Consider the following 113,530-nt stretch of genomic DNA (forward strand, 5'->3'; position numbering starts at 1 on the left):
GAGCGGTTCAGGTTGTCCAGCGACCGCTGCAACTGCTGGCGCGATTGGGCCTGTTGGCGCGCGCCGGCGCCTATGCCCGCCATACTGCCGTCGGGCATGCGGCCGGTGCGCTGCGCCGTCGACTGCACGGCATTCTTGTCCGAGAACCAGCCGGGGCTGAAGGCGCGCTGCTGCGCCTGCGCCGCGCCGCTGGCGCTGCCTGCGATCAGCAGCGCGGTGACCGCCTGGGACAGTGGCGTCGGACGCCAGTTCGGGCGCTGCCGCCCCGGCACCCGCCCCATGTTCCGCTTGCCACCCGAGTCCGACATCCGTGCCTGCATGATCGCCATCCCTTGTTCCAATCGCGCGAGTTCTTCACTTAGAACAAGACAGACGGATAGAAAAATGCAGACCAGAACGCTGTCACAAATAATTCATCCAGACAGGCGTTTTACGACGCGCTTATGACAACAACACCACGCCGGCGGGCAGATGTGTCACACGCGCGCCATACGCATCGCGGATCAGGCGTTCGGCGTCAGCCACCTGTGCCAACGAAAACCGCGCTTGCACCAGACGCTTGCCCAGTTGATCGTTCATCAGCACCAGCCGGCCCCGGCGATAGCGGTTCAGTTCATCCACCACCTGCGCCAGCGGCTGCTGGTTGAACACCAGCCAGCCCTGACGCCACGCGGTGACGACCGCCGTGTCCACCGCCACCGGCGGCATCACGCGCGCATCGTCATAGCGCAGTTCGCGGTTGGCGGCCACATCGAACACGCCTTCAGCATGCACCAGCCGCAACGCGCCGGACAGGCAGCACAGCCGCGCCTGCCCGTCGATATAGCGCAGGTTGAACGTGGCTTCGCGCGCGGTGATACGGCCTTTGCCGGCGACCACCACGGCCGGCGTCGCACCGGCGCGTATCTCGGCTTCGCCTTCGGCCAGCTCAATCACCGCACCGTTTGCGTCGTTGCCCACGTTAAGACGCGTCAGCGTATTCATGTCCACGTCCACCGACTGGCCCAGCGCCACGCGGCGCTGTTCGCCCGCCGCCGTGCGGTAGTCCGCGCCCAGCGTGTCCACGCCGGGCCACAAGCCCAGCGGGGGCTTGAACGCCAGATACGCCGCTGACGCCGCCAGCGCGCCGCCCAGGAACGCGCGGCGACCGTTCAATGCCGGCCGCTGCGCACGGCGGCTCGCGCGGTCGGCAACCACGCCCTGAATGGCGGGGCCCATGCCCTGCCACAGCTGCTTCTGGGCGGCGAACGCGGCGGGGTGTCGGCTGTCTGCACGCAACCAATCGCGAAACGCCTGCGCGTCGTCTTCGGTGGCGCGGCCCGAGGTCAGCGCCAATAGCCACTCGCGCGCCTGTACGGTGGCGGCGTCTTCCTGCTTGTTCCGTCGGGGCATGCTCATCGTCAACGCCATGGTGTGTCATCCCGGCACGCTTCGCGGGGGGGGACGCCCGGGTGGCTCGTTCCGTTGCCCGTCGCCTGCCCGGCCACGAGGAGTTCTTGCGCGCAATGTTCCAGCGCGCGCTTCAGTTCCTTGGACACGATGCGCTCTGACACGCCATAGCGCCGCGCAATTTCCGCATGCGGCAGCTCTTGCACACGCGCGGCCAGCACCATCTGCTGCGTCCGTTCGGGCAATTTCTTCAGCGCACGCTGAAACGCATCGATCTGGTTGCGGCCTTGCGCGATACGGGCCGGGTCCGCTGCCTCATCCGCCAGGTGGATCAATTCACTGATTTCGACGCCCGTCAGCAGGCGGGAGTCGCGGCGACGCTGGTCTTCCGCGATGTTCAGCGCCACGCGAAACAAATAGGCGGCCGGTTGCTGGATGGACGAACTGGCGGGCAGATCGTTCACCTTCAAAAATGCTTCCTGCATGGCGTCGTGCGCCAGGTCGTCCGAACCCAGTCGTCGACGCAGCTGACTGCGAAAGTCGTTGTAGCGTTCCAGAAACAACGCCCGCAACGAGCCGTCCGGTTTGTTATCCCGCACTGCCGGCTCCCCTGTCCGCATCGCATTGCGCCGCACTGCGCGGCGTCAGCAGCACCGTCAACGGCTGCGGCATCCCTGCCGGCAGCGGACCAATCACCGCCCCGCGCAACGCCGCTTCCAGGCGTCCGTCCAGGCCGGCTTGCCCCGTTGACGACACCCACCCAACCCGGCTGACGCGCCAGGCCTTGTCGAACCACAATTGCACCAACGCGCGGTAGTTGCCCGGCTGCGTGGCCGCCGCCGCGCACAGGGCGCGTTTCAACGCCGTCTGCACCACGGCGGCGTAAGGCGTGTCGCGCAGGCGCTTGCCCGCCGCGCCGGCGCCTGCCGCCGTGTCATCGTCCTTGGCGACCAGCGTGAAAGACCGCGCGCTGGCATAGCGAATCGATAGCGGCGAGCCGGCCAGCAGCCGGCGCAACGCTTCGCTGGGCGTGTAGGCGCCCACCACCGCGGGCGCCTGCCTGCCGGCCGTCAAGGTGCTGTCCACCAACACGGTCAACCCGCTGGCCAGGCTGTATTCCACCAGCGCCTGCGCCAGGGGCTGCGCGGCAATCTCGAAGCGCATGGGCTTGGCGGGGGGTGCCGCGGCATGGCCAGTCGGCGACAGCGCCAGCAGGCCCCAGGCCAGACACGCGCGCAAGGCCACGCCACGGCCCTTGAAGACGCTCTTCATAAACGTGACCGCAAGGGAAAAGTGCCTGACATGGCCGCAACAGAGAACGCCATCAGCGCCCGCGCCTGGAAAAGCCGCCATGCTAGAGCGGCTGAATGACGCATTCGTGACACTTGACGCGCGCGGCGCGCGCCGCCGCCACGCAACGGTCACCTACGGGGTGCGGGCGGTCTCTATACTTTTTGGATTGCGTCGGCCACGTCTGGCCGGACCGTTCAAGGGAGCGCGCATGCGCAAGGTGCGGGGGGCCAGGGGCCTGTGGCTGGAGATCGTCGTGATGGGCGGCGGCGCGCTGGGCGTGGTTGGCGCGTTGGGGCTTGTGGGCGCGGGGGCCATGGCGCAGACCGTGGAGGCGCGGACCGTGCAGGAGCAGAAGCCGGCGCAGTCGGCCCTGCCACCGGCTTCGACCCGATCAAGCGGCGCGTGCATCGAGACCGAGGTCAACGGCTACCGGGCCTTGTCCTACGACTGCCTGAACCAGAAGATGGCGCCGGACACCACGGCTAACCGGCCGTCTCCGGGGCTGGCGTCCGAGGCCATCACGCAACGCCCGCCCAACCAGATGGGCCTGCCCACGCCCGCCACCATCGGCAACCGCATGGGCAACACGTTTGGTACGTCAGCCTATCCGCAACGGCCGCAGCCGTAATGGAAGTGACTGTGGCGCACTCCCGCGCGGCGCTACACCGTGCGGCAGATGAAATAGATTTTCTTGACGAACTGATCCACTTCCCAGCGGCCCGTATACCCCTCGGGCATCACGAAGGCTACGCCCGCGGTCAGTTCGTGCACGGTGCCGTCCGGATCGACCAGCCGGGCCGCGCCTTCCAGGATGGTGCCAAATTCGATATAGCCCGTCGTGTTTGCCTGGAACACCCCGGCGGTGCTTTCCCAGACGCCCGCTTCCGCCTTGCCGGCGTTGCCTTCAAAGGCGGTGACGGTCTGAAAGGCCGCATCGCCCGAGATCGGGCGGCGGGGCTTGCCGGGCACCGGGTTCTTCATCGGGCCGGCGTCGATGCGGACTAGCCGCGATGAGTCGTGCTTCATGGCTTACCTATGCAAAGTTGTCTTGAGTTCAGTGCGCCGCCACCACCAACACCTCGGCCATGGCGCGGCTGACCGTGCGCATGCGGTGCGGCAGTTCGGAATCAAAGTAGACGGAATCACCGGTTTCCAGGCGGAACTGGCGTTCGCCCACCTGCACTTCGACGGCGCCTTTGAGCACCAGCAGGAATTCTTCGCCCGGATGCGGGAACACCGCCGTCGCGTCGGGAAATTCGCGCGGCGGATGCACCACAAACGGTTCCATCGCCTTGACCTTGCGACGCCCGGCCAGTGATTCGTAGTGGTACTGCACGCCCGGCCCGCCGCGTTGCAGCGCCTCGCGGTCGCCCACGCGCACCACGCTGACCACTTCGTCTTGCGCGGCGCCGTCTCCGCCGACCAGTTGCGATACGCCCACGCCATAGGCTTCAGCCAGGCGCAGCACCGTCGAAATCGACGGTTCGCTCAGGCCGCGTTCCAGCTTGGACAGGTAGCTTTTGGTCAGCCCGGTGCGCTGCGCCAGCTGTTCCAGGGAAAGCGCTTGCTGGCGGCGCAGGGTGCGAAGGCGGGGGGGCAGGTCGATCATGGCGGGGGGTGGAAAATCGGACCGGTAAGAATGCCCGAAACCAGCGCCGCCGTCGAGCCGCCCTGCCCGGCCTGGCTGCCCGATCCGCGCCGCATCCTGCTCGCCTGTCCGGTCTCCTATCCGGGCGCCCGCTGCCTCGGGCTACGACAACACGTCCGGATGCGCGCGCAGCGCCCGCCGAGCGTAATACGAAAACCCCACCTGCGACCGCTTGGGCGTCAGGATCCAGTCATGCGCTTCGCGTCCCAACGCGGGCGGAATAGGCTGGATCTTGCCCGCCGACATCGCTAGCAACTGCATGCGCGCCGCGCGTTCGAACTGCAAGGCCAGCACGCAGGCCTCTTCCACCGATCCGGCCGCAATCAACATACCGTGGTGCGACAACAGAATCGCCCGCTTGTCGCCCAGCGCCGCCGAGATGATCTCGCCTTCTTCATTGCCCACCGGCACGCCCGGCCAATCCTTCAGAAAAGCCACATCGTCGTACAGCGTGCAGTTGTCCATGTGCGACACCTCCAGCGGCACCTCCAGCATCGACAGCGACGCCACGTGCAAGGGGTGCGTGTGGATAATGCAATTCACATCGGGGCGCGCGCGATAGATCCACGAATGAAAACGGTTGGCCGGGTTGGGCATGCCGCCGCCCTCTTGCACGCGCAAATCTTCATCCACCACCAACAGATTGCTGGCCGTGATTTCATCAAAGCCCAGGCCCAGCCGCTGCGTGTAATAGCGGCCCGCTTCGGGCGTACGCGCGGTGATCTGCCCCGCCAGCCCGGAATCGTGGCCGCCATCGAACAAGATGCGGCACGTCAGCGCCAGCCGTTCGCGCAAGCTCCACTGCGGCGTGTCGAACTGGCGCTGCATCTCGGCTTGCGCACGCGCGATCAGTTCGTCTTTTCCCAGGTGCATCGTATCGGTCATCATGTCTCCGTCGTGCCGTCCTTCATCAACGGCGTAAATCCCGGCCGCGCACATGGGCGCGCTTGCCGGGGTGTCCATAGCATAAAGGGCGGCCACGTCGCGACCGCCCGCCGGTCAATCCATCTTGATGTTGGCGCGCTTGACGATGTCGGTCCACTTGGCATTCTCGGCCGCGATAAAGCGCCGATATTCCTCTGCCGACCCCGTGTACAACTGCGTGCCCTGCGCCGCCAATCGATCCTTCAATTCCGCCGACGCCAGCGTCTTTTGCAACGCGGCGTTCAAGGCGGCCACCACCTCGGGCGGCGTGCCCGCGGGCGCCAGCAACGCGTTCCACGAACTGATCTGCAAGGCCGCATCGCCCACTTCCGCGCTGGCGGGCACGGCGCTCGCCGACGCCAGCCGCTTGTCCGCCGCCACCGCCAACGCGCGCAACTTGCCCGAGGCCACGTGCGGCATGATGATCGGGCTGGCGTCCATCACCACATCCACCTGTTCGCCGATGGCCGCGTTGACTGCTTCGCTGCCGCTCTTGAACGGCACATGCACAATATCCACGCCGGCCGTCAGCTTCAACAATTCCAGGCCCAGATGCGGTGAACTGGCATTGCCCGCCGACCCGAAATTCAACCGCCCGGGATTGGCACGCGCATAGGCAACAAACGCGGCAAAGTCCGCAGCCGGCAACCCGGCGCGCGTAGCCAGCACGAAAGGCGACCCGGACACCATGCCCACCGGCACGAACTTGGCGGCGTCGTAACTCAGCTTGCTGTAGATCAGCGGATTCACAATCTGCGTGCCCACGGTGCCCATGAAGACGGTGTAGCCGTCCGCCGGCGCGCCGGCCGCCAACTGCGCGGCAATCACCCCGCCGGCCCCGGGCCGGTTTTCAATGACGACGCTTTGCCCCAAGGCATCACCCATCCCCTTGCCCACCTGCCGCGCCACGATATCCGTGATCCCGCCCGCACCAAACGGCACCACCAGCCGGATCGGCCGATCGGGATACGCCGCATGCGCCCCACCCGCCCAGGCGGCCATTCCCGCCGTCACACACATCGTCGCCAGCGCAGCGAACTTGCCAAGCACCTTCATGTCATTCCCCTTGGATGGGCCTTATTTGCCCTAATGACACAAAGTGTCCTACAGAACATTGATTTTCCGCAAGGGGAATTTCGGATGGAGGGTGTATGAGGGGCGGCGAATAAAGTTCGCGCTTTTTGATGAAGTTCGCCTGTTGGCTTTGGCGGGCAATGTCTGCTATTGCGTGGGCAACATCTTTTCTTCTGTGCAGATGAACGGACTGCGGGTTGGAGAAAGGCGAACTTCGCGATAAGCGCGATTAAATTGGCGCGACAGGCTAAGCCCGCAGATTCGGGGCTTTCCCTAAGGGCATTAGGCAAGGGTGACGGACGTCTCGAGGCACTCCGCTCTAGGTTGGGAGCGATAAGAGAAGAAAGCTGTCTTGTGTGGAAGGCCCGGAGGATCCTGCGGTCAGTGGCCGGTTTCGGCCAGCAGCAGACGTTCCCAGGCGGTTCACCAAAGCTGCCCTTCGCGCAGCTCAGACTGAATTGCATCATCGACGCCTAGGGTTCTACAATCATCGAGCCCGTGAAGCAGCAATTCCAATCTGCGTGTGGAAACCAGATCACGACTGGGCAGCGACAGGAACTCGAAATGGCGCTCCCAACCGATTGAACGCGTTCATTGCGGCGATCGTGATCGTGAGGTCAACGAGATCCTTGGGCGCGAATTGTGCCGAGGCGGCGGCATACGCCTCATCAGACGCGTGCGTCTCGCTGACACGGGTCACCTCCTCAGCCCAGGCCAGCGCGGCGCGCTCCTGCTCAGAAAACAAATGGTGCACCTCGTCCCATACCGGTACCAAATTGATCTTGTCGATCGACATGGTTTTTCTTAGATCGCGACTGTGCATATCGATGCAGTGTGCGCAGCCATTGATTTGCGAAACGCGGAGGAACACGAGGTGCACGAGTTCCTCCGGAAGGTTCGTCCTCCTCGTGACATAGTGGTGGATACCGAAAAGTGCCTTTGCGCCTTCAGGTGCGATTTCTTGCCAGTTCAAACGGGTCATCACAGTCCTTTGCTGTTGTTGATGATTGTCGGATCGCGGCCGGCGCGCCCCGAAGGCCGCCTATCGACTTCGGCCGCGATCCATGTCATAAGCAGACGTTAATCCACCGGGTGTTGGAGAAACAGGCCCAAAAACTGCCGAAACGACTGACCCAAGATGACTGACTTAAGTACGTTCGATGCGCTGTCGATTCAAGTGGACCGAGCCGCCGTCGCGCCAATCGGCGACCAGATCCATGCGAGCCTGCGACAGGCGATCCTCGGCGGCCGGCTTGCGCCAGGACAGCGTTTGCCTTCCGGTCGGGACCTCGCCGCGCAGCTTGGTGTCGCGCGCGGCACCATCCGCGTGGCATACGATCGGCTAATCGCCGAGAACCTGGTATTCGGTGCCGGACCCGCAGGAACGCGCGTATGCGCTCGGCCGCCTACCATCGAAGCGGTCGACGACTTGCCAATCGACGGACCTTTGGCGGCTTTCACCCGTCCATTTTCGAGCGCCCCACGGCCGTTCCAAATGGGCGTACCCGCTCATGACGCTTTTCCAGCCAAGCTGTGGGCCCGCATGCGAGCGCGTGCCCTACGCGACGACGCGAGCAATGACACGGCCTACGCTGACCCGCGAGGCGAACCCGTGCTGCGGGCCCAGATCGCGAGCCACCTTGCCATCAGCCGGCAAATGCAATGCCATCCCGATCAAATTATCGTCACCGGTGGATACCGGCAGGGCCTGCTGCTTGCCCTCACGGCGCTACGCGCTCAGGGGCGCAAGGCGTGGATCGAAGAGCCAGGTTATCCGCTGGGAAGGCGCGGGCTCGAGCTGATCGGCGCCACCCTCGAACCCGTGGCCGTTGACGCCGAGGGGCTGCGCGTGGACGATGGCATCGCCCGGGCCCCAGACGCCCTGCTGGCACTGGTCACCCCAGGCCAGCACGCACCGCTAGGCGTGACCCTATCGCGCGCACGAAGACACGCCTTGCTCGACTGGGCGTCGTCAAGTGGCGCCTGGATCATCGAAGATGACTATCTTGGGGAACTTCAGCTCGACGGTAGGGCTGCACCGGCCCTTGCTTCAGGCGCAGGCGCCGAGCGTGTGATCCACATCGGGTCGTTCAGCAAAACGCTCAGTCCGGCGCTCGGCCTCGGTTTCGTCGTCGCCCCACGTTCGCTGGCGGAACGTCTGGTCGAGGTTGCCGCCGTGTTGGCCCCGGCTCCGAACCGGATCACCCAGTTGGCTGTTATGGAGTTTCTATCCAATGGGCACTTCCTGCGGCACCTGCGGCAGATGAAGGCTCTCTATGCCGAGCGCCGCAACCTCGCGCTAACGCATGTAAACAGGCTTCTGCCGGGCACGCTGGCGGCTGGCCTGGGCGTGATCGCACCGCTGCCACAGATTGCCGACGACATCACCGTGGTGCGTATCGCCCGCGCACATGGCCTCGCGCCCTCGGCGCTCTCCGCTTGGCACCTTAGCCGCGGGTACGCGCAACGTGGCTTGCTACTCAGCGTGACGAACCTGCACCCCGACAACATAGAAACCGCATGCGTGACGCTTGCAAGAATCGTTGCATCTCATTGAATCCTGGACCGCATATCCCCGTGGATCATGCACGCGGCGTCGGAGCGTCCGGTTCTCGCGGAAACTGACGTCCGCGGTCGGCGGCGAAGTTCCGCCGACGGCCAGGAGCGGCCGTTCCGACACGTGCTCAATTGGTGAGCTATTCAGGACCGACGCTATCAGGCTTAGATTGGACCGACTCCGTTGCAAGCATGTCAGCCAGTTCGTGCATCAACGTGCGCACTGCAGCTTGATCGAACTGCGCAAGCATGTAATCGATTCGAGAATGGAGGACGTTGGAGCTCCGGAGGTCGTCGACGCTTCTGGACATTCTAGTCGCGGCGCGGATCCGGAGCTTCTGTGCAGGTGCTCCCTCGCTGTTCAGCATTGCGCGGAACTTCGTCTTCAGAACATTCGTTGCAGCTTGGGTACCTTCACCGATCGCCAATGCGACCAGTCCTTTGGTGGCCGTTTCCAGAATTCCCCAGCCGGTCTCGTACCTTCCGCCCTTACACGCCCAGTCCATTAAGAGTTGTGTTGAAGCTTCATAAAACTCCAGGCATTCCCGTCGATATCCGTCCAAAGCCGCTTCGAAGAGGTGGTCTGTGAGGGAGTATTTTGCGACAAAGATAACCGAGTCTTTATCGTCGGGAAGCCAAGATAGAGTCGAAATGAGCCAGACCGCATGACCCCGCAGTTTGTCCTTTTGATATTGAGGGCACGCAGGCGCATTCGAGAGGGCATTAAGCAGCTCGGAGATCCCGACGGCCCACGTGATGAGATCGTAGGAAAACGAGGATCGCTTCTGGAGGGCGAGAAGGAAGAGCTCCTTCTGCGAACCATATATCTGGTCCGCCCAAGTTTCAAAGTTGCCAATGATCTCACCTACACGCATGTGGACCACGGGCGCTTCCACCAACTGGTTAACAAATGACGTAAGCCTTCCTCTGAGCGAAGAATCGCTGGTGCTCGAAAAGTATGGGCCTAGCGTATTGCGGTGTATGGGTTCGAGCCGCGTTTCCGGCGTTTCCAGGAACCCCTTCGCAGCTTCGGTCACGGCCGAACGCAACTGACGGACTGGAAAGTGGATATCGTGCTTTCCTTTTGTAATGAGGTCGTAGGTAACATCGGCAAGCTGCTCAAATGCAGTAAGCGTGACCGCCTGATGGTCTGTCCGGAATATTCCAACGTTGGAAAGGGAAGCGATCTTCTGTACTGTGCTCACAATCTCGCTCGGGTTTGTATGATCTAGCGCGAGTTTCGAAGCGCGGCCCAACAGCCGAATTCCCTCCATCATGAGGTCGGGCATGTTGTGCGGAATGACAGACTCGACGGCCGAGCCCATATAACCGGCAGCAAGTAGTGCGTGGTACTTGCTTCGATCACGCCCCGGATACTCGATCTTCAGATACACGCCATAAAGCCCACCAATAGCACGCAGAGTGCTTTCCCCCAGTCGCTCATCACCCTTCGCCAATGCGGTCTGCATTGTCTGCCGAAGTTGCTCTAGCGAAATATTAATAAATCCGTCGGTTGTGCCCGGCATCTCGAAGAGAGGGTTGCTTCCGACGAAGGTACCGTGCTTCGCAGCGCAATAGGTGGCGTTGATCTGCGAAACGCGTTCGAACGCATACTCAGTGACCTCATAGTCGCCTTGTTCAGCGAAGCGCTTTGCGTAAGAAATGGCGTAGTGAATCGCTTGCCCTGCGGCTTTGGTCCAATGGTCGTTGACTTGAAAGAAATAGGCCTTGGGAGCGTTGAAGTGGAACTCTATGCCGTCGTCTCCCTCCCCGGGTGGCGTCTCTTTATGCAAAAGGATTTCAGCATTATCTGCCAATCGGCTCCATCTACGCACATCCTGTTGAACCTCCTTCGACATAATAGAAAGCTGTTCGATCGGATTGATGAGTTGGAGTGCGCGTCTGTACGCGAAAAGAAACAGCAGTACGATCACTGCGACTCCCCAAATTGCCGCAACTATTGCGGGAATCGCCCAGCTTCCGTCCGGAATGAGCGATGTCGAGCCGACAACTAGTGCAATGAGAAATGATGCAAGAAACGAACCCAGTAACCTGAGGTCAGAGCTTAGCCGTCTGAATAAACCATGCGGCATGCGATCGACATTAATCTGCATGGCGAACACAACGATTGAGAACGCGATAGCGGCAGCTCCGATCATTGCTGCGCCTGTGCCGCCAAGAAGTGTCCTGAGCGAAGCCAGGCTGTCGCCGTTGCTGAAATAGTTACCGAACTCCCTCTGCAGGAACGGCATTGCCAGCACGGTTGAAAGCATAGAGATCAGCAAGACAGTCGCCGCGATTTTCAGCCCATGCTGTAGCCGCCAGTAATTGAGCCGGATAATTGCCCGATACAACCGCAATGTCACTGTTGCGTGTGCTTTATTAAGCAGTGCCTGTAGCCTTAACTTGACCATCCCATAGGCTCCCTAGTAGATGCCCGAAAAGAAGAGCCTCTGGCTCGTTGATGCCAATCCGGCATGAGTGTACATTTCCAGCGAGCGCGTTGGGACGGAAATCGCCCCGTTGGATCAGGACGCAGCCAGAACTGGGATCTCCAAGTGGCGGTACCGAACGCCCCCTCGGAATCCTTAAAGTTGAGAGACGGGCCGGTAAACAGTGCGCGCCTTTGCGAGCGACGCACAGTTCGCTATCTGGGCATCAAGGTCGATGATTCTCTTGAGATGGCTGGATAAAACCGAGGCTTGATGACTCTCGGCCGGCGAGCGGTCGCTTGCCGGCTATGAGCAGTTACAGCCTCCTCAACTGCGATATTTTTCTTCTGATACTTTATAAATAACGATACATTCCACATAATTTTCTAGCGAAGCGGGATAATTAAGCATTACTAAACTATCGAGCTCAAAAATTAGTATGCAGAATTTTTTGAAACGTCGCAGAGCGCGCGAGCATAGATACAGCGGCACCATTTGTTTCCTCTACTCTTCGAAGATTTCCGAAAGCGTTGACCTAGAACGTGCATGCCGCATACTGGTCGCGTCCGATGTATTCGACTTCGCGCTCTGCAGTCGAGGTGCGCTTTATTACCGGTCGGAGCGTTCGGTCGCCTGCGACAAGCTGCTGATAGACCAATCATTAGATGGACGAGGAAGCTCGATTGGCGGCCTTGAGAAATTCTTGGCGCGCGATCCAACCGACGCAGCAAAAATGGGTGTGTGGAACGCGCTTCACCTTCTGAATTCTGATAGCAAGTTTTCGAATGGCGCATCCTCTTTTCCCGCTGATAGCGTGAGAATCCAGGTAAGCCCTGTAGCAATCCGCTTAGATGGTGATGACGCGTACTCTCTTTGCACTCCGATGATCCGGCTCTACGAGGACGGAACCGTGAGCGTTCTTTTTGAACTACTACACAGGTTCGAAGAACGGTTAGTCGCCGAAATTGTGAGTAATGAAGTCAATGCCGCGACGCGTGGGACTAAATCATTTCAGGTGAACGTACCATTCTATCGAGCGGCACTTGAACAACAGTTTGCATCCATGCCGCTGGCTGCTAGGTGGCGCCAATATTCCGCGTTCAAGGGATTGATGCGGAATGCCCAGTTAATCCAGGAATCGTTCGAGTTCGGCGATGACAAGCTCGAGCTAGTCGAGCTGGCACTAACGGATCGTCTCAGCCTTTCCGATATAGCGAGAAATCTAATTTCGATGATTGAGCGCTCATTGGACATTGGAAAGGTTCCTCAGCGGCCGCAACGACTAGCAAAACAGTGGAAGTCAAGAAACTTGAGCGGATGGTTTGGAAAGCCGGTATTGATTGTTTCGTCACACGACGGGCAGTTGCAGAGTGCGGCAAGGAATGCGGCGAAACACAGGCTGCTGATCAACAGCGTAATGATGAGATCCCATCCGAGCGCGGTGGTCGGTATGGAACAACCTGAGTTGCCTGATCTACGCCCGTTCGACGACTTCAATCATTATTTTAGCGAGGGGGTGTCATTTGTCCTATGTGCTGGCAAGGTGTCCGCGGCAATCCGGGCTGAAGATTCAGTGGTCCTTGATAACATAATCGCGGATACGCTTGTCCTCACAGAGGCTGCCCAATTTTTACAAGTTTTCTACTCAGCCGTGTCTGATGAGTTGGACAGATGCACTACCTCGGCCGACGTCGCGCGTCTTGAACTAAGGTTGATGGGTTTAGATGAAGCATTTTTTAACGGGCACCGGTACGGTGAAACCCAGAATTTTTTCCACAGCGTTAGGAGTAGCGCGAGAACGTCAGGGTCGCGCTTGATTGTTCAGCAGAAGGTAGACGTCGCAAGGAAGGCACTCGAGCTCAGCGAGAAAATTGCCGGTGACCATGACACACGCTGGATCACGCTAACTTTTGGCGTTCTTGCATCTGCGACCCTATCTCCCGAGCTGGTCCAGCCCATTGCTACTGCACAAGGTTGGCATCTCGAAGACGAGAGCTTGTTCAAAGTGGTTTGTCTCCTATTTTCTTTTGTCATAGTTGCATCACTCGTAGGACTCTCTCGATCAATTATCAGATTCGTGTCTAACCGAAAATTCACACGCATCGTAAAACAGTCGGGCCGAGGGGTATCTAGATAGACGTAGGCTCTTTCATGCGAGGATGGGTTTTCGTACGGTAGCGCTCCACCGCGATCCAATGGCAAAACGTTGAGAAATTGCAGCCCAGAATACGGTTACTGAGGAGTCGACGTAAACAACGTGGTGGTCTGCTTTGGGTCGGTAGCGGACAGCGTCGCCTCTGCACGAAACCAGAGCAACGTGCAGCTCCACCGCGCCAATCCTTGCCCGCCAAATCGGCGGCAAGACGCCTGGCTGGCGTCCGCCGCGCGCCGGGCTCGCCTTAATCGATGACAATATTCTCCCGCTTCACCACATGAGACAGCTGATCGACCTCACGCCCGATGCGCGTGGACAATTCCTTCGGATTGCTCATGACGACGCTACCCTGCGCACTGAGTGAAGTCTTCGCAGCGGGCTGTTCCATCGCAAGCTTGGACTGCTCGTACAAGGAGTCGACGATCTGGGCAGGGGTGCCTGCCGGGGCGAACAGGCCCAGCCAGAAAGTGACGTCGATGTTTGGATAGCCTGCCTCGGCCATCGTGGGGATATCCGGCATTTGGGAAATCCGTTGCTTCTGCGTGACCGCCAGGGCTTTCAACTTGCCGGCTGCCACTTGCGGTGCGCTGGCCAGCGTATCGAAAGACGTGTTCACCTCGCCCGCCATGACCGCCATGCTTGCTTGCGAGGCCGACTTGTAAGGGACATGGGTTGCCTTGAACTGCGTGTCGTTGCTCAGTTGCGCAAACGCCAGATGGGCCAGGTTGCCTTGACCTCCCGACCCATACGTGAGCTCGCCCGGATTCTTTTTGGCGTACTCAACCAGGTCCTTGACCGACGCGATGGCGTGCTTCTTGGCCCATTCGGGGTTGACGTTCAGAATGAACGGCGCGTCCAGCACCAGGGCGATGGGCGCGAAATCCTTGGTCTTGTACGGGGAGTTCTTGTAGATCAAGGGGTTGACGGTGATGCTGCTGCTGTTGGTGGCCAGCAGCGTGTAGCCATCCGGCGCCGAACGGGCCACCTCGGCCGCCCCGATCGATCCATTGGCGCCGCCCTTGTTTTCCACGATGACGGGCTGCTTGAGCGTCTTGGACAAAGAGTCCGACAGCAGGCGAGCCATCGTGTCCGTGATTGAACCGGCCGGAAACGGCACGATGATCTTGATGGCTTTGGTGGGCCATGCTTTGTCCTGCGCGAACGCGGCGGTAGTCCCCAAGCCCAATGCCGAAGCCACGGCAAGGTGCGCGGAAGTGATGAGGAACTGACGGCGGGAATCGGATGTAGCCATTTTTTGTCTCCACGAAGTTAGGTCTTGTGCATTGCGTCGTGCTTGCGGGGCTTGTCAGGCCGCCTTTCTGGTTGCGGTGTTTCCGATGATTCCGTCGCGCTCCAGCGACTGTTGCTGATCCACGCTCATGCCCAGCACGCGCGAAAACACATCGCCATTGTGCTGCCCGAGCGTAGGCGCCGGACGCACCGCCGCGACCGTAGCGTCCGGCTCCCTGAACCAGGGCGTGGTCGCCAGAAACTCGCCGATATAAGGCCGGGAAGTCGCCTTGAAAAACTCACGGGCCTTCAGATGCGGGTCATCGAGCAGCGTCCAGACCGGTTTGACTTCTCCTGCGCTGATGCCCGCCTGTTGCAGTTCCGCCATTGCGCTTTGCGCGGAGCGCGCGCGGGTCCATGCGTTGATCCTGCGGTCTATCTCTTCGTGTCGGGTCCGTCGGCCGGCCGCCTTCTCCAGAGCAGGGTCCCGGGCAAGATCAGTTGCCTGCATGACCGCCAGCAATGCCTGCCATTGCGCATCGCTCGTGATGCTCACCACCACCCAGGCGTCATCGCCCGCGCACGGGTAAATTCCCTGCGGGGCATGAAGAGGATGCGCATTGCCGATGCGGGGCGTGGTGTTGCCGTGCACCGACTGTTCAATGACGAACGGCGCTGTCATGGGCAGCATGCATTCCACCTGAGACAGGTTGACGTGGCGGCCCTTGCCCGAGCGCTGCTGCACGAACAGCGCCAACAACGCCGCAGCCCCCCCGTTAAAGCCACCCACGGGATCACCATAGGCGTAGGAGGTCAGCGCCGGAGGGTCCTGCGCGAAACCGGTGTGATGGGGAAGGCCGCTGGCCTGCTCCAGCGTGCCGCCATAGGCCCTGATCGTGCTCCATTCATTGCCCGACCCGAATGCCGGCATGGACACCATGACCAAGCGCGGATTGGCCTGGGATAGCACGGCGTAGTCCAGCCCAAGTTTGGGCAGCACCTCGGTCGAGTAGTTCTCGATGACGATATCGGCCTTGGCCACCAGATCGAGCAGGACCGCACGCCCTTGCGCGCGGGTCAGATCAAGCGTGATGCCCAGCTTGTTGCGGTTCATCAGCGCAAAGTTGGAGTTCTTTTCGTACAGCTTTTCTTGATAGAACTCATCGGTGTAATGCGTGCCCCGCCACCAGTCCGGATAGCGCGTGCTTTCAACCTTGATGACTTCCGCGCCAAAGTCCGCCAGCGTCCTTGCCGCCAATGGCCCGGCCCACCCCATCGTCAGATCGACCACGCGGATGTTTCGTAAGGGCAGCGCGCCCGGCGCAGCCGGGGTCAAGTCGGCGGCCGGCGTCAGGCTCTGCACGTCGCGGTAGCGGGGGCCGTCAGCGTCCAAACGCGCTGCCTTGCCGCCCGGCAATGGGCCCGCATCGCCCATGGGCAGCGGAACGACAGGCCCCTCGAATTTGGCCGCCCCCACCGTGACGGGAACAAAAGCGCCGCGTTCGCGATGCACGCTTTGTTCAAGCAGTTCTGCCATGGTCGGCACGATGACAGCGGGAAATTTTTCCTTGCGCAGCACGTCGAACCATTCCTGGGCTGTCCTGGCGCGCAGACTGGGAATCAGGAACGCATCGATTTCGTCGGCATGGACCATACGGGTCGGCCCGCTTGCAAACCGCGGATCCGCTGCCCGGTCCGGGTGGCCGATGGCCGCGCACAGCGCAGCCCACTGCGGGCCGGTATGGGCGAACAGCCCAATCCAGCCCTTCTTGGTCTCGTAGATGCCGGCAGGATGCGTCGTGCAGAACCGGTTGACACCCAGCCTGGCCAAGGGATGCCGACCATCCTGCACCATGCCGGCTTCCATCTCGACCAGCGAAAACGCAACCTCATGGATGCTCAGCAGATAACGCCGGCTGCCGTCGGATCGCCCCAGCAACGCGGCGGTCGCGCTTGAGAATGCGGCGACACCGGCGGCAATGGCGGTCTGAATGTCGTGCGGCAGATGGGGAGGCCCCTGCTGTGCACCGCTGCAATACACCGCGCCGGCCAGGGCGCGGCACACGGCCTCGGTCCCCGCGAAGCCACGGTAGGGTCCGGACTCACCGAACCAGGTCAGACAGACTTCGATCGGCACATTGCCCTGGCCGTCATTCCCATCGCCGGCGTAGGCGGGGCGCGTCAGGACCTCCAAGCCTTCGTCCAGGGCGCGGGCGTCAAGAATCACATCGCATGTCCGCGCGATCCGTGACAGCCACGCGGCGTCCGCGCCTGTCTTTCCTTGTCGTGCCACGCTGCGCTTGTTGGTATTGAGCCAGGCATGCAAGGCGCTTGCGGGCTCGTCGTTGGCCTCGTTCAACAGGGGCGGCAGGCGGCGCAGCGTGTCGCCGTCGGCGTCCTCCAGCTTGATGACCTCGGCGCCAAAATCCGCAAAGAGCTTCCCGGCATAAGCCACTGCCGCGCCGCAGCCGATTTCCAGCACGCGCACCCCGGCGAAGGCGAGCCGGCTTTCAGATGTTTGCATCGTCGCAACCTGTTCCAACGGACTTCACCTTGATCACCAGGTATCAACAAAGGCGCGACGGGCCCGGCCGGCGCGCAAAGAGGCCGACGCGATGCCTTGGCGTATCCACGTGCGGGTCTGCGCGGGGTCGATGACTGCGTCGATCTCCGTCGTGGATGCGACATTGATGGCGTGCCCGCGCTCGTAGGCGCGAGCCACCAACTCGTCGTAAAGCGCCTGGCGCTGCGGCCCCTCGGGGACGTTCTCAAGCTCTTTCTTGAAGCCCAGCCGGATGGAGCCTTCCAGGCCCATGGGGCCGAATTCGCCCGTTGGCCACGACACCGCGCAACTGGCCGAGCGAAAGCCCCCGCCGGCCATGGCCATGGCGCCCAGACCGTAGCCCTTGCGCAAGGCAATTGCCAGGATGGCGACGCGCAGCTTGGCCGCGACCACGAACATGCGCGACACATGCCGCACTTGTGCCTTGGCCTCTTGCTCTGGCCCGACCATGAATCCCGGCGTATCGATCAACGAAATAATGGGCAGGCCGTGGATGTCGCAAAGGTTCATGAAGCGTGCCGCCTTGTCGGCCGCATCGGCGTCGATGGCGCCTCCCAGGTGATGCGGATTGTTGGCGATGATCCCGACAGGCTGCCCTTCCACACGAGCCAGCGCGGTGTGCATTCCCAGGCCGAACCCCGAGCGCAGCATCAATACGCTGCCTACGTCGGCAATGCCTTCGATGGCCTTGCGGCTGTCGTAGACCCGCAGGCGATTCTCGGGCACCACATGGCGAAGGTGGCGCGGGTCGGGCGCCACCCAATCCTTGGTGCGGCCCTGGAACATGGACAGATAGTGCTTGGCCGCCGCGACGGCCTGCGCCTCGTTGTCGACCAGGATGTCGATGACGCCATTGGCGAACTGCACCGGCGCGGGGCCAACGTCCTCCGGCCGGAAGATGCCCAGTCCTCCGCCTTCGATCATCGCCGGGCCGGCCATGCCGATGTTGGCGCTCTTGTCGGCGATGATGACATCGCAGACCCCTAGAAAGGCGGCGTTGCCCGCGAAACAGCGTCCCGAAACAATGCCTAGCAAAGGCACTTCGCCACTGAGTTCGGCCAACGCGGCGAACGACGGCTGATACAGCCCGGACACGAACGGAAAATCCACATCGCCCGGCCGCCCGCCTCCGCCTTCGGCAAACAACACCATCGGCATTTCGTCGCGGCGGGCCCGTTCCACCAGCCTGTCGGTCTTGATGTGGTTGCGTTTGCCCTGCGTGCCCGCCAGCACCGTCGCGTCATAGGCCATCACCCCGGTCAGCGACCCGTCGTAGCCGAATGCGTCGCCGTTGACGTTGCCAATGCCGGTGACAATGCCGTCCGCGGGCGTGTTGGCGATCAGGTCTTCCTTGCTGCGGCGGGTGGCCTGCGCGGCGATGACCAGCGCGCCAAACTCCACGAACGAGCCTTCATCGCACAGGTCGTCCACGTTCTCCCGTGCGGTGCGCTGCCCTCGCGAACGGCGCTTGGCCACGGCCTGCGGGCGCGCGTCATCGTAAAGCGACGCATGGCGGTCGAGCACGGCTTGCAGGTCAGGGCGCACCGCGTCCAGATCGATCGCGTCTGTCACGACATCGGTGTCGTCACCACTCGATTCCTGTTCCAGCAAGACCAGGATCTGGCCTTCAAGCACGTTGCCGCCACTGGCGGCCGGCACCTGGACGACCCTGCCATTGAAGTCGGCGACGACGGTGTATTCCATTTTCATCGCTTCGATCACGGCGATGGGTTGGCCCTTGAGCACGACCGCGCCAGCGCTCACGGACACCTCGACCAGGCGGCCGCTTAGCGGCGCGCGCGATGCCGACAGCCCTTCGGGCACTGCGGCCTGCGCTGCCTGCGGCAAGTTGGCTGCCGCCGCGCTGCGCCCGCCCGAATCCCCGATCAGGCTGTCCTGGGCCTGCTGCTCCTTTGCGTACTGCTCGGCCGCTGCAAGCAGTTCCCCTAGGATGGCCTCGATGTAGCGCGTATGGTTGCGCTGCGACAGGAAGTCCTCGCGGGCCACCAGCGCCTGCAAAAGATGGATATTCGTCGCGACACCGGCAATGCGGAACTCGGCCAGGCAGCGGCGCAACCGCCGCACCACGCCCGAGAAATCGTCGCTGCCGCTGAATACGATCAGCTTGGCCAGCAGCGTGTCGAACGCCGGGGCGGGCGAGTACCCGCTGTAGGCATGGGTGTCGACGCGCACTTCGGGGCCGGCGGGCGGCTCAAAACGCTCCAGCCTGCCGTGTGCCGGGCGTGCCATGCCCGTGGCATCGGTCGATTCTGCATTGATGCGCACCTGGATGGCGTAACCGTTCAGCCCCGGCGGGTTGGTCGGATCCACGCCCAGTTCGGCCAGGCGCTTACCCTGCGCGACCCCGATCTGCAAGGCCACCAGATCCACACCAGTGACCTGCTCGGTAATCGTATGTTCGACCTGCAACCGGGGATTGGCTTCGATGAACACAAAGTCCGTCTGCACCCCGTGCTCGTTCTCTTCGACCAGGAATTCAAAGGTACCCAGGCTGCGGTACTCCACCTTGGCCGCCATTTTCTTTGCCGCGGCAAGAATGGCGGCGCGCAGCGGGGCGCTTAGCACCGGGCTGGGCGCGATCTCGACCACTTTCTGAAAGCGGCGCTGTAGCGTGCAATCCCGATCGCCAAGCGCGACCACCGACGCCCCATCGCCGGCAATCTGCACTTCGATATGACGCGCGCGATTGACCAGACGTTCCGCGTACAGCGCGTCCACACCAAAGGCCGACATGGCTTCCGACCGGCAGCGGGCATAGCGCTCGGCGATATCGGCTTTGGACTTGACGACGCGCATCCCGCGCCCGCCGCCTCCGCCAACCGCCTTGATGACGATCCCGACCCCGCCCTGCTCGTCGAAGAACCGTTCGACGTCCGCAAGGCTTGCACCGCCTGGCGTGGCGGGCATGACGGGCACGCCGCATTCGCGGGCCAGTTGCAACGCGCGGCCTTTGTCTCCGAACAGGGCGAGGTGATCGGCATTCGGGCCGATGAACGTGATTCCCGCCGCATCGCAAGCCAGGGCAAAATCCGCCCTTTCACTCAAGAAGCCATACCCGGGATGGATGGCATCGCAATGCTCGGCCATGGCTACGGCAATGATGGCGTCGATATCGATATAAGCCGCCGGACCGGAGCCGGTCAGCGCAACCGAGGTATCCGCAACAATTCGATGCCTGGAGTTTGAATCGTCCTGGGAATACACCGCGACGCTTTCCAACCCAAGGTCGCGCACCGCGCGAATGACTCGCACGGCGATTTCGCCACGATTGGCAACCAACACTCTTTTCATAGCGATCCTATGTCTCTGCTCTAACTCTTATGCTCAAGTTCTTCGGCTGCTGCCCCTAGCCCTTGCATGTTCCTGCCAGACGAGGCGCGCCCGCGGGCAGGCGCCGATAGGCATTAACATGCAAGCGGATACGCGCAATCGCAGCCCGGCTTGATCCGGCGGTTGTCGTTAACTTGGTGAGGATGGTAGGAGTCGTGCCACAGCCGCACAATTCACATTTTTCTCTGACCCCTATAGCCGTTCGGCATGTGTCTCGATAAAAGCAGGCGGAAATGGAACTCAGACAATTAAGAACGGTTTTGGCGATCGCGGAAACCGGCAGCCTCACCAAGGCGGCGGAACTGCTGCACGTTGTGCAGCCCGCCCTGTCCCGGCAGCTCAAGCAACTGGAAGACGAACTGGGCACTGCGCTTTTCGAGCGCAACCGGCTTGGAATGGTGCTGACGGTGCCAGGCCGCCGGTTTGTCGATCAGGTGCGGGTTTCCCTTAAGGGGCTCAATGAAGCCCGGGCCGACATCGGCGCTGCAAAATCGGATTTGCTTGGCACGGTGTCCATCGGCATGCTGCCCGGCCTGGCGGCCCCGCTTGCCGGCCCGCTCGTCATCGCGTTGCAGCAGCAGTATCCCAATCTGCGCGTGCGCATCGCCACCGGCTTTTCGGATTTCCTGCAAGAGGGGCTGGAGGGCGGCAAGCTTGATATCTGCCTGATGGGCGACTATCTGCAATCCGAACTTCTGCAGACCTCGCCCGCTTATTCCGAACCCATCTACGTCTTCGGCCTGCCGGGATCCGGATTATCCGAAGACACCCCGATGACGCTCGAGGCCGTCTCCAGAATGCCCATGGTGGTGCCGGAAGCGCGCAGCTTGCGCAACGTGATAGATCGCGCCTGCACCATCCTTGGCGTCAACCTGAATCTGGTTGCCGAGTCGGACAGCACCGCGGTCATTCTTGATCTGGTGTTACGCGGGGTCGGCTACACCATCCTGCCCGTCATTCCCATCATGACGATGCTGGCCGAAAAGCGCATCGAAGGCGCGCCCATCATCAGCCCCACGCTGCAACGCACCGTGATCATCGGCACCGCCGTGCTGAACCGCAACCCCCGCATCGTCAATGTGCTGCATGCCGAGCTGATCCGCCTGCTCGAGCCCTACATCAAACAGTTCGAGCACGTCGGCGTACGCTGGCTGGCTGATTGAATACATCCCTCTGCGTACACCCTCCGCGTGCCACCTCCGCGTGCCCCTCTGCGCGGCACCCGGCACGCACCGGGCCACGGCCCAGCTATGCTCAATCGCTATGACCCTCGTCAAAATTAGTTAATTGTCCCGAGACGGATCGCCCCCCTAAGATCATTCCCGCGTCGTGGCATTGCCAGCAGACAAGTCATGCACCCAACGGGTGTATGCCCGGTCCGCCTGCCGGCCGGCCGGGGCCAGGAATCTTGGGAGGCGAATGTGCAGAATTCCTCTAACAGCACACACACAGCGGGCGACGAGGCAGTCGGCCCGGAGCAGTACTTCCAGCGCATGCTCGAACAAGGGCAGTTCATGATTCAGCGCTGCGAAACCACCGGCCGCGCCGTTTTCTATCCTCGGGCCATCTCCCCTTATGGCGGCGGACGCCTGCGCTGGGAAGCGGCCAGTGGCGGCGGCACCATCTATTCGACCACTGTGGTGCGCCAACGCCCCGAACGGGGTGGAAATTACTGCGTCGTCCTGGTGGACCTTGAAGAAGGGCCGCGCCTGATGAGTACCGTTGTCGACATGGATCCGCTTGCGGTGACGATCGGCATGCGAGTCCGTGCAGAAGTGCGGCGCCAGTCCTCTGGCGTGCCGCGCGTGGTGTTCGTGCGCGCGGACTGACCGCGTGTGGTGTCTGTGCGCGCGGACTCACCGCGCGACGCCTGTTAATTGGAATGACTTGATGGCTACTAGTACAAGAGGGGCCTCGGCAATTGTCGGGGTCGGCACCACGCCTGGCTGGAACAGCCCCGGGTTCTCGGCGTTGGATCAACTCGGCATCGCCGTTCAGGCGGCGGCGGCCGATGCGGGCATCGGCGTGAACCAGATCGACGGCTTGTTCACGTCCACCCTGACGCATTTCATGCCCGCCCTGTCCGTGGCGGAGTATCTCGGCATCCATCCGACCTATATGGATGGCACCAACATCGGCGGCTCCTCATTTCTGGCCCACCTGTTGTCGGCCACGCTTGCCTTGCAAGCCGGGTTGTGCAAAGTGGCCTGCATTTGCTATGGGTCGAACCAACTGTCGGCGGGCGGCAAGCTGACCACCCTGGCCGAACCCGCCCCCTGGGAGGCGATGTATTCGCCGCGCAACCCCATCAGTGGCTACGCCTTGGCGACCGCACGCCACATGCACCAGTACGGAACCACGCGCGAGCAGCTGGCCAGCGTCGCGGTCGCCGCGCGCCAATGGGCGCAGCTCAATCCTGCCGCGCACGAGCGCGGCCCCCTGAGCATCGCCGATGTTCTGGATTCCCGGCCTATATCCGACCCGCTCACGCTGCGGGACTGCTGCCTGGTGACGGACGGCGGCGGAGCGATGATTCTGGTCGCCGCGGAGCGCGTGCCGGAATTTTCCAACACGCCGGCCTATGTTCTGGGCGTCGGTGAGGCAAGCACGCATCGCCAAATTTCAAGCATGGAAGACCTCACGGTCACCGGTGCCGTGCAATCCGGCCAACGCGCCTTCGAGATGGCGCGCGTCGCACCGCAAGACATCGACGTCCTGCAGCTCTATGACGCATTCACCATCAACCCGATTCTGTTTCTTGAGGACCTGGGCTACTGCGCCAAGGGCGAAGGCGGCGCGTTCGTGGCGTCAGGCGTGACCGCGCCCGGTGGCGCACTGCCGGTCAACACCAACGGCGGCGGCCTGTCCTGCAATCACCCGGGCATGTATGGCATTTTTGCGGCCATCGAAGCGGTGCACCAGATCCGGCGCTCCGCAGGCGCCAGACAGGTTGACGGCGTCGATCTGGCCCTGGCTCACGGCAATGGCGGCCAGTTGGCCAGCCAGGTCACGGCGATTCTCGGATCGCGCGCCACCCTGTAATCGTTGAAACCACGGACACAATCATGAGCACCACCACCAGCACGCCAGTCGTCGACCCCCATCCCTTCGTGGCCGAACGTCAATTGCACAAGCCCCCGTTTGCGGCCAAGGCCAGGTCCGTCAACCGGGCGGCGGTGATAGGTGCCGGCACGATGGGCGGCGGCATTGCGATGTGCTTCGCCAACGCCGGCATACCCGTGGTGCTGCTGGAGAAAGACGCCGAGCGCCTCAGCCAGGGCGTGGCGCGCATCAAAGAAAACTACGCCAACTCCGCGCGGCGCGGCCGGCTCGGCGCAGATGAGGTCGCACAGCGACTCGCCCGCATACAGGGCAGCACGCGCTTCGAGGATCTGGCCGACGTGGATCTGGTCATTGAAGCGGTGTTCGAGGAAATCGGGCTTAAACACGAGATATTCAAGACGCTCGATCGGGTCTGCAAGCCCGGCGCCATCCTGGCCTCAAACACTTCTTTCCTGGACATCGACGCTATCGCGAGCGCCACTCAGCGGCCCCAGGACGTGGTCGGCATGCACTTTTTCAGCCCGGCCAACGTCATGCAGTTGCTGGAAAACGTGCGCGGCTCCGTCACCTCGGACGAGGTGTGCGCCACTGTCATGGACGTGGGCCTCCGCCTGGGCAAGGTCGCCGTGCTGGTGCGGTCCTGCGACGGATTCGTCGGCAACCGCATGTTGGCCAAGCGTACGCGCGAAAGCTATTTCCTGCTCCAGGAAGGCGCCTCGTTCTTTCAGATCGACCGTGTGCTGCGCGACTTCGGCCTTCCGATGGGGCCGTTCGCCATGGCGGATCTGGCAGGGTTGGACGTGGGCTGGCGCAATCGCCAGAGCCGCCTGCAACGCCTGACGCCGCGCGAGCGCGAGTGCGACATGCTGGACCGCATGGTCGCCGCGGGCCGGCTGGGCCAAAAGACCCAGGGCGGTTTCTACGACTATGACAGCGACCGCAAGGCCACCCCATCACCGGCTGCCGAAGCACTGGTCGCCGCACACCGCGCCGCCTCAGGCAGACAAGCGCGGCACATCTCCGACGAGGAAATTCTGGAGCGCTGCCTGTACTCGATGATCAACGAAGCCGCCTATATCCTGGAAGAGAACATCGTCGAACGCGCCTCCGACATCGACGTCGTCTGGCTTAAAGGCTACGGCTTTCCCGCCTATCGGGGCGGCCCGCTGTGCTATGCGGACCAGATCGGCCTGCCCGCCATTCTGGCGGGGCTGCGCAAGTATGAAGCCGTGCACGGCTCCCAATACTGGAAGCCGGCCAATCTCATCGTCAAGCTCGCCCAGGAGGGGCGAGGCTTTCACGATGGCCCTGCCTGAATCCGTCCACACGCAATAAAGGAGAGCACGTCTACGCTGTTCCGGAGGGACGCAGGCACTGTCGATACATGACCTGCGTGGGCGGCTCGGCGCACCGACAGCGCCAACACCGAAGCCAAGGCGTTCGCACATAAAGCGAATCTTGTTCCGTGCGCTCAGGGGCAGGGGTGCCGTCGCAGCCGCCGCACCGCCCCCCCCTTCCCTGAAAAACTCAACCCTCTCCGTCCCGCACCGCCAGCGCCTGCTCGAAAAACGAACTGAGCAGGCGGCTTTCGCGGCGTTCTTTCAGGCAATAGAGATAGGTCTCCGTGCGCACCGGGTCCCCTTCTATGCGGATGGCGCGAAAGCGGGCGTCGGGAATGAATTCGGCCTCTGATACCGTGCCCAGGCCCAGCCCGCGCGCCACGGCTTCGCGCAGGGCTTCGCGGCTGCCGATCTCCATCACCGGACGTGGCCGCACATTGGCTTGTTCCAGCACGGCCTCCAGGGCGGCGCGTGTGGTGGACCCGGCTTCCCGTTGCAGCAAGGGTGCGTCATGCAGGGCGGACAGCGGCACGCTGTCGAAACGCGCCAGGGGATGGGACACGGGCGCGAACAGGATGACGGCATGACTGGCGTAATGCTCCGCGCTCAGGCCCGGCTCGTCGCGCGCGCCGGCCAGTACCGCGATGTCGGTCACGTAGTTTTCCAGGTCGGCCAGCACCTCGGCGGAATTGCCGACCCGTATCGACATGTCCACGCCGGGGTAAAGACGGTGGTAGGCGTCCACCATTTCAATCACATGAAACGGGCCTACCGCGCCGATACGCAGCTTGCCCGTGTTGAGCTTGCCCGCATCATGCAGCAGGTTGAAGGCGTCCAATTCCAAGGCGCCCAATTGCTGGGCCACCGGCAGCAGCGCCAGCCCGACCTGCGTCAGCTGCGCGCCGCGTCCACGGCGATGGAACAGTTCCACGCCATGCTGCTTTTCCAGTGCCTGGACCTGCGTGGTCAAGGTGGGTTGCGCCAAGCCCAGCGCGCGGGCTCCGGCGCTGAAACTTCCGTGACGCGCGACGGCCAGAAAGGCGCGCAGGCGGGCAACCGACATATAGGTTCCATCTATGGATGAGTGATGAAACGGATGCTAAATCGATAATATGAAGGACATGTGACATCCCTAAGCTTCCTGGCATTCCCTTCCACCACGCCAGGATGCTTGCCATGAAAGCCCCCCTTCGCATTACCGCCCGCCGTACTTTCACCGCCGCCACCGCCGCGATCGCGCTTTGCCTCCTGGGCGCCACGGGCGCCCACGCAGCGCAAGACACACTCACCATCGGGCTGATTCCCGCCGAAGATTCGCAGGCGATGATCGAATCCAGCAAGCAAGTGATCGAGCAGTTGCAGCAACAGACCGGCATGAAAGTGAAGCCGTTCGTGGCAACCGACTACAACGGCATCATCGAAGCGCTGCGCGCCAAGAAGCTGGACGTTGCGTATCTGGGACCGTTCTCGTACGTGCTGGCGGCGTCGGTCGCCGATGTCGAGGCGTTCTCGGTAGCCGTGACCAAGAAGTCCGGCAAAAGCGCCTACAAGAGCTTGATCGTGGTGCGCAAGGACAGCGGTATCAATAGCGTGGAAGGCCTGAAGGGCCACACCTTTGCGTTTGTCGACCCCAGCTCCGCATCGGGCCATCTGTTTCCCAAGTCCGGGCTTGAGCAAGCCGGTTATGACCCCGCCAAGTTGTTCTCGCGCGTGGTGTTCTCGGGCTCGCACGATGCCAGCCTGCTGGCCGTGGCCAACAAGAAAGTTGACGCTGCCGCCGTGGCCGACCGCATCTACGCCAGCGCCATCGCGAAAGGCCAGCTGCGCCAGGATGAGTTGAGCGTCGTGTGGACGTCCAGCGATATCCCGGAATCGCCCATGGTCTGGCGCAAGGACCTGGACCCCGCCGTCAAGGAAAAGGTGGCGCGCGCACTGGCCAATATCAAGGACGTGCCGTGGGGCGACCAAGGCATGCTCAACGGATTCCAGCCCACCACCGACGCCGCCTATAACGTGGTTCGCGACACCGCCAAGGTGCTCAAGCTGGACCTGCGGAGCATGAAATGATTTCGCTGCGCGGCCTGACCAAGCGCTACGGCGCCAACGACGTGCTGCGCGGCGTGGATCTGCAAGCGGACGCCGGCGAATTCCTGGTGATACTGGGACAGTCCGGCGCGGGCAAGTCGACGCTGTTGCGCTGCATGAACCGCCTGGTCGAGGCGGACGCGGGCGAGATGACCGTGGCGGGTATCAACGCCATGGCCGACCGCGACACCCGTGCGCTGCGGCGCCAGGTGGCCATGATCTTCCAGCACCACGACGTGGTGCCGCGCCTGTCGGTGTTGCGCAATGTGCTAACCGGACGGCTGGGCGCCGTGCCAGTGCTGACTTCGGTGCTGCAATTGTTCAGCCGCGCCGACGTCGCGCTGGCGCGGGAATGCCTGGCGCGTGTGGACTTGGCGCACAAGGCGCAGGCCCGCACCGATTCCCTGTCGGGCGGCCAACGCCAGCGCGTCGGCATTGCCCGGGCGCTGGCACAGCGGCCGCGCGTGATTCTGGCCGACGAACCCGTCGCCAGCCTGGACCCGAAGACCGCTCGGCTGGTTATGCAGTATCTGCACTGCGCTACGCGTGAGCTAGGCATCACCGTCGTCTGCAACCTGCACCAGGTCGATTACGCCAGGGAATTTGCCGACCGCATCGTGGGGTTGGCGCACGGCCGCGTGGTGTACGACGGCCTGCCCGGCGCCATGCAGGAGGCCGACCTTGCCCGCATCTACCCCGGTGCCGAACCCGCCGGCGGCGCGGCCCCTGCCGCCGGCGACGCGCCGTTCTCCGCCGAAACGCTGCAAGCCGCGCATAAAGGAGCCTGAGATGGACGACAAGAAATACCTGTGGGTCGCGCCCTTGCCCACCAGCGTAAAGGGCTGGGCATGGGTCATGGCGGCTTTGGCGCTGACGATCGCGGCGCTGCAATGGAGCGCCCAAGGCGCGCAACTGAGCGCCGCGGAGCTGGCTGCCGGCATTCCGCAAATTGCCGACTTCCTGAGCCGGACCTTTCCCCCCGACTGGCGCATCCTGCATTCGCTGACGGCCCCGGCCATCGAAACGGTGCAGATCGCCATCTGGGGCACCTTGCTGGGTGTGCTGGGCGCCCTGCCCGTGTCGTTCCTGGCCGCGCGCAACCTGCACGTCAACCCGTGGTTGTATCGCGCCACGCGGCAGATGCTGAACGTGATCCGCAGTATCAACGAATTGATATTGGCGCTGGTATTCGTCGCGGCGGTGGGGCTGGGCCCCTTCCCCGGCGTGCTGGCGCTGGCCGTGCATGGCGTAGGGATGCTGGGCAAGTTCTTTGCCGAAAGTATCGAGGAAATCGACGACGGCCCGCTGCAAGCGCTGCGTTCCACCGGCGCCCGGCCGTTGCAGGTGATCGTGTTCGGCGTGCTGCCCCAGGTGATCACGGCATGGATCGCGGTGATCCTGTACCGCTTTGAAGTCAACCTGCGTTCCGCCACCGTGCTTGGCATGGTAGGCGCCGGCGGATTGGGCTTTGAACTGGTCAGCAGCTTAAAGCTGTTCAAGTACCAGGAAACGGCAACCTGCATTGTCGTCATCACCGTCATGGTGATCGTGGCTGACCTGATTTCCAACCGCCTGCGCGTTGCGATCCGCGAGAACGGGCGTGGCTGAATCCCCATCATTTTCAGAGACTGACATGTGGCACTTTCATAATCCCGTCGGCGTCGACGCGGGCGATGGCGCGCTGGAGCGCCTGCCCCAGCGGCTGGGTTCGCGGCGCGCGATCCTGATTGCATTTCCCGAGGCGCGAGCGCTGGGCCTTTGCGACCGGGTCCAGGCCATGCTGGGCGAACAGCTCGTAGCCATCGAAACCGATGTGCATCCCAACCCGGACGTCGCCTGGCTGGCCCCGATGTACGAACGCCTGTGGCGCGAGTACCCCGAGGTGGAGTGCATCATCGCGCTGGGCGGAGGCAGCGTGATTGACTGCGCCAAGGCCATGCTGACGCGCACGCCGTCGGGCACCTTCGATGAGTTGCTGGACTGCCTGTCCGGCAACGCGGCGATGACTAGCCCGCCGGACCGCGCGCGCGCCTTGATCGCGCTGCCGACCACGGCCGGCACCGGCAGCGAAGTCACCCCGTGGGCCACTCTGTGGGACCAGCAGAAAAACCGCAAATACTCTTTGCATCTGCCCTGGACCTGGCCGGAAGCGGCCCTGATCGACCCCACGCTGATGCTCAGCCTGCCGTATGGCGCCACGCTTGCAAGCGGCCTGGACGCCCTGTCGCATGCGCTGGAATCGCTATGGAACGTCCATCGCAATCCCGTCTCGGCCAGCCTGGCCGTGTCCGCTGCGCGCCAGGTGCTTTCCGCCCTGCCGCTGCTGATGCAAGACCCGACCAGCAAGGCGCTGCGCTCACGCGTTGCCGTGGCCGCCACCCTGGCCGGGCTGGCGTTCTCCAATACCAAGACTGCGTTGGCGCATTCGTTGTCGTACGGACTGACGCTGGATCACGGCATCGCGCACGGCATTGCCTGCTCGTTCAGCCTGCCGCGTGTCATGCAGATGGCGTTTGGCAAAGACGCGGAACTGGACACCCTGCTGCTGTCCGTGTTCGACGCGCGCGATGCCGACCATGCCGCGCGGGTGTTGACGGCTTTTCTTGAAGACCTGGGCGTCAGCACGGACCCCGCCGCGTATGGCGTTGCACCGGACCAGTGGGACAAGCGCGTGGCCGATGCACTGCTGGGGCCGCGCGGCCGCAATTTTGTCGGCGCCCAATGAGCCGCGCCGATGCCCCTTTTGCCGACTTCGGCACTACTTCCCTTCTCAGGTTGTTGAACATGAATCAGGTTTCCACGCCCCAAGGCGAACCCCTGCCCGCGATTGAAGCGGTGATCTTTGACTGGGCCGGCACGCTGGTGGACTTCGGCTCGCTGGCGCCCACGCAGATCTTTGTCGACGCATTCGCCACCTTCGGCGTGCACATCACGCTGGAGCAGGCGCGCGGCCCCATGGGCTTGTCCAAGCGCGATCACATCCGTACGCTGCTTGCCGACCCGTCCATCCAGGCGCAATGGATCCAAGCGTTCGGCCGGGCGTCAACGGACGCGGACATCGACGCGATCTATCAGCGCTTCATGCCGATGCAGATCGAAAAAGTGGCCGCGTACTCGCAGCCGATTCCGGGCGCGGTGCGGACGTTGAAGACCCTGCGCGAACAAGGCATCAAGATCGGGTCATGCTCGGGTTATCCACGCCAGGTACTGGACGTGCTGTTGCCGCATGCCGCGGCCGACGGCATTGCGCCGGACTGGGTGGTGGCCGGAGACGAACTGCCCGCGGGTGGTCGGCCCGGCCCCTTCATGGCGCTGGCCAACGTGCTGGCGTTGGGTGCGCAAGACGTGCGCCGTTGCATCAAGGTCGATGACACCGCGCCGGGCATCGAGGAAGGACGCAACGCCGGAATGTGGTGCGTGGGCCTGACGCTGTCCGGCAACGAAGTGGGCTACTCGCAAGCGGAACTGGCCGCCGCCGACCCCGTCCAGGTGCAGGCCCGTGTGGCGCATGCCGCCCGCCGCCTGACACAGGCCGGCGCGCACTACGCCATCGACAGCGTGGCCGATCTGCCCGCCGTCATTGAACAGATCAGGCAACGCTTGGCGCGCGGCGAAACGCCCTGAATCTCGGAACGAGTAAACAGGCGCCGACGGGATGCTTCCCGTCGGCGCCTTTTTTTTCCACGAAACATCGCCTGCGTCAGTACGCGTCCGCGCGCGCGGCGTCGCAATGCCGTATCGCGTCGAAGAACGACGCAATCAGCGGGCTCTCGCGACGCTCGCGCAGGCAGCACACGTGGATATGGGTCGAGACCACGTCGCCTTCAATACGCACGGGCCGCAGGCGCGGATCCGGCACGTACTCGGATTCAGAGACGGTGCCCACGCCCAGTCCGCGCACCACCGCCTCGCGCAGCGCCTCGCGGCTGCCGATTTCCATGGCCACTTCCACCGGGACGTTGTGCTGCCGCAGCGCATCTTCCAGCGCCTTGCGCGTTGTCGAGCCGGGTTCGCGCATCAGCAAGGGCTGGTCGGATAGTTCCTTTAACTGGATGGATTCGCGCTTGGCGAAGGGGTGGTCGATCCGCACAAAAGCAATGACCGGATAGCGAGCATACGGCTGCATGTAGTAGCGCTCTTCGGGATAGCGGCTGGCTACCACCCCGACGTCGCAGACGTATTTGTCCAGATCGTCGAGCACCACTTCCGAGTTGCCCAGCGTGATTGACAGCGAGATCCGTGGATAGACCGCATGATAGGCCTCGATCATCTCCGTGACGTGGTAGGGCCCCACCGCGCCCACCTTCAGCGCCCCGCGCCGCAGCTTGCCGCTATCGTCAAGCATCAGCCGCATATCGGCTTCCAGCGACACCATGCGCCGCGCCAGCGGCAACATTTCAAGCCCCAGCGCGGACAGTTCCACGCGCCGGCCCCGGCGGTGGAACAGTTCGGTGCCGTACTCGCGCTCGATCATCTGTATCTGGGAATTTAGCGTGGTGTGGCTCATGCCCAGCACACGGGCGGCCGCCGTGAAGCCGCCGTGCTGGGCCACCATGATGAAGGCGCGTATCTGGTTAAGCGTCATGAATGGCGGTCTCTGCAGGCCATTGAAGATTAGGTTGGCCGCAATGATGCCGGACGTACATGACGCTTACACGACCCCCATCGCTGGATCGCTGGTGCTGTCCTGGCCGGTCTCCATGCGGCCGGCAAAGCGGCGTTCGAAGTCAGAGCCCATGGTGACGGTGAAGTCATACCAATTGTTCGTTGCCTCTACCGACCAGCGTGGCTCGACCTGCATGCCCGGGTCGACGGTGTACGTCCAGGGCCCGTCAGTGCGATACGCGTTGGCCTGTACGGTTACCGTGGCGGGCACGGTGCCCATGTTCATGATGGTGAGCGACACGGCGCGGCCACGCTCGTCGTAACACACGCGCACCTCGGGGTTCGGTCCACCGGCCAATGCGCTGATGTCGCCCTTGAAGCCCCGGTGGTAGCCATTGGGCCCCAGCACCCACAGGCTGTAGCGGCCCGCATTGTCGGCCGTCGCCTGCCAGGAGTCCGAGATCATCTTGCGGCCTTCCACGGTGTAACGCCGTGGATATCGGGCCAGGTTCAGCTCGTCGTACACGTGAAACACGGTGCCCTGCGCGCCAGTGTTGCTGAACGTCAGCCAGACCTGCCCGGCGCTTGCATCCACGTTGGCGCTGGTGTGCAGGTGATAGGGCAGTGCGCGCGACGGGCGCACCAGGCGCGCCTGCGTGGGCAGGGGCACCGTGCCCACGTCCGGCACGGGCACGGTGCCCGAGCCGACTTGCTGGGCCAGCGTGGCGTCGGCCTCGGCACGCGTCGGCGCCGGGGTCAGCATGGGCTTGGCAGTGTTGGGGTCCTTGAAGTTGAAGCAGGACATCATGTCGCCAAAGACCGCACGGCGCCACGCGCTGATGTTCGGCTCAGCCACGCCGAAGCGTTGCTCCAGAAACCGCAGGACCGAGGTGTGATCGAACTGCTGCGAGTTAACCCATCCGCCCACGCTCCAAGGCGATATCACCAGCGTGGGCAGGCGCGGCCCGGCGCCAAACGGCCTGCCGTCGGGCGTGACCTTACTGGTGTCTCCCGGCGGCGCGGGCATCGTGTAGTACTCCTTTTCGATGTCCACGGTTGACTTGCCCGACTGCGCCCCGTCGGCATCGCGCCAGGGCGGCGCGGGCGGCGGCATGTGGTCAAAGAAGCAATCATTCTCGTCGTAGTTCAAGATCAGAACCGTCTTGCTCCAGACGTCGGGGTTGGCGGTCAACGTTTCCAGCAGCTTCTCTACAAACCAGGCGCCCTGCCCCGGCACCGACATGCTGGGATGTTCGCTGTAGGGGCCGGGCGCCACGATCCAGCTCACCTGCGGCAGCGTGCCCATGGCGATGTCGTCGGCGATCGCTTGCAGGTAACCGCCATCGGGCATCGTGTTGCCATAGCCCTTGTACAAGGGCGACATCGCTTCCATGGAAGGCGTGTAGGGCGCGGACGGCGAGCCCACGGCGGCCAGCCGCTCGTTGACGGCCCGATACGCGGCAAACGCTACCAGCTGGTTGTTGTTGCTGTTGTTGCCGGGCGTGTTGTAGACCTTCCAGCTGACGCCGGCGGCTTGTAGGCGTTCGGGGTAGGTCATCCAGTCCAGCCCGTCTTGCGACGGGCCCAGGCCTCCCCAGTTCGCGTTGGTCACGCAGGCGTGATCGGTCACGTTGGCGCCGTTGGTGCCGCTCCACAGGAACATGCGGTTTGTGAAGGTGCCCGTGTTGATCGCCGTGTGATAGGCATCGCATACCGTGAAGGCATTGGCCAGCGACCAATGAAACGCCAGGTCGGATTGCTGCAGATAGCCCATCGCGACCTTGGTGTTTTTTGCACGCGGCCACGCGGCCATGCGGCCGCCATCCCAGGCCGCTTGCTGGTCGGCCCAATTGTGCGCACCGCCCACGCGCAGCGCGTTGCCCTTGGTGGCGTCCAGGTAATAGGGCTGAACGGTTCCCGAGGTGCCTTGCTGAATCCAGACCGGCTGGCCCGACGCCATGGGTATCGTGAAGCGGTCGCTAAAGCCCCTGACGCCGGGCATCGTGCCGTAGTAGTGGTCAAAGGACCGGTTCTCCTGCATCAGGATGATGACGTGTTCAACGTCGTTGATCGTGCCGGTGGCGTTGTTGGCCGGAATGGCCAGTGCGCGCTGGATGGCGGGCGGAAAGGGCCCAAGCGCGGCAGTGGCCGCGGCGGCGCGCAAGAAATTGCGGCGATTCATGAGGGTCATGGTGATCGGGTTCCGTTCGATAGATGAGGGGCGGCGGCGCGCACGCGGCACCGCCGTGGACTCAAGGCGCGCAGTCCAGCGTCGAGTTCAGGGCCGGGGGCTGCGCCGTCTGGGCGCCGCCGTCCGGGCAGGCGCCGGCCGAAGGCGGCGCCACGATCGGCGCCTGCGTCGCCGAACCCTCGCCCGCTTGCGCAACCGGGGCCGGCGCATCGCCATCCGAATCGTCGTCACCACCGCAACCGGCGACCAATGTGCACGCCATCATTGCCACCAACACGCGGCTGATGGCCGATACACGCCACTTGCCTGCCAGGGAAGAAGTCGTCATCGTTTTCTCCTTACTGGGCCGGCAGCGTGGACAGCGGCTTGTTCGACAGGAAGATGGATTGCAGTTCGCTGTCGGTCAGCACGCGGTTCCACATGGCCAGATCGCCAAACACCTGCTGGTACGCAGGCGCGGTGGTGCACAGCCCCACCGTGTACGGCGGCGTGGCGCCGCACTTGTTCATCAGATAGGCGCCGGTGCCGTCTTCGCCGATGCCCCATTGCGGGTACGGAGACAGCTTGGACATATCGACCGACCCCGTCGATTTGCCCGTGGCCACGCGGTTGGTCATGCCCGTGACGGAATCGAACACCACCATGTTCATGGTTTTGGCAACGCCGTCCACCGAAAACGCGATGTAGTTCCAGCGCCCCACGGTGATCTGCGTGTACGGGCTGGTCGGACCGTCCGCGCGCACGCCGCCGCCCGAGCCGATGTTGAACGCGATGCCGCACTGGCTGCCCGAACTGGAGAACATGCCGATCGCCACGCCGGCGTTGCCGCCGCTGACGTAGTTCTTGTTGGACAGGATCGTCACGTTGCTGCGCGACACGCATTCCGGCGCCTTGAACCAGAAGCCGATGGTGAACTGCGGCGCCGTGCCCTTGGACACATCGAAGCCATTGGCGGGCGTCAGGCGATACCCTTCCAACCCGGCGGTGGTAACGAAGTTGGTGTCCACCAGCAAACCGTTGGTGCCCGCGAACGGGCCGGGCACGACCAGGCCGGCCGACGCGGGCAGGTCGCTTGAGGCGGGGCCCATCGTGCTGTTGCCCTGCGCGTCCACGGGCGGCAGCGTCGCGCTGAACGGGTAATAGGACACCAGGCCGTTGCGCAGCGTGTCAGCCAGCGGCACCGGCGGCGTGTACGACAACGGCGGGCTGACGATGCTGCGCGATGCCGCGCTGTCGCCTTCGCCTGCCTGCACGGTGTAGGTGAACTGATAGGTGCCGCGCGCGGACAGGTCCGCTGTCAGCTGGTTGTCGGTGTAAGTCGTGGTGCCCGCGGGCAGGCGGGAGGCAATGACGCGGCCGTCACGCAGCACGTCGATGGGGCGGTCTGGCGGCGCCGTCCACGTCAACACCACGTTGACGGAAGACGAGTTGTTGTCGGCAACCGCCGCCGCCAGACGCGACACCGGTTGCGGCCCCAGCAGGCTGCCGCCATCAAACGTGTACTGCGTGGCCTGCGGCAACGCGTTCAGGTATGCCAAGACCGTCGGCGCCACATCGGCCATGCCGGCATAGCCATACAGATCGTCCAGCGTGGCAGGCAACGGCGCGCCGATGCCCAGGCCGCCGTTGTTCGTGGCTTGGTTCAAGCCGATGAAGGTGGCCGATTCCGGCAGCAGCGGCAGTCCGTCGTCCTGGCTGTTGTCGCTAAGGCCGTGGTTGCCCGTCACGACGATCAGCCACTGGCGGTCCGCAAGCTTGCCGGTCTCGTCCAGCATGGCGCCGACGGCGCGATCCAGTTTGGCCAGCGTGGCCGTGTATTGGGGCGAGCCCAGGCCGTAGTCCAGCGCAGCGTCCTTGGCGGACCGAAATTGCGCGACCACCGTGCGATAGCCGCCGCCGATCATCTGCACGGCATGATCCGACACGCAATCCATAGTGGCGGCCTGGTCCGAACAGTCGGCCATGGTGTCCAGGTAGCCGGCGTCGTGGTCGGCCACCAGCAATTGCGCTAATTCGGGCGATGCCACGGCCGCGCCGTTCAGCCCCGTGTTCGCGGCCTTGGATTGTTGGAATAGCGTGGGGGCACGCAAGGCTTGCACGGGCGCGCTTGAGATCACGCCATGCCTATTCGCCCACGTGCCGGTCAACAAGGTGGCCCAGCCCGGCATGTCCAACGTGGGCTGCTGGCTCGGGGTGCCCGCGACGCCGCCGTTGTAGGCCAACTGCACCTGCAGCCGCGCCAGGTTCGGAAGCGTGCCGGCAGCAATGCCGCTTTGCACCGCGCGGTAAACGGCGCTGTCCACGTCGATCACCAGCGCATGGCGGCTGGCGGATGCGGCAGGCGGCTGTGGCGTGGCGGGTGTTTCCGGCTGGGGCGCGCTCGCATCCGTGTCGTCGTCACTGCCGCCGCATGCAGTCAGCGCCAACGACAGCATTGCGGTGGCGGCCAGACGCATCCATGCAGCAGCGCGGAAGTCGCGGTGCCGGCGGCTCCGGTTGTGCGGGTCGTGCGTCAGGTGGACGCGTAGCGCCCGATTCGCTGACGGGCGCGTCAGCGTGGAAATGGCGGGATGCTGGGCTCTCATTTTTCGACGGTCTCCGTTGGGTAGGAATGACCGGATTTGAGCCGAGCGCGGTTACGCAGTGGCGACGATTTCCTAGGAGTTGATCGTCTTTGCTGCCGATCTTTTCGGAAGGTCGCCTGGGCCCGGGATGTTGTAATAGCGGTCGAACCGTGCCCGTCGGGCCAACCCGAACGCGACCGCCAGGCACGACACACGGTCCGGGCGCGATCCGCGCCCCCGCCCTCCACCGTGCTTTTCAAGGAACCCCATTCCATGAGTACCGCAACAGATGCAGCAACCGTCGCCATCGTCGGACCCGGCGCCATCGGCACCACGGTGGCGGCGGCCTTGCACCAGGCCGGGCGTACGCCCTTGCTGTGCGGGCGCACGCCGCGCAGTGAACTGATTCTTGAGGACGGCGAGCGCCGCATCACGGTTCCGGGACCGGTGCGCAACGATCCCGGCCAGATGGGTGGCACCGTCGATATCGTTTTTCTTGCCGTCAAGGCAACCCAGACCGAGGCCGCGGCAGATTGGCTGGCGGCGTTGTGCGGCCCGGACACCGTCGTGTGCGTCTTGCAGAACGGGGTCGAACAAATGGAGCAGGTTGCCCGGCACGCCCCGACGTCTCCAAACACCTCGGACTCTCCTGGCGCTCGCATCATTCCCGCCGTGGTGTGGTTTCCCGCGCAGGGGCAGCCGGACGGCTCGGTGCGCTTGCGTGGCGAGGCGCGCCTTAGCTTGCCGGACACGCAGGCGGCGCACGTGGTGGCCGAGGCGCTGCGCGGCACGCTGTGCGCGGTGGACGTCACCGCCAACTTCCAGACGCTGGCCTGGCGCAAGCTGTTGCAGAACGCGGTGGCGGGCCTGATGGCACTTACCCACCGCCGCGCCGGCATGTTCGCGCGGCCCGACATCGCCACGCTTGCCATCGCTTATCTACAGGAATGCCTGGCCGTGGCCCGCGCAGAGGGCGCGCAGCTAGGCGAGGAGACCCCAGAAGAGATTCTTGCAAAGTTCCAGGCCGCTCCGGCCGACATGGGCACGTCCATTCTGGCGGACCGCCAGGCGGGCCGGCCGCTGGAATGGGATATCCGCAACGGCGTCATCGCGCGCCGCGCACGCGCGCATGGCATTGCCACGCCAATCAGCGACATCGTGGTGCCGCTGCTGGCCGCCGCCAGCGACGGACCGGGCTGACCTCCGGCAAGCCTCGGCCGCAAGCTGCGCATCGGGAACGCGGCTTGCTGGATAGGTGTTTCTTCCAACAGAGGAGACATCATGGCCGACGACCTGAAGGATCGAGGACCCCAAGACCGGTCCCGCATCAATGTGAACGAAGCCCACGAACTGCGCTACTGGACGCAGGCGCTTGGGGTCACCGAAGCGCAGCTGCGCGAGGCGGTGCAGGCGGTGGGCGCATCAGCCGCCGCGGTTCGCAAGCATCTGGGTAAATGAAGTCAGGGCCGGCGCGTCAGTGCCGGCCCTTTTCTATTTCTTGTTGACGAGGCGCCAGCCCTTCCCGGAGACACGGGCATGAAAACAAGCGTCGAGCGACTTCCGCAATTTGCCGGGGGGCTTCTTGTCCTGCTGCTGGCGGCCTTCGGGCTGTTCCTGGCGGCCATGGTGTTTTCCCTGCATCTTTCAGTGGAAAAAAGCGACGACATGTCGGCCGAACGGCAACGCCGCGAGCTGGCCCAGGCCGTCAGCAATGTGCTGGACGACGTGTCGCAGGCACAAGAAGGGGTGGCGCTGTGGGACATGCTGCTGGATGAACTTGCCAAGCCCAAGCCCGACCAGGCCTGGCTGGACGAGAACGTGGGCACCTTGCTGCACCGGCTGTTCAACCAGGACGTTATTTTCATACTGGGTCCGGACGATGCCCCCGTCTACGCCAGCGTGAACGGCCAGGCGGCCTCGCCCTCGATGTACCTGTCGTACCAGGCCGCCATCAAAAGATTCGTCGACTTGGCGCGCGGTCGCATCAGCCGGCCCAACAACGACCATGAACGCTTGCCAGGCCAGGCGCCGGCTACCGAGGCCACCTTGCGCACGACCCCGTCCGCCGTGCACGCCACGGATCTTGCCATCGTGCAGGATCGGCCCGCCGTCGTCAGCGCCATGCATATCGACCACTTTCAGATGCGGCCCGCCACGCCGGGAGCCGCTCCGCACAATCTGCTTGTCAGTGTCCGGTATATCGATGGTGATTTTCTGTATGCGTTCTCGCGCGGCAATCTGGTTGAAGGGCTGCACTATCATCCTGAACGCGTCCACCATGACGATGACGGGGAACGCGAGCTGGCGTTGACCTCATCGGACGGCGCGCCTATCGGCTATCTGATGTGGCGGCCCGACCTTCCCGGCTCGGAATTATGGCGGGCGATGCTGCCCGCCTTCGTCTCCATGATCGGTGCCGCCCTGGTTATTGTGGCGTTCCTGGCGCTGCGCACGTACCGCTTATTGCGCGACCAGCAATCGCATCTGAGCGCGCTGCGCGCGGCGCACGTAGAGCTGAAAGCCAGCGAAGCGCACGCCCAGCACCTGGCCTTTCATGACGTGCTGACCGGGCTTGCCAACCGCGCCTACTTCGCCACCTTTGTCGACCAGGCGCTGGTGCGCAGACAACCCGATTCCAGCTGTGCGGTGCTGCTGCTGGACCTGGATCACTTCAAGCAGGTTAACGACACCTGGGGGCACGCCGCCGGCGACGCGCTGATCCAGGAATTCGCGCGACGCGTCAAAGCCATCCTGGGGCCGGACGATGTGATTGCACGCCTGGGAGGAGACGAGTTCGCGGTGCTTGCGCAGAACACCTCCGAAGCGTCCGCCAACGTGTTGACCCGGCGCATCCTGGCCGAAGTGCGCGCCCCGTTCGAGCTGCTGGGCGGTCGCGCTTTTGTCGGCGCCAGCATCGGCATTGCCATGGCACCCCGCGATGCAACGACGCGCAGTGAATTGATGCGCAAAGCCGATATCGCGCTGTACCGCGCCAAAGAATCAGGCAGAAATCAGTATTGCTTCTTCGAACCGGAAATGGACGAGACGCTGAAGGCCAAGGCGTTGATGGAAGCGGACCTGCGCGCCGCGCTGGCCGACGGCGGGCAGCTAAGCGTGTATTTCCAGCCGCAGATCGACAGCGGAACGCATCAGCTGGTGGGCGTCGAGGCGCTGATCCGTTGGCATCACCCGACCCAAGGCGCGGTGCCCCCACAGATTTTCGTGGCGGTTGCCGAGTCGACCGGGCTGATCGTGGAACTGGGCGATTGGGTGCTGCGCGAAGCGTGCCGCGCCGCGTTGCAATGGCCGGGCCTGTCCATCGCAGTGAACCTTTCCCCGGTGCAGTTTCGCAGCACCGGTTTCGCCGCCCGCGTTATCGACCTGGTGACTTCGGCGGGCGTCAGCCCGACGCAGATCGAACTGGAGGTCACCGAAGGCGTGTTCATCGAGGACGACGGGCGCGTGCAAAACGCCATCGGCCAGTTGCGCGCGGTGGGCTTCCGGATCGCGCTGGATGACTTTGGCACCGGTTATTCCAGCCTGAGCTATTTGCAGAAATTCGCCGTGGACAAAATCAAGATCGATCGCAGCTTTGTGGCCAATATCGGCGAAGGCGCGGACTCCACCGCCATCGTCAATGCCGTTGTGACGCTGGGCCGCTCGATGGGGCTGACGGTCAACGCCGAAGGCGTCGAGACGGCGGCGCAACGCGATTTTCTACGCGCTGCCGGCTGCGACGAGCTGCAAGGCTTTCTGTTTTCGAAGGCAGTGCCGGCGGAAGAAATTACGCAGCATTTGCAAATGGCACGCGCGGCGGACTGAACGTTGGGCGAACGCGCGTACGGGCGAACGCGCCAACGGGCCGCGGGGCCACCGGGCCACCGGGCCGCAGGCCGCTTACGCCGAAACCGTGCCCGCAAAATGTGGCGAGCTGCCAAAGTGTTCGATCAGCAATTCCGTCAGGACCCGGATCTTGCGTGCGGGATGCTGACCGGGCGGCCGGATCACGTAGGCGCCCGCGGGCGGCGGCGGGTAGCGGGGCATGACGGGCACCAGCGCGCCCGCCACCACGTAGTCATGCGTCAGGCAATCGGGCAGGTACGCAAGGCCCAGGCCGGCCGCGGCCGCCGTAACCAGGGCCGCGCCGTTGTCGGCCTTGAAGCGCCCTTGCGGACGCACCGTGATGATCTTGTCGCCGTCCATGAACTGCCACGCCTCGGTGCCCTGCATCAGCGCTTGATGGGCGCCGAGTTCGGCAGGCGTTTCCGGCGCGCCATGCGTCTTGATGTAGTCGGGGCTGGCAAGCAGCTTGCCCAGGATGGGGCCGACGCGTCTGGCGACCAGGTTGGAGTCTTGCAGATAACCGACGCGGATCGCGCAGTCGTAGCCTTCGGCGATAAGGTCGACAAAGCGGTCGCTGTAGCAGGTCTGCACGTGCAGCTTGGGATGGCGCCGCGCCATTTCCGCGACCACCGGCGCAAAGTGCGTCAGGCCGAACGACACGGGCACGGCCACGCGCAGGCGGCCGCGCAGCTCGCCGGCGGGCACGATGCTTTCGCGCGCCAGGTCTATTTCGGCGCAGGCGCGTGCCGCATGGTCACGGAACGTGGCGCCCGCTTCCGTCAGCGCCGCGCCGCGTGTCGAGCGTGCCAGCAACTGCACGCCAAGCTCTTCTTCCAGGCGCAGCAGGCGACGGCTGACGATGGACTTGGACACGCCCATCCGAAGCGCGGCCGGCGACACGCCGCCCGCGTCGGCCACCTCGATAAAAGTCTGTAGCTCTTCGATATCCACTTGGCGTTGCCCCCGTTTTGCGACGCAGTTCGCCGCAGGATAGCACTACGCAATCCCGCACCGACAGCCCCAACTGTCGCGATGGAAGACGCCGCGCGCCGGTGTTCCGCAACGCGCGACACAGCTCATCGCGCAACGTCACTACCGCATCCCGAGCCACAAAAACATAATGCCCATTCCGGGGACGGCGCTACCCGCGTCCGCCACCCGGCACTGCATGTTGCAGAGCACCCCCTCCAACCACAGCAAGCCAGGGATCACCAATGAAATTTCGTAATGGCCTCGATTCGCTACTCCGTCCTGAAGACTCGTTATTGGTTCTGATCGACCACCAGCCCTACCAGCTGACCAATCTGAACAGCCACGACCCGCACATGGTGGTCAACAATTCAACGGCGTTGGCGAAGGCCGCCAAGGCGTTCAACGTGCCCACCATCCTGACCAGCGTGATTGCTGACCGGGGCGGCCGCATCTTTTCGCAGATCACCGATGTGTTCCCCGGGCAAGAGGTCATCGACCGCACGCTCATCAACACGTGGGAAGACAAGAAGGTCGTCGAAGCGGCCAAGGCCACGGGCCGCAAGCAGCTGATCATTGCCGGCTTGTGGACCGAGGTCTGCGTGGCGATGCCGGCGATCCAGGCGGCGGGCGAGGGCTGGGATGTGACGGTGGTAACCGACGCGTCCGGCGGCGTGTCGGTCGAAGCGCACGAAGTGGCGCTTCAGCGCATGGCGGCGGCCGGCGTCAACTTGATGACGTGGCTGGCGGTGGCCGCCGAATGGCAGCGCGACTGGGCGCGCCTGGGCACCGCCGAAGCGCTGACCAATGTACTGGTCCAACACGCGGCCGGCAGCGGCATCGCATATCTGTGGGAACAGCAGTTGCTGAATACGCCCGCGCCCGCCACCGCAAGCTGATCGCGGCGGCGCCCCGAACCGGCGCCAGGACGGCATAAGTTGCCCTGCCTGGCGCCGGGGCCATTCCGGCCCGGGACAACGTGCCGAGGAATGCTGATATGACGACAAACGCTGTCTTGCTGATGGGAGGCACCGGTTCCATCGGCCGCTTGAGCGCCCGTGCTTTGCGGGCCGTTTACCCCGATGTCCCGTTGCTGATCGGCGGGCGCGATGCGGCAAAAAGTGCCGACGCGGCGGCCGAGCTGGGCAACGCCGAAGGCGTGGTGATTGACCCGCGCGCCAACGATCTGGGGCTGGGCGAGCGGCCGGTAGCGGCCGTGGCCGTCTTTTACGCCGATGATCGATTGGCCGGCCTGCGCTTTGCGCAGCGTCGCGGTGCGCCCCACCTGGGAATTTCTTCCGGTGTCTATGAGATTGCGCCCGAAGTGGCTGCGTACATGCAGTCGCCCGGCACCTGTGCCATCGTGCTGGGCTATGAATGGCTGGTGGGCGCCACCACCATCGCCACGTTCGATTGCGCGCGCGCCTTTGCGCAATTGCACGACATCAAGATCGGCGCCCTTGTCGACGAGCAGGACGGCGGTGGCCCTGCCGTGGCCGAGGATTTCGAGCGCCTGAACCGCATGATGCCGGCCGCCTTGACGCTGCGCGATGGCCGCTACGTCTGGCGTGGCAAAGAAGACGCCCGGGCCGAGTTTAGCGCCATCGACGGCACGGTGATGCAAGCCCACGGCTTCTCGTCCATCGATGTGGCGGGTCTGGCCACGGCAACCGGGGCGCCCAACGTGCAGTTCAATATCGCAACCGGCGTCAGTTCATCGCGGCGGCGCGGTGAACCGAAATCGACCGAGATCATCATTGAGCTCGCGGGCAAAGGCCATGACGGCCGTGCGCTACGGACCCGTCATGCGGTGTTCCACCCGCGCGGCGCGGCCCATCTGACGGCGCTGGGCGTCAGCATGATTCTTGAGCGGCTGGCCGGCCTGGACGGCAATCCGCCCACGCCGCCGGGGCTGCTATTTCCCTTTCAGGTGGTCGATCACGGTACCTACCTGTCGCGCCTGCGGGCCGAGGGCGGCAGCATCATCGCGCTTGACCCCGTGCAGTAGGGTCCGGTGACAACCGCGTCAAGTCCGGGCGTCGACGACATGGCCATCAACCCCAGCCGCTATCTGGGCATCACGGGCTTTGCGCTGATCGCCGCCTGCTACGGCTTCGCGCGGTTTGCCTTCGGGCTCTTCCTGCCTCGGATCGACGCGGAACTTAGCCTGTCTTCGACCCTGAGCGGCTTGATGTCGGGCGCGGCGTTTCTGACTTACTGCGTGGCCGTCATCCTGTCGGCCTGGCTGACCGAGCGCCTCGGCCCCCGCTTTGTCGCCATCGGCGCGGCCCTGATTGCGGCCGCGGGCATGGCCGGTATCGCGGCGGCGCCCACGGCGCCTTGGCTGGCGGGCGCCGTCATGCTGGCCGGATCCAGCACGGGTTTGGTATCGCCCGCGCTGGCGGCGGCGGTTGCGGCGGGCGTTCCGCCTGGCCGCCAGAACGCCACCAACGCCTTCATCAACGCGGGCACCGGCGCGGGCGTGGCCTTGTCCGGCCCCGTCGCGCTGATGATGGGCGAGCAGTGGCGCGTGGCCTTCGCGGGCTTTGCCGCCGTGGCTTTCGGGTTGGCGTTTGCCGTGGCGTTCATCCTGCCCCGGCGCACGCCGGGCGCAACCGCCGGCGCTACTGCCGGCGCTACTGCTGTTGGCGCTACTGCCACTGGCGCTAGCACCACTGGCGTCACCACCACCGGCGTTACCACCACCGGCGCTGCTACCACCGGCGCTACCACCACCGGCACTGCTACCACCGGCGCCACCACCGCCGGCAACGGCATCCCGATGTTAAGTGGCGCCCTGCGGCGCTTGATCGCGGCGGCCTTCCTGACGGGCGCGGCCAGCACCGCGATCTGGTCTTTCGGAGGGCAGCTGGTCGGCCTGCGCTTGAACTGGAGCGGCACCGGCGCGGGCCTGCTGTGGACCGCCATCGGCGCTGCCGGCATTGTGGGCGCGGGCGCGGGGCACTGGATCGCACGGTTCGGCATTGACCGCGTGCACCGAGTGTTCCTGACGGCCATGGCCGCAAGCGTGTTGCTGGTCGGCATCGACGGCACGTCCGCGCCCTTGGCGCTGTTGGGCGGCGCGCTGTTCGGCATGGCCTACATCACGATCACCGGCGTCTATCTGCTATGGGGCGTGTCGGCCCTGCCCGAACGCCCCGCCACCGGCGTGATGATTGCGTTTCTGGCGCTGGCCATCGGCCAGACGGCGGGCGCGTCGATCTTCGGGCTGCTGATGGACCGTTTCACGGCCGATCACGCCGTTATCCTTTTTGCCGCCCTTGCCTTGACGGCGGGAGTCGCACGGGCCGAGACCGCCGACGATGCCAAGCGCCGCCGATTTCCGGCGTGCAAGAAACAGTCGCAACAATAATTTACGAACGCGCCCGACGCGGTTCTACGACGTGGCTTGACGCCGCCACCGCCGCGGACGGGTCACAAGCCGCGTCCGCCGTGGGCCCGCGCGGCAACGATGCCACCCCGGCCACGCTTGCCGACCGCGTCGCCCCTTGCGTGCGCGGACGCGCGCCATGTTTCAGCGGTCACCCAACGCTTGCGGCGTTTAGCCAAGCCAGTAGGATGCGCGGTCATTGAACCGACCCAGCCCCTCCAAGGACCGCCCCCCATGACGCTGCCGCGACCGCGAGTTGCCCTTTCCGCCCTGACGCTGACCTTGACCCTGGCCCTGCCGCTTGCCTTGTCCGGGTGCATCACCCTGCCGGATTCAAAGGGCGAAGGCACGATGGACGACCCGCGCTACGCGCAGTTGCTGGACCTGATTGACGAAGCGCTCAAGGCGGACATGGCGGTGGTGCTGGTGGCCGACGTGATGCCGCACGCCACGCTCAAGGATGCAATGTCCATGACGAAGTGGACCGGCAACACGGTCTGGATGCACGAGCAACAGCCGAAGATCACCTTCGGCCGCAAGTTTCAGAACAACTCGCTGCAACGTGACGAGAAGGCCACCTATCTGTTCAAGGCGTTTGAAGTGCACATCCTGCCGCCGGGCAAATACCTGCTGACCGGTGGCGACGACTACAAGCTGAACGCCTTGCTGGACCAGGTGGGCGCGCGTAGCGGCCCGGTGGGCTCGGGCCGAGGCGCCAACGGCACCGCGTATCTGTCGCCGGAGCTCTACCGCGAGTTCTATAAAGAGACCAACTGGCATGAGGGCACCACGGGCTCGCAGCTCAAGACGCGCACCGTCTGCACGGCGGTGCATCGGGGCACGGGCGCCTGCGTCGCCTGGGGCGAAGAGCAGTACACCGAAACCACGCAAGGCTCGCGCGCCGGCTATTACGAAGAGACGGCCTGGCGCGACATCCCGGCGATCAAGGTGCAATCGCGCGTGCCGCCGAAGCTGGCGCTGGCCAGCTTTACGCTCAAGGGCGGCCAGTTCGTGCTGAGCCAGCGCATGCACATGAAGACGCCCAGCTACCAGTACAAGCAATCGGCCTGCCGCGCGGTCGACCCCAAGATGACCGAATGCCCGCTGGAAGACTTCACCGTCTACACGCGCCCCGCACCGATGGACTTCGCGCAAAAGCTCATCGCGCAGCGCACCAACGTCAGCGACGCGCACCGGCAACTGCTTTCCACCTTGCAAGCCATGCAGATCACGCCGCTGGGCAAGCAAGGCATGGAAGACCCGGTGTGGGGCGTGCCGGTGTCGATGAAGGGGCGATAAGGGGGGAGGCATTGTGTGCGCCCCCCGGCCACGACCCGCTGGTGCGCGTGCGCTACCCCGCCGTGGTGCAAGGCAATGCCGAGATCGTGGCGCTGCACCAAGCGCCTTTGCGCAAGCCCGAGCCACGCTGACGCGCCGTCCATCACGCCAGCTCACCGAAAGACGCAAATGCATATTAGAATCAATAACTTTTCATTTACCCTAGCGTTTCTCTCTCATGTCCCACCCTCCCAAGGCCAGGAAAGACTGGCTCGCCCATTACGCGGAGATGATCGGCAAATGGCGCGGGCGGGGGCACGAGGATGGCGAGGACGCCATGCACGACACCGTGGTGGGCATGCTTGAAGGCGACGTCGCGGCAATTTATGATCCCCGCGCCTACCTGTCGCGCGGCACCTCGAACCGGCTGGTCAGCAAGCATCGGCATGTCAGCACGCTGGAGATCACGTCGCTGGACGACATGGCGCGCAGCGACCACCCCGCCACGCCGCCCGCCGATGACGGCGTGCGCTTTCAGCAACTGGCCGACGAACTTACCCGCGCACTGGAAGACCTGCCCCCTAAGTGCCGGCACGTCTATCTGCGATGCCGGCTGGAAGGCTGGACGCATACCGAGATCGCGCAAGAAATGGGCCTGTCGCGCAGCATGGTGGAAAAATACATGACGCGCTCGGTGCGTCACATCAACGAACGGCTGCAACACCATGCCCCACTCTGAAACCGGCTACCCGAACCCCGGCCACGGTGGCGGCGACCCCAGGCACCCGCACATGCCGCCGCGCAATGACGACGGCGGCAGCGATGGCAGCGACGCGCTGGACCATCCCGCCGACGCCGCCCACTGGTTTGCGCGCATGCAGTCCGGCGAAGTCACTGCCGCGGACCGGCAGGCCTTCTCGGCCTGGCGCGATGCCAGCCCCGACAACGACCGCGATTACCGCCGCCTGAGCGCCCAATGGGACGCCGTGCTGTCGCTGCCGCACGCGCGCCTGCGCGGCTTGATGGACGCCTCGCTGACGGCGGCCCGCCCGCCTGCGATGTCGCGGCGGCGCTTTGGCCTGCGCGTGGCGGCGGCCTGTGCGGTGCCGCTGGTGGCCGGCTTGGTGGCGGCGCCGTTCGTCTTTGACGGCAACGACACGCTGGTCAATTACGCCACGCGCAAGAATGAGCGGCGCGAGGTCACCTTGCCGGACGGCTCGGTGCTGAGCCTGAACGGCGACACTCGCGTGGCGGCCCGTTTTGGCGCGAGGGAACGGCGCGTGGAACTGGAACAGGGCGAGGCATTTTTCGATGTGCGGCACGATACGTCGCGCCCGTTCGTGGTGGTCGGCGGGCTGGGGCAAGTCACCGTGACCGGCACCCGGTTCAATGTGCGGCGCGACAGCGACCGTTTGCAGGTCAGCGTGGAATCCGGGTCCGTGCGTTTGCAGACGGGGTCCTGGTGGCGCCGGCACGAACGCCGGCTGAGCGCCGGCCAGCAAGCCGTTGCCTACCCGGGCAGCACGTTAAGCGAGGTCGCCGCCGTCAATGTGCAGGACCTGACGGCGTGGCAGCGCGGCAAGATCATATTCAATAACGTGCCGCTGGCCACCGTCATCAGCGAGATGAACCGCTACCTGCCCCGGCCCGCCAGCCTGGACGCCCCCGCGCTGGGGCAACACCGCGTGTCCGGCATCTTCAGCGTGGACGACCCGCTAGCGATGATCGATGCGCTGCCGGCCATTGCCCCCGTCACGCTGGACCGCCAACAGGATGGCGCGATACGCATCGTGGCGCGTTGAGGGGGAGGCGCTGATCCCCGGGTCAGCCGATCCGCTGGTCCCGGGCGCGCCGGTCCTTTTGTAACACACCTGTTACACAATAATATCGATTCTTATTCCGGTTTTCGTGGGGCTCATGCGTCTAGATAGGAAGGGGCCGATCGCCCCAGGGCACCCTGCCCGTTTCCGTTGAAACCGGCGCGCCGTGCGGGCGCGCCTTCCACCCGAGCTACCGATCTTGAAACCCGTATCTGCCCGACCCGCTTTGCGCTTGCCCTCGCGCGTGGTTCTCAGCGCGCTTGCATTCTCGCTATCGCTTGCCTTCGGCATGGCACCCGCCGCGCACGCGCAGGAAGCCCCCGTCAGCGTCAACATTGCCGCGCAGCCGCTGGGCGACGCGCTGTTGCAGCTGGGCTCGCAGACTTCCTTGCAGATCTTTTATTCGCAGGACATTCTTGCCGGCCAGCAGGCGCGCGCCCTGTCGGGCAAGCTGGCGCCCGAAGACGCGCTGCGCCAGCTGTTGCAGGGCACCGGCATCGAGTACACGCGCAACGGCAACAACGTCACGCTGTCGCGCCCCGGCACGGCCGGCGGCACCGTGCAGCTTGAAGCGGTGACCGTCACCGCCGGCATTCTGGGCGAGCTGGCGCCGCCCTTTACCGGCGGGCAGCTTGCCACCGGCGGCAGCCTGGGCGTGCTGGGTTCGGAAGACGTGATGGACACGCCGTTCAGCACGGTGAACTACACGTCCGAACTGCTGTACGACCAACAGGCCCGCACGCTGGCCGACGTGGTGGTCAACGACGCGTCGGTGCGCACGTTGACCTCAAGCGGCGGCTTTGGCGAAGACTTCCAGATCCGCGGTTTTGCCGTGGGCAGCGGCGATGTCAGCGTGAACGGCCTGTATGGCCTGGTGTCGTCCAGCCGCGTGCCGGTGCAGATCCTGGAACGCGTGGAAGTCCTCAAGGGCCCCGGCGCCTTCATGCGCGGCATTCCGCCCAACGGCAGCATCGGTGGCGCGATCAACGTGGTGACCAAGCGCGCCGAAGACGAACCGCTGGCGCGCGCCACGCTGGGCTACGCCAGCAAGGCCAACTTCACCGGCCAACTGGACCTGGCCCGCCGCTTTGGCGAAGACAACGCGTGGGGCCTGCGCTTTAACGGCGTCAAGCGCGGGGGTGAATCCACGTTGCGCGACGGCAAGCAAGGCCTGGACATGGGCGCGCTGGGCATCGACTATCGCGGCGCGCGGCTGCGCTGGTCGGCCGACGCCATCCACCAGGAAGACGTGATCGAGAATTTCCGCTCGCAGATCGGCTGGCAGGCCAACGTGACCGAGCTGCCCTCGCCGCCCGACGGCGACATCAACTTCTACCCCGGCACGCGTCTGTCGCAGCGCGACAGCACGATCATGTCGCGCCTGGAATACGACTTCACCGACAACCTGACCGGCCACATCGCGGCGGGCTATCGCGACGGCAAGGTGCGGCAGATTTTCCCCGTCACGGTCAACATGGCCGGCGCGCGCCAGTCGGTGGACCAGGACGGCAATTTCAACGTCATGACGACGTACTACGACTCGTACTCGAAAACGCGCAGCGGCGACGCCGGCCTGACCGCGCGCTTTGCCACGGGCCCGGTCAATCACCGCGTGACGCTGGGCGCGACCTACATGAAGCAGGAACTGGGCAACGCCTATTCCACCGGGTCGGCCATCGTGGCGTCCAACATCTACGACCCCACGCCCATTCCCGACGGCCCCGCCGTACGCCTGACGCCGCAAAAAGCGTCCGACACCACGCTGACCAGCTTTGCGCTGGCCGACACGCTGTCCTTTGCACAGGACCGCATCCTGTTGACGGCCGGCATCCGCCACCAGGTCGTGGACGTAGACAGCTACAACACCGCCGGCGCGCGCACCAGCGGCTACCGGGCCAGCGCCAATTCGCCCATCGGCGGCATCGTTGTCAAGCCGCTGCAGAACGTGTCGGTCTACGCCAACTTCACCGAAGGCCTGACGCGCGGCACGATCGTGGGCGACACCTACGAAAACCGTGGCGCGGTGCTGGCGCCCTACAAGTCCAAGCAGTATGAAACCGGCGTAAAGGTGGACTGGGACGGCAACATCATCACCACCCTGTCGCTCTTTCAGATTGCGCGCCCGTCCGGCCAGGCCGACGACAGCAACGTCTACGGCTACTTCGGCGAACAGCGCAACCGTGGCCTGGAACTGACCGGCTACGGCGAACTGGTGCGCGGCCTGCGCCTGATGGCCAGCGCCGCCTTCATCGACAGCGAACTGACCAAGACGCCCGGCGGCGTCAGCCAGGGCAACCGCCCGGCCGGCGTGCCCGCCAGCACCTACAACCTGGGGCTGGACTGGGACACGCCATGGGTGCAGGGCCTGAGCCTGAACGGCCGCGCCATCCGCACGTCGTCGGTCTACCTGAACAACGCCAACACGCTGCGCCTGCCCGGCTACACGCGCTTTGACCTGGGCGCGCGCTACGCGACGCAGATCGCCGGCAAGGACGTCGTGTTCCGCGCCAACGTCGAAAACGTGGCCGACAAGAAGTACTGGCTGGCCTCGGGCTCTTTCGTGACGAACGCGGCGGGTCGCACGTATATGTTGTCGGCGTCGATCAACTACTGATGCATTAAGGCAGACCGGGCGACGCGCGGCAATCAGAAATCCCAGATCACCGGGACCCAGCGAAACGCGTCGCCCGCTACCGCAATCCGGCCCACCGACGGAAACGGCAAGTGGGCGGCCACCAGCAGCCCACGGTTTTCCGCAAGCTCGCGGAACAGCCCGATGCGAACTTGGGCGGATACGTCGGGGTCGTGCTCAAAGCCGTTGTGCCAGTCCGGGTGGTCAAAGCCCACGGGAAACATCGCGTCTCCCGCAAAGGTCAGGCGTTCGCCGCCCGAGACCAGATCGACCACGCTGTGGCCGGGCGTATGGCCACCGGTGACGCGCACCGTCACGCCCGGCGCCACCTGGTGCTTGTCGTCGAACAGGCGCAGCCGGTCGCGGTATTCGTTATAGAACGCGGTGGCCGTGGTACGCAGCACGTCGGGCACCGGCTTGGGCATCACCGTCTGCGAAAAGTCGGGCGACGTCCAGAACGCGACCTCGGCAGCCGCCACGTGGATGCGCACGTCCGGGCGCAGACGCTTTTTCACATCGTCCACCAGCAGGCCGCCAACATGGTCCATGTGCATGTGGGTGATGATCACGTCCGTCACGGATTCCAGCGCGATGCCCGCGCAAGCGAGCCGCTGCGGAAACAACCCGGCACGCGGGAAGCCGGGAAACTGCCCGCCCAGGCCCGCGTCGATCAAGATGGTTTGCTCGCCGCTGCGGGCCACCATCACGTTCAACGGCCAGTCGAACGCATCGGGCGGCATGAACATGTGGTCCAGCCAGTCCGCCAGGTCGGCGGGGTCGGCGTTGGTGGCCATCGTGGACGTGGGCAGGGGCAGTACGCCGTCACTGACGACCATCGCGTCGATGTCGCCGATGCGTACCGCGTAACGGGACGGGACCAGGTCCACGGGGGTCTGGACGCCGGCATGCGAAGGGGAGGTGGACAGGGGGGTATCGGTGCGAAACATAACGAATCTCCTAAGTGGCTGGACAGCGTAGCCATCCTAGGCGCGGCCCCGGATGCGCGGTAGCCACGCGCGGTGAAGCGCCATGTTGCGAACGGCGCACCAATCGCTGGCGGGTGTTACGGCTTGCACACCGTTGCGCGCTGACCCATTGCCCGGCTGACCCATTGCCCCGGCAAAGTGCGGCAAAATACGCGGCTGCACGCCCCGACTTCTACCTGGCGTTTGCGTCCGACATGACCGATTCATTGCTACTTTTCGAGCGTCACCGCCCGCGCCTGTTCGCGCTGGCGTATCGCATGCTGGGCGCGGTGGCTGAGGCCGAGGACGTGGTGCAGGAAGCATGGCTGCGCTGGCACGGCGCCGACCACGCCTTGGTGGAAAACGCCGAGGCCTGGCTTGTCACGGCCACCACGCGCTTGTCCATCGACCGCCTGCGCGCGGCCAAGCTTGAACGCGCCCAGTACACGGGCGTATGGCTGCCCGAACCCATGCTGATGGCCGCGCCGTCCACGCCTGAACAGATCCACGAATTCGCGGACGATGTGTCCGTGGCGTTTCTGTTCATGTTGGAACGTCTGTCGCCCGACGCGCGCGCGGCCTTCCTGATGCGCGACGTGTTCGATGCCGATTACGAAGACATCGCCGACACGCTGGGCAAGACACAGGCAGCCTGCCGCCAGCTGGTACGGCGCGCCCGGCTGCAACTGCGCCAGGGCGCGCCGCGTGAAACCGTCTCGCGCGCGGCCCTGCACCGCTTGTTGCTGGCCTTTGCCGACGCCATGCAGCGCAGCGATTTCCACGGCTTGCATGCGCTATTAAGCGACGACGCCGAACTGATCGGCGACGGCGGTGGCAAGGCCACCGCGTTTGCGCGGCTGGTGGGTGGCAAACGGCTGGCGCAATTGTTCTACGCGGGCAAGCGCCGCTTTGGCGACGGCCTGCGCGCCGAGGTCGTAGAGATCAACGGGCAATGGACCTTGCTTCGATACATCGACGGGCAACTGGAATCGGTGCAGTCGTACGAGACGGACGGACAACGGTTAACGCGCGTGCTGGTGCAGCGCAACCCCGACAAGCTCGCGCGGATCGCAGCAGCGTTGGCATAAGGCGGTACGCGGCGATGGGGCTTTGCCGCAGCGATGGTGCGCAGCGGGCAACATGGTGATCCCTTGCGCGGCTCTACCGCCACGCCGGTCGGCACTTCTACGATGGGGCCTTGTCACATCCGCCAAGGAACGCCCATGTCGAAACTGTTCAAGCTTGCCCTGCCCCTGGCCCTGGTCGCAACCGGCGCCCTGCTGGGCAACGCCCCGGCCCAGGCCGCGCCCGCCGAACCCATCGTTACCGAACTGATGACGAAGCCGCTACCGGACATTCCCGGCAAAGACGCCTTGATGATCACGGTCGATTACCCGCCCGGCGCGGCCGACCCGATCCACCGTCACGACGCGTACAGCTTCGTCTATGTCCTGCAAGGCAGCATCATCATGCAGGTCAAGGGCGGCAAGGAAGTCACCTTGACGCCGGGCCAGACCTTCTTCGAAGGGCCGGACGATGTGCACACGGTGGGGCGCAACGCCAGCCAGACCGAACCGGCGAAGTTCGTGGTGGTGCTGATCAAGAAAAAGGGCGCCCCCGCCTTGATCCCCGTTCACTAAGCCGCCCCCCCTGAGCGGGACGCGCCGGGCAGCGGGCGCCGTCCGCCCCTGCCGGGCGCAAACCGCGCCCGCGCTTGATGCGCTTTTTGATGCGCCTTTTGATGCGCCTTTTGACGCGCTTTTTTTTGCCTCTTTGGGTGGCGCCCCATCCTAGGGAAAACCCGAGTTTTTCCCATCCAATGTCACAGAATGGCCGCGTGCGCCGTCTTAGCCATAAGACCCACCCTTGCCGCGCCGCCACCATGTCGACACCCTTGTTTGCCCCATCGATCACTCCCTCTCCCCTTGGGCCGGATTCCCTGGCCGACAGCTTTGCCACCAGCTATGCCGGCGTGGTGGCATTCATTGCGGTGGCCGTCGAAGGCAACTTCGCCAAGGCGGGCGACCGGCTGGGCATCGGGCGGTCGGCCGTCAGCCGCAGCGTGCAGAAACTGGAAGACCAGCTGGGCACCCGGCTGTTCGTGCGCACCACGCGCAGCACGTCACTGACCGCCGAGGGGCGGCAGTTTTACGACCAGTGCCATCCCGGCGTGGCGCGTATCGTGCAAGCGCTGGATGACATGCGCGAGCTGCGCGAAGGCCCGCCGTCGGGCCACCTGCGCGTGTGTTCCACCGTGGGCTTTGGCCGCAAGGTCGTCGCGCCCCTGCTGCACGGGTTCTGCCGGGCCAACCCCGGCATTGCGGTGGACCTGCTGCTGGACGATGGGCCGACCGACTTCGCGGCGGACGGCGTTGACGTGTCGTTTCGCAATGGCCGCATGGAAGACAGCCAGGTCATCGCAAAAAAAATCATCCCCATGCAGATGCTGCTGTGCGCCTCGCCCGGCTACGCCGCCGCGCACGGCCTGCCCGCCAGCGTGGACGACATCCTGGACCACCGTGGCGTGAACTTCCGACTGGCGTCGGGCCGGATCTTTGAATGGGAATTCAAGCTGGGCGACCGCTTGCAGAAGGTGACGCCGCCCGCGATGCTGACCTTCAACGACGCCGACCTGGTGTTGCAGGCGGTGCTCGACGGCCACGGCATTGCGCAGATGGCCGCCTACCAGGTTTGCGACCATCTGCGTGCCGGCACGCTGGTGGCCTGCCTGCCGCAGCACGCGCCCGATGACCGCGGGCATTACCTGTGCTTTTTAAGCCGCCAGCATCTGCCCGCCCGCATGCGCGTGTTCATCGACTACATGACCGAGCACATCCGGGGCTCCGGCTTGCTGCCGCCCCCGGCGCCGCCCCGCTATTTCCTGACGCCCGACTGGCTGAACCAGGTGTCGAAGTCTATCGAACCCAAGCGCGCCGAGGACGCCGGCACCAGGGTGTCGTCATTGAGCAGCGCGCCGAAATAGCGCGCACCGGGGTCGGCGCGCACCGTGCGGGTATCGCCGGTCTTGTCCAGGTATCGTTGCACCAGTGTGGACAGCCGCAACTGCTCAGGCCCGGCGATTTCCACGATGCCGTTCACCGGCGGGGCCAGCGTGGCGTCCGCCATGGCCAGGGCCACGTCGTCGGACGCAATCGGCTGCACAAAGGCGGGCGAGAGCCGCACGTCGTTGCCCTGCGCGCCCGCCTGCACGATGCCGCCCAGGAATTCAAAGAACTGCGTGCTGTGGACGATGGTGTAGGGAATACCGCCCGCCTCGATCAGCGCTTCCTGCGCGATCTTGCCGCGAAAATAGCCGCTTTCGGCCAGGCGATGCGTGCCCACCACCGACAGTGCCACGTGGTGCCGCACCCCGGCGCGCGCTTCGGCGGCCAGCAGGTTGCGCCCCGACGCCTGGAAGAATTCCAGCACGGCGTCGTCTTCAAACGAGGGCGAATTGGCCACGTCGACCACGGTGTCCACGCCCACCAGCGCGCTATCCAGGCCCACGCCCGTGATGGTGTTCACGCCGGTGGCGGGCGAGGCGGCGATGGCCTCGTGGCCGCGTTCGACAAGCCGCTTCACTAGCTTGGAGCCGATCAGGCCGGTTCCGCCGATGACTAGGATTTTCATGGCGCTTTCCTTAGCTGAAGTTGGCTTTGTCCAGGCCATAGGCCTTGTCGGCCGAGCCCGGCACGGTGCGAAAGCCTACGTTCAGCCGGTTCCACCCGTTGATGGCCATGATGGCGAAGCTGAGGTCGCTGATTTCTTTTTCGGACAATTCGCCGCGTACGCGCTCGTAGATGTCGTCCGGCACGCCGTGCGCGCCCAACGTCGTCAGTGCTTCGGTCCATGCCAGGCAGGCCCGTTCGCGCGGTGAAAATTCCGTGGACTCGCGCCAGATCGCAACATGGTGCAGGCGCAATTCGCCTTCGCCACGGATCTTGGCCTCTTTCACGTGCATGTCCAGGCAGAAGCCGCAGCCGTTGATCTGGGACGCGCGGATCTCGATCAGGCCCAGGATGGACGGCTCGATCGACCCCGACTTCAACAACATGCCGAATTCGACAAACTTCTTGAACAGCGCGGGCGATTGCGCAAAAGCGTTAAGGCGTTGACTCATGGTGGCTCCCGGGAGATTGGATTTGGGTAAGCGCGCCGCGCGGTGTCGCGGGGGGCGCGGGATGCTTGAACGACGCCCAAATCGTAGGCCTGCCCACACCACGGCAGTAGGCCTGCACCAGGGACCACGGTGTTGCCCGCGGGGCAACAATGCGCCTTGCCCCGGGAACAATGCACACCCCCCATCTGGTGCCGCAACACTATTGCAAAGCCCCCCCGAACCGCACGATACTGGCGGTCCGTTCTTCATACTTTTGGAGGGTTCAGCAATGCATCGCGATGACATCCAGAAGCTCGGCGCGAACGCCGCCCGGCAGGGCTTGACCTTGTGGGATTGCCCGTACTATCGCGCTGTAGAAATGCCCGGCCACACGGGCGAGTCGATCTCCCAGTGGCGTGAAAAGGTGCGCGCCTGGGAAGCCGGGTGGCGCATGCAGATGCGCAGCCGCCCGACGCCGGCGCGCGACCGCGCGCATCAGCTAGTCGCCATGGATCGAAGTGCGCCGGTAGTCCTCCGCACGGGCTAGGGTGCGATAGAACGAGGCGCCAATATTGATCAGCCTGTCGCACTCCTCCGGGCTCAGGCGCGGGCTGATCTGCACCAGACAGCTGGCGAATTCCGTCAGCACCTCGGCCCAGTCGTCAAAACGACGACACGGTGCAGTTTTTACGATCATCTTTGCAAGTAGTTCGTCCTGTAGCATGGGTTTCGCCTCTGTGTGGCCGACAAGAGCCGTGCGAAGCAAACGCCATACCCGGCGGCCATCGGCCGCCGCATTCAATTGATTAAGGCCAGCATGTTCGATCACATCGGATTCGGCGTCAGCGACATGGAACGCAGTCGCGCATTCTTCCTGCAAGCGCTGGCTCCCCTGGGGGTTGGCCTTGCCATGCAAGGGCCCGACAGCGTGGGCCTGGGCCGCGCGGGCAAGCCCTCAATGTGGCTGTACGGCACCCAGGCAGTGTCGCCGCCGCTGCACATCGCCATCACCGCCGCCAACCGCGCCGAGGTGGACGCGTTCTACCAGGCCGCCATGGCGGCAGGCGCCACCGACAATGGCGCCCCGGGCCTGCGCCCCCACTACCACCCCAATTACTACGCCGCCTTCGTGCGGGCGCCCGACGGCCACAACCTGGAAGCCGTGTGCCACCTGCCCCCGGCCTGAGCGCCGGGACGACAGCATGAATTGGGACGATGCAAGAATATTCCTTGCGCTGCAACGCGAAGGAACGCTGCGCCGCGCGGCGCGTGTGGCGGGCGTGGACCAGGCCACGATAGGACGGCGGATCGGCGTGCTGGAACACAACCTGGGCGCCACCCTGTTTCTGCGCAGCTCAACCGGCTACACGCTGACGACGGCCGGCAGCGCGGTGCTGCACGCCGCCGAACGCATGGAGCAGTTTGCCCATGACCTGGTGCGACAGGCCCAGGGCACGGACGGGCGGCTGGAAGGCGAAGTGAAGGTGGCCACCACCGATTCGCTGGCGATGGAATTCGTCATTCCGGCCATCGCCGACTTGCACGCGCGCCACCCCGACGTGCGGGTGCGGCTGAGCGTGGCCACGCAGATGGCCAACCTGGCGCGGCGCGAGGCCGACATAGCCATCCGCAACATGAAGCCCGACAACCCGGACCTGATCGCGCGCCAGCTGGCGCTGTGGCCGGTGGGCCTGTATGCCTCGACGGGCTATCTGGAACGACACGGCGCGCCCACCGAGCATGGCGGCTTCAAGGGACACGATCTGGTGTATTACCAGCCCTACCTGGAAGGCGGACGGCCGCCGACCATCGTGGGCGAACCGGCGCAAGCGGGCCGCATCGTGGCTACGGCCAATTCCAGCCTGATGCTGCGCACGCTGATCGCTAGCGGCGTGGGCATCGGTGAATTGCCGGTGCCGATGGGTGAACGGGGGGGCCTGACACGGCTATGGCCCGGCCGTGAGCGGGAAGGTGGCTTTGCCGTCTGGCTGGTCACCCACCAGGACCTGCGCCACACGGCGCGCATGCGCGCCTTCATCGATACGGTCGTGGCGCAGTTCGAATAGCGCGGTACGCAGGGCGGCTGGTGGATCGATGCCGCGCCCTGCGCACGCCGCCTACAAACCGCTGCGTTTTTGCATCATTGCCCTTGCAAATTGCTGCGTGATTCCAGCACCTGGCGTTCCTATACTTTTTGGCATATCGACCCGATTGGGTCGTGCTGAAAACGTAGAGGTCCCACCATGTCACGCCCAACCACCCCTGCCCTGCCAAGCTCCGCCGGCGCCCCCTGGCGCTACGTGCTGGCCGGGTTTGCCGCCAGTCTGGCCAGCATCGGGCTGGCCCGTTTTGCCTATGCGCCCCTGGTTCCCGCGCTGATCCAGGCGCACTGGTTTTCGTCGTCCAGCGTGGTGTTTCTAAGCGCCGCGAACCTGACCGGTTACCTGGTCGGCGCACTGATCGGACAGCCTTTGGCGCGGCGTTTTTCCAACACCCAGGTACTGCGCGCCATGATGGCGCTGGTGACGCTGGCGTTTCTGGCGTGCGCGTACCGCCAAGCGCTGGGCTGGTTCTTCGGCTGGCGCCTGATGTCGGGCATCGCGGGCGGCGCCATCATGGTGCTGGCCGCCGCCACCGTGCTGCCGCACGTGCCGCGCGAACGCCGGGGGCTGGCGGGCGGCGCGATATTCCTGGGTATCGGCGTGGGCATCGCGGGCTCGGGCACGGTCGTGCCGTGGCTGCTGGGCTTCGGGCTGCAAGCCGCATGGCTGGGGCTGGCCGCGATCTCGGCGGTGCTGACCTTGTTGACATGGAGCGCGTGGCCGGCTCATGGCGTGACCGTGCCCGTATCGCCGGCGGCACCGTCGCCGTCGGCGTTGGCCTCGGTCAGCGCCGGCGTTGGGACGACCGGCGCTGGAACGACCGGCGCTGGAACGACCGGCGCTGGAACGACCGTCGCGGAGACGACCGGCGCTGGAATGAGCGGCGCGGGCACGTCCGGCAGGGGCACGTCCCGCGACTCATCCGCGCCCGCGTCAGCCCCCACGAACGCTTCCGACCCGCGCGCCGGAGTCGTGTTGTTGTTCGGCCAATACGGTCTGATGGCCGTAGCGCTGGTGGCGCCGATGGTGTTTCTGGTGGACTTTGTCCAACGCGGCCTGACCGGCGATCCGCACGCCGGTGCGTATTACTGGATTCTGTACGGGGTGGGCGCGATGATGGGGCCGCCGCTGTACGGCTGGCTGGGCGACAGGCTGGGTCCGCGCAGCGCATTGCGCCTGGTGTTGGCGATGCAGGCCCTTGCCATGGCCGCGTTGACCCTGACGCACGGCGGCGCGTTGCTGGCGGCCGCTGCGTTCATGGTGGGCACCTTCCCCCCGGGCATCGTGCCGCTGGCGCTGGCGCGCATTCACGACCTGATTCCGCACGACCCCGTGGCGCAGAACCGCGCATGGAGCCGCGCCACCGTCAGCTTCGCCACCTTTCAGGCGGTGGCGGGATACGCCTACTCGGCCGTATTCAGCGCCACCGGAGGCCAACACCGCATGCTGTTCGCGGTGGGCGCGGTGGCTTTGGTGGTGGCGTTGCTGGCCGAACTGCGCCCCATTGAACGCGCCCTTGGCCGCCGCCTGGGTGCGGCTTCCCATCAGGGGATCGCGGACAAGTCCTCGCCCGGATCGGGCGCGGGGCTGGCCGGGGCCGCCGTCGCCGTGCCTGCGGGCGCGGCCGCGGGGCCGTTGCTTTGCGGGGCCGGGGGCGGGTTTGCCGGAGGGCTTGCTGAAGGGCTTGCCGGAGGGTTTGCCGGAGGGCTTGCTGAAGGGTTCGCCGAAGGACGTTCCGATGGGCCTGCGGTCGACTTTTCGTGCCGGCTGGCGCATACGAAGGCCAGCTTGTTGCCCTCGGGGTCGCGGCAGTAGGCGGCGTAGAAATCCGGCGCGTACCGGCTGCGCAAGCCGGGCGCGCCTTCGTCCACCGCGCCGTGCGCCAGCGCTGCGGTCCAGCACTGGCGCACCACGTCTTCGGACGGCGCCTCGAAACTGACCTGGCAGCCATTGCCCCAGGTGGCGGGCAAGCCGTTGAACGGAGGCGCGACCACAAACGTCGGCCAGCGCGCCGAGCCCACGCCCCAGATCACGCCTTCCGGCCCCGCGTTGTCGATGGCGTTGCGCCGCGCCAAACCCAGCGGCGCCAACACGGCGTCATAGAAGTCCACCAGCCGCGGCCAATCGCGCGCGCCGATTTGGATGTGAGTGAACATACAGTCTCCTTCAGGAATGGCAGTTGCTGAACCGGTGCCGACGCCGCGCATCCCGCAAGGCACGCAACCCGCACCCTGCCAGGAGGAACCATGACCGATTCCAAACCCGCGCCCGCCCCCAACCCGCCGCCCTCGCCGCACGTGGACCCCGCCGAAAAGGGCGCCACCGGCCAACCCGTGGCCGACGGGCCTGCGCAAGGCGAAGTCAATCGCGACCCGAATACCAATTCGGGCTATCCGGCCGGCGGCTCACAGGCCGAGGAAGGCAAGGACGTCTACGGACGTCCGGTAGACCCAGCCCGGCCGAATCGAAAGTAAGGCCAGGGCGCAGGCCTGCGCGTCAGCTCAAGCCGGCGCCCTGCCCGATCAGCAAGCACGGGGCCGACCCCACCTGCCCGTCCGGCCGCCAAAGCCGCACCCAGCCGCACCCATTACGCCGCCGGCTCCAGCTGAACCTTCAGCCAGCCGGGCTGGCGGGTATCGAATGCCTTGAACGCATCCACCGCCTGCGTCAACGGCTCTTGTCGCGTCAGGATGGCCGCCGGGTCCACCGCGCCCGTGCGCACCAGCTCCATCAGCATCGGCACGTATTTGCGGTGATTGCAGTTGCCCATGCGCAAGGTCAGGTTCTTGTTCATGGCCTCGCCGATCGGAAACGTGCGGTCGTTGGGCGGATATACGCCGATGATCGACAGCGTGCCTGCCTTGGCCAGCGCCTGCACCGCCCATTGCAACGCTTGCGACGGCGCGTTGCCCGGCCGCCAGTTCTCGCCGTCCGGCTTGGCATGGGGCGCACCCTTGCGCGCCTCTTCTTCCATTGACGCGTTGGTATCGGCGTTGCCCGCCGGGCCATCGTGCGCATGCACCGCATCCACGCCCACGGCATCGATGGCGCAGTCCACGCCAATGCCGCCCGTCAATCCCTTGATGCACGTCACGGGGTCTTCCGCATTGAAATCGATGACCTCGGCGCCCTGGGCGCGCGCCATGGCCAACCGGTCGGGCACGGTGTCCACGGCAAAGATCCGGCCGGCGTGCATGAGCTTGGCCGACGCGATGGCAAACTGCCCCACCGGTCCGCAGCCGAACACCGCCACGGTGTGGCCGGGCTTGATGTCGGCCAGGTCGGCGCCGAAATATCCGGTGGGGAAAATGTCGGACAGCATTAGCGCCTGCTCGTCGCTGACGCCGTCCGGCACCTTGACCAGGTTGACGTTGGCAAACGGCACGCGCGCCAGTTCGGCCTGCAAGCCGTTGAACGGGCCGGTGGACTGCGGGCCGCCATAAAACGAAGTGCCGGCATCGCGCCCGTTGGGGTTGGCCACGTCGCACTGCGCGTAATAGCCGGCGCGGCAGTACGAGCAATAGCCGCAGGCGATGGTGGACGGAATCACCACGCGGTCGCCCACGTTCAGGTTGCGCACGCCAGGCCCCAGTTGCTCGACCACGCCCACGCCTTCATGGCCGAGGATGGTGCCGGGCTTCATGGATTCCATGGTGCCGCGAATAAAGTGCAGGTCGGTGCCGCAGATGGCGCTGGCGGTCAGGCGCACGATGGCGTCGTTGTCTTCCTGCAAGACGGGGTCGGGGACGGTGTCCAGACGGATGTCGCCGATGCCGTGAAATACAACAGCTTTCATTATTTGCTCCTTGAGGTGCCCGACCGGTTGTCTACCGGCGGCGCGTCCGGCGTGGAGTTGCCCGGGTCCCAGACGTCGTCGGGGTGCATCCCGGGCGGCACTTGTTGGCCGGCGCCGGTACGGTTGGGGTCCGCGGGGCGCCCCGCCAGCGTGCGTTCCGATTCCGGCACGGGCTTGCGGTCGGCCGCCTGCGGGTCGTCCTGATGGGAGTGTGGCTTGGTGGTCATCACGTGCTCCTTGGTGGGCGATGTGCGCGGCGACAGGATGGCGCCGCATGCGGGAGCACGCAGCAATCGCTATGCCCGGTCGGCGGGCGCGTAGCGGCGCACGCTGGCGCCAGGCACGGCATGTTCGGCGTGTTCGGGGTGTTCGGGGTGTTCGGCGTGCTGGACCGGCCCGTCCGCCGGACGCGTGCGCTTGGCCTCGGCCGCGAAGTACGCCACCGTGCGCGCGATGCCCTCGGCCGGGTCCACCCTGGGGCTCCACCCCAGCCGGGTACGCGCCAGCGTGATGTCAGGGCATCGGTGCGTGGGATCGTCCACCGGCAATTCGCGGTGCACCAGCGGCACGCGCGAGCCGGTCAGCTTGCGCACCATGTCGGCCATTTCCAGCATCGTCAGTTCGGCCGGGTTGCCCAGGTTGACCGGCTGCGCGAGGTCTTCGGGGCTTTCCATCAGGCGAACCAGGCCGTCGATCAGGTCGTCCACATAACAGAACGAACGCGTCTGGGTGCCATCGCCGTAGACGGTCAGCGGCTGCCCCGCCAGCGCCTGCACGATGAAGTTCGACACAACGCGCCCATCATCCGGCGCCATGCGCGGCCCATAGGTATTGAAGATGCGCGCAATCTTCACCACCACGCCTTCGCGCCGCGCATATTCCATGAAAATCGTTTCCGCGCAGCGCTTGCCCTCGTCATAACAAGAGCGCGGCCCCACCGGGTTCACGTGCCCCCAGTAGCCTTCACCCTGCGGATGCTCCAGCGGGTCGCCATAGACCTCGCTGGTGGAGGCCTGCAACACCCGCGCGCCGACATCGCGCGCCAGTTCCAGCAGTTGCATCGCGCCCAGCACGCAGGTGCGCAGCGTCTTGAGCGGGTCGGCCTGATAGTGCACGGGCGAGGCCGGGCACGCCAGGTTGTAGATGCGGTCCACGCGCACGCGCGGCAGCTTGTCGACTACGTCGTGGCGCATGACGGTAAATCGCGGGTGCGCGGCCAGCGGCGACACGTTGCACGCCCGCCCCGTCTGGAAATTGTCGACGCATATCACTTCCCACCCGTCGTTCAACAGCCGCGAGCAAAGGTGCGAGCCCAGAAAGCCCGCCCCGCCCGCCACCAGCGCGCGGCCGCTACGTGGAATATCGTTCATCATGCTGCCTCCAGGATCGTGTCGAACACGTCTATCCAATCAGAAATAAAGCGGCCCATGCCAAAGCGTTCCAGCGCGGTCCGGCGCCCCGCCGCGCCCCAGGCCCGGGCCAGTTCGGGCTCGGCCACCAGTTGCCGCGCCACCGCCAGCAGCCGGTCAGGCCGCGTATCCACATAGCCGTTTTCACCGTTCTTGATCACGGTCGGCAGTTCGGTGGTGGCAAAGCCCACCACCGGCACGCCGCACAGCATGGCCTCTACCAAGGACAGGCCCAGGCTGGCATAGCGGATGGGGCTGAAAAAATAGCGATACCGCGCCATCACGGCGCCCACTTCCATATTGGGCACTTCGCCCAGCCCGCCCAATTCCTCCGAGCCCATGCCGATCAGGTCCATGGGCGTTTGCGCGCGCAGCTGGTCAAACAGGTCGCGGCCCAAGCGGCGGCCTCGGCGGCCCAGGTGGTTGATGACCACGATGCCTCGCGCGTTGCCGCCGTCATAGCTGACATCGGGCGGCGGCACGCCGTGCTCGACGATGCGCACCGGCATGCCGTCCGAGTCCCACATCGCGGCGTTGAACGGGGTCACGTGCACGACCAGGCCGCGCTCGTGCCGAAAGGGATGCATCGTATCGGTGGGATGCGGCTCGGGCGGGTTGTGTTCCAGGTAGACGCTGGGCAGCGCGCGTTGCGCCTCGTTCAGCCAGCGCGGCGCGTCCGCCAGGTTCTGGCGCGACTGGTACAGCACGCAGTCGAACGCCATGCCGCGCAGGTTCTCGGCGGGCACCTGCACCACGTTCGCGGGCCACGGTATCTTGCGGCCCAGCGCGCCATAGCCCGACGGATTGCCCGGCAGGGAAGGCACCACGAAGTCATGCGGCACATGGCTCAGGGCATACAGGTAATTGCCATGAACATGCCAGGTCAGAATGCGCAGGCGCCGACGCGGCGCCGCCACGGACTGCGTCATTGCACGGCCCCTTTGAGTTGATGTTGAACTTGCCCAAGTACGTCGGGCACCGTCACCGCCAAGGCGCACGGGTGCCCGATCGGGCATTCCTCGAACGCGCAGGGGCGGCACGCCATGTCGGCGGCCAGCACCACGTGGCGTGCGCTGTCGATGGGCGCCCAGCGCCGCTGGTCGCTGCCGCAGGCGATGACGACACTCATCGCGCCCACGCCCGCCGCAACGTGCGACACGCCCGTGTCGTTGCACACCAGCAGCCGGCACATCGTCAGCAGCGCCGCCAGGCTGCCCAGGTTGGTCTGCCCGCACAGGTTGGTCAGCGGCACGCCCGCCTGGTCTTGCAGCGACTGCACCAGCGGCATCTCGCTGTGCATGCCGGTCAAGGCCACTTGCCAACCCTGGCGCGACAGTTCGCCGGCCAGCGCCGCGTATCGCTCCAAGGGCCAACGCCGCGACGGCAGCCGCGCGCCGACGTGCATCAGGATCAGCTTGGCGGGGTCCAGCGCGTGCTTGCGCATCAATGCCTCGGCATCGCGCTGATCGGTTTGCGACACCGGAAATTCCAGCGCATCGTCATCCGCTTGCAGCCCCAGGTATCGCAACAAGGCCAGATAGCGGCGCGGCTCGGGCAGGTCGTCCGGCCACAACATGCGGCAGCCGGGCATCTGCGCGGTCGGGTCCGCCACAAAGCCGCCCCAGCGCCCCGCGCCCAACTGCGCGACGACGGGATTGGACTGCGTGCCGCTGCCGTGCAACTGCAAGGCCACGTCGGCGTGCAACGCGCGCACGCGCCGGTAGAACGCCGGCAGATCGTCCGGACGTGGCTGCTGTTCGGGAAAGGCCGGTATGCCGGGAAATTCGATCAGCTCGTCCACATACGCGTGAAAGCGGTCAACGAATTCATGCGCGTTGGGCAGGCCCACCAGAACGATGCGCGTGTGCGGAAACGCACGCCGCAAGGCGCGCAAAGCGGGCACGGCGCACAGCATGTCGCCCAATTGCAAGGCGCGAAACACCACCAGCGTGGCGGGCGGGCGCAAAGGATCGAACAGCGGCGTCATGGTTCGCTCCTGGCAAACCGCAGCAGGCCGACCAGCCGCCACCAGATGGACAGCAGCGGGATGCAGGCCGACGTGATCGCCAAGTCGACCACGTTGCGCAAGCTGCGGCGCGTGCCGCGCAAGCGCCGCATGAAGAAATGCACGCTTAACGCCAGCCAAGCACCCGCCGCCGCGACGGCGGCCGTGAAATAGCCCAGCGCCGCCAACGCCACCGCGCCCACCGCCGCCGCCGTCACCCCCAGGTAAAAGCGTGGCGGCCGCGATCGGATGCGGCTGCGATACAGCAGGGGGTATTTCTTGCGCAACAGCATGTCGAACATCACTTTTTTCTGCATGCCCAGGCCCGCCGCGAACCGCACCGGGCGCATCGGATGCAGCACCCGGGCCAAGGGCGCGCGCTGCACCGAAAAGCCGTGGTCCAGCAAGGCAAAATGCAAGTCGGAATCTTCGCGCCACGCCATGGTGTAGCGGGTGTCAAAGCCGCCTACCACTTGCAGCGCCGTGCGCCGCACGAAGCAATTGGCGGTGATGAATTCAGACCGCGTCAGGCCGGCCGCATCACGTTCGTAGTCGCTGGGCGGATCGGGCAGCGGCATTTCGGTCACGCCAGTCACCGCCGCCAGGTTGGGCCGCAGCGCCAGCACGCCATGGCCCAGCCAATCGGGTTGGGGGATGGTGTCGTCGTCGGTGAACGCAATGATTTCGCCGCGTGCGCTTTGCCAGCCCTGGTTGCGCGCGCCGGCCGGGCCGCGTGTGCCCACCACCGGCAGATAACGCAGTGCCGGCCGCCCGCCCCAGGCCGCCTGCAAGGCTTCGACCTGGCGACGCGTGCTGGCCAGCGCGGCGTCGTCGCACACCAGAACTTCGTACTGGTCGCGCGGAAAACGCTGGTTGCCCAGCGCTTCCAGGCAGCGCGCCAGCAGGTCGGGACGCCGATACGTAGGCACCACCACCGACACCAGAATGGACGCGTCGTCGCTCATCGCGGTTTCTCGACCAGATACGAACCGATCACCAGCGCATCCAGCGGCGACGTCCAGAAGCATTCCACGGCGTCGCGGGGCGAACACACCACCGGTTCCCCGCGCGTGTTGAACGATGTGTTCACCAACACGGGCACGCCCGTCAGCCGCTCAAAGGCCACCAGCAAATCGTAGTAGCGCGGGTTCTGATCGTGCCTGACGGTTTGCACGCGCGCCGTGCCGTCTATGTGCCGCACGGCCGGAATCTGCTGGGCGCGATGCGGCAGCACGTCATAGACGAACAGCATGAACGGCGCGCAGATCGAGGGTGCGCCCCGGCCATCAAACCACTCCGCCGCCCGTTCTTCCAGCACCACGGGCGCCACGGGCCGGAAGTCCTCGCGGTCCTTCAAGCCATTCAAGCGCGCCTGCATGCCGCTATCGAGCGGCGAGGCCAGGATGGACCGCGCACCCAGGGCGCGCGGGCCGAATTCCATGCGCCCCTGGAACCAGCCCAGGATCTTTTCCTGGGCCAACAAGGCGGCCGCCTCGCCCGCCACGTCGTCCAGCCGCCGGAACTCCAAGCGCGAGTTGTAGAGGAAACGTTCGATTTCCTCGTCGCCGTACGAAGGGCCCAGGTAGGCGTGTTCCATCGACCATTCGCGCTTGCAGCCGCGCCGGTGATAGTCCACGTACAGCGCCGCGCCCAGCGACGTGCCCGAGTCGCCCGCCGCCGGTTGCACCCAGACGGAATCGAACGGCCCGTCCTTGGCGATGCGCGCGTTCATCACGCAGTTAAGCGCCACGCCGCCCGCCATGCACAGGTCCTTGGCGCCCGTCTTTTCATGCAGCCACTGCACCATGTGCAGCGCGGTTTCTTCCAACACGTATTGCAACGAGCTGGCGATGTCCTTGTGCTTCTCTTCGAAGGGCGCGCCGCGCCGGCGCGGCGGGCCGAAGCGCTCGGCCAGGCGAGCGGGCTGCAAGGAATAGCCGCCCTCTTCCTCCAGCCGCAGGATGTCGCGGAATTCGGCGCGGTACTTCGGCTTGCCGAACGAGGCCAGCGCCATCACCTTGTATTCATCGGAAGAATGCAGAAAGCCCAGATAGCGCGTGACGTCTTCGTACAGCAGGCCCAGCGAATGCGGCAGGTCGATCTGCTTGAGCCGCGCGTACTCGCCGCCTGAAAAATGGCCGTAGCTGGTGGTGGTCTTTTCGCCGCGCCCGTCCATCGTCAATACCGCCGATTCCTTGCACGGCGCGGCCAGGAACGCGCTGGCCTCGTGCGACAGGTGGTGGTCCAGGTACACCCAGCGGTCCAGGATATGTTCCAGCGTCAGGTCGTCAAAGCGCGGCGACTTCAAATGGTGTGGCGCCCCATCCAGCAACTGGCGCGGCGCGTTCACCAGATAGGACAAGAACAGCGGGTCCCACGGGGACTCGCCATTGGGTCCGAAGCCGGCGCGCGATGGCTCCAGCGGCAGCGCGATATCCAGCGGCCGGGGTTGGCCGTCGGCCAGCAGCGCGGGGTCGTACGAATAGACGATGTGATCCACGTCGCGCAGCCGGATATCCGCCACCGACAGGCAGTAGTCGATGGCGTAGTACGGCAGTTGCCAGGTGGTGAAGGGAACCGGGCGCTTGCCGTGCTTGACCCGCGTGAAGCGCTCTTCCTCGGCCGCCGCAAGGACGATGCCGTCCCGCACGAGCGTGGCTGAGCAGTCGTGGTAGGCCGCGTTAATGCCTAGTGTGTACATGGGTGGTCTCCTTGGCCGCGCGAGGACCGAACAGGTCCACGCGAGTCTCGTTCAACAGTTCCCGCGCCGCCGTCGCCACCTGGGTGGGCGCAACGCCGGCAAGGCAAGCCTGGTGTCCTTCCGGGCACACGCTGCGATAGCAGTATTTGCACGGCACGTCGTGGTTCAGCACGCGCGCGGGCGTCTGCCACGGCGTGTGTTGCGGATTGGTCAGGGCGTACAGGTCCACCACCGGCACGCCCAACGCGGCGGCAATGTGCGCCGGCCCGCTGTTGTTGCAGATCATCAGCGCCGACGCCTCAAGCGCCGCGCCCAGCTCGCCCAGCGTCAGGCCGTTGGACAGGTCGATCAGGCCGGGCAGCAGTTGCCGCGCTTCGGCCAGCGCCACGGCCAGCTCGGCGTCCTCGTGCCCACCCAGCAGCAGGATGCGACGGCCATCGCCGCGCAGCTCGACCAGCGCCTGCACCATCTGCCGGGCCGGATAGCGCCGTGACGACGCGGTGGCGCCCGCATGCGCGCAGATCCAGCCGCCCGTCTCGGTCACGCCCGCGCGGTGCAGTTTGGCCTGTAGCGAAAAACGGTCCGACTCGCTGACCCGGAACGACATGCGGGCGTTGTCGCAATGCGCCCCGACGCTGGCCACCAGGTCCAGCTGGCGCTGCACTTCGTGGCGGATGCCCGAGGCCGGTTCGGTTTCCCGCACCCAGTCGGAGATCAGCCGATATGGGTTTTCGCGGCAGTGCGCCAGCACACGCGGTACGCCGGCCAGGTGGCACAGCAGCGCGGCGGGCAGCGGGCTTTGGCTGTACGCGGTGAAGATCACGGCGGCATCGGGCCGCAGCGCCCGCACACGCGCGATGGCGTCCAGGTCCTGGTCGCGGCCCTGCGAATCGTTCTTGACCCACGCCGGGTCGTACGCCAGCGCGGTGTCCACCTCCGGGATATAGGCGGCAACGCGTGCACCGGAATGGGACGTCAGCAAGGACAGGCGCCGTGCACCCGCCTGGCGCAGCGCGCGAAACGCGGGCGTGCACATCACCACGTCGCCCATGTTGTCCAGGCGTATGCACAGCACGTGCGCGCATTCGTGCCAGTTCCAGGCCATGGTCACCCCCTGCCCGGCGCCAGCGGCACCGGCGGGTTCGACAGCACGATCTGCGCGGCGGCGTCCAGGTCGGGCGCGCGGCAGTGCGGCAGCCGGTGGGGGCCCTCGCGCCATTCGGTTTCGTTGCCGACGTCCAGCAAGATGGTGCGGCAGCCGGCCAGGTTGCCCGCTTCGATGTCGTCCAGGATGTCGCCGATGAACCAGGACGCGCGCAGGTCCAGGCCCAACTCGTCGGCGGCGCGCAGCAGCAGGCCCGGCTTGGGCTTGCGGCAGTCGCACTCGATGTCGTAGCCCTGAACCACGCCGTCGGGATGGTGCGGGCACCAATAGAAGCCTTCCAGGTGGGCGCCGGCCGCCATGAACATCGACGCCAGCTTCACGTGCACGGCATCCAGGGCGCTGGCCGCGAACATGCCGCGCGCCACGCCCGACTGGTTGCTGATGACCACCAGCGGCAGGTCCGAGGCGGCCAGGCGCGACAGGCCCGCCAGCGCCATGGGCGCGTGGGCCATGCGCGCGGGGTCCACGTTGTAGGGTTCGTCCGCCAACACCGTGCCGTCCTTGTCCAGAAAGACCGCCGGCCTCAAGGCCATGACGTTTCCTTCATCGGCAGCACCATGATTTCAGGCACCACCGTTTCTTCCGGCTGCGTCAACACGAAGCGCACCGCGCGCGCCACATTGGCGGGGTCTTGCAGCGTGTTGGTATCGATGTCCGGAAAGCGGTCAAGCAGGAACGGGGTGCGCATGCCGCCCGCAATCACCGCGCTGACCTTGATGCCCGCGCCGCGCAGTTCGGCGTGCAAGGCATGCGACAAGCCCATCAAGCCCCACTTGCTGGCGTGATACGCGCTGGCGTTGGGCCAGGCGCGGCGCGCGGCGGTGGAGGCCACGTTAACGATGTGGCCGCCCGGGCTGAGCCGGTCCTTGCCCAGCTTGGCCATCAGGAAGGGCCCCGTCAGGTTGGTGCGCAGGACGCGTTCCCACACGTCGGGGTCCAGGTCGTCGATGGGCGCGGTCACGTCCACGCCCGCGCTGTTGACAATGGCATCCAGCTTGCCGAACTGGCGCACCACCGCGTCCAGCCCTTCGCGCACGTCGGCCACCACGCCCACGTCCATGATGCAGGCCATGACGTTGGCGCCCTGTTCCGACAGCCGGCGAGCCAGCGCGGTGGCGCGCTGTTCATCGACGTCGGTCACCGCAACGCTGGCGCCTTCCGCCGCCAACATTTCGCACAGCGCCGCGCCCAGGCCGCTGCCTCCGCCGGTCACCAGCACGCAGCGCCCTTTCAGGCTTTCAAAGTGGTTGTTCGCAAGGTCGGTCATCGTGTACTCCGTGATTGGTCCGGACCCGGTCCGGGGTTATTCAAGGGCTATGTCGGATCAAGCCGCAATGCGCGTGGCGTGGCGATCCGCGTGGACGGCGCCGGCCACCATGTGCCCGTAGACGGACATCAGGTCCTGGCCTACCCGCTTCCAGGTATAGAGACGGCGCGCGCGCATCCGGCCGGCCTCGCCCATGCGGGCGCGCAATTGCGCATCGGCGGCCAGCTCGGCCAGGCGCTGCGCCAGCGCGTCCGGATCGCGGGGCGGCACCAGGAAACCCGTCTTGCCATGCACCACCGTGCTGCGAATGCCGCCGGTGTCAGAGCCGACCACGGGTTTGCCGCAGGCCATGGCTTCGACCGGCGTAATGCCAAAGGGCTCGTACCACGGCGTGGTCACGAACACGTCGCTGGCGCTGTAATAAGTGGCCAATTGATCGCGGTGACGGCGGCCAGTGAACTCCACCCATTGCGCTACGCCCTCTTCGTCGGCAATGCGGCGCAGGCGGCCGATCTCGGGCGTCGAGGCCTCGTCGGCGCTATCGCTGTTGCCGCCCACGATGCACAGCCGCGCGTTCACGCCATGCTGGTGCCGCAGGCGCCCCAGGGCGCGGATGACGTTGTCAACGCCCTTGCGCGGCACCATCCGGCCCAGCTGCAACAGCGTGAATGCGGAATCGTCCCAGCCCAGTGCCGCGCGGGATGCGGCGGCGGGACGCGGCGCCATTTCGGCGGCGTCGTAACCACAAGGCACGATCTCGATGCGACGGGGGTCGGCGCCATACAGTTCGATCAGGTCGGCCCGGTCTTGCGGGCACTCGGCCACGATACGGTCGGCGCGGCGCGTGATTTCGTCTTCGATATCAAAGCGCACGTCGGGAAACAGGTCGGCCTCTTGCTGGTGGCGGCGGCGCACCTTGCCCAGCGCGTGGAAGGTCACTGCCAGCGGAATGCCGAAGTGCTGGGCCACGGGCAGCGCGGCCATCGCGGACATGAAAAAGTTGGCGTGGATGACGTCATAGCCGCGCCCCTGCCGGCCGAAATAGCGCAGCAGGAAGGCCGAGAACTCATCCATGTACGGCAGCATTTTTTCTTTGGGCAGGTAGCTGTCGGGACCTGCCGGCACATGCACGACACGCACGCCGCGCATCATGGTCTGCTCGGCCTCCAACGCGGGGTTGTCCTTGCGGGTGAACACATCCACCTGCATGCCGGCGCGCGCAAGTTCGCGCGCCACATTCGCCACATAAACGTTCTGGCCGCCGCTGTCCACGCTGCCTGCAATTGCAAGCGGCGAGGCATGCTCACTGATGATGGCAATTCTTTTCATGGTCCGACTCCGTTGATCGTGCCTGTTTCCAAACCAACGATGAGCAAGTGGTGTGCCAAAGTGCACGCCACCACGGCGATGCAACGTGTCGATATTCAGGGGTCGGGTTTTGGACACGGCACTTCTTACACGCACGGTAAGAAGTGCCGTATCGCACGCTCAGGCCTCGGTGCCCTCTGCGCCTTTGTCGGCGCTTTTCTCTGCGCTTTTGTCTGCGCTTTTGTCAGTGCCTTTCTCAGCCCGTTTGCCACCGGCGGGCGGCAGCATTGCGCCCACGGTCGCCAGCAATTCGTTAGGGTCCACCGGCTTGGCCAGATGCACCTGAAAGCCCGCCAGCAAGCTGCGCAAGCGGTACTCGGGGCTGACGTGGCCCGACAGCGCGATGGCCGGCAGCCGATGCGCCAGCGACGCGCCGCGCCGCACTTCCATGTCGCGAATGCGGCCCACGACCTCGTAGCCGTCCATGTCTCCCAGCGACAGGTCGCAGATCAGCACGCGCGGCCAGTGGTCGGGCGGCAGGTCGGCGAACGCCTTCAACACTTCCTGGCCCGTCGTGCATTGCGAGACGTCGGCGCCGTTGGACCGCAGGATCTCTGCCACCATGTCGCCCGCTTCCGGCTGGTCATCCACCACCATCACCGTGGCGCCTTGCAGATCGGGCAGGCCGACGTCGGCGCGCAACGCGGTCGCCTCTACCGCGCGCACCGGAAAATCAGCGCAATAAGTCAGCCCGCCGGCCGGCCCCGTGGTGCTGTGGAACGCACCGCCCTGGCGCTGCACTTGCGCCGCCAATTGCGCCGGATCCAACGCAGCGGCGGCGCGCAGCGGCTCGGGCATATTCAGCGAAATGTCAGCGGGCACGGCCTGCGGCTCATCCGGCTGCGCCGCCGCCGTCCGGCCGTCCGTGACGGCAAGCCGCGTCATCTGCCCTTCGCGTTGCAGGCGTATCTCGATGCGGCCGCCCATCGGCGTAACGGCAATGGCGTGCAGGCACATGTCCCACACCAGCTGCTGCAACGAACTGGGATCGCCGGTGATGCGCGCGGCCTCGTTGCCAATGGTCGTGTACACGTTCACGCCCTTGTCCTGCGCCAGTTCGCGCGCGGCGTCCAGCACGCCCGCCACCACGGCCACCAGGTTCACGGGCTGGCGCGTTTCGCGGCCCATGGCTTCTTCCAGAGCGGACTGCTGGCGTTGCAGCGCCCACATCTGCGCGTACATGCCCTGCCGCTTGAGCAGGTCTTCATGACGGCCCTGCTCGATCACACGGCCCCGGTCCAGCACCAGAATGTTATGGGCGTGAACAATCGTGGAAAGGCGGTGCGCGATGATCAGCGTGGTGCGCCCGCGCGAGATGCGCTCCAGCTCGCCCTGAATGGCGCGTTCGGTGCGTGTATCCAACGCGGATGTGGCTTCGTCGAACACCACGATGGACGGGTTTTTCAAGATGGCGCGCGCAATGGCGATGCGCTGCCGTTCGCCACCGGACAGCATCACGCCACGCTCGCCCACCGGCGTCTCGTAGCCGTCGGGCAGGCTTTCGATAAAGTCATGCACCCGCGCGCCCCGCGCCGCTTGCACGACCTGGTCGCGCGTGGCCTCGGGCCGGCTGTAGGCGATGTTGTACGCAATGGTCTCGTTGAACAGCAGCGTGTCTTGCGGCACGATGCCCAGCGCACGGCGCAGGCTGCGCACGTTGACCGTGCGCAGGTCCTGCCCGTTGATCAGGACGCGCCCGGCATCCGGGTCGTAAAAGCGGAACAGCAGGCGGGCCAGTGTGGATTTGCCCGATCCGCTGCCGCCCACCACCGCCAGCGTGGTGCCGGCGGGCACGGTGAAATCGATGTCCCACAAGATCTGCCGGCCGGGGTCGTAGCCAAAGCTCACGCCCTCGAAACGTATTTCGCCCGCGCCCGGGTCCAGCGCGGGCAGGTTGGGGTCATCGCCCGTTTCAGGCGGATGCCGCAGCAGATCGCACACGCGTTCGGCGTTCACAAACGCCTCCTTGGCCTGCCGGAATATCAGGCCCAGCGTATTGAGCGGCAGGCATATCTGGATGATGTAGGCGTTGACCAGCACCAGGTCGCCCACCGTCATCTGCGCGGTGACCACCTGCTGCCCGGCCAGCAGCATCACCGCCGCCACACCGCAGGCAATGATGCCCGACTGCCCTACGTGCAGCCGCGACAACGACCGCTGGTTGCGGATACCCACTTCGGTCCATTCGGTCAGGATGCGGCTCAGGCGCGATGATTCCAGCGCTTCGTTCGCGTTGAGTTTCACTGCCTCGTAATTCAGCAAACTGTCAACCATCTGGCCGCTGGCTCGGGAATCCAGCTCGTTCAATCGGCGTTGATACCTGACGCGCTTTCTGACCAGCACCGTGGTGTAGGAAAAATAGGCAACGAAGGTCACCGTGACAATCAGCGCGAACCAGGCGCTGTAGCCCATCACCAGGATCAGCACCACCGAAACGATTTCGACCAGGGTGGGCAACAGGGTGAACAAGCCCGTGCCCAGCAGAAAACCCAGGCCCGCCGTGCCGCGTTCGACATCGCGCGCCAGGCCGCCGGTATTGCGCGCGCCGTGAAAGCGCGCGCCCAGCTGTTGCAGCTGCCCGAACACGCGCACCGTGAAGTCGGCGACGGTGCGCTGGGCCACCTTGACGAAGACCACATCCCGCAGCTCGGTGAACACGCTGCCGCCAAAGCGGATCAAGGCATAGGCCAACAACAGGAACACGGGCAGCATCAGCGGGCCCGGCGCGCTCAGGGTGTCGACGATCGTTTTCAGAACGACCGGCACCAGCACCATCAACAGCTTGGCGGCCACCAGCAATGCCACCGCCGCGCCGGTGCGACGTCGATACTTCCACAGCGCCGCCCAGATGGTGCGGTTGACTTCCTTGCGAGCGAAATCATTCGCGCTGGCGTCTGCTTCTTTCATGGGACCGGCCCTCAAAACGATGAGCGCCGGGGCCAGCAAATGCCGTTCCGCGCGTACCGGTTCCGGGCGAAAGGGGGTGCGGAAAAATCAGGCCGCGCGGACTTGGGCGCAGGCTCAGGCGCTGGCTTGGGGCGTCCACCTGGGCGTGCACGCAGGCTTTGAACAGATGCGCGATGGCGCCGGACAACGCTTCGTCAAACCAGGGGTTGGCGCCGCTGACCGCCACCACCACGCCATCGACCACCGCGCTGCCCCAGACCAGCACGTCACCCTGGGCGACCAGATGCGGTTGCAACGCCAGCACCTCGTGGCTGGGCCGGCCGGTGCGCCAGCTCAAGCGCGCCTTGGCGCGCGCATATGCGCCATAGTCGGCGTCCCACCTGGACGTGTCGCCGATGCTTTTTTCGTACAGGATGGCCGATTCAAAATCGCCGTCGGCGGGCCGCGCCTGGGGGTCCATGATCACCACGTGCAAGAAGCCGCTCTCGCCTACGCGCCGATCGGTGCGGGCCGCCTCCAGCATCGGCATGGCCAGCTGTACGGCTTGTTCTGCCGCCTCGCGGTGGCGGGTCTGGGGCAAGGTGTTCATGTGGGTCCTCCTGTTGACGGCGTCCACGGCGGACGCGGTGGGTTGCAATGGGAATGATGAACCGCCCCGCGTCACCCTGCGGCTTCCGTCTGCCAGACGGTGTTGAGCTTTTCGCAGGTGGCCGGATCCAGGCGGCGACGGTGCTCGCGGATCAACGCCCATCCGGCCAGCGCGTCGCGGCAGGCGCGCAGGCGCTCGGGCCAGCCGGGCAAATCACGCAGCACGGCCACGCTGCGCCGGGCCGCCATGCCCGCCGGCAGCCGCAGCCACGCGGTCCACAAGGCGTTGCGCGCCAGCATCCGGCGACGCAACGGCGCATCGCGCGACTTGGACGGCCAGTGGTAGGTTTCCAGGTCGGGTGCGTAAACGATGCGGCCCCCGTCAGCCATGATGTCCAGGCTTAACAAGGTTTCTTCGCCGCCGATGAAAAACGGTTCCCAGTAGCCGCCTGCGTCCATGAACGAGCGGGTGCGCATCACGTTCGCCCCCGCCATGAAGCCGACCAGTTCGGGGCCGATGCCGGCCAACGCCGGCAAGGGGCTTTGCGCCATGGCCGCGCAAGCCGGGTCCAGTCGCGCGTCCGCCCCGACCAGAATGCGGGCGTTCAGCACGGCAATCTCGGCATGCGCGTCCAGCAGATCGGCCGCGCGTTCCAGCGCCCCGGGCGCCCAGCAGGTGTCGTCATCGCAGAAAGCGACGTAGGGCGTGGTGACTTGGGCCACGCCGTGATTGCGCCCCGCCGCGCCCAGGTTCTTGCCCACGCGCACCAGCAGCGCCGCCGGAAATTCCTGCTGTAAATGATCGGCCGTACCGTCGGTGGACCCGTTGTCCACCACGATGACAGGGTAGCCCCGGCAAAACGCATCCAGCCGCTCAAGCGTGCGCCGCAGTTCGCGCCAGCGGTTGTGGGTCAGCACCACAATGGATACGCGCTCTTCGCTCACGGGCAGTCCCCTTTGCTGGACAGGCGCCAATAGCGCTCGGGCCGGGACAGGTCTTCGGGCAGGCCGTTGAACCCCTTGATCTGACTGGCGTAGGCGGCAATGGCGTCTGCCTTGGCGGCGGGTTCGCCCGCGAAACTGGCTGGCGTCAGCATCAGCCCGCGTGCGTGCAACTGGACCAGGCGCTGCTGCACGGCGCCCGGCCGGGCGCGATACGGCGCGTCTTCATACAGGAACCATGACATACCGGGCCAGGTTTCCCAGGTCAGCAGCGCCGCGTCGCTGACCCGGATGTGATCGCCATGGAACAGGCCCAGCGGTATCGCCACCGCGTCCGGCGCCAGCTCGTGCACCGTGCTGAGCAGCGCCTCGGTCAGCCGGGGCATGCCCGCATCCGGGCAGTCGATATATTGGCAATCCAGCAGGTCCAGCGAACGGCCCTCGCAACCCAGCATGCCCAGGGCGCGGCGGTTTTCTTCATGGCGTGCGCGCAGCGATTCGCCGGCGCTGGCGAATCCGCAGGCGCGGTCCCAGTCCGTCAGCACGCCCGGGTCTGGCGGCACGCCAGTGAATACGGTGACGACCGTGCTGCCCGGACACCGGGCAAGCAGGCTGCCACAGCTGAATACCGCGTCGTCCAGGTGCGGAGAAATGACGACCAGCGACCCGGCGCATCGGCCGGGGTCGCGCGCCGCTTGGGTGCAAGAGAAAGCGTCTGGCATGAGGGGTGTCTGACCGGAATGGAATCTGCCCGCCATGCAGCAAGTCACGTACCCGACATAGGCGCCCCCGACTGCCTTGTCCGGCTGTATCATCCCAGGCAACGCAGCCCATCGCGAGCCCTCCCCCTCCATGTCCAACGTTCCTTCAGCGCCGGTCAACAAGCCGGGTCTTGCCATCAGCGATTTGCACTTTCCTGTTGTGGGCCTCGGCGCCTCGGCGGGGGGCATCGAAGCGCTACAGGATTTCTTTTCGAACACCCGCGACGAATCCAACATGGCTTACGTGGTGATCGTGCATTTGTCGCCCGACCACGAAAGCGTGCTGGACAAGATCCTGCAAGCCACGACCCGCATGCCGGTCGTGCAGGTGACCCACCCGCAGCGCATCCAGAGCAACCACGTCTACGTCATCCCGCCGGCCTCGATGCTGGCGATGAACGACGGCTATTTAAGCGTGTCGCCCGCCAGCCAATCGCAAGGCACGCGCATCGCCATCGACGAATTCTTCCGCACCCTGGCCGACGTGCACACCACGCGCGCGGTCGGCATCGTGTTGACGGGCGGCGGGTCGGACGGGTCGGTGGGCCTGGCGCGCATCAAGGAACAGGGCGGCGTCACGTTCGCGCAGCAGCCCGAAGACGCCGAACACGACGCCATGCCGCGCAGCGCCATCGCGACCGGCATGGTGGACATCATTTTGCCGGTGGCGGCCATGCCCGAGCGGCTCAAGCAGATTGCCGACAACATGGCGGCCATCCATATCCCGCGGCTGTCCCAGGCCACCGGATCGGCGGCCGACGCGGTGCACGAAGCCGATCCCGACAAAGAAGACCGCAACGCGTTGCGTGACATCCTGACGCTGCTGCGCGCCCGCACCGGCCACGATTTTCGCCATTACAAGACCGCGACGGTCCTGCGGCGCATCGAACGCCGCATGCAGGTGACCGGCGTGTCCACCTTGACCGCATACGGCAAGCTGCTGCAAGACCGCGTGGAAGAAACGCCGCTGTTGCTGTCGGACATGCTGATTGGCGTGACGCAATTTTTTCGCGACAAAGAAGCTTTTACGTCGCTGGATAATTTCGCGCTGGCCAAGCTGTTCGAGCGGCACCAGAAAAATCCCGGCAGTCCCATGCGGGTCTGGGTCGCGGGCTGCTCGACCGGCGAAGAGGCGTATTCGCTGGCGATCCTGCTCAGCGCGCGCGCCGACGCGCTCAACTACAGCCAGAAGATCCAGCTGTTCGCCACCGACATCGACGAGGCCTCTTTGGCCACCGGCCGCGCGGGCGCTTATCCCATGGCAATCGAGGCGGACGTGCCGTCCAGCCTGCTGCAAGGCTATTTCACCCGGCTCGAACACGAATACCGCATCAAGAAAGAAGTGCGCGAACGCGTGCTGTTCGCCGTGCACAACGTGCTGCGCGACCCGCCGTTTTCCAAGCTGGACCTGGTCAGCTGCCGCAACCTGCTGATCTACCTGGACCGCGAGGTGCAGCAAGACGTGCTGCGCATGTTCCACTTTGCGCTCAAGCCCGGGGGATACCTGTTCCTGGGCAGCTCGGAATCGGCCGATGCCTGCCCCCGACTGTTCCAGGTGGTGGACAAGCGCAACCGTATCTACGTGGCCAAGGAAACGCCCGCGCAGCTGCGCAACGTGCCGGCGTTGCCGGCCGCCCACGCGTTCGAACGCCCCGGCACCGCCGCCGCGCCCTTGACGCGCAACCGCCACAACAAGGTGTCGTACGCCGATGTCCACCAGCGCGCGCTGGAGATGTACGCGCCGCCCAGTGTCATCGTGGACGCCGAAAGCGACATCGTGCACATGTCGGAACGGGCCGGCAGGTTCTTGCGCCATGGCGGCGGCGAACCGTCGCGCAACCTGCCGTCCCTGGTCTATCCGGAACTGCGCACCGAACTGCGCACGGCAATGTTCCAGGCGCTGCACACGCGCAAAAGCGTCGAGGCACGCCGCGTCAAGATGAAGATCGGAGACCGCCAGGCCTACGTCAACATGGTGGTGCGGCCGTTTCGCCACGAAGAAACGTCCAACGACTACATGCTGGTGCTGTTTGACGAAGTGGAAGACGTGATGAGCCCCGAAGCCATCGCGCCCATCGTCGGCGCCTCGGCCGTGCTGACGCAGCTGGAGGCCGAGCTGCAAGGCACGAAGGACCAGCTGCAATCCACTATCGAACAATCCGAGACCTCCACCGAAGAACTCAAGGCGTCCAACGAAGAGTTGCAGGCCATCAACGAAGAGCTGCGCTCGGCCACCGAAGAGCTTGAAACGGGCAAGGAAGAGTTGCAGTCGGTCAACGAAGAGCTCATCACGGTCAACGCCGAACTGAAGTCCAAGGTGGACGAGACGGCCAAGATCAACGACGACTTGCAAAACCTGATTGCGTCCACCGACATCGCCACGTTGTTCGTCGATCGCAAAATGCACATCCAGTGGTTCACGCCACGCGCTACCGACGTGTTCAACGTCATCAACAGCGACGCGGGCCGCTCGCTGCTGGACATCACGCATCGGCTGGACTACCCCGACATGGCGCGCGACGCGGCAGGCGTGTTTGAATCCCTGCGCGCCGTGGAACGCGAAGTGTGCAGCGACGCCGGCCGTTGGTATCTGGCCAGGCTGCTGCCCTACCGCAGCGCCGAACACCGCATCGAAGGCGCGGTGCTGACCTTCATCGACATCACCGACCGCCGCCAGGCCGAAGACCGCGTGCGGCTGGGTGAAGCGCATCTGAAGCTGATGACGGAAAGCGCGCGCGACTTCGGCATCCTGACGCTGGACAACGACGGCATCATCACCAACTGGAACGTGGGCGCCGAGACCATGTTCGGCTACAGCCGCTCAGAGGCCATCGGCAAGTCGTTCTCCATCATCTTCACCGACGCCGACAACGAAGCCGGCCGACCACAGAAAGAGCTGGAACGCGCCCGGCATATCGGCTATGCGCCCGACGAACGCTGGCACCGGCGCAAGGACGGCGGCCTGATCTTCTGCACGGGCGGCGTCAACCGCATGGACGACCCGCACTATCAGGGCTTTGCGAAGATCGTGCGCGACGTGACGGAACTGAAGCTGCGCGATGCCGAACAAGAGTCGCGCCTGGACCGCGCGCGCGCCGACAACGTGCTGAAGGACGAATTCTTCGCCATGGTGTCGCACGAGCTGAAGCATCCGCTGAACCTGATCCAGCTGAACGCGGAATTGCTGGCGCGCACGCCGGCGGTGCGCAATTCCCCGGCAGCGGCACGCTCGGCAGACCTGATCCAGCGGTCGGTCAAAGGGCAAGCGCGCATCATCGACGACCTGCTCGACCTTTCCCGCGTGCGCACGGGCAAGCTGGGCCTGAACCAATCGATATTCGATATCACCGCGATAGCCACCAACATTCTTGAAGTGCTGGGCCCCGTGGCCAGCACGGCGGGCCTGACGCTGCGCGGCGAGTTCGACCCCAACCGCGCCATCCATCTGAACGCCGATCCGCTGCGCGTGGAGCAGGTCATCTGGAACCTGCTGAACAACGGCATCAAGTTCACCCCGCCGGGCGGCACCGTCACGCTGAAGCTGGACGTGGAAGACGAGCGCTTGCGGCTGGATGTCATCGATAACGGCCAGGGCATCGACGCCCAGTTCCTGGGCAAGGTGTTCGACATGTTCAGCCAGGCGGATCTGCGCCAGCGCAATCTGGCAAGCCCCGGCCTGGGTATCGGCCTGGCGGTGGCCAGCGAACTGGTCAAGGCCCACGGCGGCACCATCCAGGCGCATTCGGATGGCAATGGGCGTGGCGCGCGCTTCACCGTGCGCATGGCGCTGGCCAACACACAGCAACAGGAAGTGCAGCTGCCGCTACCCGGCGAGAGTCCCCTTAAAGGGTTGAAGGTGCTGATCGTGGATGACTCCGAGGATATTCTTCACATCATGCGCGAGCTGCTCGAAATGGAAGAGGCCTGCGTCACGGCGGTGGGCAGTGGCCGCGAGGCGCTGGAAGCATTCGCGAATGCGCCGTTCGATCTGCTGCTGTCCGATATCGGCATGGCCGACATGGACGGGTATGAGCTGATCCGCGCCATTCGCGAAAAGCATCCGGACAGCGCGGTGCCGGCCATCGCACTGACCGGCTTTGGTTCGAAGGAAGACATGAACGAGGCACTGCAAGCCGGCTATTCCGCGCATATCAGCAAGCCGGTGTCGCTGGACAACCTGCTGGACATCGTGCGCCATCTGCGCGACGGCGGCTAAGGGGGAACGCGGCGCGCTTCAGGCGCCGGCCTGCCCTTGCCCGGAACTCCGGTGGCCCGCCAGCACCTGAAACGCCCGCGCCACATCGTCGGGAATTTCGGTATCCAGCACGTCGTGCTTCCACCCCCGCTTGGGCGGCCACGGCACGCCCAGCAGCGCCAACTGCTTCTGGTTATAGCCGCCGCCCGCGGTTTGCCATCGCAGCAGCCATTCATTGGTGACTTCCATAAGGCTCACCTCAAAGAAGGAACGGCCGCTATCGCAGCCAGATCGCTACCGCCCATACCACGAGCAAGATCGCCACAAGCGCTCCGATAAAGGTTGCGAACTGCCGCCACGGCCCACGGCCGGAAGTGGACTTGCGCGCAGCGTGTGCTTGAGCTTCGTCCGAAGACGGCTGAGTAGGGTTTGGCGTTTTCATTTCAGCTCCGATCCGCCCGAACGGCGGCGATGCCTGGCATGCGTTGTCCAGCACGTAGCGTGCCCAAGCCGGACCCCGGGGGTCCCGCCACGCTATGCCGTCTAGTGCTGCCACACTATTGCAGCTGTCAGGGTCTGCGCTCATACTCGGCGCTCACACAAACATCAAGGTTCCGAGATGGAAAAAGACATCCAAAATCAGGGTGCACAGGCCGCCCGGAACGGGTGGAGCCTGTTCGATTGCCCCTACCTGCGGGCGCAACAAATGCCCGGCCACACCGGCGAGCCCATCTCCGAATGGCGCGCCAAGGTCGCCGCCTGGGAAGCCGGCTGGAAGATGGAAGTGGAAAGTTGGCTGGGCCGTTCCCAACCGCCCGCCGTCGTGCGCGACACGCCGGTACTGCACTGACGCCAGCCGCTTTCCCCTGACTATCCGGGGCCGGGTTCGGTACTTGCTACCGCCCCTCAGGTGCACATGGCGGACGCCGGTCCGCCGCATTCGCAACTGTGGAGGGAGACCTGATCATGGCTCGGAATACCAACACGCAAGATCGCCAAGCTGCCATTGCGTGTGAACTCGGCGTCCAACAAGGCTTCGACTCGGCCCGCGAGCTCGAAAGCCGGATCGCATTCCTGGAGGATTATTTATCAGACACCGGAAAATCCGGCTATGTGCTGGGCATCAGCGGCGGCGTGGATTCGACGGTGGCGGGAAGAATGGCGCAGTTGGCCACCGAGCGGCTGCGCCTGAAGGGACGCCGCGCGTTCTTCGTGGCGGTGCGCTTGCCGTACGGCGAACAGCACGACGAAGAGGATGCCGCGCGCGCGCTGGACTTCATTCGCGCGGACCACGTCATGCAAGTCGATATCAAGCCGGCGGTAAATGCCCAGCGTGACGCGCTGGAAGCAGCGGGATTGGTATTCGCCGACAAGGCAGCGGAAGACTTCGTCGCTGGCAACATCAAGGCGCGTCAACGCATGGTGGCGCAATACGCGATTGCCGGCGCGCTGGACTGCCTGGTCATCGGCACGGACCAGGCGGCGGAAGCGCTGATGGGTTTTTTTACCAAGCACGGCGATGGCGCGGCCGACCTGCTGCCGCTACGCGGTCTGACCAAGCGGCGTGTGCGCGCGCTGGGCGTGGTGCTGGGCGCACCCGCCAAGCTCATCACCAAGGCGCCCACGGCCGACCTGGAATCGCTGCGGCCGGGCCTGCCGGACGAGGTGGCGCTGGGCGTCTCGTACGACGAGATCGACGATTTCCTGGAAGGCCGGCCGGTACGCGACGATGCGCGCGAGACGATCCTGAAGCAATACGACGCGACCGCGCACAAGCGCTTGCCGACCGCCGCGCCGCCGGCGCCCGGCACGGACGACCGGGGCAGCGGCAACGACGCCCCCAACGGCAATGAGTACCCCTCGGCGGCGGCTTAGGGCTTCCAGGCGCGGCGCGGGGCGATAAGCGGCTGCTGGGCAACCCCTTATCGCCCCGCCCCAGCGCCTCACCCCACCATGCCGTGGTACTTGCGCCCGATTTCCATCGTGGCGCGGTAGAACCCTTCCTTGCTGCCGCAGTCGTAGCGCACGCCGTCGTACTCGTAGCCGTACACCTTGCGATCCTGCAACAGCGACGCGATGGCGTCGGTCAATTGAATTTCGCCGCCCACGCCCGGTTGCGTGGCCTTGAGCGCGTCAAAGATCTGGGGCTCAAGAATGTAGCGGCCCACCACCGCGAGCTCGCTGGGCGCGTCCTCGGGCTTGGGCTTTTCCACGATGCCGGACACCTGCACGACGCTTTGCGAGGCCGGCTTGCCCGACACGATGCCGTACTGATTGGTCTGGCTGCGCGGCACGTGTTGCACCGCCAGCACGCTGCCTTCGAACTCGCGCGCCACTTTCATCATCTCGCCGATCACCGGCGTGTCGGCGTCGATCATGTCGTCGGCCAGCAGCACCGCGAACGGCTCGTCGCCCACGATGGCCGCCGCGCACATCACGGCGTGGCCCAGCCCCAGCGCGGCCGGCTGGCGCGTGTAGACGCATTTGACGGAATCGGGAATCACGTTGCGCACGCTGTCCAGCAACGCCACCTTGTTTTTCAACTCCAGGTCGCGTTCCAATTCAGGCATGCGGTCAAAGTGGTCTTCAATGGCGCGCTTGTTGCGGCCGGTGACGAAGATCAATTCGGTAATGCCCGCCGCCACGGCCTCCTCGACGGCATATTGGATCAGGGGCCGGTCAACGATGGGGAGCATTTCCTTGGGCATGGCCTTGGTGGCCGGAAGGAAACGCGTGCCCAGGCCGGCAACGGGAAATACCGCTTTTCGAATGGGAAGCATGGCTTGGCTCTCACTGTGATGACAACCCGGAACGGGGTGGCGGAATTGAGCAAAAATCGTGCCCGCGATCCGGGTTGCCTGGGAGCCGGTGGCATCACGTCAATTTATCGGCGGCGCCCGGCCCCTGACCCAGCTCCGCGCCCGTGGCCGGGTCCGCCGAGGGGTCCGACGCGGTGCGCGCCACCATGGCTTGCAGCGCCAGCGTTTCTTCTTCCGTCAGCCCGACGCTGGCCATGCCGTCGCCATCGATGGCGCGCTGCTCTTCGCGGGCCGTCACGTAGGTAAAGTTTTCGTCGCTGTTCCACGAGCCGCGCATATCGCCTTCGCCCTGCGACATGTTGAAGTACACGTTGGCAAAGCGCGGATCGCCCGGCAGCTTTCCGGGCGGGAAATTGGGCTCCATGGAATACAGCGCCTTTTCAAAGGACCGCTGGTGCGCGACTTCGCGCGTCATCAAAAAGCCCAGGGCTTCCTTGACGCCGGGGTCGTCCGTGGCGTTGATCAAGCGTTCGTAGATGATCTTGGCGCGGGCTTCGGCGGCGATGTTCGAGCGCAAGTCGGCGGACGGATCGCCGATGGTGTCGATATAGCCCGCATTCCACAGCTGGCCGCCCGAGTTGGTTAGCGCCGGCCCGCCGCCGTACAGCACTTGCGTCACGTGCGAATCGTTGCCCGGCCCGTTCAAGCGCCGGTAGATCTCGGCCTCGGATTCCGTGGCTTCGGCCAGCGCGCCCTTGGCGCCCTTGTTCAGCATGGCCACCATGGTCCCGATCACTTCCAGATGGCTCAGTTCTTCGGTGGCGATGTCCAGCAGCATGTCTTTGCGGCCGGGATCGTCTTCGGCAATGGCCTGTGTGAAATATCTACACGCCGCCGCCAGTTCTCCTTGCGGCCCGCCAAATTGTTCCAGCAGCAGGTTCGCCAGACCGGGATTGGTCTGCGAGACGCGGACGGTGTACTGCAATCGTTTGTTGTGAGCAAACATGGTTTATCTCCTTTGACGCCGTTCCCCTAATGGCCCGGCTGCCGCGACCCTCGCAACCGCCATGCCGGAACTGCCTACGCCTGCTTGAGCTGGCCTTCGCGCGCGGCGCGCGCATCGTCCAGCGATTCCACCGACCCGTCGTCATGCGGCATCGCGCCCTTGCGGCTGGCTTGCAGGTCCCACAGCGCGCGGAACGGCCCATGGGCGCGCAGCAGTTCATCCAGCGTGCCGTCTTCAACGACCGCGCCGTTTTCCAGCACCACGATGCGGTCGTAGCGCGCCAACGAAGACAGACGGTGCGCGGCGGCCACCACCGTGCGGCTGCGCATCAGTTCCGCCAGCGCGCGCTGGATCAGCATTTCGGAATGGCTGTCCAGCGCCGAGGTAGCTTCGTCGAGCAAGAGAATGGGTGCATTTTTCAAAAATGCGCGCGCAATACCGATGCGCTGGCGTTCGCCGCCGGACAACATCGCGCCGCGTTCGCCCACCACGGTGTCATAGCCCTGCGGCATCTTGCTGATGAATTCGGCGCAATGCGCCTGCGCGGCCGCTTGCAGCACCTCTTCCTCGGACGCATCCGGACGGCCATAGCGGATGTTCTCCATCACGCTGCGGCGGAACAGGCTGATGTCTTGCGGCACCACCGAGATCGCGTCCTTCAGGCTTTCCAGCGTGGCGTGGCGGATGGGTTGCCCGCCGATCAAGATGCTGCCGCCGTCCGGTTCGTCGGCCCGTTGCAGCAAGGACAGCAGCGTGGACTTGCCCGCGCCGGAGGCGCCCACCAGGCCCACCTTCTGCCCGGCCGGTATCGTCAAGGACACGCCCCGCACCGCCCGATTGCCGCCTGGGTAGGTGTAGTGCACGTTGTCGAACACGATGGATGCGGATTCCGGGCGCAGCGGTCGCGCCCCGGGCAGGTCGGGCACGGCGGGCGGACGCGCCACCACGCGCAGCATTTCGCCGATGACGCCAAACTGCTGCGCGGTGCCGACCAACGCCAGCGCCAGGTCGCGCGACCCATGCAGGATGCGAAAGGTCAGCGCGCTGACCACCACCACATCGCCCGGCGTGGCGTTGCCGCGTTGCCAGGAATGCAGCACCCAGAACAGCATGGCGCTGGCCGCCAGCCACAGGCAGGCATCATGGATCACGCGGGCCTTTTCCACGTACATCCAGCTGCGGCGTTGCGCGCGGGCTTCTTCGCCCAGCGCCCGCTCCAGCCGCGCGCGCTCACGCGCCTGGGCCGAAAACGCCTGCACCGCCCAGATGTTCGAAATGGCGTCGACGATTTCGCCGCCGACGTGGGCCGCCTGTTCGCCATAGTGCTGGTGCAGGCCACGCCCCCGGGCGCCAAAGGCGATGATGACCGCGCCCAACACGATCACGAAGCACAGCAAGGCGGTAGCCATGCGCCAGTCCACCGTCGACAACACCACAATGGCGCCGATGAAGTCCACGCAGGGCGGAATGATGCTCCACACCGCCGCGCCATAGATCGCGCCCGCCGCCGTGGCGGTGGCGGTGATGCGGTTGGCCAGCGCGCCGGAATGGTGCTGGCGGAAGTAGCGCGTGGAGTGGTGGCTCAGGTGTTCGAACAGTTCCACCCGCAAGGCCGCGCAGGCCGCCACGATGTTGCGGCAGCCCAGCCAGCCGCCACTGCGCCACAACGCCGCTTCGACGGCGATCAGCGCCAGGAACACGCCCAGCGGCCACCACACATCACCGGCCGACGCCTGCCCGCCGGCCATGGCGTCCACGATCAGCTTCATGGCGTACTGCACGGCGACCGAGCACGTGCCGGCCAACACCACCACGAAGGCCAGCAACCCGAACGCCAGCCGTCGCTGGGCAACGTAGCGCCAGATAAACGCCAACGGTCGGGTGGGCAATGCTTGTTGATCCGACGACATGGTTCAACCCCCTAGTGCAACGGCGCGCGGCGCGTCCAGCAAGCCAGCCGGGCCATCACCAAAGCGCGCTGCCTGTTTACGCAGCTCGACTTCCAACGGCGCGTACACCGCGCGTTGGCCTGTGTCCGACGGCGCGCTGAGCAAACCGGTCGAACAGTAGCGGTTGTCTTCCCACCCGGGGTAGTCCGTGACCGGGTACAGGCAGATGCCCGCCACATCTACGCCGGCGCCGCGCGCGAGCAGCGCCTGGTCCGCCACGTAGCGCAGCCACGGCGCGCGCGCCGCGCCTTCCGCGCCCGTCTCTGCGATCAGGATCGGACGGCCATGGCGCTGCGCCTGCTCTGCCAGCAACTCACGCAGCGGCCGGTAGCGTGGGTCGTCATGGCGCAACTGCGGGCCGCAATGCAGCCACTGGTTGTGCGGGTAGTAATTGACGCCCACGATATCCAGGTAGCGCGCGTCACCGCCCAATTCCGGCTGGGCGCGGCCGGTGATCATGTCCACCGCTTCGAACTGCGAGGCGTTGGCGGCGGCGGCCGGGCCGTCGTCACCCGGTTGCCACGGATGCACCGCGATCATCGGCTCGGCGGCCAAAAAACGCGCGCCGGGATCGATCTCGCGAATGGCGTCGGCCGCCTGCACAAAGGCCCGCACCAGCTGCCGCTTAAGCTCGCCTCCCCGCCCGGTGCCGCATGGGCTGAAGTGCGCCATGTCGCCGCCTGCCCAGCTCCAGTACGAAATCTCGTTGATCGGGCAAAACCAGGTCGGCAGCTCCGACTCTTGTGCGATCAGGCGCGCGACGGCGGCGGCATAGCGCGCAAACGCCTCGGGAAAGCGGCTGGACCAGATGTCGATCCACTGGGGCCAGCCAAAGTGGCATAAATCCCAGATGACCTGCATGCCGGTCGCGCGCGCCGCCCGCAACATGGGCAGCACGCTGGACCAGTCGTAGGCATAGGGCGCCGGGTTGACCAGGTGCCAGCGCACGCCGTCGCGCGCGGTGCGCAGCCCCAGCGACACGGCGTGGGCATAGTCCGACTCGGCCCATTGGGCGTGGCCGGTGGAGGCCAGCAGATCCAGCTGGCGTCCGTCGGGAAAGCGGTGGCATGAACATTCGAAACCCGCCAGGAAAGCACTTTGAAAATGCATCGGGCGCCCCCGCTCAGGCGACAAGCGCGGTGTGCACCTCGGCGTTCTTGGCGGCGATGGCCTCGTACGTGGCCAAGGCCTGCGCGACCACCTGGTCCATGTTGTAGTAGCGATACGTGGCCAAGCGCCCCACGAAATGCACACCCGGGGTGGCATCCGCAAGCGCCTGGTAACGCTGGAACAGCGCGGCGTTTTCGGGTCGCGGGATCGGGTAGTAAGGGTCGCCCTGCGCCGACGGATATTCGTAAGTGATGGCCGTGCGCGCATGCTGTTGGCCGGTCAGGTGCTTGTATTCCGTGACGCGGGTGTACGGCACATCTTCGGATGGGTAATTCACCACGCCCACCGGTTGATGCCATTCTTCATCCAGCGTTTCGTGGCGGAATTTCAAGGATCGATACGGTAGCGCACCGAAGCGGTAGCCGAAGTATTCGTCGATGGGGCCGGTGTAGATCAGGCCATCGAAGGTGAACGCGGCGCGGGCTTCTTGATAATCCAGCCCCAGGGCCAGCGATATGTTCGGATGGTCCAGCATGCGTTCGAACATGCGTGTGTAGCCGTGCAGCGGCATGCATTGATGGCGGTCGGTGAAGTAGCGGTCGTCGGTGGACAGGCGCGTGGGTACGCGGGCGGCCACGGAACGGTCCAGCTGTGACGGGTCCAGGCCCCACTGCTTGCGCGTGTAGCCGCGAAAGAAGGTCTCGTACAGTTCACGGCCAACTTGCGACACCACAAAATCTTCCGACGTGGCCACGTTGGCGATGGGTTCGGCCACCGACTTCAGGAAGCGCTCGGCCTCTTCGGCCGAAAAGCGCTTGCCGTACAGCTTTTCCAAGGTGGTCAGGTTGATCGGCATGGGGACCAGCCCCTTGGGCGTTTCCGCCAGCACGCGGTGTTCATAGCTGCGCCACGCCGTGAAGCGCGACAGGTATTCCAGCACCTTGGCGGAATTGGTGTGGAAGATGTGCGGGCCATAGCGGTGCAGCAGCAGGCCGGCATCGTTGAAGTAGTCATACGCGTTGCCGCCCACGTGCGGGCGCTTGTCCACCACCATCACGCGCTTGCCGCTGCCGCGCGCCAGCCGTTCGGCAAGCACGCTGCCGGCAAAGCCCGCGCCCACGATCATGTAATCGTAGTGCCGCACGGTGCCGGCCGACTTGACGGCGCGCGCGGGCTCGTGCGCCGCCGCGCGACGCGTTGCGCTGCTAGTGTAGGCGCGGTTCATCACGCGGCACATGCCGTCCCAGCTGGCGTCCCACGACATCCCGCGCAGCGCATGGTCAGCCTTGGCAAGCAGGAGCTCGGGGGTCTTGGTGGCCTGCAACGCGGCCGCGGCGGCGTTAACGAAGGCGGGCGCGTCCCGCGCGATGAACACCACGTCGGAACCGCCATAGGTGCGCACCACGTCGTTGATGGGCGTGGACACCACGGGTCGCCCCGCCGCCAGATATTCAGGCGTCTTGGTCGGGCTGATGAAGCGCGTGGATTCGTTCAGCGCAAACGGCATCAACGCAACGTCCCAGCCCGCCAGATAAGCAGGCAACTGGTCATACGAACGCGGTCCCAGGTAATGGATGTTGGCGGCTTGCGGCAATTCAGCGGGGTCTATCTTGACCACCGGGCCAATGAACACAAAATGCCAGTCGGGCGCCAAGGCCGCCACCTCGGCGACCAGACGCGTGTCGAAGCGTTCGTCCAGCACACCGTAAAAGCCCAGGCGCGGACCGGGTATTTCTTGCAAGTCGGCCGGAATTTGCGTGACGGCGCGCGCCTGCCCGAAGTGCGCGCCGTCCACGCTGCTGGGAAACGCGTGCACATTGGGATGCAGGCGGCTCTTGGATTCATACAGGCTGTGGCCGCCGCAAAACACCACGTCGGCGCGCGCCAGCAAGCGCTTTTCCATGTCGACCAATTCCGGCGGCGCGCCGCGAAATGCGGACAGCTCGTCCATGCAGTCGTACACGACGAGGCTGGCTTCGACCTGATCCGAGAACGGCAGGCTCATGGGCGTGTAGTACCAGAGCACCGGCCGTGTCACGCCGTCGGCCCAGAGCTTTTCCTGCAACAGCCGGCGGTGGCTTTCCACCCAGTTATCGCGCGCCAGGTGCGGGGTCAGCACGGTGACGCCGTCGCACTGGTTTTCCTCCAGCCAGCCATGCCGCGCGCTGTCCACCCAAACTGGCTCCTCAACGTAATAGACGGTGTGCGCGCGCGCAAACCGGGTCATCAGATGTTGGGGGCGCTGGAACACGAAGTTCCAACGCAAGTGCGAAAAGCAAACGACGGCGGGAGTATCGCGTGCCAGCCATGAGCTGCCCGACAAGGCGTCTTCAAGGTAGGTGCGTCCGGCTGCCGGCTGGTCGCCGGATCGAGAGTCGACAGTGCTGCTCATGGGGATACTCCAAGGGAGAAATAAGGGGCAATGGAAGCGCGCGACGGATGCCGCAATTGGCGTGCCGAAAACTTGCCGAATGCGGGGCCGGATCACGCGGTCTTGCGCAGGCGGGCCGGCTGCCTTGCCGCCTGTTCGGCGGCAGGCTTTTGAAGCGTCTTGCGGCGTCGTCGCGGGCACGCCAATTGCTCGCCTGCCGGACACGTTGAACCCCGCCAGGAGAGCTCCCATGCCCCAATCCCCAACAGACGGTTCCCGCAAGACCATCCCCGGCCAGCCCGACGTCAACGCTGGCGCGTTGCGGCCGTCGTCCAAACCCCAGGCATCGCGTGACATTCCGGATATTGACCATCCGCCCGCCGCGCGCAGCCACGAGGGCACGGGCTTTGACCGCGCCGAGGCCCAGGAAGAAACCGAGGCGCGCACCGGCACCTTGCCCGGCTCGAACGACACGCGCCCCGCGCCGCCGCGCGAGGAGTCGGAAGATGATCGTTGAAGCCTTTCAGCGCCCGGACGGCAAATGGAGCTTTCGCGGCATAGCCATGCTTGGCGTGCAGCAGGACGCCCGCGCCTATCCCAGCTGCGAAGCCGCCGTAGAAGCCGCCCGCACCGAATATCCGGACTACGCGGTGTCCATTGTTGAACCTGAATTCCAGGAGGCCCCCATGAAGCCCACGCAAGCAGAGAAAGCCACCAACCCGCCCACCGCTGGCAGCGGCGCGGTGGAGCCGTCCACCGAGGACCAGGTGGATATCGCCAACCGTGTGCAGGACGGCATCAAGCACGCCGATGACCATAGCGAGAAAGGCCGGCAGCCGGCCACCCGCGCGGGCGGCGTCAAGCCCATGGACGGCAACCCGAGCCCCGAGCGCGACACCGAAGGCGATACCTTCAAGCCGGCGGACGACACACCGGCGGTGTTGCCCAAACGTTCTGGCCCGGTCTCGCAATGAACGCGCCGCTGCGGGCCGGCCCGGCCGCCGCCCTGCCCCGCCGCCATCCGTGGGCGGGTTTTTTATTGGGCTTCGGCATGGGGGGCTTTTTCGACGGCATTCTGCTGCATCAGATATTGCAATGGCACCACCTTCTTTCCGGTCTGAACGCGGCATCCCTGGCTGATTTGCGCGTGCAAGTCGTGGCCGATGGCGTTTTCCACGCCCTGATGTATGCGGTGGCAGGGGCAGGCTTGTGGAGTCTGTACCGCTCGCGCGGTGCCGGCCTGCCGCCGCGCAAGCGTCTGCTGGCCGAGTTCCTGATCGGCTTTGGGGCATGGCATGTGATCGATGCCGTGTTGTCGCATTGGGTGGTGGGCCTGCATCGGCTGCGCATGGATGTGGCCGACCCCTTGCCCTGGGAGCTGGCGTGGCTGGTCCTGTTTGGGATCGTGCCGCTTCTGGCGGGGTGGGTGCTGCGGCGGCAAGGACCAGGCGCGGGGGGCGCGGGGGGCGCGGGCGGCGCCGCCGTGTCCGCGTTGCTGGCCGTGGTCATCACCACGGCGGCGGCCCTGAACCTGTATCCGGTGTCGTCGCCGGCCCAGGACACGTCGGTGGTGGTGTTGCGGCCGGGCGCCAGCGCGACGGGTTTGCTGGCCGCGCTGGACGGCACGGACGCCCGCGTGGTGTGGGCGGACCCGTCGGGCGGCGTATGGGTGTTGGCGGATGCGCCCGGCGCGACGCTGTTTTCCCTGTTTGGCGCGGGCGCGCTTTACGTCAGCGGCGCCAGCGCACCGGGCGGCTGCTCGGCGTGGATTGCGCCGCGCGACGGGCGGGCCTGATAGGCGCTACCCGGGACGGTGCTGCCGGGACGGCGCTGCCCCGACGGGCGCTGCCCGGGGCGGGCTCCTGGGGAAGCCGCTCCTGGGGAAGGTGCTCCCGGGAAGGTGCTCCCGGGGAAGGTGCTCCCGGGAAGGTGCTCCCGGGGCAGGTGCTCCCGGGAAGGTGCTCCCGTGGAAGGCGCTCCCGGGGAAGGCGCTCTTCTTTGGGCACGGCACTTGCTGTATAGGACCGCGGCCTGCGCCGCATTCCTTTGCAGACCCGCACGGCGTGGGCGGGACCCTTCCACACACGTCCTTGGATTACAGGATCGACCATGGCCTCCCCCACCTTGCCCTCCGTGCCGCAAGCCGCCCCGCTGCCGCTGGCCGGCGCCGCGACCTCGCTTCCGATCACGCCCGCGACTCGTTTGCCGCTTGCCGGTCCCGCAACCGGCTTCCGGCTGTCGCTAGGTATTTTGTTGGCCATCGTGTTCTGGATGGTGGCCGGCTCGCTCCTGGTGACGCTTTGGCTGGCGTCGCAGCGGCTGGCGTAGCCGGCCGGTCGCGCCCGCGCGCGCAGGGCGCCATCCGTTCAGGCCGCCATCTTTTTGCAGCTGTCGGCGCAGCGCCGGCAGGCTGCAACGCAGTCGTCCATGCCACCGACGCCTTCGCAGCTGTCCGCGCAAGCGGCGCATATTTCGGCGCACGCGCCGCAAACACGATCGTGTTGTTCGATGCCAATCAGCATCGTGTGCGCGGCCGTACGGCAGATTTCGGCGCAGGCCATCATCAGGCGGAAGTGTTCGGGTTCGACATGTTCGCCGCCCGCCTCCAGGCAGTGGTTGGACGCGGTTTGCAGGCAGTGCCGATAGCAGGCCAGGCAGTTGTCGATGCAGGCTTCCATTTCTTTGTTCACGGCGGTCATCGCTGATCTCCTTGCATATTTGTCCCGGGATGGGACCGCAAGGGCCGCAAACCGCATTCCTGCCGCGCTCGGCGCGCCGGTCAAGCGATGTCGGTCTTCGCCAAGGGGCCGTCGGTGGTCGCGGCCAGGCTGCGCAGCTGCTGGTAGGCCGCCTCCCATTGCGCCACCGACGCCCGCAACCGGCCCGTGGCTTCGGCCGTTGCCCCGCCCGTAGCGATTTCTTCACTGGCCAGCAAAATACGCTCGCGCAGCAGGCGGGCGGCGGACCAGATGGCATCGTCAACCTGCTCGGCCTGCGCGGCGTTCAGCGAGGCGGACGAGAATGCGTGGCCGGTGTGGCACCGATACCGGACCGGCACGCCCGTGTCCACGCGCCAGATTGCGCCGCCACATTCCGGGCAGGTCAGCCCCGCCTGCCGCCCGATGCGTTCGAGCACGGCCGCCGAGGACTGGCCCGTTTCCGTCATGCGCGACTCGGTGCGCAGCGTTTCGGACGGCCCGCCACCCGCCGCGCGAGGCGCCACTGTTGTGTTGATCGCTTTAGCCATCGCATTTCCAATTTGTTGAAGCGGCAGCACCTGCGCCGTGGGCACGGCCGCGATCGCGTTGGCAGGCATATCCTGCGCCACGCTGTCCTGCGGGTCCTGCACAATGGCAAAACCGCCACACGCGTGCACCGATTTCAGCCCGGCAGAGCCATCGTCCAGGCGCCCGGTCAGGACGATGCCCACGACGCGCGGCCCGTAATGCACGGCGGCTGAACGAAACAACGGGTCCGCCGCCGGCCGCGTGAAGTTTTCCTTCGGGCCACGCGTCAATACTGTGGCGTCATGCTGCAAAATCATGTGCCGGTCGGGCGGCGCGATATAGACGACGCCGGGCGCGAAGGGCTGGCCATCCTCGGCATGTTGCACCTGCCAGCGCGTACGGTTTTGCAGCAGGCTGGGCAGGACGCTGCGGTAGCCGTCCACATGCATCGCCACGAACACCGATGCGCGCAGGCCTGGGTCCAGATCGCCCAGCAAGACCTCCAGCGCGGCCAGGCCGCCCGTGGAGACCGCCACCACCACGATGTCTCGGTTTTGCATGATGCGTCGCCTTTGCTTTACATGGCGTCCGGCCTTTTTCAGCGGCCGAACATGTTGGTCTTGTGTCCGCCCGAGCCCGCCTTGCCGCCGGGAATCTGCCCGTCGGGCGCCGGGTTGGCCGATGAGCCCTTGACCGTGCCCTGCCCCTGCACCGGCTGCGACGGCGTGGTGCCCGGCGCGGCCTGCGGCACGGTGGGCGGCGGGCGCGACGGATCGCCTTTGGATGGTGCCGGTGCGCCGCTGTCCGGCGCGGGCCCCTGGGGCGCCGGCGTGCCGGCAGGCGGCGGGCCACCCTGCCCCGCCCGCCCCGCCGGGCCCCCGGCCGATTGCGCGAAGGTCACCGGCGCCCAGGCCAGGCCCGCCGCCAAAGCGAGGGCAAGCGCTGAGCGGCGAGCCCCATGCAAGCTATGCCCAGGATGTGTCATGGCGTGTTCTCCTTTAAGGCTTGCTACGCGAACCGGCGCCGCGATTGCGCTGGCTCTGCTGATCCTGGCCGGTGCCGATCTGCGTGACATGGCCTTCTTTCTTGCTGCGGTTCTGCGTGTCGCGGTGGCTGGCCTGCGCTTCGCGCGGGGTGTCGTCGGCGGTGGGGTTGGGCTTGTTGTCTTTGGATTTCATCGCGAATTCCTTTTGAAAAGTGGCGCTTGTCTTGCCGCAAGCTGCATTCCTGAAACCGCCGTCGTATAGCACCGTTACCGCACGGTTTTTTTCAGGGTGCGTCCCGCACAGGTATGCAGACTTTTCCGACCGGGACACTCAGTGATCCCCCGTGCTAACGTCGTCGAATATCATCCTGCTTTTCCCATTTTTGGAACGACATGACCCTTTCCAGTGCCGCTTTTGTTGTGGGTATCGGTGCTTCCGCCGGCGGCGTGGAGGCCCTGGAAGGTTTCTTTGCGGGCATTCCCAAAGAGCCCGACATGTCGTTCATCGTGGTGACGCATCTGGGCCCGGGCCGCGAAAGCCATCTGCCGGAGGTCATCGGCCGCCACACGTCGTTGCCGGTCAACGCCGCGGAAAACGACATGGCGATCGAGATGAACCAGGTCTATGTACTGGGGGCGGACGCCGACATCTCGATCAGCCAGGGCCGCATCAAGCTTGCCGCCACGTCCGGCCCGCGCGGCGGGCGGCGCCCCATCGATCAGTTCTTCATGTCGCTGGCACGCGATTATGGCCAGCGCGCGGTGGGCATTGTGCTGTCCGGCAGCGGCTCCGACGGCACCCTGGGCCTGAAGACCATCAAGGAATATGGCGGCATCACCATGGCCCAGGCCCCGAATGGCAACGGGCCGGCCTATGCCGAAATGCCCGACAGCGCCATCGGCGCCGGCATCATCGACTTTGCGCTGCCCGCAGTCGAAATGGGCACGCGCCTGCACATGCTTGACGCGGCGCCGCCCTCCCCGATCGGCCTGTTAACCGCCGACGAAGACGAAGCCATGCCCCCCGAAATGGAAAGGATCAAGTCGGACATCTATGCGATTTTGCTGACCCGCACGGGCCATGATTTCAGCGGTTACAAAAGCAAGACCTTCATGCGTCGCGTGCATCGCCGCATGAAGGTGAACCAGTCGGACTCGCTGGAGGCCTACCTGGCGTACCTGCGACAAACGCCCCAGGAAGCCGGCGCGCTGTTTCGTGACCTGTTGATCAGCGTGACCGACTTCTTCCGCGACCCCGAGGCGTTCGAGGCGCTGGCCAAGCTGGTGGTGCCGCAGCTGCTGGAAGGGCGCAGCGTTGGCGATACGGTCAGGGTGTGGGTCCCTGGCTGTGCCACCGGCGAAGAAGTCTATTCGCTGGCCATCCTGCTGCGCGAGCACATGGACAAGATGGAACTTCCTCCGCGCGTGCAGCTGTTCGCCACCGACATCGACGAGCGGGCGCTGAATATTGCGCGCACGGCCCGCTATCCGGGCACGCTGCTGGACAGCGTCAGCCCGGAACGCCGCGAGCGGTTCTTCATTGCCGATGGCGAAAGTCATCTGGTCAGCAAGCAGATCCGCGAACTGTGCATTTTTTCGCCGCACAGCGTTTTGCGCGACCCGCCCTTTTCGCGCATCGACCTGGTGTCGTGCCGCAATCTGTTGATCTATTTCGGCGGCACCATTCAGAAGCAGGTGTTCCCGACGTTCCATTACGCGCTGCGCAGCGGCGGCTATCTGTTCCTGGGCATGTCGGAAAACACGACACAGTTCTCCGATATGTTCGGCCCCGTGGACAAGAAGCATCGGATTTTCCAGCGGCGCAGCGACATCGCCGTACGCCCGCGCCCGCATTTCAACCTGCCATCGGCGGGGATGCCGTCGTCGCAGGACCTTCTGCATCGGCGCCTGCCGGCCAGTGCCACGGGGCTGCGCCAGTCCATCGATTCGCAGGTGCTGAACCAGCATGCGCCGCCCCACGTACTGGTCAACAAAGATGGCGACGTGGTGTATTACTCGGGCCGCACGGGCAAGTACCTGGAGGCGGCGGCGGGCGTGCCGACGCGCCAGATCCTGGCGCTGGCGCGCAAGGACCTGCGCCTGGACATGCGCGCGCTGCTCAACGACGCCATGTCCACCGGCGTGACGGCCACGCGCCATAACGTGGCCATCGAAGGCGACGACGGCCGCGTGCAGCTGCTGCGCCTGACGGTGGACCCGTTGCTGGAGAACCGCGAAGGCGAACCGCTGTACCTGGTGCTGTTCGCCGACGACGGCCCGCCCGTCAGCCGCGAAGAGGCCGACGCCTATCTGCACGCCGCGCACATCGGCGCGGCCGAACAGATTGAAAGCGAACTGCGCGAAACGCGCGACCGCCTGCAATCGACCATCGAGGAATACGAAACCGCGCTGGAAGAATTGAAGTCATCCAACGAAGAGCTGGTCTCGGTCAACGAAGAGTTGCAATCGTCCAACGAAGAGCTGGAAGCGTCCAAGGAAGAACTGGTGTCGCTCAACGAAGAGCTGCACACCGTGAATGCCGAATTGCAAGGCAAGGTCGACGAGCTGGACCGCAGCAACAGCGACCTGCACAACCTGTTTGCCAGCACCGCCTTCGCCACGCTGTTCCTGGACGGCAACCTGGTGATCCGCAGCTTCACGCCGCCCGTGTCAGACGTGTTCCGCATCCTGCCCAGCGACCGGGGTCGGCCCATTACCGACCTGGCCAGCCGCGTCCCGTTGCCCTCGTTCGCGCAAGACATCCAGCAGGTGTTTCGAACCCAGGAAGTGATCGAGCGCCGCATTGAAGGCGATGGCGACGCCAAGCACTACCTGCTGCGGCTGGCGCCTTACCGCGATGCCAACAACCGCGTGGACGGCGTGGTCGTCACCTTCATCGACATCACGCAGATCACGCAGGCCGAAAAGCGGCATCGCATCCTGATTGCCGAGCTGCAACACCGCACCCGCAACCTGCTGGCGCTGGTGCAGAGCATTGCGTATCGCACCCTGGGGCGTGGCGAGCCCTATGACCGGCTGGACAGCCGGCTGTCGGCGCTGAGCCGGGTGCAGGGCCTGCTAAGCGATGCGTCGCACGAGGCCGTGGATTTTGGCGAGATCGTGCGCCGCGAGCTGGACGCCGTGGGGCATGGGCAGCATGTGTCGGTGCAAGGCGAGCCCACGTTCGTCAGCGCGGAATGCAGCCAGTCACTGGCATTGGCGCTGCACGAACTGGGCACCAACGCGCTCAAGCATGGCGCCTTGAAATACGCCAGTGGGCAGTTGCAGGTGCAATGGCACACGCTGCCACAGGGAGACGGGCAGACGCTGGTTGTGGAATGGCACGAGTTCGGCCTGCCCACGCCACCTGATACGCGCCGCAAGGGCTATGGGCGCGAGCTTATCGAACAGGCACTGACGTTCACCCTGCAAGCGCGCACGTCGCTGGATTTCAGGGAAGACGGCCTGCGCTGCCGTATCGAAGTTCCATTACGACCGTCGACCAACTTTAAGATCGCGGCCAAGTAAAAGGATCACCATGACTGAAACTCTCCCACTGTCGGCTTGCAAGTTGCTGATCGTTGAAGACGAATACGTCATTGCGGAAACGCTGGCGGAAGCGCTGCGCGAAGTGGGCGCCGAGATCGTCGGCATGATTGGATGGCTGGACGAGGCGACGCGCTTTGCCGACACACACGCCGGGCAATTCAATTGCGCGGTGGTGGACATCAATTTGCACGGCACGCTGTCTTATCCGCTGATCGATGCGTTGACGGCGCAGGGCGTGCATGTGGTGCTGCTGACGGGGTTTGGTGTCGAGGCCCTTGAAGCGTGCTATCGCGAATTCCCCCGTTGCGAAAAGCCCTTTAACCAGGCCAGATTGATATCGATGCTGCTGTCCCGGTTCGGCCAGTAGCCTGACGCCGCCGCACGGCGGCACAACATTTGCTGCCCACCGCGAGTCCAACCTTGCGGAGGCGGTATGTTGAGTCAATGGATTTCTGGAACGCGCGCGCTCGCGGACCATCCCATCGCCCTGTGGCTGATCGCGGCGGCGGTCGCGGCCACCCTGTATTTGATATTGATCTTTGCGTTCCGCCTCGTGCGCACGCGGCTGGAGCGGCGCGCGGCGCAGCCCGGGCACGGCATGGCGGCGGGCGCGATCCGCGTCATGCAGCGCACCAGCTGGATCCTGCTGGCCATCTTCGCCTTGCTGATCGGCATCGACGTGGCGGGCGCGCCGTTCCCCTGGAGCGAAGGCGGTGCACAACATTTGTGGTTTGTGCTGATCGCGCTGCAACTGGCGCTATGGCTGGACCGCGCGGTGGACGTGGGCTTGAGCCACGCCCTGCACAATCGGGGCACCGTGACCGCAACCCTGCTCAGTTTTCTGCTGCGGGCGCTGGTGTGGGTGATCGCGCTGCTGGCCATGCTGGACAACCTGGGCGTGAACATCACCGCGCTGGTCGCCAGCCTGGGGATCGGTGGCGTGGCCGTGGCCTTGGCGGTGCAGACCATCTTGAGCGACCTGTTCGCGTCGATCTCCATCGGGTTGGACAAGCCCTTTGAAGCCGGCGACTTCATTGTGTTCGGGCAGGTGGCCGGCAGCATCGAGCACGTGGGGCTGAAAACCACGCGCATTCGCAGCCTGGGCGGCGAGCAGATCGTCTGCTCGAATACCGAGCTGCTCAAACAGACCATCCAAAACTACAAACGGATGCAACAACGGCGCATCGTGTTTTCAGTGCGCATTACGTACAAAACCGACGTGGAAAAAGTGGCCGCCGTGCCGGGCATCATTCGTTCGCAGATCGAGGGCCAGAGCGACACGCGCTTTGACCGCGCGCATCTGGCCCGATTTGGCGAGGGTGCGTTGGAGTTCGAAGCGGTCTATTACGTGCTGACGGCGGATTACAACCACTACATGGACATCCAGCAGGCGATCAACCTGGGGATCATGCGGCAGTTGCAGGCGGCGGGCATCGCGCTGGCATTGCCGGAACAGATTCTGCATATGCCGCGGGATGCGGCGGATGCGGCGCCGGCGGCGGAAGACGCGGCAGGGAATACGGCCGGGAATGCGGCCGGGAATGCGGCGGGAAATGCGGCGGGATCCTCGCCCGGCAAGGGCGGTGGGTCGGCGGGGGGACGCAACCCGGGTGGGAGTGCGCCGCCCGCGCCGTTACCGGCCTAGCGGCCTAGCGGCGTAGCGGCGTAGCGGCGTAGCGGCGTAGCCGCCAGGCCGGGCGGAAACGCCCGGCATCCTGGCCATTACAGGCCGCGCGTGCTGCGCAGCCATTGCTGGTCGGCGATATTGGCGTCACCCAAGCGGTCGATACCGGGGGTCTGCTGCGGGTCCAGGCCCGGCATCGGATTGGGCAGGGCATCGGGCGGCCAGCGCCCGTCCTTGTCCCGTTCCTGGCCCGGCGCGCGGCGGTCCGGATTCTCGGCGGGGGATTGGTCGGGCTGGCCCTGGTTGGGCTGCGGCGAGGTCGGCTTTTGCTGCAACGTCGACGGGATGTTCATGGCAGGCTCCTGGCGTTGGTGGGGCAACGGCCCCCATTGATGGGATGACGGAATGTCGGGATAACGCCATGCCGGAGCAACTGCCATGCCCGCAACGCCGCCGGGAACGCGGTTTGCTTGGGGGCACTCGCCTGGGGCGATGGCCATGACAAGGCGGCCCCCTTACCGGAGCGCAACGATGAACGCTATCGAACGAGTCGCGACATTCATGCAGGAAAACGACCTGACGCTGGTGACCGCCGAGTCCTGCACGGCGGGGCTGATTGCGGCCACCCTGGCCGACATTCCCGGCGCCGGCCAATTGCTGGACTGCGCCTTCGTCGTGTATTCCGTTGAGGCCAAGCAGCGTTGCCTGGGGGTGCCGCAGGCCACGCTGCGCTCGCACAATCTGACCAGCGAGGCCGTCGCGCGCGACATGGCGCTGGGCGCGGCGCGCAAAAGCCCCGCGAACGTGGCGGTGTCCAATACCGGCGTCACCGACGCCACCGACGACGAAATTCCCAGCGGCACGCAGTGCTACGCCTGGGTCTTCAAGAGGGGCAATGCCGACGCCCACCCCGTGGTGTTCACCGCCACCAAGCGTTTCTCGGGCGACCGCAACAGCATACGCAAGGCCAGCGCCGAATATGCCCTGCAAGGGGTGGTGGAACACTATCGGGCGCTGCAAGAAGGCGGGGGCCGTGCCGCAGGCGGGGGCCAGAATGCCTAGTACTGCCGCCCCCCCGAGTGCAAGATGATTTCGTTCAAAGCCGGTTCATAATCTTCAAGCGCTGCAAGGTGGGCAGCGCTACGCTCAGGGTTTCTTGGCGCTGGAACCGGGCTTGTTTCCAAGCCTGCCCCGACGCCCGCCCCCCCCCGTGGCACCTACCCGGAGTACAAGCCCATGAGCACCATCACCACCCCCGACGGCGTGCAGATTTTCTTCAAGGATTGGGGTCCCAAGACCGCCCAGCCCATCATGTTCCACCATGGCTGGCCCTTGTCCAGCGACGACTGGGACGCGCAAATGCTGTACTTCGTGAACAAGGGGTTTCGCGTCGTTGCGCACGACCGCCGTGGCCACGGCCGCTCAAGCCAGGTCAGCGACGGCCATGATATGGACCACTACGCCGCCGACGCGTCCGCCGTGGTCGAACACCTGGACCTGCGCAATACGGTGCACATCGGCCATTCGACGGGCGGTGGCGAAGTGGCGCGCTATGTCGCCAAATTCGGCCAGCCGCAAGGCCGCGTCGCCAAGGCCGTGCTGGTCAGCGCCGTGCCTCCGCTGATGCTCAAGACCGAATCCAACCCGGGCGGCCTGCCGATGGAAGTGTTCGACGGCTTCCGCGAAGCGCTTGCCGCCAACCGCGCCCAGTTCTACGTAGACGTGGCCTCGGGCCCGTTCTATGGCTTTAACCGTTCGGGCGCCAAGGTGTCGCAGGGCGTCATCAACAACTGGTGGCGCCAAGGCATGATCGGCGGCGCGCGTGCCCATTACGAAGGCATCAAGGCGTTTTCCGAAACCGACCAGACCGAAGACCTGAAGGCCATCACCGTGCCCACGCTGGTCATGCACGGCGACGACGACCAGATCGTGCCCATCGACGATGCCTCGCGCCTGTCGGTCAAACTGCTGAAAAACGGCACGTTGAAGGTGTATCAAGGCTTGCCGCACGGCATGTTGACGACCCACGCCGACATCATCAATCCGGACCTACTGGCCTTTATCAAGGGCTGATTTGCCGCGTGTACCCGGGAAGGGGCGGCGCAAATCGCCCCTTTTCAGAATATTCCGACACACGCATATGGCAATGGCCTATATACTCGCCTATTGCCGACAGCAGATTGGGCGCCAAACGCGCAAAAACTGCACCGCTTCGACGCTCGAATCAGCCCGGTAATCATCTCTGTCCGGGGTCCGAAGCCTGCTTTAGGGTGGGCTAGCCGCAGTAAGCCGCAACGTCGGCGCGCTGCCCGGGCACGATCCACACCGTACGCTTCGTCGCGGCACCGCTTGAACATTCTCTTCCCAAAGCGCTGTCATCTCCTCCATTGCCTCGCCCGCGCACGCCGAAAGGCCTACGCCTAGCGGGGCCTTTCGTCCAAGAAGAACCGACATGAACGCCGTGCCGCAAGACAAACTCATTACCGCCCTGGACCACGCCCGACTGTTGGGCATGATCACCCGCCCCGCCACCGCCGCGACCCTGTCGCGCGATGCCGTCGATGCCGCGCAGGAATTGCTGGACTCCGCGCCCATCATCGCCATCGAGGAAGTCACGCCCGACATCATCACGATGCGTTCGCGCGTGCGCCTGCTGAACGACAAGGGCGATGAAATGGTTGTCACGCTGTGCTATCCGGCCGATGCCAACCTGGCGCAGGGCCAGGTGTCGGTGATGTCGCCGCTGGGCCTGAGCCTGATCGGCTCGCGCACCGGCCAGCTGGTCACGTGGACGGCGCCGAACCAGACCGAGCATTCGGCCAGCATCGAAGAAATTCTGTACCAGCCCGAAGCGGCTGGCGACACCACGGCCTGATGCAACGCGGGCGGTGTCATACCCCCCCCGCATTGGCAAGGCGCTGAAGTTTTCAGCGCCTTTTTTTCGCGGTGATTTTCAGGCCGAATATTTAGGCCGAATATTTAGGCCAAATATTCAGGCCGAATATTCAGGCCGAATCTTCGGGCCGGGTTTTTGCCCGGATCGCGTGATGGCGCCGGCTACACGTCGAAGAACACCGTTTCGTACGGCCCCTGCATATGGACGTCGAATCGGTAGATAAGCTCGCCACCCCGCTCGTCCTTGCGCGCCAGCAGGCTGTGGCGCCGCGCGGCATACACGGAATTTAAGACCGCGTCCTCTGCATTCGCCTCGGCCTCGTCCTGGAAGTACACGCGCGTGAACACGTGCAGCAACAGCCCGCGCATGGTCACAATCATGTCGATGTGCGGCGCCTCGCCGTCTGCCTGCGACGCCGGCTTGACCGTGTGAAACGCGTAGCGGTTGCCCAGGTCGGTGCCCGTGCCGCAACGCCCGAAGCCCCGAAACCCCATGGCCGATGCCTCGTACACATTGCGCGGATACCGGCCCTGCCCGTCCACGTGCGAGATTTCCACCAGCGCGTCCGACACCGGCATGCCATCGCCGTCCAGCACACGGCCTTCCAGGCGCATGCGCGTACCGCGCGCCTCGTCGTCCGCCAGCACGGTGTCAAAGGGCTGATCGAAGTCGTAGCCGTACTGCGCCGCCGTCAAGCCGTACGCGAAATACGGGCCGACCGTCTGCGATGGCGTCTGCCCAAAATTGTCTTGCAAGCCTTGCATCAACATGACCCCTCCTTAGCCGTTTTCAAACGGCGTGCAACGCGCCCCGCGCAGCACGATGTCGAACTGATATCCCAACGCAAAACCTTCTTCGGTCAGGCCCACGCTGAAGTCCGCGATCAGCCGGCTGCGCGCCGCTTCCGGCGTACCGTTCAGCATCGGGTCGAAGGCATGCAACGGGTCGCCCGGAAAGTACATTTGCGTGACCAGCCGTGTACCGAAGTGCTGGCCGAAAAGGGATAGATGAATATGCTGCGGGCGCCAGGCGTTGGGATGGTTGCCCCAGGGATAGGCGCCCGGCTTGATCGTCAAGAAGCGGTATCGCCCGTCCGCATCGGTCAGGCAGCGGCCCGCGCCCAGGAAGTTCGGGTCCAGCGGCGCGTCGTGGCGGTCGGCCTTGTGCACATAGCGGCCGGCCGCATTGGCCTGCCAGATTTCGATCAGCGTGTGCGGCACCGGCCGCCCAAGATCGTCCACTACCCGGCCGGCCAACACCATGCGTTCGCCGATGGGTTCGCCATTGCGGCGCGCATTGCGCGTCAGGTCGTGGTCCAGCCTGCCCACACTGTCGTCGCCAAAGACCGGCCGGCGCATTTCGCCCAACGCCGCGGCCAGGGGCACGAGCGGTAGAGTCGGGCCGCGCAATTGCGTCGAACGATAGTCCTCGTAGAGATAGGCCGGATGGCTGGCCCAGTCGCGCGGCGACAGGCCCGCGGGTGGGCGCGAGCTTGACGCCAATGAGGGTCGCGATGACGGGCGCCGCGGCTGCGGCGGGACAGGAGCGGTTTCGGATGAGGTCATGGGTGTCTCTCGGTCGGAATATCAGATTGGCGTGCCTGGATCAGGCGCACCAGGCCCAGCAACAGGGCGGTGTGGGGCACCGGCACGCCCGCCGCGCGCGCCCGCGCCACCACTTCGCCGTTGATAGTTTCAATTTCGGTAGGCCTGCCCGCCAGCACGTCCTGCAACATCGACGGCTTGTGGCCGCGATGATGCGCAATGGCATGCGCGACGCTGGCATGGCAGGCCGCCGCGTCGGCGTCGACGCCACTTGCGCGCGCCACGGCGACCACCTCGGACACCACGGTGCGCGCCAGCATCGGGCCGTCAGCCACGTTGGCCAACTGACCGACCGCGCAGCCCGAGACGGCGCACAGGCTGTTAAGCGCGGCGTTGAAGGCCACCTTTTCCCAGATCGCCTTCCAGACGTTGGGGTCGACTTCGCATTGCAAACCGGCGTCATTGAGCACTGTCGCGATGTGCATGACGTCGGCGTCTACGTTGCCGTCGCCTTCACCATCCCCGCCGCTACCGCGCGCCGGCCACATGCGGATCACGCCGCCGCCATGCGATCTGACGTGGCCGGGCCCCGCCAGATCGGCCGGCCACGTTGTCATGCCGACCAGGATGCGCGCCGGGTCCACATGGCGCGAAACCGCCTCCAGGTTGCCCAACCCGTTCTGCAAGGTCAGCACCCGCGCAGGTGCGCGCAGCAGCGGCGCCACGCTGCGTAGCGCGGCGTCGGTATGCAGGCTTTTGGTGAAGAGGATCAACAGGTCCGGCGGCTGCCGGTGGTGCTCGGGCCGCGCCACCGTCATGCCATGGATGCGCCTGTCGCCCTGGTCGGTCTCCAGCCGCAAACCGCTGCGGCGTATCGCCTCCAGATGGGCGTCGTCGATATCCAGCAACGTCACCTGCCGGCCGCTCTCGGCCAGCAACCCGCCAAACAGGCAACCCATGGCGCCCGCGCCCAGCATCGCGATGTTCATCGTGTGCCCCCCACGACGGCAACGGTGCGCAGCGGCGGCGCCGCGCGCCTGCCGGGGATATGCCGGCGCACCATCAGCAACGCAATCAGCGCAAACACCATGACCGTGCCCAACAACAGCAGGTAGCCCTGCGCGCCGCCCAGCGTGATGACGGTTGCGCCGACGAAGGCGCTAAGGATGGCGCCAAGACGCCCGAAAGCCAGCGCCCCCGCCGTGCCGGTGGCGCGCACGCCGGTGGCATAGACGTACGCGCACAGCGCATACATGGTGGATTGCACGGCATTGACGAACAGCCCGTGAACGCCGAAGCCGAACACCAGCAAGGAAGAGCTTTGCCGCACGTCGACCATCAGCATCAGGAAGGCGCTGCCCAGCGCGCCCACGCAGCAGATGGCAAGCGGCCAACGCGAGCCCCAGCGCGTCATGGCGACGGCGCACACCAGCGCCCCGATCACGCCTCCCAGGTTGTAGGCGGTCAGCCCGGACGCGGCCACCGCCAGCGGCAAGCCTTCCGAGGTCAGCATCGTGGGCAACCAGCTGAACGCGCTGTACACCGCCGTCAGGCACATGAAGAAGGCCACCCAGATGGCGATGGTGTCGGCGCCGTAGCCCTTCGAGAACAAGGCCCGCACGCCACGCTGCGGCTGGGCGCCCGGCTGTTCAAGCGCCTGCTCGACGGCGTCCGTGTAGTGCACGCCTTGCGGCATGGGCCGGCCCATGCGGCCCAGCAACGCGCCCAACTCGTTCCAGCGCTCGGGTCGGCGCGCCAGGAATCGGGGCGATTCGGGCAACGTGGCCATCAAGGCAAAGCCCAGGGCGATAGGCAGCGATCCGCCGATGAAGAAGGAAGCGCGCCACCCATACAAAGGCAGGACATACGCCGAGAACAGGCCCGCCAGCATCCCGCCCAACGGCACGCAGACGATGGTGGCCGTGACTGCCAGCGTGCGGCGGCGCGCGGGCGTGAATTCGGCGGTAACCGTCGTGGAACTGGGCAGCGCGCCGCCGATGCCCAGGCCGGCAATGAAGCGCAGCACGGCCACGGTCAGGGCATCGGGCGCCAGCCCGATGGCGCACGTGGCCGTGCCAAACACAAACACGCTGACGATGACGGCCATGCGGCGGCCGTAGCGGTCGGCGAACAGGCCGGCGGATGCGCTGCCGATCCCCATGCCGATCAGGCCGGATGCCACGGCGGGCGCGAAGGCCTCGCGCGTGATGCCCCATTCCTGGATCATCATCGGAATCGCAAAGCCGATCAGTTGGCCATCAAACCCGTCCATGACGATGGACAAGGCGGCAAGCATCACCACAAACTTCTGCATGGACGTGAAGGGGCCGTTGTCCAGCAGGTCGCCGACGTCGGCGCTGCCGGGGTCGGCGCTACCGGGGTCGACGTTACCGGGGTCGACGTTACGGCGGTCGGGCGGCGCGGCGCGAACCGCCGCGTTCTGGGCACTACGAGTCATGCTGGTTCTCCTTTGCGGAAATAGCCCGCGTTCAGTCCCAGGGCGGCGCCATGGGCAGCCCCACATAGTTTTCCGCCAGCGTGGTGCACGCGGCGCGTGATTGGGTCAGGTAGTCGAGTTCGGCGTCTTGCAGCTTGCGGTCAAAGGCGTCCGCGTCGGGATAACGGTGCAGCAACGCCGTCATCCATTTTGAAAACCGCTGCGCGCGCCAAACGCGGCGCAAGGCGTCAGCGCTGTAGGTGTCCAGCAGGTCGTCTTTGCCATGCCGATAGAAACGAGTCAGCGCGCGCGACAGCAGGCACACGTCGGACACGGCCAGGTTCAGGCCCTTGGCGCCAGTTGGCGGCACCACATGGGCGGCGTCGCCCGCCAGAAACAGGCGGCCGTGCCGCATGGGCTCGGTCACCCTGCTGCGCATGCCGATGACGGTCTTGTCGATGATGGGGCCTTCCTTGGGCGCCCAGCCGTCTGGCGTGGCCAGGCGGGCGCGCAGCGTGGCCCAGATGCGGTCATCGGACCAGTCGCAGGGGGCGTCGCGCGGATCGCATTGCAGGTACATGCGTTGCACCTCGCGCGACCGGGTGCTGACCAGCGCAAAGCCGTCGGCGCCCAAGGCGTAGATCAGCTCGTCGGAAGACGGCGGCGCCTGGCACAAGATGCCCAGCCAGCCGAACGGGTAGCGGTGCTCAAGGGTGTGCAAGGCCTGGGGGGCGATGGCGGCGCGGCTGACGCCATGCGTGCCGTCGCAGCCCACGACAAAATCCGCGCGCAGCGAGAGGGGGACGCCGCCCTCATCGCGGAACCGAACCACGGGTCCGGATGACGCCGTGGTGTATGGGGCGCGGGGCACATCGTTGGCATGGGCGACGTCGTGCAGCGTGACGTCGGTGACGTTGAAGCGCACGTCGCCCCCCGCCGCCAACCGCGCATCGAGCAAGTCGTTGATGACTTCGTGCTGCGCGTAGACCATGACCGCGCGCCCGCCCGTCAGGTCGACAAAGTCGATACGGCGGTCAACGCCGCCCACCCGCAACACCGTGCCTTCGTGCCGAAAGCCTTCGCTGCGCAGCCGCCCGCCCAAGCCGACTTCGGTCAACACGTCGACCGTGCCCTGCTCCAGCACACCCGCGCGCACGGTGGCGCGGATGGACGCCTGGCCACGGCATTCCAGCACCACGGAATCGACACCCTGCAAGTGCAACAACTGCGACAGCATCAGCCCGGCCGGGCCGGCCCCGATGATGGCTACCTGAGTACGCATACATGGTCCTTTGGCAAAGGGAAGGCGGAAAGGAAGGTGGAGTGGGAGGCGAAGTGGAAGGCGAAGCCAACGCCGAGAGCAACGCCCGCCCCGCGTCAAAACGCGTAGTCACGTGGCGTGGTCTGCACCGTGAGCCAGCGCAGGTCGGTAAAGGCGTCGATGCCGGCCCTGCCGCCAAAGCGCCCCATGCCGCTTTCCTTCATGCCGCCGAACGGCATCTGGGCCTCGTCGTGGACGGTGGCCCCGTTGACGTGGCAAATGCCGGATTCAATCCGACGCGCCACGGCGATGGCGCGCCCCACGTCGCGCCCGAACACCGCCGACGCCAGCCCGTATTCGTTGTCGTTGGCGCAGGCCACGGCTTCTTCCACGCCGCTGACGCGCACGATGCCCGTGACCGGCCCGAAGGCCTCTTCTCGGTACAGCCGCATGCTGGGCGTCACGTGGTCGATCAGGGTGGCCGGCATCAAGGTGGTGTTGGACTTGCCGCCTGCCACCAACCGGCCGCCTTGCGCCAGCGCGTCGTCGATCAGGGCATTGCACAGCTTGACTGCGTTCATGTCGACCACGGCGCCCAGCGCCACGGCGGCTTCGCGCGGATCCCCCAGCGGCAGCCCGGCTGCGCGGTCGGCCAGCTTTTGCACGAAGGCGTCGGCCACCGTGCGGTCGACGATGATGCGTTCGGTGGCCATGCAGGTCTGCCCGGAATTGGCAAAGGCGCCGAACACGGCGGCGCGCGCGGCCGCGTCCAGGTCGGCGTCATCGAGCACCACGAAAGGCGCCTTGCCGCCAAGCTCAAGAACGACAGGTTTCAGATGGTTTGCGCACGCCGAGGCGATACGCCTGCCTACCTGCGTGGACCCCATGAAGCTGACGCGCCGCACCGACGGGTGCGCCACCATGGCCTCGACGACGGTGGCCGCGTCGGCCGGCGCGTTTGTGATGAAGTTCAGCACGCCTCGCGGAAAGCCCACCGCTTGCAGCGTGTGCATGACCAGCCCATGCGTGGCCGGGCACAAGCCGCTGCCCTTGAGCACAACGGTATTGCCACAAGCCAGCGGCGTGGCGATGGCGCGCACGGCAAGAATGACCGGCGCGTTCCAGGCCGCGATGCCCAGCACCACGCCCGCCGGCTGGCGCACGGCCAGCGCCAGGTTGCCCGGCACATCGGACGGGATGACTTCGCCGCTGACCTGGGTGGTCAGCGCGGCTGCCTCCAGCAGCACGCTGACGGCAAGTTGGACATTGAACCGTGCCCAGCCGGCCGAGGCGCCGGTTTCAAGCGCCATGATGTCGGCAAACGCTTGCGCCCGGGCCTGGATGGCTTCTGCCGCGCGCATGAGCAGTTGGCGCCGTTCACCCGGGCCGGTGGCCGACCAGGACGGAAATGCGGCCGACGCGGCTTGCACGGCGGCCACGGCGTCCTGCACGCTGGCCGCGGGCGCCAGCGAGGCAATGCTGCCGTCCAGCGGACTGTGGCGCTTGAACGTCAGGCCGTCGCGCGCGCCGGTGGCGTCGCCGTTGATCAATAGGGATACCTGCGCGGGAGAAACCTGCACGGGAACCTGCACGGGGAATACCTGCATGGCGCTGTGGCCTCCTTGGGGATACGACTTGCCGCGAGTTGGGGTCCGACGTCAGGTTCCAGGAACCTGGGGTCCGGAGTCAGACTCCGGAAACCCCGCGGACAGGATTCAGGACACCCGCACTTCAACCAGCGTGGGGCTGCCGCTGGCCATGGCGTCGGCCAGTACCGCACCCAGACGCGCGGCGTCCGACACGCGCACGCCGCCGCAGCCCAGCCCCCGGGCCAGCGCAACGAAGTCAATGCCGGGCAGTTCGGTGCCCATGACCTTGTCGTGCGGCCCGAAGCCGAATGCCGGCGCAAAGTCTTGCAGCGCGGCATAGCGGCGGTTGTTGAGAATGACGAAGGTGATCGGCAGCTTGTGCTGCGCGGCGCTCCAGAGCGCTTGTATCGAGTACAGGCTGGAACCGTCGCCGATCAGCGCGATGACACGCCGGTCGGGCTTGCCCAGCGCCACGCCCACCGCTGCGGGCATGCCATACCCCAGGCCGCCGCTGTCCATGGTGTAGAAGGTTTGCGAGCGCACGTGCGGCAGATAGTGCTGCATGACGGGTCGGGCGCTGGGGGCTTCTTCCACGACGATGTCGGACGGGTCGCGCATGGCGGCCAGCGTCTGCAGCACGAAGGCGGTGGACATCGGCGAAGACGGACCGGGCGCGGGACTGGCGGCGCGCCGCGCGGGCAAGGGCCGCATGATGGGCGCGGGCCGCGCCAGCAGATCGCGCAGGCACAGGCGGATACTGCCCACGGCTGCCAGCCCCGCCGGCGCCCACGCCGCCGTGTCCGGGTCGTCGGTCAGCAGGCAAAGCTCGGCGCCGTCGGGCACGTGCGGCCCGGCGCCGTCGACGTGATAGGTAAAGGCGGGCGCCCCCACCACCAGGATCAGATCGTGCCCTTGCAGGCGGGCGACGATGCCCTCGCGCGCAGCGGGCAAAAACCCGGCGAAGAGGCGATGCCGTTCCGGGAAGCTGCAACGGCCCGACATGGGCGCGGCCCACACGCGCGCGCTGTGCAATTCGGCCAGCGCCACGATTTCGTTCCAGGCGCCGTCGCGGTCCACGGCAGCGCCCACGACCATGGCGCGGCGTCGGCAGGCGTCCAGCAAGGCGCCGATGCGCCCGATGGCCTCGGGCTGCGGGCGCAGTTCAGTGCTGACGCCGCGATGCGCCAACGGCGGCGAAGGCGCGTCCCAGTCGTCTACGGGCACGGACACCAGCACAGGCCCACGCGGCGGCATCATGGCCAGGTAGTAGGCGCGCGCGATGGCCAGCGGCACGTCTTGCGCGCGCGCGGGCTCGGTGCTCCATTTGACGTAAGGCCGGGGCAACTCGGTGGCATTGCTGGAAGACAGGAAGGGGTCGAAGGGCAGGATGCCGCGCGCCTGCTGACCGGCGACCACCACCATGGGCGTACGGTTCTTGTATGCCGTGAACAGGTTGCCCATGGCGTTGCCGACCCCGGCCGCCGAATGCAGGTTGACCATCGACGCATTGCGCGTGGCTTGCGCATAACCGTCGGCCATGCCTACCACCGTGGCTTCCTGCAAGCCCAGCACATAGCGGAAATCATCGGGAAACCCGCGAAACATGGGCAGCTCGGTTGACCCCGGGTTGGCGAATACCGACGTCATGCCGACGCGGCGCATCAGGTCGTAGACGGCGTCGCGCACGGTGGGCGGCTGCGGGGGCGGGACCAGGTCGGACTCGCTACCAGAGGCGTTCAGCGCGCCTAAAAGGCCAAAAACGGGTCCGTTCATAGCTTGGGTCCTTGTGGTGAGGTGGCGGGGTTGACGAGGCGCCGGGCTGGGCCTGGGCACGGTCAACAGCGATGGCAGAGTGTCGCCCCCCCTAGCAGACTTGAGAATTGATATATCGAGACAAAGTCATTACGCTTTGGCATGCCATTCGACCTACACCAATTGGCGGCATTCAACGCGGTCGTAGCCGCCGGCAGCCTCGGACGTGCCGCCGACGCCATGCATGTCACGCAGTCCGCACTAAGCCGCATCGTGCGCCGCCTGGAAGGCCAGGTCGGCGCTCCACTATTCGAACGTCATTCCAAGGGCATGCAGCTGACCGATATCGGGCTGACGCTGTTGCCGCATTCCACCGCGCTGCTGCGCGATGCCGAAAGCGCCAAAGAGGAAATCCGTGCGCTGCTGGGGCTGGCCAAGGGCACCATCCGGGTCGGCACGGTGGGCAGCATTGCGTGCCTGATTCTTCCCACCGCGCTGACCCGAACCTGCAATCGCTGGCCCACGTTGCAGGTGCAGGTGGTGGAAGGCGTATGGGATCGCCTGGCCAGCGCGCTGCTATCGCGCGAGATCGACCTGGCGCTGGGCGCGCATACCGACGACACGGACGAAATTGTCTCGGTGCCGGACTGCCGTTGGGAAGACACGAGCTACGTGGTGGCCAGCACCAGCCACCCGCTGCGCTCCCGCCCCGGCCTCAGCCTGGCCGATACGCTGGCGTACAAGTGGGCGATCCTGCCGCGCGGCACCGAGCCCTTCGAACACATGAACCAGCTATTCACGCGGCACAGATTGTCCATGCCGGACGTCACGGTTGAAACGCGTTCCATCACGGTGCTGAAGAATCTGATTGCCCATTCGGAATTTTTGGGATGGATGCCAGAACCGATGTATCACGCCGAACTGCGCGCGGGCCTGCTTGACCGGCTGCCGATTCCCGGCGCGTCCGACACGCGCATGCTGACGGCGTTTCGGCGCACGCAAGGGCTGCTGCCCCTGCCCGCCGCGAAGCTGCTGAACGAACTGCGTCAATTGACCAACGGCGTGCCGCTGCGGTAAGCGGCCGGGCGATACCGCTCGCGCCACGCTGTTGCGCTAGCGGCCCGCCCGCCCCGCTTCCTGCAATTGCCGCCACAGGATCTTGCCCGTGCTGGACTTGGGCAGCGCGTCCACGAATTCAACGATGCGCGGCGCCTTGTAGGCGGCCATGCGGGCGCGGGCCCACGCGATCACCTCGTCTTCGCGCGCGCTGCCCTGGGCCTCGGGCCGCAGCACCAGCAGCGCCTTGACGGTCTCGCCCCGGCACGGGTCGGGCACGCCGATGACGCAGGCCTCGTGCACGGCGGGATGCTCGTACAAGGCGTTCTCGACCTCGGCCGGCCACACCTTGTAGCCCGACGCATTGATCATGCGCTTGAGCCGATCGGTGATGAAGAAATAGCCGTCCTCGTCCACCCGCCCCAGGTCGCCGGTGCGAAAGTAGCGTTCGCCATCCAGCATGAAAAACGCCTCGTCATCGGCAGCCGCGTTGTTCCAGTAACCCAGCATCAGCTGCGCACCGCGTGTGACCAGTTCGCCCACTTGCCCGGCCGGCAATTCTTCAAGCGTAGCCGGGTCCACCACGCGCGTATCGACGCCGAAAGTCGGCACCCCGATGCACTGGCGCTTGTTGCGGTGCATGGGATTGCAGTGCAGGAACGATGCGGTCTCGGTCAGCCCATAGGCTTCGTTGAAGACGATGCCGTAGCGCTCGGCCAGCATGGCCGATACCGCCTCGGGCATGGGCGCGCCGCCGCCGCACAACAAGGCCAGGCGCGACAGGTCATACGATTCGATGTCGGGCTGCGCAAAGAAGTCCACCACCATCGCCGGCGGCGCGGCCCACACGCTGACGCGATGCCGCGCCATCAATTGCGCCGCCACCTGCCGGTCCCAGCGCGGCAGCAGCACGACGGTGGCGCCCAGCAGGATGGGCAGGTTCATGCAATTCTGCATGCCCAGCAGGTGAAACAGCGGCGCCACGCCCATGATGACGGCTTCGGACGTCAGCCCGCGCCACAGCGCCGACCCCGTCACCGCCGCGCCCAGCGTGCCGTGCGTGTGGCGGCAGCCCTTGGGCCGCCCGGTGGTGCCGGACGTGTACGGCAGCAGGCACAGATCGCCCGCGCGCGCCCGGTGCGGTTTGGGCGGCGCGTTGACCGCCAAGGCGCCGTACCAGGGCACGCCGCCCGGCATGTCTAGCTTGTCGCGCGGCGCGGCGATCCAGTCGGGCGGCGGCGTCTGGCCATCACCGCCCGCGCCCAGGTAGTCGGAATAGGCATGGACGATGACGCGTTCCAGCCTGCCGTCTTCGACAAAGCCCGCCAGCCGTGGCGCCAGTTCCTGCGCGGCAAACGCCACGCGCGCACCGCTGTCCTTCAGATAGTGATCCAGCTCATCTTCCGTGCTCATCGCGTTCACCGGCACCGCGACCGCATCGGCGCGCAGCACGGCGTAGTAGGCGATGATGAATTGCGGGCAGTTCTGGCTCAGCAGCAGCACGCGGTCGCCGGCTGCAACGCCCGCGCTGTGTTGCAGATAGCCGGCCATGGCGTCGACCTCGCGCTTCAGGCGCGCATAGTCCAGCACCGTGTCGTAGAACACGATGGCGGGCTTGTCGGGATAGCGGGTGGCCGACGCCTCCAGATTGAAGACGAGGCTGGAGCGGGGCTGGTTGATGTGGGCCGGCAAGCCCTTGGGCCATACCTGGGGCAATACCTTGGGCTCCAACCGAAAATGCGCTTGCTG

Annotated in this window: 101 protein-coding genes and 1 pseudogene (1 of these 102 cut by a window edge); 45 read left to right on the forward strand and 57 right to left on the reverse strand. The window is 65.5% G+C overall.

Annotated features, from left to right (window positions below; translation table 11 throughout):
• From AC6LJY_RS12600 to AC6LJY_RS12615, 4 genes are all read right to left on the reverse strand, one after another.
• The coding region (locus tag AC6LJY_RS12600; RefSeq protein WP_498136058.1) for a hypothetical protein at positions 1 to 329 on the reverse strand (329 nt) is incomplete at its 3' end.
• Between the two features lie 112 nt (positions 330 to 441).
• Positions 442 to 1,398, reverse strand: a complete 957-nt coding sequence (locus tag AC6LJY_RS12605) for a FecR family protein (protein ID WP_255593345.1) — start codon at positions 1,396 to 1,398, stop codon at positions 442 to 444.
• A 2-nt stretch (positions 1,399 to 1,400) separates the two neighbouring features.
• Entirely contained in the window at positions 1,401 to 1,988 is a 588-nt protein-coding gene (locus tag AC6LJY_RS12610; RefSeq protein WP_498136059.1) for an RNA polymerase sigma factor, read from the reverse strand.
• The gene (locus AC6LJY_RS12615; protein ID WP_046804840.1) at positions 1,978 to 2,661 is read right to left on the reverse strand and encodes a secretin and TonB N-terminal domain-containing protein; all 684 of its coding nucleotides are present in this window, start codon (positions 2,659 to 2,661) and stop codon (positions 1,978 to 1,980) included. The genes AC6LJY_RS12610 and AC6LJY_RS12615 overlap by 11 nt, the downstream gene beginning before the upstream one ends.
• A gap of 229 nt (positions 2,662 to 2,890) precedes the next feature.
• On the opposite strand from AC6LJY_RS12615, the gene AC6LJY_RS12620 reads away from it, so the two are divergent.
• Positions 2,891 to 3,310, forward strand: a complete 420-nt coding sequence (locus AC6LJY_RS12620; protein WP_498136060.1) for a hypothetical protein — start codon at positions 2,891 to 2,893, stop codon at positions 3,308 to 3,310.
• Positions 3,311 to 3,342: 32 nt separating this feature from the next.
• Here the strand turns inward: AC6LJY_RS12620 and AC6LJY_RS12625 are convergent, their stop codons facing one another.
• From AC6LJY_RS12625 to AC6LJY_RS12645, 5 genes are all read right to left on the reverse strand, one after another.
• Complete coding sequence (locus AC6LJY_RS12625) at positions 3,343 to 3,708, reverse strand: cupin domain-containing protein (RefSeq protein WP_498136061.1); 366 nt, start codon at positions 3,706 to 3,708, stop codon at positions 3,343 to 3,345.
• A 28-nt stretch (positions 3,709 to 3,736) separates the two neighbouring features.
• A complete protein-coding gene (locus AC6LJY_RS12630; RefSeq protein ID WP_314361742.1) occupies positions 3,737 to 4,291 on the reverse strand; it encodes a helix-turn-helix domain-containing protein in 555 nt (184 codons plus the stop codon).
• Positions 4,292 to 4,432: 141 nt separating this feature from the next.
• On the reverse strand, positions 4,433 to 5,215 hold the full coding sequence (locus tag AC6LJY_RS12635) for an aldolase (protein WP_314361743.1): 783 nt from the start codon (positions 5,213 to 5,215) through the stop codon (positions 4,433 to 4,435).
• A gap of 114 nt (positions 5,216 to 5,329) precedes the next feature.
• The gene (locus AC6LJY_RS12640) at positions 5,330 to 6,310 is read right to left on the reverse strand and encodes a Bug family tripartite tricarboxylate transporter substrate binding protein (protein ID WP_498136062.1); all 981 of its coding nucleotides are present in this window, start codon (positions 6,308 to 6,310) and stop codon (positions 5,330 to 5,332) included.
• Positions 6,311 to 6,863: 553 nt separating this feature from the next.
• Positions 6,864 to 7,310, reverse strand: coding sequence for a carboxymuconolactone decarboxylase family protein (locus tag AC6LJY_RS12645; RefSeq protein WP_498136063.1), 447 nt, complete (start codon positions 7,308 to 7,310; stop codon positions 6,864 to 6,866).
• A gap of 156 nt (positions 7,311 to 7,466) precedes the next feature.
• Here AC6LJY_RS12645 and pdxR point away from each other — a divergent pair, with 156 nt between their 5' ends.
• On the forward strand, positions 7,467 to 8,885 hold the full coding sequence (pdxR, locus tag AC6LJY_RS12650) for a MocR-like pyridoxine biosynthesis transcription factor PdxR (protein WP_498136064.1): 1,419 nt from the start codon (positions 7,467 to 7,469) through the stop codon (positions 8,883 to 8,885).
• A 139-nt stretch (positions 8,886 to 9,024) separates the two neighbouring features.
• Here pdxR and AC6LJY_RS12655 read toward each other — a convergent pair whose 3' ends face one another.
• Positions 9,025 to 11,298: a DUF2254 family protein gene (locus AC6LJY_RS12655; protein ID WP_498136065.1), complete on the reverse strand. Its 2,274-nt coding sequence runs from the start codon at positions 11,296 to 11,298 to the stop codon at positions 9,025 to 9,027.
• 457 nt (positions 11,299 to 11,755) lie between these two features.
• Between AC6LJY_RS12655 and AC6LJY_RS12660 the strand changes: the two genes are divergently transcribed.
• Positions 11,756 to 13,453, forward strand: coding sequence for a hypothetical protein (locus AC6LJY_RS12660; protein WP_498136066.1), 1,698 nt, complete (start codon positions 11,756 to 11,758; stop codon positions 13,451 to 13,453).
• A gap of 262 nt (positions 13,454 to 13,715) precedes the next feature.
• Here AC6LJY_RS12660 and AC6LJY_RS12665 read toward each other — a convergent pair whose 3' ends face one another.
• The 3 genes from AC6LJY_RS12665 to AC6LJY_RS12675 are packed head-to-tail and all read right to left on the reverse strand — an operon-like array spanning position 13,716 to position 20,576.
• On the reverse strand, positions 13,716 to 14,723 hold the full coding sequence (locus tag AC6LJY_RS12665) for a Bug family tripartite tricarboxylate transporter substrate binding protein (protein ID WP_498136067.1): 1,008 nt from the start codon (positions 14,721 to 14,723) through the stop codon (positions 13,716 to 13,718).
• 54 nt (positions 14,724 to 14,777) lie between these two features.
• A complete protein-coding gene (locus tag AC6LJY_RS12670) occupies positions 14,778 to 17,225 on the reverse strand; it encodes a CaiB/BaiF CoA-transferase family protein (protein WP_498136068.1) in 2,448 nt (815 codons plus the stop codon).
• A gap of 33 nt (positions 17,226 to 17,258) precedes the next feature.
• Complete coding sequence (locus AC6LJY_RS12675) at positions 17,259 to 20,576, reverse strand: acetyl-CoA carboxylase family protein (protein ID WP_498136069.1); 3,318 nt, start codon at positions 20,574 to 20,576, stop codon at positions 17,259 to 17,261.
• Positions 20,577 to 20,848: 272 nt separating this feature from the next.
• Here AC6LJY_RS12675 and AC6LJY_RS12680 point away from each other — a divergent pair, with 272 nt between their 5' ends.
• The 4 genes from AC6LJY_RS12680 to AC6LJY_RS12695 all read left to right on the forward strand — a co-directional run bounded on the left by AC6LJY_RS12680 (position 20,849) and on the right by AC6LJY_RS12695 (position 24,994).
• Positions 20,849 to 21,778, forward strand: a complete 930-nt coding sequence (locus AC6LJY_RS12680; protein ID WP_498136070.1) for a LysR family transcriptional regulator — start codon at positions 20,849 to 20,851, stop codon at positions 21,776 to 21,778.
• Between the two features lie 258 nt (positions 21,779 to 22,036).
• Positions 22,037 to 22,444, forward strand: a complete 408-nt coding sequence (locus tag AC6LJY_RS12685; RefSeq protein ID WP_255444435.1) for a Zn-ribbon domain-containing OB-fold protein — start codon at positions 22,037 to 22,039, stop codon at positions 22,442 to 22,444.
• Between the two features lie 61 nt (positions 22,445 to 22,505).
• A complete protein-coding gene (locus AC6LJY_RS12690; RefSeq protein WP_498136127.1) occupies positions 22,506 to 23,657 on the forward strand; it encodes an acetyl-CoA acetyltransferase in 1,152 nt (383 codons plus the stop codon).
• A gap of 23 nt (positions 23,658 to 23,680) precedes the next feature.
• Complete coding sequence (locus AC6LJY_RS12695) at positions 23,681 to 24,994, forward strand: 3-hydroxyacyl-CoA dehydrogenase (protein WP_498136071.1); 1,314 nt, start codon at positions 23,681 to 23,683, stop codon at positions 24,992 to 24,994.
• A 211-nt stretch (positions 24,995 to 25,205) separates the two neighbouring features.
• Here AC6LJY_RS12695 and AC6LJY_RS12700 read toward each other — a convergent pair whose 3' ends face one another.
• Positions 25,206 to 26,081 (reverse strand): LysR substrate-binding domain-containing protein, encoded by an 876-nt coding sequence (locus AC6LJY_RS12700; RefSeq protein WP_498136072.1) that lies wholly within the window; start codon positions 26,079 to 26,081, stop codon positions 25,206 to 25,208.
• Positions 26,082 to 26,194: 113 nt separating this feature from the next.
• On the opposite strand from AC6LJY_RS12700, the gene phnD reads away from it, so the two are divergent.
• From phnD to phnX, 5 genes are read left to right on the forward strand one after another with little or no spacing between them, the layout of a single operon-like run.
• Positions 26,195 to 27,085, forward strand: a complete 891-nt coding sequence (phnD, locus tag AC6LJY_RS12705) for a phosphonate ABC transporter substrate-binding protein (RefSeq protein ID WP_498136073.1) — start codon at positions 26,195 to 26,197, stop codon at positions 27,083 to 27,085.
• Positions 27,082 to 27,891, forward strand: a complete 810-nt coding sequence (gene phnC, locus AC6LJY_RS12710; protein WP_046804827.1) for a phosphonate ABC transporter ATP-binding protein — start codon at positions 27,082 to 27,084, stop codon at positions 27,889 to 27,891. Before phnD ends, phnC begins: the two co-directional genes overlap by 4 nt.
• A gap of 1 nt (position 27,892) precedes the next feature.
• Entirely contained in the window at positions 27,893 to 28,711 is an 819-nt protein-coding gene (phnE, locus tag AC6LJY_RS12715) for a phosphonate ABC transporter, permease protein PhnE (RefSeq protein WP_485800649.1), read from the forward strand.
• A gap of 25 nt (positions 28,712 to 28,736) precedes the next feature.
• A complete protein-coding gene (gene psrA, locus AC6LJY_RS12720) occupies positions 28,737 to 29,828 on the forward strand; it encodes an iron-containing alcohol dehydrogenase PsrA (RefSeq protein ID WP_498136074.1) in 1,092 nt (363 codons plus the stop codon).
• 59 nt (positions 29,829 to 29,887) lie between these two features.
• Positions 29,888 to 30,727: a phosphonoacetaldehyde hydrolase gene (gene phnX, locus AC6LJY_RS12725; protein WP_498136075.1), complete on the forward strand. Its 840-nt coding sequence runs from the start codon at positions 29,888 to 29,890 to the stop codon at positions 30,725 to 30,727.
• A gap of 76 nt (positions 30,728 to 30,803) precedes the next feature.
• Here phnX and AC6LJY_RS12730 read toward each other — a convergent pair whose 3' ends face one another.
• The 4 genes from AC6LJY_RS12730 to AC6LJY_RS12745 form a co-directional block, all read right to left on the reverse strand.
• Positions 30,804 to 31,688, reverse strand: coding sequence for a LysR substrate-binding domain-containing protein (locus tag AC6LJY_RS12730; protein WP_498136076.1), 885 nt, complete (start codon positions 31,686 to 31,688; stop codon positions 30,804 to 30,806).
• A gap of 66 nt (positions 31,689 to 31,754) precedes the next feature.
• Positions 31,755 to 33,899: a phosphocholine-specific phospholipase C gene (locus tag AC6LJY_RS12735; RefSeq protein WP_498136077.1), complete on the reverse strand. Its 2,145-nt coding sequence runs from the start codon at positions 33,897 to 33,899 to the stop codon at positions 31,755 to 31,757.
• Positions 33,900 to 33,960: 61 nt separating this feature from the next.
• Positions 33,961 to 34,227 (reverse strand): hypothetical protein, encoded by a 267-nt coding sequence (locus AC6LJY_RS12740; RefSeq protein WP_498136078.1) that lies wholly within the window; start codon positions 34,225 to 34,227, stop codon positions 33,961 to 33,963.
• Between the two features lie 10 nt (positions 34,228 to 34,237).
• The gene (locus AC6LJY_RS12745; RefSeq protein ID WP_498136079.1) at positions 34,238 to 36,484 is read right to left on the reverse strand and encodes a hypothetical protein; all 2,247 of its coding nucleotides are present in this window, start codon (positions 36,482 to 36,484) and stop codon (positions 34,238 to 34,240) included.
• A 252-nt stretch (positions 36,485 to 36,736) separates the two neighbouring features.
• On the opposite strand from AC6LJY_RS12745, the gene AC6LJY_RS12750 reads away from it, so the two are divergent.
• The 3 genes from AC6LJY_RS12750 to AC6LJY_RS12760 all read left to right on the forward strand — a co-directional run bounded on the left by AC6LJY_RS12750 (position 36,737) and on the right by AC6LJY_RS12760 (position 40,285).
• Complete coding sequence (locus AC6LJY_RS12750) at positions 36,737 to 37,663, forward strand: oxidoreductase (protein WP_498136080.1); 927 nt, start codon at positions 36,737 to 36,739, stop codon at positions 37,661 to 37,663.
• Positions 37,664 to 37,744: 81 nt separating this feature from the next.
• Complete coding sequence (locus AC6LJY_RS12755) at positions 37,745 to 37,921, forward strand: DUF3606 domain-containing protein (protein WP_082134474.1); 177 nt, start codon at positions 37,745 to 37,747, stop codon at positions 37,919 to 37,921.
• A gap of 78 nt (positions 37,922 to 37,999) precedes the next feature.
• The gene (locus tag AC6LJY_RS12760) at positions 38,000 to 40,285 is read left to right on the forward strand and encodes a putative bifunctional diguanylate cyclase/phosphodiesterase (RefSeq protein ID WP_498136081.1); all 2,286 of its coding nucleotides are present in this window, start codon (positions 38,000 to 38,002) and stop codon (positions 40,283 to 40,285) included.
• A gap of 75 nt (positions 40,286 to 40,360) precedes the next feature.
• Here the strand turns inward: AC6LJY_RS12760 and AC6LJY_RS12765 are convergent, their stop codons facing one another.
• Complete coding sequence (locus AC6LJY_RS12765; protein ID WP_498136082.1) at positions 40,361 to 41,257, reverse strand: LysR family transcriptional regulator; 897 nt, start codon at positions 41,255 to 41,257, stop codon at positions 40,361 to 40,363.
• A gap of 263 nt (positions 41,258 to 41,520) precedes the next feature.
• Here AC6LJY_RS12765 and AC6LJY_RS12770 point away from each other — a divergent pair, with 263 nt between their 5' ends.
• From AC6LJY_RS12770 to AC6LJY_RS12805, 8 genes and pseudogenes are all read left to right on the forward strand, one after another.
• Positions 41,521 to 42,174, forward strand: a complete 654-nt coding sequence (locus AC6LJY_RS12770; RefSeq protein WP_104144119.1) for a hydrolase — start codon at positions 41,521 to 41,523, stop codon at positions 42,172 to 42,174.
• A gap of 98 nt (positions 42,175 to 42,272) precedes the next feature.
• The gene (locus AC6LJY_RS12775) at positions 42,273 to 43,283 is read left to right on the forward strand and encodes an NAD(P)-dependent oxidoreductase (RefSeq protein WP_498136083.1); all 1,011 of its coding nucleotides are present in this window, start codon (positions 42,273 to 42,275) and stop codon (positions 43,281 to 43,283) included.
• A 6-nt stretch (positions 43,284 to 43,289) separates the two neighbouring features.
• On the forward strand, positions 43,290 to 44,648 hold the full coding sequence (locus AC6LJY_RS12780; protein ID WP_498136084.1) for an MFS transporter: 1,359 nt from the start codon (positions 43,290 to 43,292) through the stop codon (positions 44,646 to 44,648).
• Positions 44,649 to 44,900: 252 nt separating this feature from the next.
• A complete protein-coding gene (locus AC6LJY_RS12785; RefSeq protein WP_498136085.1) occupies positions 44,901 to 45,965 on the forward strand; it encodes a hypothetical protein in 1,065 nt (354 codons plus the stop codon).
• A gap of 23 nt (positions 45,966 to 45,988) precedes the next feature.
• Positions 45,989 to 46,096 (forward strand): annotated as a pseudogene (locus tag AC6LJY_RS12790) (N-acyl homoserine lactonase family protein); the annotation flags it as partial.
• An 86-nt stretch (positions 46,097 to 46,182) separates the two neighbouring features.
• A complete protein-coding gene (locus AC6LJY_RS12795; RefSeq protein WP_219990710.1) occupies positions 46,183 to 46,683 on the forward strand; it encodes an RNA polymerase sigma factor in 501 nt (166 codons plus the stop codon).
• Positions 46,670 to 47,746, forward strand: coding sequence for a FecR family protein (locus AC6LJY_RS12800; RefSeq protein ID WP_498136086.1), 1,077 nt, complete (start codon positions 46,670 to 46,672; stop codon positions 47,744 to 47,746). Before AC6LJY_RS12795 ends, AC6LJY_RS12800 begins: the two co-directional genes overlap by 14 nt.
• Positions 47,747 to 47,963: 217 nt before the next feature.
• Positions 47,964 to 50,378, forward strand: a complete 2,415-nt coding sequence (locus tag AC6LJY_RS12805; protein WP_498136087.1) for a TonB-dependent siderophore receptor — start codon at positions 47,964 to 47,966, stop codon at positions 50,376 to 50,378.
• A gap of 32 nt (positions 50,379 to 50,410) precedes the next feature.
• Here AC6LJY_RS12805 and AC6LJY_RS12810 read toward each other — a convergent pair whose 3' ends face one another.
• A complete protein-coding gene (locus tag AC6LJY_RS12810) occupies positions 50,411 to 51,343 on the reverse strand; it encodes an MBL fold metallo-hydrolase (protein WP_104144137.1) in 933 nt (310 codons plus the stop codon).
• 233 nt (positions 51,344 to 51,576) lie between these two features.
• Between AC6LJY_RS12810 and AC6LJY_RS12815 the strand changes: the two genes are divergently transcribed.
• The 3 genes from AC6LJY_RS12815 (at position 51,577) to AC6LJY_RS12825 (ending at position 54,344) form a co-directional block, all read left to right on the forward strand.
• On the forward strand, positions 51,577 to 52,449 hold the full coding sequence (locus AC6LJY_RS12815; protein WP_498136088.1) for an RNA polymerase sigma-70 factor: 873 nt from the start codon (positions 51,577 to 51,579) through the stop codon (positions 52,447 to 52,449).
• A 135-nt stretch (positions 52,450 to 52,584) separates the two neighbouring features.
• The gene (locus tag AC6LJY_RS12820; RefSeq protein ID WP_046804794.1) at positions 52,585 to 53,001 is read left to right on the forward strand and encodes a cupin domain-containing protein; all 417 of its coding nucleotides are present in this window, start codon (positions 52,585 to 52,587) and stop codon (positions 52,999 to 53,001) included.
• 242 nt (positions 53,002 to 53,243) lie between these two features.
• The gene (locus tag AC6LJY_RS12825; RefSeq protein WP_082134468.1) at positions 53,244 to 54,344 is read left to right on the forward strand and encodes a LysR family transcriptional regulator; all 1,101 of its coding nucleotides are present in this window, start codon (positions 53,244 to 53,246) and stop codon (positions 54,342 to 54,344) included.
• Here the strand turns inward: AC6LJY_RS12825 and AC6LJY_RS12830 are convergent.
• Together AC6LJY_RS12830 and AC6LJY_RS12835 are read right to left on the reverse strand one after the other, a co-directional pair.
• Positions 54,236 to 54,991 carry an SDR family oxidoreductase gene (locus AC6LJY_RS12830; protein WP_498136089.1) on the reverse strand — a complete coding sequence of 252 codons (756 nt, stop codon included), beginning with the start codon at positions 54,989 to 54,991 and terminating at the stop codon, positions 54,236 to 54,238. The genes AC6LJY_RS12825 and AC6LJY_RS12830 overlap by 109 nt on opposite strands.
• A 10-nt stretch (positions 54,992 to 55,001) precedes the next feature.
• Positions 55,002 to 55,481: a carboxymuconolactone decarboxylase family protein gene (locus AC6LJY_RS12835; RefSeq protein WP_120156526.1), complete on the reverse strand. Its 480-nt coding sequence runs from the start codon at positions 55,479 to 55,481 to the stop codon at positions 55,002 to 55,004.
• Positions 55,482 to 55,749: 268 nt separating this feature from the next.
• Here AC6LJY_RS12835 and AC6LJY_RS12840 point away from each other — a divergent pair, with 268 nt between their 5' ends.
• Positions 55,750 to 56,007, forward strand: coding sequence for a CrpP-related protein (locus AC6LJY_RS12840; RefSeq protein WP_082134467.1), 258 nt, complete (start codon positions 55,750 to 55,752; stop codon positions 56,005 to 56,007).
• On the opposite strand, the gene AC6LJY_RS12845 is transcribed toward AC6LJY_RS12840, so the two are convergent.
• A complete protein-coding gene (locus AC6LJY_RS12845; RefSeq protein WP_046804791.1) occupies positions 55,960 to 56,184 on the reverse strand; it encodes a hypothetical protein in 225 nt (74 codons plus the stop codon). The two genes, AC6LJY_RS12840 and AC6LJY_RS12845, sit on opposite strands and share 48 nt — an antisense overlap.
• Before the next feature lie 93 nt (positions 56,185 to 56,277).
• On the opposite strand from AC6LJY_RS12845, the gene AC6LJY_RS12850 reads away from it, so the two are divergent.
• The 4 genes from AC6LJY_RS12850 (at position 56,278) to AC6LJY_RS12865 (ending at position 60,036) form a co-directional block, all read left to right on the forward strand.
• Positions 56,278 to 56,646, forward strand: coding sequence for a VOC family protein (locus AC6LJY_RS12850; protein ID WP_046804895.1), 369 nt, complete (start codon positions 56,278 to 56,280; stop codon positions 56,644 to 56,646).
• Positions 56,647 to 56,662: 16 nt separating this feature from the next.
• Positions 56,663 to 57,526 carry a LysR family transcriptional regulator gene (locus AC6LJY_RS12855; RefSeq protein ID WP_498136090.1) on the forward strand — a complete coding sequence of 288 codons (864 nt, stop codon included), beginning with the start codon at positions 56,663 to 56,665 and terminating at the stop codon, positions 57,524 to 57,526.
• A gap of 177 nt (positions 57,527 to 57,703) precedes the next feature.
• Positions 57,704 to 59,377, forward strand: coding sequence for a YbfB/YjiJ family MFS transporter (locus AC6LJY_RS12860; RefSeq protein ID WP_498136091.1), 1,674 nt, complete (start codon positions 57,704 to 57,706; stop codon positions 59,375 to 59,377).
• 431 nt (positions 59,378 to 59,808) lie between these two features.
• Entirely contained in the window at positions 59,809 to 60,036 is a 228-nt protein-coding gene (locus AC6LJY_RS12865; RefSeq protein WP_498136092.1) for a hypothetical protein, read from the forward strand.
• A 113-nt stretch (positions 60,037 to 60,149) separates the two neighbouring features.
• Here AC6LJY_RS12865 and AC6LJY_RS12870 read toward each other — a convergent pair whose 3' ends face one another.
• The 15 genes from AC6LJY_RS12870 to AC6LJY_RS12940 form a co-directional block, all read right to left on the reverse strand.
• Positions 60,150 to 61,358 carry a zinc-dependent alcohol dehydrogenase gene (locus AC6LJY_RS12870; protein ID WP_498136093.1) on the reverse strand — a complete coding sequence of 403 codons (1,209 nt, stop codon included), beginning with the start codon at positions 61,356 to 61,358 and terminating at the stop codon, positions 60,150 to 60,152.
• A complete protein-coding gene (locus AC6LJY_RS12875; protein ID WP_143215474.1) occupies positions 61,358 to 61,585 on the reverse strand; it encodes a hypothetical protein in 228 nt (75 codons plus the stop codon). The genes AC6LJY_RS12870 and AC6LJY_RS12875 overlap by 1 nt, the downstream gene beginning before the upstream one ends.
• A gap of 69 nt (positions 61,586 to 61,654) precedes the next feature.
• Positions 61,655 to 62,728, reverse strand: coding sequence for a UDP-glucuronic acid decarboxylase family protein (locus tag AC6LJY_RS12880; RefSeq protein ID WP_498136128.1), 1,074 nt, complete (start codon positions 62,726 to 62,728; stop codon positions 61,655 to 61,657).
• A complete protein-coding gene (locus AC6LJY_RS12885; RefSeq protein ID WP_046807147.1) occupies positions 62,728 to 63,696 on the reverse strand; it encodes a glycosyltransferase in 969 nt (322 codons plus the stop codon). The genes AC6LJY_RS12880 and AC6LJY_RS12885 overlap by 1 nt, the downstream gene beginning before the upstream one ends.
• Entirely contained in the window at positions 63,693 to 64,754 is a 1,062-nt protein-coding gene (locus AC6LJY_RS12890; protein ID WP_498136094.1) for a glycosyltransferase family 9 protein, read from the reverse strand. The genes AC6LJY_RS12885 and AC6LJY_RS12890 overlap by 4 nt, the downstream gene beginning before the upstream one ends.
• Positions 64,751 to 65,737 (reverse strand): glycosyltransferase family 2 protein, encoded by a 987-nt coding sequence (locus tag AC6LJY_RS12895; RefSeq protein ID WP_219990719.1) that lies wholly within the window; start codon positions 65,735 to 65,737, stop codon positions 64,751 to 64,753. The genes AC6LJY_RS12890 and AC6LJY_RS12895 overlap by 4 nt, the downstream gene beginning before the upstream one ends.
• A complete protein-coding gene (locus AC6LJY_RS12900; RefSeq protein WP_046807144.1) occupies positions 65,734 to 67,473 on the reverse strand; it encodes a carbamoyltransferase family protein in 1,740 nt (579 codons plus the stop codon). Before AC6LJY_RS12900 ends, AC6LJY_RS12895 begins: the two co-directional genes overlap by 4 nt.
• The gene (locus AC6LJY_RS12905) at positions 67,454 to 68,578 is read right to left on the reverse strand and encodes a glycosyltransferase family 9 protein (protein WP_498136095.1); all 1,125 of its coding nucleotides are present in this window, start codon (positions 68,576 to 68,578) and stop codon (positions 67,454 to 67,456) included. Before AC6LJY_RS12905 ends, AC6LJY_RS12900 begins: the two co-directional genes overlap by 20 nt.
• A gap of 2 nt (positions 68,579 to 68,580) precedes the next feature.
• Positions 68,581 to 69,171, reverse strand: a complete 591-nt coding sequence (locus AC6LJY_RS12910) for a D-glycero-alpha-D-manno-heptose-1,7-bisphosphate 7-phosphatase (protein WP_498136096.1) — start codon at positions 69,169 to 69,171, stop codon at positions 68,581 to 68,583.
• Complete coding sequence (locus AC6LJY_RS12915) at positions 69,162 to 69,905, reverse strand: SDR family oxidoreductase (RefSeq protein WP_104144149.1); 744 nt, start codon at positions 69,903 to 69,905, stop codon at positions 69,162 to 69,164. Before AC6LJY_RS12915 ends, AC6LJY_RS12910 begins: the two co-directional genes overlap by 10 nt.
• Positions 69,906 to 69,962: 57 nt before the next feature.
• Complete coding sequence (locus AC6LJY_RS12920; protein WP_485800587.1) at positions 69,963 to 71,234, reverse strand: glycosyltransferase family 4 protein; 1,272 nt, start codon at positions 71,232 to 71,234, stop codon at positions 69,963 to 69,965.
• 159 nt (positions 71,235 to 71,393) lie between these two features.
• The gene (locus tag AC6LJY_RS12925) at positions 71,394 to 74,180 is read right to left on the reverse strand and encodes an ATP-binding cassette domain-containing protein (protein ID WP_498136097.1); all 2,787 of its coding nucleotides are present in this window, start codon (positions 74,178 to 74,180) and stop codon (positions 71,394 to 71,396) included.
• Positions 74,152 to 74,769, reverse strand: coding sequence for a hypothetical protein (locus AC6LJY_RS12930; RefSeq protein WP_498136098.1), 618 nt, complete (start codon positions 74,767 to 74,769; stop codon positions 74,152 to 74,154). The genes AC6LJY_RS12925 and AC6LJY_RS12930 overlap by 29 nt, the downstream gene beginning before the upstream one ends.
• Positions 74,770 to 74,840: 71 nt before the next feature.
• Positions 74,841 to 75,713, reverse strand: a complete 873-nt coding sequence (locus AC6LJY_RS12935; RefSeq protein ID WP_498136099.1) for a glycosyltransferase family 2 protein — start codon at positions 75,711 to 75,713, stop codon at positions 74,841 to 74,843.
• On the reverse strand, positions 75,710 to 76,432 hold the full coding sequence (locus tag AC6LJY_RS12940) for a PIG-L family deacetylase (protein ID WP_498136100.1): 723 nt from the start codon (positions 76,430 to 76,432) through the stop codon (positions 75,710 to 75,712). The genes AC6LJY_RS12935 and AC6LJY_RS12940 overlap by 4 nt, the downstream gene beginning before the upstream one ends.
• A gap of 130 nt (positions 76,433 to 76,562) precedes the next feature.
• Between AC6LJY_RS12940 and AC6LJY_RS12945 the strand changes: the two genes are divergently transcribed.
• Positions 76,563 to 80,687: a CheR family methyltransferase gene (locus AC6LJY_RS12945; protein WP_498136101.1), complete on the forward strand. Its 4,125-nt coding sequence runs from the start codon at positions 76,563 to 76,565 to the stop codon at positions 80,685 to 80,687.
• An 18-nt stretch (positions 80,688 to 80,705) separates the two neighbouring features.
• Here the strand turns inward: AC6LJY_RS12945 and AC6LJY_RS12950 are convergent, their stop codons facing one another.
• Complete coding sequence (locus AC6LJY_RS12950; RefSeq protein WP_046807136.1) at positions 80,706 to 80,915, reverse strand: hypothetical protein; 210 nt, start codon at positions 80,913 to 80,915, stop codon at positions 80,706 to 80,708.
• A 370-nt stretch (positions 80,916 to 81,285) separates the two neighbouring features.
• Between AC6LJY_RS12950 and AC6LJY_RS12955 the strand changes: the two genes are divergently transcribed.
• Positions 81,286 to 81,516: a CrpP-related protein gene (locus AC6LJY_RS12955; RefSeq protein WP_498136102.1), complete on the forward strand. Its 231-nt coding sequence runs from the start codon at positions 81,286 to 81,288 to the stop codon at positions 81,514 to 81,516.
• A gap of 116 nt (positions 81,517 to 81,632) precedes the next feature.
• Positions 81,633 to 82,541, forward strand: a complete 909-nt coding sequence (gene nadE / locus AC6LJY_RS12960; RefSeq protein ID WP_498136103.1) for an NAD(+) synthase — start codon at positions 81,633 to 81,635, stop codon at positions 82,539 to 82,541.
• A 68-nt stretch (positions 82,542 to 82,609) separates the two neighbouring features.
• On the opposite strand, the gene galU is transcribed toward nadE, so the two are convergent.
• The 5 genes from galU to glf all read right to left on the reverse strand — a co-directional run bounded on the left by galU (position 82,610) and on the right by glf (position 89,882).
• The gene (gene galU, locus AC6LJY_RS12965; RefSeq protein WP_046807134.1) at positions 82,610 to 83,446 is read right to left on the reverse strand and encodes a UTP--glucose-1-phosphate uridylyltransferase GalU; all 837 of its coding nucleotides are present in this window, start codon (positions 83,444 to 83,446) and stop codon (positions 82,610 to 82,612) included.
• A 94-nt stretch (positions 83,447 to 83,540) separates the two neighbouring features.
• Positions 83,541 to 84,431 (reverse strand): manganese catalase family protein, encoded by an 891-nt coding sequence (locus AC6LJY_RS12970; protein ID WP_498136104.1) that lies wholly within the window; start codon positions 84,429 to 84,431, stop codon positions 83,541 to 83,543.
• Positions 84,432 to 84,505: 74 nt separating this feature from the next.
• Entirely contained in the window at positions 84,506 to 86,341 is a 1,836-nt protein-coding gene (locus tag AC6LJY_RS12975; RefSeq protein WP_498136105.1) for an ABC transporter ATP-binding protein, read from the reverse strand.
• A 3-nt stretch (positions 86,342 to 86,344) separates the two neighbouring features.
• Positions 86,345 to 87,490 carry a beta-glucosidase gene (locus tag AC6LJY_RS12980; protein WP_498136106.1) on the reverse strand — a complete coding sequence of 382 codons (1,146 nt, stop codon included), beginning with the start codon at positions 87,488 to 87,490 and terminating at the stop codon, positions 86,345 to 86,347.
• A gap of 13 nt (positions 87,491 to 87,503) precedes the next feature.
• Positions 87,504 to 89,882: a UDP-galactopyranose mutase gene (gene glf, locus AC6LJY_RS12985; protein ID WP_498136107.1), complete on the reverse strand. Its 2,379-nt coding sequence runs from the start codon at positions 89,880 to 89,882 to the stop codon at positions 87,504 to 87,506.
• A gap of 229 nt (positions 89,883 to 90,111) precedes the next feature.
• Between glf and AC6LJY_RS12990 the strand changes: the two genes are divergently transcribed.
• The 4 genes from AC6LJY_RS12990 (at position 90,112) to AC6LJY_RS13005 (ending at position 92,189) form a co-directional block, all read left to right on the forward strand.
• Positions 90,112 to 90,378 (forward strand): hypothetical protein, encoded by a 267-nt coding sequence (locus tag AC6LJY_RS12990; protein WP_046807130.1) that lies wholly within the window; start codon positions 90,112 to 90,114, stop codon positions 90,376 to 90,378.
• Positions 90,368 to 90,835 carry a hypothetical protein gene (locus AC6LJY_RS12995; protein WP_498136108.1) on the forward strand — a complete coding sequence of 156 codons (468 nt, stop codon included), beginning with the start codon at positions 90,368 to 90,370 and terminating at the stop codon, positions 90,833 to 90,835. The genes AC6LJY_RS12990 and AC6LJY_RS12995 overlap by 11 nt, the downstream gene beginning before the upstream one ends.
• Complete coding sequence (locus AC6LJY_RS13000; RefSeq protein ID WP_498136109.1) at positions 90,832 to 91,656, forward strand: DUF2243 domain-containing protein; 825 nt, start codon at positions 90,832 to 90,834, stop codon at positions 91,654 to 91,656. Before AC6LJY_RS12995 ends, AC6LJY_RS13000 begins: the two co-directional genes overlap by 4 nt.
• Positions 91,657 to 91,970: 314 nt before the next feature.
• Positions 91,971 to 92,189 (forward strand): hypothetical protein, encoded by a 219-nt coding sequence (locus AC6LJY_RS13005; RefSeq protein WP_046807128.1) that lies wholly within the window; start codon positions 91,971 to 91,973, stop codon positions 92,187 to 92,189.
• A 38-nt stretch (positions 92,190 to 92,227) separates the two neighbouring features.
• On the opposite strand, the gene AC6LJY_RS13010 is transcribed toward AC6LJY_RS13005, so the two are convergent.
• The 4 genes from AC6LJY_RS13010 to AC6LJY_RS13025 all read right to left on the reverse strand — a co-directional run bounded on the left by AC6LJY_RS13010 (position 92,228) and on the right by AC6LJY_RS13025 (position 94,266).
• Positions 92,228 to 92,560: a four-helix bundle copper-binding protein gene (locus AC6LJY_RS13010; protein WP_046807127.1), complete on the reverse strand. Its 333-nt coding sequence runs from the start codon at positions 92,558 to 92,560 to the stop codon at positions 92,228 to 92,230.
• An 80-nt stretch (positions 92,561 to 92,640) separates the two neighbouring features.
• The gene (locus tag AC6LJY_RS13015; protein ID WP_498136110.1) at positions 92,641 to 93,648 is read right to left on the reverse strand and encodes a chemotaxis protein CheB; all 1,008 of its coding nucleotides are present in this window, start codon (positions 93,646 to 93,648) and stop codon (positions 92,641 to 92,643) included.
• 38 nt (positions 93,649 to 93,686) lie between these two features.
• Entirely contained in the window at positions 93,687 to 94,073 is a 387-nt protein-coding gene (locus AC6LJY_RS13020; protein ID WP_498136111.1) for a hypothetical protein, read from the reverse strand.
• 13 nt (positions 94,074 to 94,086) lie between these two features.
• The gene (locus tag AC6LJY_RS13025; RefSeq protein ID WP_104144168.1) at positions 94,087 to 94,266 is read right to left on the reverse strand and encodes a hypothetical protein; all 180 of its coding nucleotides are present in this window, start codon (positions 94,264 to 94,266) and stop codon (positions 94,087 to 94,089) included.
• A 200-nt stretch (positions 94,267 to 94,466) separates the two neighbouring features.
• On the opposite strand from AC6LJY_RS13025, the gene AC6LJY_RS13030 reads away from it, so the two are divergent.
• The 3 genes from AC6LJY_RS13030 to AC6LJY_RS13040 all read left to right on the forward strand — a co-directional run bounded on the left by AC6LJY_RS13030 (position 94,467) and on the right by AC6LJY_RS13040 (position 99,267).
• A complete protein-coding gene (locus tag AC6LJY_RS13030; protein ID WP_498136112.1) occupies positions 94,467 to 97,601 on the forward strand; it encodes a CheR family methyltransferase in 3,135 nt (1,044 codons plus the stop codon).
• 10 nt (positions 97,602 to 97,611) lie between these two features.
• Complete coding sequence (locus AC6LJY_RS13035) at positions 97,612 to 97,989, forward strand: response regulator (RefSeq protein ID WP_046807122.1); 378 nt, start codon at positions 97,612 to 97,614, stop codon at positions 97,987 to 97,989.
• A gap of 66 nt (positions 97,990 to 98,055) precedes the next feature.
• Positions 98,056 to 99,267, forward strand: a complete 1,212-nt coding sequence (locus AC6LJY_RS13040; protein WP_314364072.1) for a mechanosensitive ion channel domain-containing protein — start codon at positions 98,056 to 98,058, stop codon at positions 99,265 to 99,267.
• A gap of 77 nt (positions 99,268 to 99,344) precedes the next feature.
• Here AC6LJY_RS13040 and AC6LJY_RS13045 read toward each other — a convergent pair whose 3' ends face one another.
• Complete coding sequence (locus AC6LJY_RS13045) at positions 99,345 to 99,599, reverse strand: hypothetical protein (protein ID WP_046807121.1); 255 nt, start codon at positions 99,597 to 99,599, stop codon at positions 99,345 to 99,347.
• Positions 99,600 to 99,777: 178 nt separating this feature from the next.
• On the opposite strand from AC6LJY_RS13045, the gene AC6LJY_RS13050 reads away from it, so the two are divergent.
• The 3 genes from AC6LJY_RS13050 to AC6LJY_RS13060 all read left to right on the forward strand — a co-directional run bounded on the left by AC6LJY_RS13050 (position 99,778) and on the right by AC6LJY_RS13060 (position 102,121).
• Positions 99,778 to 100,308: a nicotinamide-nucleotide amidohydrolase family protein gene (locus AC6LJY_RS13050; protein WP_314364073.1), complete on the forward strand. Its 531-nt coding sequence runs from the start codon at positions 99,778 to 99,780 to the stop codon at positions 100,306 to 100,308.
• Positions 100,309 to 100,482: 174 nt separating this feature from the next.
• Positions 100,483 to 101,319 (forward strand): alpha/beta fold hydrolase, encoded by an 837-nt coding sequence (locus tag AC6LJY_RS13055; protein WP_314364074.1) that lies wholly within the window; start codon positions 100,483 to 100,485, stop codon positions 101,317 to 101,319.
• Positions 101,320 to 101,698: 379 nt separating this feature from the next.
• On the forward strand, positions 101,699 to 102,121 hold the full coding sequence (locus AC6LJY_RS13060) for a GreA/GreB family elongation factor (RefSeq protein WP_046807288.1): 423 nt from the start codon (positions 101,699 to 101,701) through the stop codon (positions 102,119 to 102,121).
• 182 nt (positions 102,122 to 102,303) lie between these two features.
• On the opposite strand, the gene pcaG is transcribed toward AC6LJY_RS13060, so the two are convergent.
• The 7 genes from pcaG to mdlC form a co-directional block, all read right to left on the reverse strand.
• The gene (gene pcaG / locus AC6LJY_RS13065; protein ID WP_314364075.1) at positions 102,304 to 102,912 is read right to left on the reverse strand and encodes a protocatechuate 3,4-dioxygenase subunit alpha; all 609 of its coding nucleotides are present in this window, start codon (positions 102,910 to 102,912) and stop codon (positions 102,304 to 102,306) included.
• 9 nt (positions 102,913 to 102,921) lie between these two features.
• The gene (gene pcaH, locus AC6LJY_RS13070) at positions 102,922 to 103,707 is read right to left on the reverse strand and encodes a protocatechuate 3,4-dioxygenase subunit beta (RefSeq protein WP_314364076.1); all 786 of its coding nucleotides are present in this window, start codon (positions 103,705 to 103,707) and stop codon (positions 102,922 to 102,924) included.
• Entirely contained in the window at positions 103,704 to 104,675 is a 972-nt protein-coding gene (locus AC6LJY_RS13075; RefSeq protein WP_498136113.1) for a ketopantoate reductase family protein, read from the reverse strand. The genes pcaH and AC6LJY_RS13075 overlap by 4 nt, the downstream gene beginning before the upstream one ends.
• Positions 104,672 to 106,144: an MFS transporter gene (locus tag AC6LJY_RS13080; RefSeq protein WP_498136114.1), complete on the reverse strand. Its 1,473-nt coding sequence runs from the start codon at positions 106,142 to 106,144 to the stop codon at positions 104,672 to 104,674. The genes AC6LJY_RS13075 and AC6LJY_RS13080 overlap by 4 nt, the downstream gene beginning before the upstream one ends.
• A gap of 31 nt (positions 106,145 to 106,175) precedes the next feature.
• Positions 106,176 to 107,405, reverse strand: a complete 1,230-nt coding sequence (locus AC6LJY_RS13085) for a 4-hydroxybenzoate 3-monooxygenase (RefSeq protein WP_498136115.1) — start codon at positions 107,403 to 107,405, stop codon at positions 106,176 to 106,178.
• A 95-nt stretch (positions 107,406 to 107,500) separates the two neighbouring features.
• Positions 107,501 to 108,991 (reverse strand): aldehyde dehydrogenase family protein, encoded by a 1,491-nt coding sequence (locus AC6LJY_RS13090; RefSeq protein ID WP_498136116.1) that lies wholly within the window; start codon positions 108,989 to 108,991, stop codon positions 107,501 to 107,503.
• 108 nt (positions 108,992 to 109,099) lie between these two features.
• On the reverse strand, positions 109,100 to 110,746 hold the full coding sequence (gene mdlC, locus AC6LJY_RS13095) for a benzoylformate decarboxylase (RefSeq protein WP_498136117.1): 1,647 nt from the start codon (positions 110,744 to 110,746) through the stop codon (positions 109,100 to 109,102).
• A 141-nt stretch (positions 110,747 to 110,887) separates the two neighbouring features.
• On the opposite strand from mdlC, the gene AC6LJY_RS13100 reads away from it, so the two are divergent.
• Positions 110,888 to 111,802: a LysR family transcriptional regulator gene (locus tag AC6LJY_RS13100; protein ID WP_046807282.1), complete on the forward strand. Its 915-nt coding sequence runs from the start codon at positions 110,888 to 110,890 to the stop codon at positions 111,800 to 111,802.
• 36 nt (positions 111,803 to 111,838) lie between these two features.
• On the opposite strand, the gene AC6LJY_RS13105 is transcribed toward AC6LJY_RS13100, so the two are convergent.
• Positions 111,839 to 113,530: the 3' portion of a long-chain-fatty-acid--CoA ligase gene (locus AC6LJY_RS13105; protein ID WP_498136118.1), read on the reverse strand. 3 nt of this gene lie beyond the right edge of the window; the window shows 1,692 of its 1,695 coding nt (coding positions 4–1,695); its start codon lies beyond the right edge, outside the window; it ends in the stop codon at positions 111,839 to 111,841.

The sequence above is a fragment of the Achromobacter sp. RT286_PF genome, assembly GCF_059760425.1.

Bases quoted from the DNA above. Each gene is read 5' to 3' on its own strand.
- AC6LJY_RS12605 (WP_255593345.1), bottom strand. From the start codon at position 1,398: ATGAGCATGCCCCGACGGAACAAGCAGGAAGACGCCGCCACCGTACAG.
- AC6LJY_RS12615 (WP_046804840.1), bottom strand. From the start codon at position 2,661: ATGAAGAGCGTCTTCAAGGGCCGTGGCGTGGCCTTGCGCGCGTGTCTG.
- AC6LJY_RS12620 (WP_498136060.1), top strand. From the start codon at position 2,891: ATGCGCAAGGTGCGGGGGGCCAGGGGCCTGTGGCTGGAGATCGTCGTG.
- AC6LJY_RS12625 (WP_498136061.1), bottom strand. From the start codon at position 3,708: ATGAAGCACGACTCATCGCGGCTAGTCCGCATCGACGCCGGCCCGATG.
- AC6LJY_RS12630 (WP_314361742.1), bottom strand. From the start codon at position 4,291: ATGATCGACCTGCCCCCCCGCCTTCGCACCCTGCGCCGCCAGCAAGCG.
- AC6LJY_RS12635 (WP_314361743.1), bottom strand. From the start codon at position 5,215: ATGACCGATACGATGCACCTGGGAAAAGACGAACTGATCGCGCGTGCG.
- AC6LJY_RS12640 (WP_498136062.1), bottom strand. From the start codon at position 6,310: ATGAAGGTGCTTGGCAAGTTCGCTGCGCTGGCGACGATGTGTGTGACG.
- AC6LJY_RS12645 (WP_498136063.1), bottom strand. From the start codon at position 7,310: ATGACCCGTTTGAACTGGCAAGAAATCGCACCTGAAGGCGCAAAGGCA.
- pdxR (WP_498136064.1), top strand. From the start codon at position 7,467: ATGACTGACTTAAGTACGTTCGATGCGCTGTCGATTCAAGTGGACCGA.
- AC6LJY_RS12655 (WP_498136065.1), bottom strand. From the start codon at position 11,298: ATGGTCAAGTTAAGGCTACAGGCACTGCTTAATAAAGCACACGCAACA.
- AC6LJY_RS12660 (WP_498136066.1), top strand. From the start codon at position 11,756: ATGCAGAATTTTTTGAAACGTCGCAGAGCGCGCGAGCATAGATACAGC.
- AC6LJY_RS12665 (WP_498136067.1), bottom strand. From the start codon at position 14,723: ATGGCTACATCCGATTCCCGCCGTCAGTTCCTCATCACTTCCGCGCAC.
- AC6LJY_RS12670 (WP_498136068.1), bottom strand. From the start codon at position 17,225: ATGCAAACATCTGAAAGCCGGCTCGCCTTCGCCGGGGTGCGCGTGCTG.
- AC6LJY_RS12675 (WP_498136069.1), bottom strand. From the start codon at position 20,576: ATGAAAAGAGTGTTGGTTGCCAATCGTGGCGAAATCGCCGTGCGAGTC.
- AC6LJY_RS12680 (WP_498136070.1), top strand. From the start codon at position 20,849: ATGGAACTCAGACAATTAAGAACGGTTTTGGCGATCGCGGAAACCGGC.
- AC6LJY_RS12690 (WP_498136127.1), top strand. From the start codon at position 22,506: ATGGCTACTAGTACAAGAGGGGCCTCGGCAATTGTCGGGGTCGGCACC.
- AC6LJY_RS12695 (WP_498136071.1), top strand. From the start codon at position 23,681: ATGAGCACCACCACCAGCACGCCAGTCGTCGACCCCCATCCCTTCGTG.
- AC6LJY_RS12700 (WP_498136072.1), bottom strand. From the start codon at position 26,081: ATGTCGGTTGCCCGCCTGCGCGCCTTTCTGGCCGTCGCGCGTCACGGA.
- phnD (WP_498136073.1), top strand. From the start codon at position 26,195: ATGAAAGCCCCCCTTCGCATTACCGCCCGCCGTACTTTCACCGCCGCC.
- phnC (WP_046804827.1), top strand. From the start codon at position 27,082: ATGATTTCGCTGCGCGGCCTGACCAAGCGCTACGGCGCCAACGACGTG.
- phnE (WP_485800649.1), top strand. From the start codon at position 27,893: ATGGACGACAAGAAATACCTGTGGGTCGCGCCCTTGCCCACCAGCGTA.
- psrA (WP_498136074.1), top strand. From the start codon at position 28,737: ATGTGGCACTTTCATAATCCCGTCGGCGTCGACGCGGGCGATGGCGCG.
- phnX (WP_498136075.1), top strand. From the start codon at position 29,888: ATGAATCAGGTTTCCACGCCCCAAGGCGAACCCCTGCCCGCGATTGAA.
- AC6LJY_RS12730 (WP_498136076.1), bottom strand. From the start codon at position 31,688: ATGACGCTTAACCAGATACGCGCCTTCATCATGGTGGCCCAGCACGGC.
- AC6LJY_RS12735 (WP_498136077.1), bottom strand. From the start codon at position 33,899: ATGACCCTCATGAATCGCCGCAATTTCTTGCGCGCCGCCGCGGCCACT.
- AC6LJY_RS12740 (WP_498136078.1), bottom strand. From the start codon at position 34,227: ATGACGACTTCTTCCCTGGCAGGCAAGTGGCGTGTATCGGCCATCAGC.
- AC6LJY_RS12745 (WP_498136079.1), bottom strand. From the start codon at position 36,484: ATGAGAGCCCAGCATCCCGCCATTTCCACGCTGACGCGCCCGTCAGCG.
- AC6LJY_RS12750 (WP_498136080.1), top strand. From the start codon at position 36,737: ATGAGTACCGCAACAGATGCAGCAACCGTCGCCATCGTCGGACCCGGC.
- AC6LJY_RS12755 (WP_082134474.1), top strand. From the start codon at position 37,745: ATGGCCGACGACCTGAAGGATCGAGGACCCCAAGACCGGTCCCGCATC.
- AC6LJY_RS12760 (WP_498136081.1), top strand. From the start codon at position 38,000: ATGAAAACAAGCGTCGAGCGACTTCCGCAATTTGCCGGGGGGCTTCTT.
- AC6LJY_RS12770 (WP_104144119.1), top strand. From the start codon at position 41,521: ATGAAATTTCGTAATGGCCTCGATTCGCTACTCCGTCCTGAAGACTCG.
- AC6LJY_RS12775 (WP_498136083.1), top strand. From the start codon at position 42,273: ATGACGACAAACGCTGTCTTGCTGATGGGAGGCACCGGTTCCATCGGC.
- AC6LJY_RS12785 (WP_498136085.1), top strand. From the start codon at position 44,901: ATGACGCTGCCGCGACCGCGAGTTGCCCTTTCCGCCCTGACGCTGACC.
- AC6LJY_RS12795 (WP_219990710.1), top strand. From the start codon at position 46,183: ATGTCCCACCCTCCCAAGGCCAGGAAAGACTGGCTCGCCCATTACGCG.
- AC6LJY_RS12800 (WP_498136086.1), top strand. From the start codon at position 46,670: ATGCCCCACTCTGAAACCGGCTACCCGAACCCCGGCCACGGTGGCGGC.
- AC6LJY_RS12810 (WP_104144137.1), bottom strand. From the start codon at position 51,343: ATGTTTCGCACCGATACCCCCCTGTCCACCTCCCCTTCGCATGCCGGC.
- AC6LJY_RS12815 (WP_498136088.1), top strand. From the start codon at position 51,577: ATGACCGATTCATTGCTACTTTTCGAGCGTCACCGCCCGCGCCTGTTC.
- AC6LJY_RS12820 (WP_046804794.1), top strand. From the start codon at position 52,585: ATGTCGAAACTGTTCAAGCTTGCCCTGCCCCTGGCCCTGGTCGCAACC.
- AC6LJY_RS12825 (WP_082134468.1), top strand. From the start codon at position 53,244: ATGTCGACACCCTTGTTTGCCCCATCGATCACTCCCTCTCCCCTTGGG.
- AC6LJY_RS12830 (WP_498136089.1), bottom strand. From the start codon at position 54,991: ATGAAAATCCTAGTCATCGGCGGAACCGGCCTGATCGGCTCCAAGCTA.
- AC6LJY_RS12835 (WP_120156526.1), bottom strand. From the start codon at position 55,481: ATGAGTCAACGCCTTAACGCTTTTGCGCAATCGCCCGCGCTGTTCAAG.
- AC6LJY_RS12840 (WP_082134467.1), top strand. From the start codon at position 55,750: ATGCATCGCGATGACATCCAGAAGCTCGGCGCGAACGCCGCCCGGCAG.
- AC6LJY_RS12845 (WP_046804791.1), bottom strand. From the start codon at position 56,184: ATGCTACAGGACGAACTACTTGCAAAGATGATCGTAAAAACTGCACCG.
- AC6LJY_RS12850 (WP_046804895.1), top strand. From the start codon at position 56,278: ATGTTCGATCACATCGGATTCGGCGTCAGCGACATGGAACGCAGTCGC.
- AC6LJY_RS12855 (WP_498136090.1), top strand. From the start codon at position 56,663: ATGAATTGGGACGATGCAAGAATATTCCTTGCGCTGCAACGCGAAGGA.
- AC6LJY_RS12860 (WP_498136091.1), top strand. From the start codon at position 57,704: ATGTCACGCCCAACCACCCCTGCCCTGCCAAGCTCCGCCGGCGCCCCC.
- AC6LJY_RS12865 (WP_498136092.1), top strand. From the start codon at position 59,809: ATGACCGATTCCAAACCCGCGCCCGCCCCCAACCCGCCGCCCTCGCCG.
- AC6LJY_RS12870 (WP_498136093.1), bottom strand. From the start codon at position 61,358: ATGAAAGCTGTTGTATTTCACGGCATCGGCGACATCCGTCTGGACACC.
- AC6LJY_RS12875 (WP_143215474.1), bottom strand. From the start codon at position 61,585: ATGACCACCAAGCCACACTCCCATCAGGACGACCCGCAGGCGGCCGAC.
- AC6LJY_RS12880 (WP_498136128.1), bottom strand. From the start codon at position 62,728: ATGAACGATATTCCACGTAGCGGCCGCGCGCTGGTGGCGGGCGGGGCG.
- AC6LJY_RS12885 (WP_046807147.1), bottom strand. From the start codon at position 63,696: ATGACGCAGTCCGTGGCGGCGCCGCGTCGGCGCCTGCGCATTCTGACC.
- AC6LJY_RS12890 (WP_498136094.1), bottom strand. From the start codon at position 64,754: ATGACGCCGCTGTTCGATCCTTTGCGCCCGCCCGCCACGCTGGTGGTG.
- AC6LJY_RS12895 (WP_219990719.1), bottom strand. From the start codon at position 65,737: ATGAGCGACGACGCGTCCATTCTGGTGTCGGTGGTGGTGCCTACGTAT.
- AC6LJY_RS12900 (WP_046807144.1), bottom strand. From the start codon at position 67,473: ATGTACACACTAGGCATTAACGCGGCCTACCACGACTGCTCAGCCACG.
- AC6LJY_RS12905 (WP_498136095.1), bottom strand. From the start codon at position 68,578: ATGGCCTGGAACTGGCACGAATGCGCGCACGTGCTGTGCATACGCCTG.
- AC6LJY_RS12910 (WP_498136096.1), bottom strand. From the start codon at position 69,171: ATGGCCTTGAGGCCGGCGGTCTTTCTGGACAAGGACGGCACGGTGTTG.
- AC6LJY_RS12915 (WP_104144149.1), bottom strand. From the start codon at position 69,905: ATGACCGACCTTGCGAACAACCACTTTGAAAGCCTGAAAGGGCGCTGC.
- AC6LJY_RS12920 (WP_485800587.1), bottom strand. From the start codon at position 71,234: ATGAAAAGAATTGCCATCATCAGTGAGCATGCCTCGCCGCTTGCAATT.
- AC6LJY_RS12925 (WP_498136097.1), bottom strand. From the start codon at position 74,180: ATGAAAGAAGCAGACGCCAGCGCGAATGATTTCGCTCGCAAGGAAGTC.
- AC6LJY_RS12930 (WP_498136098.1), bottom strand. From the start codon at position 74,769: ATGAACACCTTGCCCCAGACCCGCCACCGCGAGGCGGCAGAACAAGCC.
- AC6LJY_RS12940 (WP_498136100.1), bottom strand. From the start codon at position 76,432: ATGCCAGACGCTTTCTCTTGCACCCAAGCGGCGCGCGACCCCGGCCGA.
- AC6LJY_RS12945 (WP_498136101.1), top strand. From the start codon at position 76,563: ATGTCCAACGTTCCTTCAGCGCCGGTCAACAAGCCGGGTCTTGCCATC.
- AC6LJY_RS12950 (WP_046807136.1), bottom strand. From the start codon at position 80,915: ATGGAAGTCACCAATGAATGGCTGCTGCGATGGCAAACCGCGGGCGGC.
- AC6LJY_RS12955 (WP_498136102.1), top strand. From the start codon at position 81,286: ATGGAAAAAGACATCCAAAATCAGGGTGCACAGGCCGCCCGGAACGGG.
- nadE (WP_498136103.1), top strand. From the start codon at position 81,633: ATGGCTCGGAATACCAACACGCAAGATCGCCAAGCTGCCATTGCGTGT.
- galU (WP_046807134.1), bottom strand. From the start codon at position 83,446: ATGCTTCCCATTCGAAAAGCGGTATTTCCCGTTGCCGGCCTGGGCACG.
- AC6LJY_RS12970 (WP_498136104.1), bottom strand. From the start codon at position 84,431: ATGTTTGCTCACAACAAACGATTGCAGTACACCGTCCGCGTCTCGCAG.
- AC6LJY_RS12975 (WP_498136105.1), bottom strand. From the start codon at position 86,341: ATGTCGTCGGATCAACAAGCATTGCCCACCCGACCGTTGGCGTTTATC.
- AC6LJY_RS12980 (WP_498136106.1), bottom strand. From the start codon at position 87,490: ATGCATTTTCAAAGTGCTTTCCTGGCGGGTTTCGAATGTTCATGCCAC.
- glf (WP_498136107.1), bottom strand. From the start codon at position 89,882: ATGAGCAGCACTGTCGACTCTCGATCCGGCGACCAGCCGGCAGCCGGA.
- AC6LJY_RS12990 (WP_046807130.1), top strand. From the start codon at position 90,112: ATGCCCCAATCCCCAACAGACGGTTCCCGCAAGACCATCCCCGGCCAG.
- AC6LJY_RS12995 (WP_498136108.1), top strand. From the start codon at position 90,368: ATGATCGTTGAAGCCTTTCAGCGCCCGGACGGCAAATGGAGCTTTCGC.
- AC6LJY_RS13000 (WP_498136109.1), top strand. From the start codon at position 90,832: ATGAACGCGCCGCTGCGGGCCGGCCCGGCCGCCGCCCTGCCCCGCCGC.
- AC6LJY_RS13005 (WP_046807128.1), top strand. From the start codon at position 91,971: ATGGCCTCCCCCACCTTGCCCTCCGTGCCGCAAGCCGCCCCGCTGCCG.
- AC6LJY_RS13010 (WP_046807127.1), bottom strand. From the start codon at position 92,560: ATGACCGCCGTGAACAAAGAAATGGAAGCCTGCATCGACAACTGCCTG.
- AC6LJY_RS13015 (WP_498136110.1), bottom strand. From the start codon at position 93,648: ATGCAAAACCGAGACATCGTGGTGGTGGCGGTCTCCACGGGCGGCCTG.
- AC6LJY_RS13020 (WP_498136111.1), bottom strand. From the start codon at position 94,073: ATGACACATCCTGGGCATAGCTTGCATGGGGCTCGCCGCTCAGCGCTT.
- AC6LJY_RS13025 (WP_104144168.1), bottom strand. From the start codon at position 94,266: ATGAAATCCAAAGACAACAAGCCCAACCCCACCGCCGACGACACCCCG.
- AC6LJY_RS13030 (WP_498136112.1), top strand. From the start codon at position 94,467: ATGACCCTTTCCAGTGCCGCTTTTGTTGTGGGTATCGGTGCTTCCGCC.
- AC6LJY_RS13035 (WP_046807122.1), top strand. From the start codon at position 97,612: ATGACTGAAACTCTCCCACTGTCGGCTTGCAAGTTGCTGATCGTTGAA.
- AC6LJY_RS13040 (WP_314364072.1), top strand. From the start codon at position 98,056: ATGTTGAGTCAATGGATTTCTGGAACGCGCGCGCTCGCGGACCATCCC.
- AC6LJY_RS13045 (WP_046807121.1), bottom strand. From the start codon at position 99,599: ATGAACATCCCGTCGACGTTGCAGCAAAAGCCGACCTCGCCGCAGCCC.
- AC6LJY_RS13050 (WP_314364073.1), top strand. From the start codon at position 99,778: ATGAACGCTATCGAACGAGTCGCGACATTCATGCAGGAAAACGACCTG.
- AC6LJY_RS13055 (WP_314364074.1), top strand. From the start codon at position 100,483: ATGAGCACCATCACCACCCCCGACGGCGTGCAGATTTTCTTCAAGGAT.
- AC6LJY_RS13060 (WP_046807288.1), top strand. From the start codon at position 101,699: ATGAACGCCGTGCCGCAAGACAAACTCATTACCGCCCTGGACCACGCC.
- pcaG (WP_314364075.1), bottom strand. From the start codon at position 102,912: ATGTTGATGCAAGGCTTGCAAGACAATTTTGGGCAGACGCCATCGCAG.
- pcaH (WP_314364076.1), bottom strand. From the start codon at position 103,707: ATGACCTCATCCGAAACCGCTCCTGTCCCGCCGCAGCCGCGGCGCCCG.
- AC6LJY_RS13075 (WP_498136113.1), bottom strand. From the start codon at position 104,675: ATGAACATCGCGATGCTGGGCGCGGGCGCCATGGGTTGCCTGTTTGGC.
- AC6LJY_RS13080 (WP_498136114.1), bottom strand. From the start codon at position 106,144: ATGACTCGTAGTGCCCAGAACGCGGCGGTTCGCGCCGCGCCGCCCGAC.
- AC6LJY_RS13085 (WP_498136115.1), bottom strand. From the start codon at position 107,405: ATGCGTACTCAGGTAGCCATCATCGGGGCCGGCCCGGCCGGGCTGATG.
- AC6LJY_RS13090 (WP_498136116.1), bottom strand. From the start codon at position 108,991: ATGCAGGTATTCCCCGTGCAGGTTCCCGTGCAGGTTTCTCCCGCGCAG.
- mdlC (WP_498136117.1), bottom strand. From the start codon at position 110,746: ATGAACGGACCCGTTTTTGGCCTTTTAGGCGCGCTGAACGCCTCTGGT.
- AC6LJY_RS13100 (WP_046807282.1), top strand. From the start codon at position 110,888: ATGCCATTCGACCTACACCAATTGGCGGCATTCAACGCGGTCGTAGCC.